This is a genomic window from Pseudomonas pseudonitroreducens (genome assembly GCF_021603645.1).
Classification (GTDB): Bacteria; Pseudomonadota; Gammaproteobacteria; order Pseudomonadales; family Pseudomonadaceae; genus Pseudomonas; species Pseudomonas pseudonitroreducens.
On sequence record NZ_BQHJ01000005.1, the window covers coordinates 57,311 to 171,486 of the forward strand.

The 114,176-nt window shown below is 66.1% G+C and carries 93 protein-coding genes and 1 pseudogene; 46 read left to right on the forward strand and 48 right to left on the reverse strand.

Annotated features, from left to right (window positions below; genetic code table 11):
* Positions 1-205: 205 nt before the first annotated feature.
* Together L6D89_RS13415 and L6D89_RS13420 are read right to left on the reverse strand one after the other, a co-directional pair.
* The gene (locus L6D89_RS13415) at positions 206-994 is read right to left on the reverse strand and encodes a carbon-nitrogen hydrolase family protein (protein WP_236200047.1); all 789 of its coding nucleotides are present in this window, start codon (positions 992-994) and stop codon (positions 206-208) included.
* 92 nt (positions 995-1,086) lie between these two features.
* The gene (locus tag L6D89_RS13420; RefSeq protein ID WP_236200048.1) at positions 1,087-2,769 is read right to left on the reverse strand and encodes a flavin monoamine oxidase family protein; all 1,683 of its coding nucleotides are present in this window, start codon (positions 2,767-2,769) and stop codon (positions 1,087-1,089) included.
* A 227-nt stretch (positions 2,770-2,996) separates the two neighbouring features.
* On the opposite strand from L6D89_RS13420, the gene L6D89_RS13425 reads away from it, so the two are divergent.
* A complete protein-coding gene (locus L6D89_RS13425) occupies positions 2,997-3,434 on the forward strand; it encodes an Lrp/AsnC family transcriptional regulator (RefSeq protein WP_197698111.1) in 438 nt (145 codons plus the stop codon).
* Positions 3,435-3,612: 178 nt separating this feature from the next.
* On the opposite strand, the gene lysA is transcribed toward L6D89_RS13425, so the two are convergent.
* Both lysA and L6D89_RS13435 read right to left on the reverse strand, forming a co-directional pair.
* Positions 3,613-4,857, reverse strand: coding sequence for a diaminopimelate decarboxylase (gene lysA, locus L6D89_RS13430; RefSeq protein ID WP_236200049.1), 1,245 nt, complete (start codon positions 4,855-4,857; stop codon positions 3,613-3,615).
* A 79-nt stretch (positions 4,858-4,936) separates the two neighbouring features.
* Positions 4,937-5,872 (reverse strand): LysR family transcriptional regulator, encoded by a 936-nt coding sequence (locus L6D89_RS13435; protein ID WP_236173604.1) that lies wholly within the window; start codon positions 5,870-5,872, stop codon positions 4,937-4,939.
* 110 nt (positions 5,873-5,982) lie between these two features.
* Here L6D89_RS13435 and L6D89_RS13440 point away from each other — a divergent pair, with 110 nt between their 5' ends.
* Entirely contained in the window at positions 5,983-6,357 is a 375-nt protein-coding gene (locus L6D89_RS13440) for a hypothetical protein (protein ID WP_236200050.1), read from the forward strand.
* A gap of 176 nt (positions 6,358-6,533) precedes the next feature.
* Here the strand turns inward: L6D89_RS13440 and L6D89_RS13445 are convergent, their stop codons facing one another.
* The 9 genes from L6D89_RS13445 to L6D89_RS13485 form a co-directional block, all read right to left on the reverse strand.
* Positions 6,534-7,292, reverse strand: coding sequence for a hypothetical protein (locus L6D89_RS13445; RefSeq protein ID WP_236200051.1), 759 nt, complete (start codon positions 7,290-7,292; stop codon positions 6,534-6,536).
* Positions 7,293-7,347: 55 nt separating this feature from the next.
* Positions 7,348-10,440 carry an error-prone DNA polymerase gene (locus tag L6D89_RS13450; protein WP_236200052.1) on the reverse strand — a complete coding sequence of 1,031 codons (3,093 nt, stop codon included), beginning with the start codon at positions 10,438-10,440 and terminating at the stop codon, positions 7,348-7,350.
* Positions 10,437-11,846 (reverse strand): Y-family DNA polymerase, encoded by a 1,410-nt coding sequence (locus L6D89_RS13455; protein ID WP_236200053.1) that lies wholly within the window; start codon positions 11,844-11,846, stop codon positions 10,437-10,439. The genes L6D89_RS13450 and L6D89_RS13455 overlap by 4 nt, the downstream gene beginning before the upstream one ends.
* A 7-nt stretch (positions 11,847-11,853) precedes the next feature.
* Positions 11,854-12,468 carry a translesion DNA synthesis-associated protein ImuA gene (gene imuA, locus L6D89_RS13460; RefSeq protein WP_236200054.1) on the reverse strand — a complete coding sequence of 205 codons (615 nt, stop codon included), beginning with the start codon at positions 12,466-12,468 and terminating at the stop codon, positions 11,854-11,856.
* Between the two features lie 609 nt (positions 12,469-13,077).
* The gene (locus L6D89_RS13465) at positions 13,078-15,393 is read right to left on the reverse strand and encodes an ATP-dependent DNA helicase (RefSeq protein ID WP_236200055.1); all 2,316 of its coding nucleotides are present in this window, start codon (positions 15,391-15,393) and stop codon (positions 13,078-13,080) included.
* On the reverse strand, positions 15,390-17,039 hold the full coding sequence (locus tag L6D89_RS13470; RefSeq protein ID WP_236200056.1) for a VRR-NUC domain-containing protein: 1,650 nt from the start codon (positions 17,037-17,039) through the stop codon (positions 15,390-15,392). The genes L6D89_RS13465 and L6D89_RS13470 overlap by 4 nt, the downstream gene beginning before the upstream one ends.
* Positions 17,040-17,327: 288 nt before the next feature.
* Positions 17,328-18,266, reverse strand: a complete 939-nt coding sequence (locus tag L6D89_RS13475) for a class I SAM-dependent methyltransferase (RefSeq protein ID WP_236200057.1) — start codon at positions 18,264-18,266, stop codon at positions 17,328-17,330.
* A gap of 58 nt (positions 18,267-18,324) precedes the next feature.
* Complete coding sequence (locus tag L6D89_RS13480) at positions 18,325-18,810, reverse strand: P-loop nucleotide/nucleoside kinase family protein (RefSeq protein WP_236200058.1); 486 nt, start codon at positions 18,808-18,810, stop codon at positions 18,325-18,327.
* The gene (locus tag L6D89_RS13485; protein WP_236200059.1) at positions 18,807-19,211 is read right to left on the reverse strand and encodes a YybH family protein; all 405 of its coding nucleotides are present in this window, start codon (positions 19,209-19,211) and stop codon (positions 18,807-18,809) included. The genes L6D89_RS13480 and L6D89_RS13485 overlap by 4 nt, the downstream gene beginning before the upstream one ends.
* A 270-nt stretch (positions 19,212-19,481) precedes the next feature.
* Here L6D89_RS13485 and L6D89_RS13490 point away from each other — a divergent pair, with 270 nt between their 5' ends.
* Positions 19,482-20,108 carry an eCIS core domain-containing protein gene (locus L6D89_RS13490; protein WP_236200060.1) on the forward strand — a complete coding sequence of 209 codons (627 nt, stop codon included), beginning with the start codon at positions 19,482-19,484 and terminating at the stop codon, positions 20,106-20,108.
* A gap of 4 nt (positions 20,109-20,112) precedes the next feature.
* Here L6D89_RS13490 and L6D89_RS13495 read toward each other — a convergent pair whose 3' ends face one another.
* From L6D89_RS13495 to L6D89_RS13520, 6 genes are all read right to left on the reverse strand, one after another.
* Positions 20,113-21,606: an efflux transporter outer membrane subunit gene (locus tag L6D89_RS13495; protein WP_236200061.1), complete on the reverse strand. Its 1,494-nt coding sequence runs from the start codon at positions 21,604-21,606 to the stop codon at positions 20,113-20,115.
* Between the two features lie 21 nt (positions 21,607-21,627).
* Complete coding sequence (locus L6D89_RS13500) at positions 21,628-21,936, reverse strand: hypothetical protein (protein WP_236200062.1); 309 nt, start codon at positions 21,934-21,936, stop codon at positions 21,628-21,630.
* A 66-nt stretch (positions 21,937-22,002) separates the two neighbouring features.
* Entirely contained in the window at positions 22,003-23,106 is a 1,104-nt protein-coding gene (locus L6D89_RS13505) for an ABC transporter permease (RefSeq protein WP_236173589.1), read from the reverse strand.
* Positions 23,107-23,111: 5 nt separating this feature from the next.
* A complete protein-coding gene (locus L6D89_RS13510) occupies positions 23,112-24,242 on the reverse strand; it encodes an ABC transporter permease (protein ID WP_236200063.1) in 1,131 nt (376 codons plus the stop codon).
* Entirely contained in the window at positions 24,239-26,038 is a 1,800-nt protein-coding gene (locus L6D89_RS13515; protein ID WP_236200064.1) for an ATP-binding cassette domain-containing protein, read from the reverse strand. Before L6D89_RS13515 ends, L6D89_RS13510 begins: the two co-directional genes overlap by 4 nt.
* Complete coding sequence (locus L6D89_RS13520) at positions 26,038-27,039, reverse strand: HlyD family secretion protein (RefSeq protein ID WP_236200065.1); 1,002 nt, start codon at positions 27,037-27,039, stop codon at positions 26,038-26,040. The genes L6D89_RS13515 and L6D89_RS13520 overlap by 1 nt, the downstream gene beginning before the upstream one ends.
* Before the next feature lie 391 nt (positions 27,040-27,430).
* Here L6D89_RS13520 and L6D89_RS13525 point away from each other — a divergent pair, with 391 nt between their 5' ends.
* Entirely contained in the window at positions 27,431-27,661 is a 231-nt protein-coding gene (locus L6D89_RS13525; protein ID WP_236200066.1) for a hypothetical protein, read from the forward strand.
* 52 nt (positions 27,662-27,713) lie between these two features.
* Here the strand turns inward: L6D89_RS13525 and L6D89_RS13530 are convergent, their stop codons facing one another.
* Complete coding sequence (locus L6D89_RS13530) at positions 27,714-27,902, reverse strand: hypothetical protein (RefSeq protein WP_236200067.1); 189 nt, start codon at positions 27,900-27,902, stop codon at positions 27,714-27,716.
* A gap of 222 nt (positions 27,903-28,124) precedes the next feature.
* On the opposite strand from L6D89_RS13530, the gene L6D89_RS13535 reads away from it, so the two are divergent.
* The 9 genes from L6D89_RS13535 to L6D89_RS13575 all read left to right on the forward strand — a co-directional run bounded on the left by L6D89_RS13535 (position 28,125) and on the right by L6D89_RS13575 (position 36,089).
* The gene (locus tag L6D89_RS13535; RefSeq protein ID WP_236200068.1) at positions 28,125-28,508 is read left to right on the forward strand and encodes a DUF3302 domain-containing protein; all 384 of its coding nucleotides are present in this window, start codon (positions 28,125-28,127) and stop codon (positions 28,506-28,508) included.
* Positions 28,509-28,511: 3 nt separating this feature from the next.
* A complete protein-coding gene (locus tag L6D89_RS13540; RefSeq protein WP_236173582.1) occupies positions 28,512-29,471 on the forward strand; it encodes an HlyD family secretion protein in 960 nt (319 codons plus the stop codon).
* A gap of 304 nt (positions 29,472-29,775) precedes the next feature.
* Positions 29,776-30,756 carry a quinone oxidoreductase family protein gene (locus L6D89_RS13545; RefSeq protein WP_236200069.1) on the forward strand — a complete coding sequence of 327 codons (981 nt, stop codon included), beginning with the start codon at positions 29,776-29,778 and terminating at the stop codon, positions 30,754-30,756.
* A 10-nt stretch (positions 30,757-30,766) separates the two neighbouring features.
* Positions 30,767-31,615 carry a TauD/TfdA dioxygenase family protein gene (locus L6D89_RS13550; protein ID WP_236200070.1) on the forward strand — a complete coding sequence of 283 codons (849 nt, stop codon included), beginning with the start codon at positions 30,767-30,769 and terminating at the stop codon, positions 31,613-31,615.
* Between the two features lie 47 nt (positions 31,616-31,662).
* Entirely contained in the window at positions 31,663-32,715 is a 1,053-nt protein-coding gene (locus tag L6D89_RS13555; protein WP_236173579.1) for a beta-keto acid cleavage family enzyme, read from the forward strand.
* A gap of 89 nt (positions 32,716-32,804) precedes the next feature.
* Positions 32,805-34,094, forward strand: coding sequence for an MFS transporter (locus L6D89_RS13560; protein WP_236173578.1), 1,290 nt, complete (start codon positions 32,805-32,807; stop codon positions 34,092-34,094).
* On the forward strand, positions 34,094-34,759 hold the full coding sequence (locus L6D89_RS13565; RefSeq protein ID WP_236200071.1) for a DsbA family protein: 666 nt from the start codon (positions 34,094-34,096) through the stop codon (positions 34,757-34,759). The genes L6D89_RS13560 and L6D89_RS13565 overlap by 1 nt, the downstream gene beginning before the upstream one ends.
* The gene (locus tag L6D89_RS13570) at positions 34,756-35,082 is read left to right on the forward strand and encodes a Rieske (2Fe-2S) protein (protein ID WP_236200072.1); all 327 of its coding nucleotides are present in this window, start codon (positions 34,756-34,758) and stop codon (positions 35,080-35,082) included. Before L6D89_RS13565 ends, L6D89_RS13570 begins: the two co-directional genes overlap by 4 nt.
* Entirely contained in the window at positions 35,079-36,089 is a 1,011-nt protein-coding gene (locus tag L6D89_RS13575) for a YeiH family protein (protein ID WP_236200073.1), read from the forward strand. The genes L6D89_RS13570 and L6D89_RS13575 overlap by 4 nt, the downstream gene beginning before the upstream one ends.
* Positions 36,090-37,034: 945 nt before the next feature.
* Here the strand turns inward: L6D89_RS13575 and L6D89_RS13580 are convergent.
* Positions 37,035-38,039: an AraC family transcriptional regulator gene (locus L6D89_RS13580; protein WP_236173616.1), complete on the reverse strand. Its 1,005-nt coding sequence runs from the start codon at positions 38,037-38,039 to the stop codon at positions 37,035-37,037.
* Positions 38,040-38,416: 377 nt separating this feature from the next.
* Here L6D89_RS13580 and L6D89_RS13585 point away from each other — a divergent pair, with 377 nt between their 5' ends.
* From L6D89_RS13585 to L6D89_RS13605, 5 genes and pseudogenes are all read left to right on the forward strand, one after another.
* The gene (locus tag L6D89_RS13585) at positions 38,417-38,950 is read left to right on the forward strand and encodes an RBBP9/YdeN family alpha/beta hydrolase (RefSeq protein WP_373874955.1); all 534 of its coding nucleotides are present in this window, start codon (positions 38,417-38,419) and stop codon (positions 38,948-38,950) included.
* Positions 38,951-39,122: 172 nt separating this feature from the next.
* Positions 39,123-40,961, forward strand: coding sequence for a DUF1302 domain-containing protein (locus tag L6D89_RS13590; RefSeq protein ID WP_236200075.1), 1,839 nt, complete (start codon positions 39,123-39,125; stop codon positions 40,959-40,961).
* 41 nt (positions 40,962-41,002) lie between these two features.
* Positions 41,003-42,361, forward strand: a pseudogene (locus L6D89_RS13595) (DUF1329 domain-containing protein).
* 54 nt (positions 42,362-42,415) lie between these two features.
* Positions 42,416-43,492 carry a WD40/YVTN/BNR-like repeat-containing protein gene (locus tag L6D89_RS13600; RefSeq protein WP_236200076.1) on the forward strand — a complete coding sequence of 359 codons (1,077 nt, stop codon included), beginning with the start codon at positions 42,416-42,418 and terminating at the stop codon, positions 43,490-43,492.
* A gap of 44 nt (positions 43,493-43,536) precedes the next feature.
* Positions 43,537-45,972 (forward strand): efflux RND transporter permease subunit, encoded by a 2,436-nt coding sequence (locus L6D89_RS13605; RefSeq protein ID WP_236200077.1) that lies wholly within the window; start codon positions 43,537-43,539, stop codon positions 45,970-45,972.
* A 111-nt stretch (positions 45,973-46,083) separates the two neighbouring features.
* Here L6D89_RS13605 and L6D89_RS13610 read toward each other — a convergent pair whose 3' ends face one another.
* Positions 46,084-46,956 carry a LysR family transcriptional regulator gene (locus tag L6D89_RS13610; RefSeq protein WP_236200078.1) on the reverse strand — a complete coding sequence of 291 codons (873 nt, stop codon included), beginning with the start codon at positions 46,954-46,956 and terminating at the stop codon, positions 46,084-46,086.
* 154 nt (positions 46,957-47,110) lie between these two features.
* Here L6D89_RS13610 and L6D89_RS13615 point away from each other — a divergent pair, with 154 nt between their 5' ends.
* From L6D89_RS13615 to L6D89_RS13640, 6 genes are all read left to right on the forward strand, one after another.
* The gene (locus L6D89_RS13615) at positions 47,111-48,190 is read left to right on the forward strand and encodes an ABC transporter ATP-binding protein (protein WP_236200079.1); all 1,080 of its coding nucleotides are present in this window, start codon (positions 47,111-47,113) and stop codon (positions 48,188-48,190) included.
* A 39-nt stretch (positions 48,191-48,229) separates the two neighbouring features.
* The gene (locus L6D89_RS13620) at positions 48,230-49,351 is read left to right on the forward strand and encodes an ABC transporter substrate-binding protein (RefSeq protein WP_236200080.1); all 1,122 of its coding nucleotides are present in this window, start codon (positions 48,230-48,232) and stop codon (positions 49,349-49,351) included.
* A gap of 1 nt (position 49,352) precedes the next feature.
* Complete coding sequence (locus tag L6D89_RS13625) at positions 49,353-50,204, forward strand: ABC transporter permease (RefSeq protein WP_236200081.1); 852 nt, start codon at positions 49,353-49,355, stop codon at positions 50,202-50,204.
* Positions 50,201-51,043: an ABC transporter permease gene (locus L6D89_RS13630; protein WP_236200082.1), complete on the forward strand. Its 843-nt coding sequence runs from the start codon at positions 50,201-50,203 to the stop codon at positions 51,041-51,043. Before L6D89_RS13625 ends, L6D89_RS13630 begins: the two co-directional genes overlap by 4 nt.
* A gap of 92 nt (positions 51,044-51,135) precedes the next feature.
* Positions 51,136-52,287 (forward strand): M24 family metallopeptidase, encoded by a 1,152-nt coding sequence (locus L6D89_RS13635; protein WP_054909775.1) that lies wholly within the window; start codon positions 51,136-51,138, stop codon positions 52,285-52,287.
* 175 nt (positions 52,288-52,462) lie between these two features.
* Entirely contained in the window at positions 52,463-53,557 is a 1,095-nt protein-coding gene (locus L6D89_RS13640) for an arginase family protein (protein WP_236200083.1), read from the forward strand.
* A gap of 272 nt (positions 53,558-53,829) precedes the next feature.
* On the opposite strand, the gene L6D89_RS13645 is transcribed toward L6D89_RS13640, so the two are convergent.
* From L6D89_RS13645 to L6D89_RS13655, 3 genes are all read right to left on the reverse strand, one after another.
* Positions 53,830-54,636: a lytic transglycosylase domain-containing protein gene (locus L6D89_RS13645; RefSeq protein WP_236200084.1), complete on the reverse strand. Its 807-nt coding sequence runs from the start codon at positions 54,634-54,636 to the stop codon at positions 53,830-53,832.
* 385 nt (positions 54,637-55,021) lie between these two features.
* The gene (locus L6D89_RS13650) at positions 55,022-55,381 is read right to left on the reverse strand and encodes a cupin domain-containing protein (RefSeq protein ID WP_236173563.1); all 360 of its coding nucleotides are present in this window, start codon (positions 55,379-55,381) and stop codon (positions 55,022-55,024) included.
* An 11-nt stretch (positions 55,382-55,392) separates the two neighbouring features.
* Entirely contained in the window at positions 55,393-56,778 is a 1,386-nt protein-coding gene (locus L6D89_RS13655; protein WP_236200085.1) for an NAD(P)/FAD-dependent oxidoreductase, read from the reverse strand.
* Between the two features lie 240 nt (positions 56,779-57,018).
* On the opposite strand from L6D89_RS13655, the gene L6D89_RS13660 reads away from it, so the two are divergent.
* Positions 57,019-57,756 carry a helix-turn-helix domain-containing protein gene (locus L6D89_RS13660; protein ID WP_045208848.1) on the forward strand — a complete coding sequence of 246 codons (738 nt, stop codon included), beginning with the start codon at positions 57,019-57,021 and terminating at the stop codon, positions 57,754-57,756.
* Positions 57,757-57,978: 222 nt separating this feature from the next.
* The gene (locus L6D89_RS13665; RefSeq protein WP_236200086.1) at positions 57,979-59,451 is read left to right on the forward strand and encodes an aldehyde dehydrogenase family protein; all 1,473 of its coding nucleotides are present in this window, start codon (positions 57,979-57,981) and stop codon (positions 59,449-59,451) included.
* Positions 59,452-59,687: 236 nt separating this feature from the next.
* On the opposite strand, the gene L6D89_RS13670 is transcribed toward L6D89_RS13665, so the two are convergent.
* Entirely contained in the window at positions 59,688-60,602 is a 915-nt protein-coding gene (locus tag L6D89_RS13670) for a LysR family transcriptional regulator (RefSeq protein WP_236173560.1), read from the reverse strand.
* A 106-nt stretch (positions 60,603-60,708) separates the two neighbouring features.
* Here L6D89_RS13670 and L6D89_RS13675 point away from each other — a divergent pair, with 106 nt between their 5' ends.
* The 3 genes from L6D89_RS13675 (at position 60,709) to L6D89_RS13685 (ending at position 65,273) form a co-directional block, all read left to right on the forward strand.
* A complete protein-coding gene (locus tag L6D89_RS13675; protein ID WP_236200087.1) occupies positions 60,709-62,445 on the forward strand; it encodes an amidohydrolase in 1,737 nt (578 codons plus the stop codon).
* Positions 62,446-62,583: 138 nt separating this feature from the next.
* Positions 62,584-63,663: a C45 family autoproteolytic acyltransferase/hydrolase gene (locus tag L6D89_RS13680; RefSeq protein ID WP_236200088.1), complete on the forward strand. Its 1,080-nt coding sequence runs from the start codon at positions 62,584-62,586 to the stop codon at positions 63,661-63,663.
* 275 nt (positions 63,664-63,938) lie between these two features.
* Positions 63,939-65,273 carry an MFS transporter gene (locus L6D89_RS13685; protein WP_236200089.1) on the forward strand — a complete coding sequence of 445 codons (1,335 nt, stop codon included), beginning with the start codon at positions 63,939-63,941 and terminating at the stop codon, positions 65,271-65,273.
* Here the strand turns inward: L6D89_RS13685 and L6D89_RS13690 are convergent.
* On the reverse strand, positions 65,270-66,154 hold the full coding sequence (locus tag L6D89_RS13690) for a DMT family transporter (RefSeq protein ID WP_236173556.1): 885 nt from the start codon (positions 66,152-66,154) through the stop codon (positions 65,270-65,272). The genes L6D89_RS13685 and L6D89_RS13690 overlap by 4 nt on opposite strands.
* A 133-nt stretch (positions 66,155-66,287) precedes the next feature.
* Positions 66,288-66,719: a hypothetical protein gene (locus tag L6D89_RS13695; RefSeq protein ID WP_236200090.1), complete on the reverse strand. Its 432-nt coding sequence runs from the start codon at positions 66,717-66,719 to the stop codon at positions 66,288-66,290.
* Positions 66,720-67,093: 374 nt separating this feature from the next.
* Between L6D89_RS13695 and L6D89_RS13700 the strand changes: the two genes are divergently transcribed.
* Positions 67,094-68,020: a cation diffusion facilitator family transporter gene (locus L6D89_RS13700; protein ID WP_236200091.1), complete on the forward strand. Its 927-nt coding sequence runs from the start codon at positions 67,094-67,096 to the stop codon at positions 68,018-68,020.
* A 31-nt stretch (positions 68,021-68,051) separates the two neighbouring features.
* On the opposite strand, the gene L6D89_RS13705 is transcribed toward L6D89_RS13700, so the two are convergent.
* Positions 68,052-69,035, reverse strand: a complete 984-nt coding sequence (locus L6D89_RS13705; RefSeq protein ID WP_236200092.1) for a D-2-hydroxyacid dehydrogenase family protein — start codon at positions 69,033-69,035, stop codon at positions 68,052-68,054.
* A 99-nt stretch (positions 69,036-69,134) separates the two neighbouring features.
* Positions 69,135-69,824 (reverse strand): phytanoyl-CoA dioxygenase family protein, encoded by a 690-nt coding sequence (locus tag L6D89_RS13710; protein WP_236200093.1) that lies wholly within the window; start codon positions 69,822-69,824, stop codon positions 69,135-69,137.
* Between the two features lie 184 nt (positions 69,825-70,008).
* Between L6D89_RS13710 and L6D89_RS13715 the strand changes: the two genes are divergently transcribed.
* From L6D89_RS13715 to L6D89_RS13735, 5 genes are read left to right on the forward strand one after another with little or no spacing between them, the layout of a single operon-like run.
* The gene (locus L6D89_RS13715) at positions 70,009-70,788 is read left to right on the forward strand and encodes an efflux RND transporter periplasmic adaptor subunit (protein WP_236173551.1); all 780 of its coding nucleotides are present in this window, start codon (positions 70,009-70,011) and stop codon (positions 70,786-70,788) included.
* The gene (locus L6D89_RS13720) at positions 70,785-72,104 is read left to right on the forward strand and encodes an efflux RND transporter periplasmic adaptor subunit (RefSeq protein ID WP_236200094.1); all 1,320 of its coding nucleotides are present in this window, start codon (positions 70,785-70,787) and stop codon (positions 72,102-72,104) included. Before L6D89_RS13715 ends, L6D89_RS13720 begins: the two co-directional genes overlap by 4 nt.
* On the forward strand, positions 72,101-74,197 hold the full coding sequence (locus L6D89_RS13725; protein WP_236200095.1) for a site-2 protease family protein: 2,097 nt from the start codon (positions 72,101-72,103) through the stop codon (positions 74,195-74,197). The genes L6D89_RS13720 and L6D89_RS13725 overlap by 4 nt, the downstream gene beginning before the upstream one ends.
* Positions 74,198-74,230: 33 nt before the next feature.
* Entirely contained in the window at positions 74,231-75,031 is an 801-nt protein-coding gene (locus L6D89_RS13730; protein WP_236173549.1) for an aspartyl/asparaginyl beta-hydroxylase domain-containing protein, read from the forward strand.
* Positions 75,019-75,999: a sulfotransferase gene (locus L6D89_RS13735; RefSeq protein ID WP_236200096.1), complete on the forward strand. Its 981-nt coding sequence runs from the start codon at positions 75,019-75,021 to the stop codon at positions 75,997-75,999. The genes L6D89_RS13730 and L6D89_RS13735 overlap by 13 nt, the downstream gene beginning before the upstream one ends.
* Here L6D89_RS13735 and L6D89_RS13740 read toward each other — a convergent pair.
* Positions 75,987-76,478 carry a GNAT family N-acetyltransferase gene (locus tag L6D89_RS13740; RefSeq protein WP_236200097.1) on the reverse strand — a complete coding sequence of 164 codons (492 nt, stop codon included), beginning with the start codon at positions 76,476-76,478 and terminating at the stop codon, positions 75,987-75,989. The two genes, L6D89_RS13735 and L6D89_RS13740, sit on opposite strands and share 13 nt — an antisense overlap.
* Before the next feature lie 81 nt (positions 76,479-76,559).
* Here L6D89_RS13740 and L6D89_RS13745 point away from each other — a divergent pair, with 81 nt between their 5' ends.
* Entirely contained in the window at positions 76,560-76,862 is a 303-nt protein-coding gene (locus tag L6D89_RS13745; protein ID WP_236173546.1) for a DUF6916 family protein, read from the forward strand.
* Between the two features lie 23 nt (positions 76,863-76,885).
* Here the strand turns inward: L6D89_RS13745 and L6D89_RS13750 are convergent, their stop codons facing one another.
* On the reverse strand, positions 76,886-77,461 hold the full coding sequence (locus L6D89_RS13750; protein WP_236200098.1) for a phage tail protein: 576 nt from the start codon (positions 77,459-77,461) through the stop codon (positions 76,886-76,888).
* Between the two features lie 18 nt (positions 77,462-77,479).
* Positions 77,480-78,067 carry a phage tail protein gene (locus L6D89_RS13755; protein ID WP_236200099.1) on the reverse strand — a complete coding sequence of 196 codons (588 nt, stop codon included), beginning with the start codon at positions 78,065-78,067 and terminating at the stop codon, positions 77,480-77,482.
* A 347-nt stretch (positions 78,068-78,414) separates the two neighbouring features.
* On the opposite strand from L6D89_RS13755, the gene L6D89_RS13760 reads away from it, so the two are divergent.
* From L6D89_RS13760 to L6D89_RS13770, 3 genes are all read left to right on the forward strand, one after another.
* Positions 78,415-85,521, forward strand: a complete 7,107-nt coding sequence (locus L6D89_RS13760; RefSeq protein ID WP_236200100.1) for a DUF4347 domain-containing protein — start codon at positions 78,415-78,417, stop codon at positions 85,519-85,521.
* Positions 85,522-85,583: 62 nt separating this feature from the next.
* A complete protein-coding gene (locus L6D89_RS13765; protein WP_236200101.1) occupies positions 85,584-87,071 on the forward strand; it encodes a TolC family protein in 1,488 nt (495 codons plus the stop codon).
* Positions 87,072-87,145: 74 nt separating this feature from the next.
* Positions 87,146-87,541 (forward strand): DUF4280 domain-containing protein, encoded by a 396-nt coding sequence (locus L6D89_RS13770; RefSeq protein WP_236200102.1) that lies wholly within the window; start codon positions 87,146-87,148, stop codon positions 87,539-87,541.
* Positions 87,542-87,550: 9 nt separating this feature from the next.
* Here the strand turns inward: L6D89_RS13770 and L6D89_RS13775 are convergent, their stop codons facing one another.
* The 13 genes from L6D89_RS13775 to tssB all read right to left on the reverse strand — a co-directional run bounded on the left by L6D89_RS13775 (position 87,551) and on the right by tssB (position 102,188).
* Entirely contained in the window at positions 87,551-88,582 is a 1,032-nt protein-coding gene (locus L6D89_RS13775) for a hypothetical protein (RefSeq protein WP_236200103.1), read from the reverse strand.
* Between the two features lie 62 nt (positions 88,583-88,644).
* A complete protein-coding gene (locus tag L6D89_RS13780; protein WP_236200104.1) occupies positions 88,645-89,178 on the reverse strand; it encodes a toxin-antitoxin system YwqK family antitoxin in 534 nt (177 codons plus the stop codon).
* A 10-nt stretch (positions 89,179-89,188) separates the two neighbouring features.
* Positions 89,189-91,195 (reverse strand): type VI secretion system Vgr family protein, encoded by a 2,007-nt coding sequence (locus tag L6D89_RS13785; protein ID WP_236200105.1) that lies wholly within the window; start codon positions 91,193-91,195, stop codon positions 89,189-89,191.
* 56 nt (positions 91,196-91,251) lie between these two features.
* A complete protein-coding gene (locus tag L6D89_RS13790; protein ID WP_236200106.1) occupies positions 91,252-92,220 on the reverse strand; it encodes an endonuclease/exonuclease/phosphatase family protein in 969 nt (322 codons plus the stop codon).
* A gap of 100 nt (positions 92,221-92,320) precedes the next feature.
* Positions 92,321-92,773: a hypothetical protein gene (locus tag L6D89_RS13795; protein WP_236200107.1), complete on the reverse strand. Its 453-nt coding sequence runs from the start codon at positions 92,771-92,773 to the stop codon at positions 92,321-92,323.
* Positions 92,774-92,872: 99 nt separating this feature from the next.
* Positions 92,873-93,724, reverse strand: a complete 852-nt coding sequence (locus tag L6D89_RS13800; protein ID WP_236200108.1) for a hypothetical protein — start codon at positions 93,722-93,724, stop codon at positions 92,873-92,875.
* A 43-nt stretch (positions 93,725-93,767) separates the two neighbouring features.
* On the reverse strand, positions 93,768-96,317 hold the full coding sequence (gene tssH, locus L6D89_RS13805) for a type VI secretion system ATPase TssH (RefSeq protein WP_236200109.1): 2,550 nt from the start codon (positions 96,315-96,317) through the stop codon (positions 93,768-93,770).
* On the reverse strand, positions 96,317-97,330 hold the full coding sequence (gene tssG, locus L6D89_RS13810) for a type VI secretion system baseplate subunit TssG (RefSeq protein WP_236200110.1): 1,014 nt from the start codon (positions 97,328-97,330) through the stop codon (positions 96,317-96,319). Before tssG ends, tssH begins: the two co-directional genes overlap by 1 nt.
* Positions 97,294-99,120 (reverse strand): type VI secretion system baseplate subunit TssF, encoded by a 1,827-nt coding sequence (tssF, locus tag L6D89_RS13815; RefSeq protein ID WP_236200111.1) that lies wholly within the window; start codon positions 99,118-99,120, stop codon positions 97,294-97,296. The genes tssG and tssF overlap by 37 nt, the downstream gene beginning before the upstream one ends.
* Positions 99,104-99,529 carry a type VI secretion system baseplate subunit TssE gene (tssE, locus tag L6D89_RS13820; RefSeq protein ID WP_236200112.1) on the reverse strand — a complete coding sequence of 142 codons (426 nt, stop codon included), beginning with the start codon at positions 99,527-99,529 and terminating at the stop codon, positions 99,104-99,106. The genes tssF and tssE overlap by 17 nt, the downstream gene beginning before the upstream one ends.
* A 15-nt stretch (positions 99,530-99,544) precedes the next feature.
* Positions 99,545-100,042 (reverse strand): Hcp family type VI secretion system effector, encoded by a 498-nt coding sequence (locus L6D89_RS13825; RefSeq protein WP_205335423.1) that lies wholly within the window; start codon positions 100,040-100,042, stop codon positions 99,545-99,547.
* A 69-nt stretch (positions 100,043-100,111) separates the two neighbouring features.
* Positions 100,112-101,599, reverse strand: coding sequence for a type VI secretion system contractile sheath large subunit (tssC, locus tag L6D89_RS13830; protein WP_236200113.1), 1,488 nt, complete (start codon positions 101,597-101,599; stop codon positions 100,112-100,114).
* Between the two features lie 22 nt (positions 101,600-101,621).
* Positions 101,622-102,188 carry a type VI secretion system contractile sheath small subunit gene (gene tssB, locus L6D89_RS13835; protein WP_236200114.1) on the reverse strand — a complete coding sequence of 189 codons (567 nt, stop codon included), beginning with the start codon at positions 102,186-102,188 and terminating at the stop codon, positions 101,622-101,624.
* Between the two features lie 261 nt (positions 102,189-102,449).
* Here tssB and L6D89_RS13840 point away from each other — a divergent pair, with 261 nt between their 5' ends.
* From L6D89_RS13840 to L6D89_RS13865, 6 genes are all read left to right on the forward strand, one after another.
* Positions 102,450-102,869 (forward strand): type VI secretion protein, encoded by a 420-nt coding sequence (locus L6D89_RS13840; protein WP_373873594.1) that lies wholly within the window; start codon positions 102,450-102,452, stop codon positions 102,867-102,869.
* A gap of 54 nt (positions 102,870-102,923) precedes the next feature.
* Entirely contained in the window at positions 102,924-104,252 is a 1,329-nt protein-coding gene (gene tssK, locus L6D89_RS13845; RefSeq protein ID WP_236200115.1) for a type VI secretion system baseplate subunit TssK, read from the forward strand.
* A 13-nt stretch (positions 104,253-104,265) separates the two neighbouring features.
* Positions 104,266-105,036: a DotU family type IV/VI secretion system protein gene (locus L6D89_RS13850; RefSeq protein ID WP_236173528.1), complete on the forward strand. Its 771-nt coding sequence runs from the start codon at positions 104,266-104,268 to the stop codon at positions 105,034-105,036.
* The gene (locus L6D89_RS13855; protein WP_236200116.1) at positions 105,033-108,854 is read left to right on the forward strand and encodes a type VI secretion protein IcmF/TssM N-terminal domain-containing protein; all 3,822 of its coding nucleotides are present in this window, start codon (positions 105,033-105,035) and stop codon (positions 108,852-108,854) included. The genes L6D89_RS13850 and L6D89_RS13855 overlap by 4 nt, the downstream gene beginning before the upstream one ends.
* The gene (tssA, locus tag L6D89_RS13860; RefSeq protein ID WP_236173526.1) at positions 108,851-109,912 is read left to right on the forward strand and encodes a type VI secretion system protein TssA; all 1,062 of its coding nucleotides are present in this window, start codon (positions 108,851-108,853) and stop codon (positions 109,910-109,912) included. The genes L6D89_RS13855 and tssA overlap by 4 nt, the downstream gene beginning before the upstream one ends.
* Before the next feature lie 639 nt (positions 109,913-110,551).
* A complete protein-coding gene (locus L6D89_RS13865; protein WP_236200117.1) occupies positions 110,552-111,415 on the forward strand; it encodes an AraC family transcriptional regulator in 864 nt (287 codons plus the stop codon).
* 131 nt (positions 111,416-111,546) lie between these two features.
* On the opposite strand, the gene L6D89_RS13870 is transcribed toward L6D89_RS13865, so the two are convergent.
* Positions 111,547-111,936, reverse strand: coding sequence for a HEAT repeat domain-containing protein (locus L6D89_RS13870; protein WP_236200118.1), 390 nt, complete (start codon positions 111,934-111,936; stop codon positions 111,547-111,549).
* A 232-nt stretch (positions 111,937-112,168) separates the two neighbouring features.
* On the opposite strand from L6D89_RS13870, the gene L6D89_RS13875 reads away from it, so the two are divergent.
* Positions 112,169-113,305 (forward strand): hypothetical protein, encoded by a 1,137-nt coding sequence (locus L6D89_RS13875; protein WP_236200119.1) that lies wholly within the window; start codon positions 112,169-112,171, stop codon positions 113,303-113,305.
* A gap of 219 nt (positions 113,306-113,524) precedes the next feature.
* On the opposite strand, the gene L6D89_RS13880 is transcribed toward L6D89_RS13875, so the two are convergent.
* Positions 113,525-114,136, reverse strand: coding sequence for an NMCC_0638 family (lipo)protein (locus L6D89_RS13880; RefSeq protein ID WP_236200120.1), 612 nt, complete (start codon positions 114,134-114,136; stop codon positions 113,525-113,527).
* Positions 114,137-114,176 lie beyond the last annotated feature (40 nt).

A 114,176-nucleotide genomic window follows, 5' to 3' on the forward strand; every position in this document is an offset into this window, starting at 1 on the left:
CGAGACCTTCTTTGTAGGATGGTGTGGAGCGCAGCGATACCCATCGTGTCCTGCACTTAACAGCATGGGTATCGCTGCGCTCCACCCATCCTACGGAGTCATCCGGAGTGCCGAATTGTGGGAGCGTGGGGACGCCTGGTTCTTGCTCCTGCAAGAGAAGTTGCAGCGCCGATAGAGAAAGCCCGGCGTGATGCCGGGCTTTTCTTCAGTTGCGATACAGCACCGGTCGCCGCAGGTGCACATAGCTGTACCCCTCGCGTGCCAGGGCGATGCGTTGCGGGTCCAGCTCGGCTACCAGTAGTTCCTCGCTGTGCTTGGCCTTGGTCAGCACCTGGCCATCCGGGGCGACGATGCTGCTCAAGCCGCAGTACTCGATCTCGCCTTCGCTGCCGACATAGTTGGCGTAGGCGAGGAACACCTGGTTCTCGTAGGCGCGGGTCGGTACCAGCACCTGGGCGACGAACTCGTAGGGGCGCATGTTGGCGGTGGGCACCAGCACGATATCCGCGCCTGCCAGCGCCAGAGTGCGCACGGCCTCGGGGAACTCCACGTCGAAGCAGATCAGCAGGCCGATCTTCCAGCCGTCCAGCTCGAAGATCGCCGGCGGCTCGTCGGAAGCGCTGAACTGGCTGCGGTCGAGATCACCGTAGAGGTGGGTCTTGCGGTAGTTGGCGCGGCGTTCGCCCTGGCGGTCGATCAGCTGCACGCTGTTGAAGATGGCGCCGTTGCTGTCGCGCTCCGGGTAGCCGTAGAGAATGCCGAGCTTGTTGGATTGGGCGATCTCGGCGATGCGCCGGGCGGAGGGGCCGTCGGCGCTTTCCGCCAGCTCCGCGACGCGTTTAGCGCCGATGTTGTAGCCGGACAGGAACATCTCCGGCAGCACCAGCAGGTCCGCACCGTTCTGCACCGCCTGCCGGGCAGCCTGCTCCAGACGCTGCAGGTTGCCGGCGACGTCTTCGGGGCCGGGCGGGCACTGGTAGAGGGCGAGGTACATGGTGTTCTCCTTCGAAATGCGCAAGGCCGGGACCAGGCAGTTTGCACCTGAACCCGGCCCTGCGCGAGCCGCTCTTCACTGAGTGGAATGAATCAATCCGGCAGCACCATCGGGCCAAGCTCGGCGAAGCGATCGCCAGGGCCGGGGTTCTGCGGATGGGTGGCACCGCCGAAGTGCTTCATGATGCCCCACACAGCGTTCAGCGAGGTCTGCACCGCGCCTTCCACCCAGGCCGGGGTCCAGGACACATCGTCACCGGCAATGAAGATGCCGCGCTGCTCGGCGGGCATGTCGTCCTGCATGAAGTGCGCGTACATGCGCTGGTTGTAGCGGTAGTGGCCCGGCAGCGCGCCCTTGAAGGCGCCGAGGAAGTGCGGGTCGGCCTCCCAGGATACGGTGATCGGGTTGCCGATGATGTGCCCGGCGATGTCGACCTTCGGGTAGACCTTCTTCAGTGCGTCCAGGGCCAGCTGCACGCGCTTCTCCACCGGGTGCGGGAGCATCTTCATGGCGTCGCTCATCCAGGAGTAGGACAGGCAGATCACCCCCGGCTTGTCGTCGCCGTTGTCGAACAGGTAGGTGCCGCGGGTGAGGCGGTCGGTGAGGGTCATGCTCATCACGTCGCGGCCGGTCTGCGGGTCCTTGTCCTTCCAGAAAGGCCGGTCGACCATCACGAAGGTCTTCGAGGATTGCATGTAGCGGGTGCGGTCCAGGGCCATCCACATCTTCTGCGAGAACAGCGCTTCCTCGCATTCGATCTGGGTGGTCAGCAGCCAGGTCTGGCAGGTCGCCAGAACGGCCGCGTAGTGGCGGGTATCGCCCCAGTAGTCGGTGACGGCGAAGGTGCCATCGGTGGCGCGGGCGATCTTCTTCACGCCCGGGCGCGGTGCGCCGTTGTGCAGCGAGGCCAGGGAGGTTCCGGCCGGCCAGTGCGCGCAGTTTTCCGGCACGTGGCTCCAGATGCCGCGCGGTACCTGCTCGACACCGCCTACGACCAGATGCTGGTGGTCGTCGCAGTTGGTCATCACCACGCGGAAGATTTCCAGCATGGAGTTGGGGAAGTCCGAGTCCCAGCCGCCGGTGCCGAAGCCGACCTGGCCGAAGATTTCGCGGTGCTGGAAGGACAGCCGGGAGAAGGCCTTGGAGCTGGCGACGAAGTCGTAGAAGGTGCGGTCGTCCCACTTGGGCACCAGCTCGTCCCACAGGGCCTTGAGCTTGACCGTGTCGCGCTCGCGGATGGCCTCCTGGATCTCGGAGAAGCGCGCGCCGTCTTCCAGCGCGTCGGCCCAGGCCTGGGCGACTTCGCGGAAGATTTCCGGCAGGTCGTCGATCTTCTCCGCGTAGTGGCTGGTGCCTTCCAGGTCGACCACGGTGCTGCCCGAGGCCGGGGTCAGCGGGTTGGGGAAGGGCCGGGTTTCCAGGCCGAGCTTGTCGACGTAGTGGTAGAAGGCGGTGCTGGACACCGGGAAGCGCATGCCGCCCAGCTCGGCGATGATGCCGTCGGCGCCTTCGAAGGTCTCCGAACGCAGGCGGCCGCCCATCTTCGAGGCTTCATAGACGACGGGCTTCAGGCCCATCTTCATCAGCTCGTAGGCCGCCACCAGCCCGGAAATGCCGGCGCCGACGATGGCCACTTCCTGGCCGTGCTGCTCGGCCGGGATGCTGCCCAGGCCGGCGGGGTGCTCGATCCAGTCGTCGAAGGCGAAGGGGAAGTCAGGGCCGAAGATGGTCACCGGTTTCTTGCCGGGGGTGTGGGGATGGCGGTTCTTATGCATTGGAGGCTCCCTTCTATTTTTTCGACGTACGCGGCGTGCCGGCTTGTAGCACCAGCTTGGCAAGGCTTTCTGCGGCCCGCAGAGGCCAGTCGATGGATGGCGCGCTGGCAAAGAAATGGCGAGCTGTGAGGGCTCGCCGTGGCGTCCACTATTGCAAAGGCCGTCGTTGAAATGAACCTGACAATCTGCAAGATTGGCGAGAGTATTCAGGCAGATTGATCAATACAATGAGCAATATGACGAAAAACGCCGATGCGGCCTTATTGAACCTGCTGCGCGCCAACGCCCGCGAGTCGATCTCCGAGCTAGCGCGCAAGCTTGGCGTATCGCGCTCCACGGTTCAGAGCCGTATCGAGCGGCTGGAGCAGCAGGGCATCATCAGTGGCTATTCGATCAAGGTGTCGGATAGCTACGCGCAGTCGCTGGTGCGCGCCCACGTGCTGGTGACGGCGCTGCCGAAATTGTCACACCAGGTGGTGCAGGCGCTGGAGAAGATCGCCGAGGTGAAGACACTGCATTCGGTGAGCGGCAACTTCGACATGATCGTGATCGTCGAGGCGCTGTCGATCCGCGACCTGGATGCGGTGCTGGACCGCATTGGCGCGCTGGACGGGGTAGAGCGGACGATGTCGTCGATCATTCTGTCGACGCGCATCGATCGGTGAGGGGCGTTTCTCTTGCTGGAAGTACGTGCCGGCGGTTTCCCCTCACCCCAGCCCTCTCCCGGAGGGAGAGGGGGCAGACCGTGCCGGCTGACGCCTTGGTTTCATCCTGTACCGAACGGTCCCCTCTCCCGCTTGCGGGAGAGGGTTAGGGTGAGGGGCATTTGATCTTACGGAGCGATCAGCCCAGGTCTTCTTCCAGCGCCAGCAGCTCTTCCACGCGCTGGCGGCGGCGGATCAGCCTGGCTTCGGTGCCTTCCAGCAGCACTTCGGCGATCAGCGGACGGCTGTTGTAGTTCGACGACATGGACGCGCCATACGCGCCGGTATCCTCGATCAGCAGCAGGTCGCCGACCTGGGCGCGCGGCAGGGCGCGGGGGATGACCACGCCGCCGTCACCCTGGGTGAACACGTCGCCGGACTCGCACAGCGGGCCGGCCACCACGGTGTCGATCACCTCGCGGCTGGCCACATCGCCGGCCAGTACGCGGATGCCGTGGTAGCTGCCATACATGGACGGGCGCATCAGCTCGTTGAAGCCGGCGTCCACCAGGACGAAGTGGTTGCGGCCGGCATCCTTGGTGGCGCGGACTTCGCTGAGCAGGCAACCGGACTGGGCAACCAGGTAGCGGCCCGGTTCGATCTCCAGGTGCAGCGTGTGACCGACCACGGCTTCGGCGGCGTTGCGCGCCTTGTCCCACAGCTGGAAGTAATGCGCGGTGTCCACTTCCGGGTCGCCGGCGCGGTAGGGGATGGACAGGCCGCCGCCGGCGGAGATGCCGGACAGGTCGTGGCCGGCGTCCTTCACCTGCTGCACCAGGCCGAGCATGGCTTCGCCGACCTGGGCCAGGTGGCCGTAGTCGACGCCCGAGCCGATGTGCATGTGCAGGCCGACCAGGCGCAGGCCGCGCTCGCGGATCACGTCCAGGGCGGCGCGCAGGTCGCTGTGCCAGATACCGTGCTTGGAGTGTTCGCCGCCGGTGTTGGTCTTGTTGCTGTGGCCGTGGCCGAAACCGGGGTTGATGCGCAGCCACACCGGGTGGCCGGGGGCGACTTCGCCCAGCTGGCGGAGCATATCGATGGAGCCGGCGTTCACCGGAATGCCGTGCTCGACCACGGTTTCCAGCGTGGTGCGGTCCAGCAGGTCGGCGGTGAAGACGATCTCGGATTCATCCTCGCGGCACGAGTAGCCAGCGGCCAGGGCGCGCAGCAGTTCGCCCTGGGAAACGGCGTCGACCTTCACCCCCTGTTCGCGCATCAGGCGCAGGATGTGCAGGTTGGAGCAGGCCTTCTGGGCGAAGCGGATGATATCGAAGCTCTTCAGACGCTCGATCTGGCTGCGGATGGTGGCGGCGTCGTAGATCCACAGCGGGGTGCCGAATTGCAGGGCGAGCTGTTCGGCGCGGGGCAGGGCGAGGGAAGTCATGAATGGGCTCCGAAAGTAGATGCCGCTAGTCTACCGGGCCTTTGTCTGGTTGAATAATGCCGCTTGTTATTCGGTCAATTCATTTTTGATATAGGGTGCAGCCCACGCCGGCTTCGCGCAGGCGCTGCACCAGCACGCCAGCTTCTGCCTGAAGTGCCGCGACGAAGCGCTCGCGCAGCGGCGTAGCGGGGCGGTACAGCGGCTTCGCCACGCTCACCTGGAACGGCAGCGAGAACGCCAGCGGGCGCAGCTGGATGCCCTGGCCCTGGAACATCAGCGCGGTGATCGGGTTGACCACGGCCAGGCCCAGTCCGGCGCGGACCATGCTGCACACCGAGACGGCGCTGTGGGTTTCCACCTGCATCTGCCGCTGCACGCCGGCGCCGAGGAATACCGCGTCGATCAGGTGCCGATAGCGGTCGCTGGTGGCCAGGCTGACGAAGGGCTGGCCGGCGAAATCCGTTGCTTCCAGGCGCTCGCGGGCCAGCAGCGGGTGGCCATCCGGGAGAATGCACACCTCGTCCACTGCCAGCAGCGGCTGCAGCTCGGTGCCGCGCGGGGCGTCGTCGTTCTCGATCAGACCGATGTCGTGGTGCTGGGCGCTCAGGGCCTCTTCCAGATGCGGCGACTCCAGCGCCGCGACTTCCAGGCTGATGGCCGGGTTTTCCCGGCTGAAGCGTCTGCAGGCTTCCGGCAGCAGCGCCTGGGATAGCGCCGGCAGGCAGCCGATGGAGAACTTGCCCTCGGCGAACTGCCCCAGGCTGCCGGCGAAGGCGACGATGCGCTCCAGTCCGCTGAAGGAGCGCTCCACTTCCTCGAACAGCATCAACGCCCGCGCCGTCGGCGCCAGCCGCCCGCGCTCGCGCAGGAACAGCTCGAAGCCGACCAGTTGCTCCAGCCGCGCCAGCTCGCGGCTGACGGTGGGCTGGCTGGTATGCAGGAAGGCCGCCGCACGGGTGACGCTGCCGGTAGTCATGACGGCGCGGAAGACTTCGATATGGCGGAGGCTGATCATGCTCGGAGCCGGAAGGGGGGATGGCGGCAGCGTAAGGTGTCCGCGCGGTCTCGGCAAATCGGCCGGGGTTGTGTAGTGTCGGGCCGTCATTGAAAGGAGCGACAAGGCTGATGGAAGGCGAACGATCCTTGCCCGGTGAACCCGGACTCGCACGTCTGGCGTTCTGGGTCCTGGCGGGTGCTGCGCTGGCCCTGGCGCTCGCCGCGGCGGGCATGGCGCTGGCGATGTTCCTGGTGCTGGGCGGTGATATCGGGGCGCTGAGCGATTACGGCCGCTTCCACGCCATCCTGGTTCCCGCCGTCCTGTGCAGTGCGTTGTTCGCGCTGGGGCAGATATTCTGGCTGATGCTCCGCAGCTGCCGCGCCCGCGTGTTACTGGTTGTGCTCTACACGCCTTTCGCGCTGCTGATCTGGGCGGGCTTCACCGGGCCGTACCTGTTCTCGCTGTCGGTGGCCGAGCTGGTCATCTACCTGCTGGGAGGCTGAGCGCTCCCGGTAGGATGGGTGGAGCGCAGCGATACTCATGCGGTTGGTGCAGGGAACTGATGGGTATCGCTGCGCTCCACGCCATCCTACGAAGCAGTATTCCTGCGAGACTTCCTGGCGCCGCCGGACTTTGCAGGGCGAATAACGCCTCAAGCGTTATCCGCCGCCTTGGGGGATCAACCCCCGGCGCGTTCGCACCAGCCTAGGTTGGTCTTGGCGGCGCGGACCTGTCGCAGGTAGCCGTCGCAATCTGCCGGGGGCAGGTAGCGATCGCCGCTGTCGCAGATGGCCGTGTTGTCCTCCTGGGGGCCGCTGTAGCGCTTGGCATCCTCGATCATCGACTCCAGCGTGCTGCGGCAAGCCTTGCCCTGGCCGAGTTTGGCCTGGGTCAGGGCCAGGTCGTTGCGGGTAGCGAGTTCCTCCAGCCAGTGGAGGGTGGCCTTGCAGTCGCTCAGCAGCGGAGCGAGCAGGCGCTCGGCGCCGGCGTAGTCCTTGCTGTCATAGAGCCTCTTGAAGCGATTGCGGGTCTGGCGCAGGGCCGCAGTGCTGCAGCCGGCTGCCGGCTTCAGGTAGCTGCCGCCGAAGCTGGCACGGGCGCCGCAATAGCCCCGGCAGCTCTCGTTCTGCTCGTTGTCGACCTCGATGCCGTTGCTCTGCAGCTTGAACTTCACGTTGCAGACGCCTTCCTGCCAGTCCTCGCGCAGGTTGGCTTCGCCGTTGCGGATGCTGCCGTCCAGCGAGCAGGAATGGCCGTTAGCGCCGAGGGATTCGAGGCTGAAGCTCTGCTGGCCATTGACAGCCTTCTGGATGATCAGGCTGCCCCAGCCGCCCTTGGCCAGGTATTCCCCGGCGGGCAGCGTGGTGTCGGCGGCTTGGGCGGTACTGGCGAGAGCGGCGAAAAGCAGGGAGAGCAGCGAGCGTCCGTTCGATTTCATGGGTCCATCCAGGGTTTGCATGACTGGGGCACATGATACCGCTGCGAGCCGGTGGCTAGTGGAAATCCCGGCTGCGCACATCCAGCCCTTCCAGCAATCCGCTCAAATCCGTCAGCCGCCCGGCGATCACATGGCGCACGCCGTCCTTGGCTTCCAGGGTGCCGTCCACCTGCATCAGGCGGGCGCTGAGGAAGGGGCGGCGCTGCTGTTCGGCAAGGTCGCGCCAGACGATCACGTTGATCATGCCGAACTCGTCTTCGAGGGTGACGAAGGTGACGCCGCTGGCCGTCCCCGGCCGTTGCCGGCCGACCACCAGGCCGGCGACGCGCACCGGGCGATCAGCTTCGAGCTTGAACAGGTCCCGCGAGCTGCGGCAGCGGCGGGCCCTGAGGGCGCCGCGCAGCAGGGTCATGGGGTGTGGGCCGAGGGTGGTGCCGAGGGTCGCGTAGTCGGTGAGCAGGTCTTCGCCACGGCTGGGCAGCGGCAGGCTGACCGGTGCTTCTTCGGTGACCTGGCCGGCGAACAGCGGCAGTTGCGGCTCGACCCCGGCGATCGCCCAGCGCGCCTTGTGCCGGTGGCCGGCGAGGCCACGCAGGGCGCCGGCGTCGGCCAGTTGCTCGCGGGCGCGGTTATCCAGGTGGGCGCGCAGGCAGAGGTCGGCGGCATCGGCGAAGGGGCGTTGCTCGCGGGCCTGGGCAATGGCATCGGCGACTTCTTCACGCAGCCCGCGCACCATGCGCAAACCGAGGCGGATCGCCGGCTGGCGTTCGGCGATGGGTTCCAGGGTGCAGTCCCAGTGGCTGTGGCGCACGTCCACCGGGCGAATCTCCAGGCCATGGCGGCGGGCATCCTGCAGCAACTGGTCGGGGCTGTAGAAACCCATGGGCCAGCTGTTGATCAGTGCGCAGGTGAAGGCCGCCGGCTCGTGGCATTTCAGCCAGCAGCTGGCGTAGGTAAGCAGGGCGAAGCTGGCGGCGTGGGATTCGGGGAAACCGTAGCTGCCGAAGCCCTTGATCTGTTCGAAGATGCGCGCGATGTACTCCTGCTCGTAGCCCTTGGCGGTCATGCGTTCGAATAGCCGTTGGCGGTGCGGCTCCAGGCCGCCGTGGCGTTTCCAGGCGGCCATGGAGCGGCGCAGGTGGTCGGCTTCGCCGGGCGTGTATTCGGCGGCGATGATCGCCAGTTGCATCACCTGTTCCTGGAACAGCGGCACGCCGAGGGTGCGCTCGAATACTGGCTTGAGTTCCTCGGAGGGATAGACGACCGGCTCTTCCTTGTTCCTCCGGCGCAGGTAGGGATGCACCATGTCGCCCTGGATCGGGCCGGGACGGACGATGGCGACTTCGATCACCAGATCGTAGAACGTCTCGGGTCGCAGGCGCGGCAGCATGGCCATCTGCGCGCGGGACTCGATCTGGAACACGCCCACGGTGTCGGCGCGGCTGATCATCGCGTAGGTCTCCTTGCACTCCTGCGGCAGGGTGGCGAGGGTCCAGTGCTTGCCGCGATAGTCGGCGATCAGGTTGAAGCAGCGGCGCAGGGCACTGAGCATCCCCAAAGCGAGCACATCGACCTTGAGCAGACCGACGGCGTCGAGGTCGTCCTTGTCCCACTGGATCAGGGTGCGCTCGGGCATGGCGGCGTTTTCCACCGGCACCAGGGTTTCCAGCGGTTGCTGGGAAATGACGAAACCGCCGGGGTGCTGCGACAGGTGCCGGGGGAAACCGACCAATTGCCCGGTCAGCGCCAGCACTCGCCGCAGGATCGGGCTCTCCGGATCGAAGCCGGCTTCGCGCAGGCGGTCGGTGTGCGGCGCTTCGCGGCTCCAGGCACCGCAGCAGTCGGCCAGCGCGCCGACCTGATCCGGCGGCAATCCCAGCGCCTTGGCTACGTCACGCACCGCGCCGGCGCCACGGTAGGTACTGGCCACGGCGGTGAGCGCGGCGCGCGTGCGGCCATAGCGGCGGAACACGTACTGGATGACTTCCTCGCGGCGGTCGTGCTCGAAGTCGACGTCGATGTCCGGCGGCTCGTTGCGCTCGCGGGAGATGAAGCGTTCGAACAGCAGGTGCACGTGCTCGCGAGTCGGGTCCAGCTCGGTGATGCCCAGGGCGAAGCAGACCACCGAGTTGGCCGCCGAGCCGCGTCCCTGGCAGAGAATGCTTTGGCTGCGGGCAAAGGCGACGATGTCGTAGACCGTGAGGAAGTAGCTGTCGTACTTAAGCTCGGCGATCAGCGCGAGCTCATCCTCGACACGCTGGCGGACGGCGGCATTGGCGCCGTCTTTCCAGCGGCACAGGATGCCTTCCTCGGTCTTCTCCCGCAGCCAGGTGGTGGGCGTGTGGCCTTCGGGAACCAGCTCGCGCGGATACTGATAATCCAGTTGACCGAGATTGAAGCTGCAGCGCTCGGCGATCTTCAGCGTCTCCGCCAGCAACTCGGCCGGATAGATCGCCGCCAGCGCCTCCTTCGTTCGCAGATGTCGCTCGCCGTTGGGATAGAGGTACTGTCCGGCCTCGTGCACCGGCAGGTGCTGGCGGATGGCGGTCATGCAGTCCTGCAGGGCGCGGCGGCCACGGGCGTGCATGTGCACGTCGCCGCAGGCCACGGCGGGGATGGCCAGACGCGTGGCCTGTTCGCGCAGGCGGCACAGCTTGCCGGCGTCGTCCGGGCCCTTGTGCAGTTCGACGCCCAGCCACAGGCGCTCGGGGAAGCGTTCGCGCAGCCACAGGCCGTCAACGTCCTGGTCGTCTCGCGGCAGCCAGATCGCCAGCAGGTGCTCGAGGTTGCCGTCGAAGTCCGCGCGCACCAGACGGTAGCTGCCTTTCTCGGCGCGACGGCGGGCATGGGTGAGCAGGCGGCAGAGGTTTTCGTAGCCAGTGAGGTTCTCCGCCAGCAGCACCAGCTTCGGGCCCTGCTCGATGCTCAGTTCGCTGCCGGTGATCAGGGGAATCTCGGTTTCCTTCGACGCCTGCCAGGCGCGGACGATGCCGGCCAGGCTGCATTCGTCGGTGATCGCCAGGGCGCGGTAGCCGAGCTTCTTCGCCCGCTCGAACAGCTCGGCGGCGCTGGAGGCGCCGCGCTGGAAGCTGAAGTTGGACAGGCAGTGCAGCTCGGCGTAGCCGGGGCCTTCATCCGGCGCGTTCATGCGAACCAGCCGTGCAGCAGCAACGGACCGTCGTCACCCACCGGGCGAAACACCCAGGCGCGCTGCCCGCTGCGGGTGCGTACCTGGTAGTAGTCGCGGCGGATGTCCTCGCCGTCCCACCAGCCGGATTCGATGCGTTCAGGCCCGGCCAGCAAAGTCGGGGCGAACTCGCTCAGCGGTTGCGGTTCTGCCAGCAACCAGCCGGGGCGCGGGACCTCGGCAATGGGCAGGTGTGGCGTGGCATTGCCTTGCCAGGCGCGCTCCGGGCGATGGTCGGCGAGGCCGCCGAGGCTGTGCACGGCGTCGTCGCCCAATCGAGCGCGCAGGCGTTCGCGCAGTTGTTCCCAGGGTTGGGATTGCTGCGGGCGGTCGTCGAACAGCTCGCGGTGTTGCGGCACGAAGGGCGGCAGGTCTTCGGCCAGTAGCCGCACGCTGTGCACCGGGGCGCGCAGTTGCAATTGCTCCAGGCGGCCACGGCTCAGCTCGAAGAGCATCGCCGCTTCGCGCTCGGCGCTGAGCAGGCCCACCGGCATCTGGGTGTCCGGGGCGTCGTGGTGCTCCAGGTGCAGGACGAAGCGCTGCACGCCGCTGTCGCGCCCGGCGAGGAAGGCGCTGAGGTCAGCGGTCAGGCGGCGCAGCGGGAAGAGCAGGGCCTGGGTGGATTCCACGTCGAAGTTCAGCTCGATGCGCGACTCGAAGCTGTCCGGCGGCCGGTAGAACTCCAGGGCCAGCGGGCGCTGGCCGAGCAGGGTATCGACCTGGCGCAGTACCTGCGGCGGGAAGCGCCGGGCCAGGCTCTCGCGCGGCAGGGCGAGCAGTTGCTGCAGGTTGCGCAGGCCCATGCGGCCCAGCGAGGTGGCGGCGTCGCGCTCCAGGCCCAGGCGCTCCAGCGGCATCCTGCCCAGGTACTGGCGCAGTTGCTGGTTGTCGTGGATCGCCACGCCATCGTGGCCATTGGCGAGGATGCGCGCGGCGGCCGGGTTGGGTGCGGCGGTAATGCGGTGGCGGAAGCCCAGGGCGCTCAACTCCTCACGCAGCCGCGCCTCGAAGTGTGGCCAGGGGCCGAACAGTTGCAGGCTGGATTGCACTTCCAGCAGCAGCGCACGCGGGTAGTGCTGGCTGACCTGCGAGCTGAAGCCATAGGCCCAGGCGGCCAGCAGGTCCTGCCAGCGCTGCACTTCGCCCAGGTCGTACTCTGCGGTTTCGAAATCGCGGCTCAGGGCCTGGGCGGCGCTGAGCGACTGGCCGGGCTTGAGCCCCAGCGCCCGTGCCGCCGGGTTCACCGCTTGCAGCACACGGCGTTGCGACGGCCCAGCGAGCAGCGCCAGAGCGGCGCCCGGCTCGGGACGGCCACGGAGCGCGCCGTCCATCGCCAGTTGCGGCAGGAGAATGCAGGCCCAGAGCATGCCGGCCTCAGTGCCAGGGCAACGGGATGGGCCGCGCCGGCGCCAGCCCGCCACGGCACTTGAGTACGCGCAGCTGTGCCGGGGTGGCGTCCAGCGCCAGGCGCAGTGCGGCGGGCGATGGGTTGAGCGCTTCACGCTGCGAGCGGTAGGCGATGGCCAGGGTCTGCCCGGTTTCGGCGGCCACCTGCAGGCGGCGCAGGGCGCGGTCGTCGGCCTGCTGCGGCCAGCACAGCACGGCGCCGCAACTGCCCGAGCGCAGGCATTGCTCGGTGGCCCAGAGGGCATCTCGACCTGTGGCGCGGACGATGCTCAGTTGATCGAGCAGCACACTGGCCGCCTGCCAGGCTGCCGGGTAGGGCACATGGGGTGGGTCGACCAGCACGATGCGCTCGCCGGCTGCACTGAGCCGGGCGAGGGTCGGCCAGACCAGTTGAAGTTCGCCGACGCCTTCCTGGGCCAGGAGGATTTCGCTGAGCGCGGCTTCCGGCCAGCCGCCGCTGGGCAGGGCCTGGTCCAGCACGGCGTGGCCGGTGGGCTGCTGGCTGGGTGGCAGGCCCTGGGGCTGGCCTTTCCAGACCTGGCGCTGGTGGAACAGGGTGTCGAGCGCGACCACGCTGCCCATCACGGCCTCCTGGCCGGCGAGCGGCGACGCTCATGCGCCCGGCAGGAGGGCCGGGGGCGAAGGATGGGTGGGTATTGCATGGGTTTGCTCGGAAATAACTGTATGGATGTACAGTTTATCCGGTGGGGTGGCGCCGTCAATGGCGGTTGGTCTGGATGGGGCTGGGTGCGCTGGCGAGCTTTCTGCAGGAGCGGACTCCGTCCACGATGTGTGTGCCTCGCGCTTTTGTTTCCCGCGTCGCGCGCGGAGTGCGCGCAGGCTTCCTGTTTCGCCCCCTCGGGCGAGTCACTTTGCCAAACGACGCAAAGTAACCAAAGGTCTTGCCCCTCCATCCGGTTTTTCGCTTAAGCGAAAAATTCCCTCGTTGAAAGGGGCGTTCGGCGTGTGTGGACGTTTCTCTGGAAGACTTCAAGAGCCAAGGCCAAAGCGGTATGGCGTGCAAAATTTAGTAAGAGCAGACCATGTCCACGATTGGCCGGCAGGGCCGGCATCGGGCGGGTTCGCGAGCAAGCTCGCTCCTACAGGGATACTCGGAGTGCTCTTCGTAGGAGCGAGCTTGCTCGCGAACCCCACGGCATAAAGCCAAGCAAGGAGGAGAACTGCGCGGGCCTACAGCAACAGATACCCCTGCGGCTCCTTCGAACGCGGCGGGTCGGCAACGAACTTCAGCCGCTGCGGCTTCCACCACCCCGGCAACAACCGCCGCACGGCGGGCTGGTTGAATCGATCATCGAGCAGGTAAATCACCCCCGAATCCGTCGGCGTGCGGATCACCCGGCCGGCCGCCTGGACGACCTTCTGCAGGCCGGGGAACAGGTAGGTGTAGTCGTAGCCGTCGCCGAACATGCCCTGCATGCGCTGCTTGATCTCCTCGTTGACCTCGTTCACCTGCGGCAGGCCCAGCGTAGCGATGAAGGCGCCGATCAGGCGATCGCCCGGCAGGTCGATGCCTTCGCCGAAGGCGCCGCCGAGCACGGCGAAGCCGATGCCCTGCGAGTGCGGGGTGAAGCGGTCGAGGAAGGCCTGGCGCTCGATCTCGTTCATGCTGCGCGACTGCACCCAGCGCGGAATATCCGGGTGCTCGGCGGCGAAGCGCTCCAGCGCCTGCTGCAGGTAGGCGTAGCTGCTGAAGAACGCCAGGTAGTTGCCGGGGCGTGCGCGGAACTGCCGCGCCATCAGCGTGCTGATCGGCGACAGGCTGGCCTCGCGGTGCTGGTAGCGGGTGGACAGGTTGCTCAGCGCGTGGACTTCCAGTTGCTCGGCGCGGAAGGGCGATTCCACTTCGCGCCAGGTGGTGTCTTCCGGCAGGCCGAGCAGGTCGGCGTAGTAATTGGCCGGGTTCAGCGTGGCGGAGAACAGCGTGGTGCTGTGGGCCGCCTCGAAGCGCGGTTCGAGGAAGGGCGCCGGCACCACGTTGCGCAGGCACAGGGTGGAGAGCGTGCGCAGGCCGCTGCCGTCGTGGCGGGTGATGTCGAACAGCGAGTGCGGCCCGTAGGCTTCGGCCAGCCGGCAGAACAGCATGGCGTCGAGGTAGAAGCGCAGCAGTTCGGCCTCGTTGCCGGTGGGCTGGTCGGTGAGGTGGTCGGTGATGGCGCTGACGGCCTTCTGCAGCGCGGCGATGAACAGGTCGGGCACCGTCGGGTAGATCTGGTAGTCGACCTCCTGGTCGCGGTGCATCTGGTTCCAGTGCCGGCCGACGCGCTCCAGCACGCCTTTCAGCCCGGCCGGGGCGACCTTGCGCAGGGCGTTGAACTCGGACTGGTCGAGCTCGGCGCTGTACATGCCGCGGCCGCGCTCGATGAGGTTGTGCGCCTCGTCCACCAGCAGGGTGACCTTCCAGTCGTTGAGTACGGTAAGGCCGTAGAGCAGGGCGCTCATGTCGAAGTAGTAGTTGTAGTCACCCACCACCACGTCGGCCCAGCGGCACAGTTCCTGGCTCAGGTAGTAGGGGCAGACCTGGTGCTGCAGCGCCACGTCACGCAGTGCTTCCTGGGTCAGCCAGCGCTGCTTGAGCGCGGCCTCGCGGGCGGCGGGCAGACGGTCGTAGAAACCCTTGGCCAAGGGGCAGGAGTCGCCGTGGCAGGATTTGTCCGGGTGTTCGCAGGCCTTGTCGCGGGCGACGTGTTCGAGCACGCGCAAGGGCTGCGCGGCGTCCTGCTGGCGCAGGGTCGCCAGGGCGTCGAGGGCCAGGCGCCGGCCGGGGGTCTTGGCGGTGAGGAAGAACAAGCGGTCGAGCTTCTGCCCGGGGAAGGCCTTGAGCTGCGGGAACAGGGTGCCGAGGGTCTTGCCGATGCCGGTGGTGGCCTGGGCCATCAGCGTCTGGCCGTCGCGGGCGGCGCGGAATACCGATTCGGCGAGCATGCGCTGGCCCTGGCGGAAGTCCGCGTAGGGGAAGCGCAGCGCCTCCAGGCCCTGGTCGCGCTCGACGCGGTGGGCGCTTTCCTGCTCGGCCCATTTCACGAAGCGGCTGCATTGCAGCTCGAAGAAGGTGCGCAGGTCATCGGCGGCGAAGCGCTCGCGGAATAGCGTTTCCTTCTGGGTGATGACGTTGAAGTAGACGACGGCGAGATCGATGGCGTCGATCTCCAGCGTCTGGCACAGCAGCCAGCCGTACACCTTCACCTGTGCCCAGTGCAGCAGCCGGTGGTTCTGCGGGATGCGCGCGACGTCGCCGCGGTGGGTCTTGATCTCTTCCAGCAGGTTGGCTTCGGGGTCGTAGCCATCGGCGCGGCCGCTGACCACCAGCCCCGGATACTCGCCGCGCAGCGGTAGCTCGGCGATATAGCCCAGGCCCCGGCGCGAGACCACCGTGGCGTGCCCGGCCATGCCTTCCTGGGCAGTGGGCGCGGGGGTGAAGCGCAGGTCGAGGTCACCTTCCTTGGCGGTGAATTCGCACAGCGCGCGCACGGCGACGGCGTAGCTCATTGGCTTTCGTCCGCCTCGCCCTGCCAGCGCACGTAGCAGACTTCCACCGGCATGCCGTGCTCGGCGCAGAAGGCCAGCCAGCGCTTCTGATTATCCTGCAGGCGGTCGCCGGGGCCTTTCACTTCGATCATCCGGTAGCGCGCCTCGCCGGGCCAGAACTGGATCAGGTCGGGCATGCCGGCGCGGTTGGCCTTGGGGTCGGCCAGCAGGCGCGCGAACCACAGCTTCAGGTGCGCGGCCGGCAGGCAGTGCAAGGCCTGCGCCAGCAGACTCTCGTCGAGCAGCTCCCAGTGCACGAAGGGCGAGAGGATGCCGTGCTTGGCCATGTAGGTTTCACGGATCGCCGCCAGATAGGCGTCGCTGTCCAGCAGTGCCAGGCGTGCGGCGAAGGCCTCGGCGCGGCGGCTGACGAAATCGCCGCGATACAGATCGCTCGGCCCGGCCTGGAAGGGGTGGAAGAAGGCGCCGGGCAGCGGGGCGAAGATCACGTCCCAGCAGAGCAGGCCGAACAGGCTGCAGACCAGTGCGTTCTCCACGTAGTGCACCGGTGCTTCTTCCTCGTGGAGCACGGATTGCACGGCGAATTCGACGTTGACGTCGGGGCGCGGCAGTTCCAGGTCGATACGCAACGGCGGTACGGGCTTGGCCGCTTTTTCCTTCGGTAGCCCGAGTTGGCGGACCAGTCGTGTCAGCGCGCGCTCCACAAGCTGCAGCTCGCCGTCGCTTTCCGGCGCGGTCAGTGCGGCCTGGACCAGTGCATGCGCTTCATCGAAGCGCTGCAGGCGTTCCAGCACGCGGATCTGCCGCTGCCGCGAGCCACCTGCGGAGGTTTGCCGATAGAGCGCCAGGGCGGCGTCCAGCTCGCCTTCACGCTCCAGCTGATAGGCCATGCGGTACAACAGGCGGGCGTGGCGAGCTTGCAGGTAGGCGTTGTCGCTGCGGAACTCGCCCAGTTCGGCCAGCAGGTCGGCGATGGGCTCGCCAGCGTCGAAGCGGACGGCGCCGTTCCACAGGTGGATGTAGGCCTCCAGCTCGTCACGACGGCGGAAGGCGCGGGAATCGGCGGTGAAAGGGACGGTTTCGTAGCGGAAGATGCCGAGGTCGGCGAGCACGAACTCGGACCAGTCCTGCTGCAGGTTGCCGAAGAACAGCAGGCGCAGGCGGTCGCACAGTGGCGTCGCCATCAGGGTGTAGAGGCGGTCGAGATCCGGATACCAGCTTTCGAACGGCTGCACCTGCTGGTGATAGGCGTACAGGTGCTCGTAGAGCTCGGCCTTCTTCAGCGAGGCGCGTGGCAGGTCGTCGCGGAAGCGCGCGAGCAGTTCGTCCTTGAGCAGCAGCGGCAGCAGTTCGTCCAGTGTCAGCGGGTAGTCGTCGGCCAGCCAGCCCAGCTCCAGCAGCGGTGCGGCGGCTTCGGGGATATCGCCGATCTCGGCATAGCTCAGCTTGCCGGCGCGAAAGTGCGGTCCCTTGCGCATCACCAACCGCACCAGCAGCGCCCGCGAGGGCCGCGGCAGCGTGCGGAAGTCCGTGATGAAGCGGGCTTCCTCGGCGTCGAGCAGGTCGGCGTAGCGTTCGTCGATCCAGTCGAGGGCGCGGTGGAAGTTGGTCAGGTAGTAGAGGCTGGGGTCGAGCGGCGCGGACATCGGCGGGCACTGGTTTTACATACAGTGCCAAGGATGGCGCGATGGGGGCTTGGCCGCAAGGGTTCTGGCGGCCTTTCATCGGGAGATGTCGGGGTTTTCTGTAGGAGCGTCCCATGGGCGCGATCGCGGGCATGACCCGCTCCTTCAGGAGCAGCGGCATCAGCTCTGTAGGATGGGTGGAGCGAAGCGATACCCATGCGGCGGGTGCTCGGAATCGATGGGTATCGCTTCGCTCCACACCATCCTACGGTCGCTCTTTGCTCTACCGCATCGCACCGACTCAGCGGATCAACCCAGGCGGAACACCAGCGCCTTCAGGCCGCTGTCTTCCTCGATGTCGGCGAATTCCGGCGGGTTTTCCAGGCGCTCGACGAAGCGCAGCTGCGGCGCCTCGGCGGCCATGCCCTGGAGCAGGAAGTCGACGCCCACTGCCGGGTCGTTCACGCAGGCCAGCACGGTGCCGCTGCCATCCAGCAATTCCGGCAGGCGGCGCAGGATACGGGCGTAGTCCTTGTCGAGGACGAAGCTGCCTTTCTGGAAGCTCGGCGGGTCGATGATGATCAGGTCGTACGGGCCGGACTTCTTCACCTTGCCCCAGGACTTGAACAGGTCGTGGTCGAGGAAGCTGACCCGCGACAGGTCGTGGCCGTTCAGGCGGTGGTTGTCGCGGCCACGGCTGAGCGCGGCGCGGGCCATGTCGAGGTTGACCACTTTCTGCGCGCCACCGGCGATCGCCGCCACGGAGAAGCCACAGGTGTAGGCGAACAGGTTGAGCACGCGCAGGCCGGCCGAGTTGGCCTGTACCCACTGGCGGCCGTAGCGCATGTCGAGGAACAGGCCGTTGTTCTGCTTGCGGCCAAGGTCCAGCTGATAGCGCAGCCCGTGCTCGGTGATCTGCCAGCCATCGAATGCTTCGCCGTGGAGGACTTCCATCGTGCTTTCCAGGGTGTAGCGGTGCTGCAGCATCAGGCTGCGGGCAGCGGTGGCACGCCAGGTTTCGCTTTGCGCCAGTTCCAGCAGCATCGCTCGCAGCGCGGCCAATTCGTCCTCGGCCGGCTCGCGGAACAGCGACACCAGCAGCACGCCTTCCAGCCAGTCGGCAGTCACCTGCTCCAGCCCCGGCCAGCGCCGGCCGCGGCCGTGGAACAGGCGGCGGGTTTCCACGGGGGCGGGGTTGAGGGCCGCAAGCAGTTGCTCGCGCAGAGTGGCGATGGCGTCGGTGTTCATCTTTCCGGTCTTTCTGATTCAGGCGATCGGGGGCAATCGGGGCGGCGATTCTACGCGCTCAGGCGTCATGGCGCTGCACCTGCAGTTTTTCCTCCGGGCGCGGGGCGACGAAGTAGCGGTTGAGGGATTCGTAGCCGGCCGGGTCCAGTGGCGCGGCCAGCGGCGCCAGGGCGTGGCGGGCGAGCAGGCGGCTGCGGCAAGTGGCCGGGTCGACGTCGAGGAAGTGCAGGCAATGCGCCGCGCCGGCCTGTTGTGCCAGGTCGATCAGCCAGCGGCGGTCGGCCAGGGTATTGGCGGGAATATCCAGCACTACGCTGGTGCCGGCGCGCAGCAGGCCGACCACGTGTGGCCCCATCACCTTGCGCACGCGGCGGGCATAGAGCTGGTAGTCGTCGGGGTTGCTGATGCCCCAGGGAAACAACTCCGCCAGCCACTGTTCCTCGGCCAGCATCACAGTGCCTGGCGTCTCGGCCAGCTGCCGCGCCAGGCAGGACTTGCCCGACGCCGCCTTGCCACACAGCAGGTGCAATGTGCCGGTACTCATGTCGTCGCCTCCAGCAGGTCGGTGCCGTAGGAGTTGTCCACGGCGCAGCGCCAGGCGCCATCGGCCTCGCGGCGAAAGACGTAGGTGGCGCGGCGGCTCAGCTTGCCGTGGCTGGTGTCGAGCAGGGTCTGTGCGACCACCAGTGCGGTGTCGCCGGCTTCGAGGATTTCCAGGCGGCCCTGGCGCACTCGCAGCTTGTGCCCGAAATACTCGGTGATGGCGACGAAGGCCTGGCGGATCTGCTCCTTGCCACGCGCCAGCAGGCCGGGTTTGACCACCAGCAGGGCGTCGTCGGTGTAGAAGTCGATCAGCGCGTCGAAATCCTCGCGGCCGATGGCTTCGTCGGCGGCCAGGATGAGCGCTTGCAGGGGATGCTGCTCGGGGTGGGTTGCCTGGTCCATCAGTGTCTCCTCGATCGGGAGCCTCGGACGGCGGGCATTAAAAAACCCGCCGGGAGGCGGGTTTGGTTGTTCGCGGAATGCGCTAACCCACCATCGGAGCGATGGTGGTAATAATCTGCTGGAAGGTGCGGTTGGCGGCATTCATGGGGCAGAAGCTAGCAGAAAATTCCTGCGCTGCGCCAGTGCTCTTTTTTCCTCGCGCCGTGGCATGATCGCGCCGCGCCGTGGTCCAAACGCCCAGTCTTCCTCCACGCTGTAGCGGAGCCTTCCATGCCATCCTTCCTACCGACCCGCCTCCTGCGCGCGCTGACGCTGCTGGCCGGGTTGGCCGTTTGCGCGCCAGCCTCCGCGGTTGCGCCCAGTTGCCCGGCGGGGCAGCGCCAGGTCTGCCTGGACAGTTGCATGTGCCTGCCCGACCTGGGCGCCGTGCTCGGCCCGGTGTTGTCCGATACCCGCAAGATGGCCGCCCAGGCCCTGGCGGTATGGCTGCAGCAGTCCCGCGAGCAGGCGGAGCAGGGCGGCACCGAGCCGATCCCGCTGGAGATCCGTGCGCAGTTGCAGGGCTACTTTTCCGATGACGTGCTGATGGGCGCGCGCTACTCCACTGGCGCGCTGGACCAGCTCAATGCCGCCCAGGCGATGATGCAGAACCCCGACACCGAGGCCGTTACCCTGGTCGACGTGATCGTCTTCCGCCGCGAGGAAGACGCGCAGAAGGACGTCGCGCTCTGGGCTCACGAACTGTGGCACGTCAAGCAGTACCAGGAGTGGGGCGTGCAGGGCTTCGCCACACGCTATACCGAGGACTTCGACGCCGTGGAGGCGCCGGCCTACGAAATGGCGCGGCGCGTGGCGAAGGACCTGCGTGATGGCAAGCTGGCCTCGCCAGCGCCCTGAGTTCCTATCGGCTGGCGGACGCTTCCGCCGGCGGCGTGCCGCCGCCCAGCGCCTTGCACAGGGCGATCAGCGTCAGGCGCAGCTGGGTATCGCTGTCCACCACGTCGCGGCGTGATTGCAGGTAGGCGCGCTGGGCGTCCAGTTCCACCAGGAAATCGGTGAGGCCACCGGCATAGCGGGCCTTGGCCATGCCATAGGCGGCGTCGCTGCTGCGCAGCTTTTCCTGCAGGCGCTGGTTGCGCTGGCGTTCGGCACCGTAGTGGCTCAGTGCATCGTCGACTTCCTGCCAGGCCTTGAGCACGGTCTGCTGGTAGGACACGGCGGCTTCCTGCTGTTCCAGCTTGCGCAGGTTGATCTGCGAACGGCGCCGGCCATTGTCGAAGATCGGCAACGACAGGCTCGGCCCGACACTCCAGGTGCGGCTGCCCCAGTCGCTGAACTTGCCATCCTCCACCGATTCGTAACCGAAGTTCGCGCCCAGGCGAATACTCGGATAGAGGTCGGCCACGGCCACGCCGATGTTGGCGGTGGCGGCATGCAGTTGGGCTTCGGCGGCGCGGATGTCCGGGCGCCGGCGAGCCACTTCCGAGGGCAGGCCGAGGCTCAGGTCCGGGGTCTGCGGCGCGTTCTGCGCGACGGGTTTCAGGTCCTCGCGCAGGCTGCCCGGTTCGGCGCCGATGAGTACGCCGATCTGGTTGATCGCCGCGCTTTCGCTGGCCTGCAGTTGCGGCAGGCTGGAGCGCAGTTCGGCGAGTTGGCCGCGCTGGCGTTCGACGTCGAAGTCGTCCACCAGGCCGCCGTCGGCGCGCACCTGGATCAATTGCATGGACTCCTCGGTGGCGGCGATGTCCTGCTGCGCCACGGCAATTTGCTGCTGCACGCCGCGCAGCTCGAAGTAGCTGCGCGCCAGTTCCGCCGAAACGCCCAGGCGGGTTTCCTCGAACATCGCCTGCTGCGCATCGACGCTGGCATCGGCGGCCTCGACGGAGCGACGGATGCGGCCCCACAGGTCGGGTTCCCACGAAGCGTCGAAGCCAGCCTGGTAGAGCGTGAAGGGCTCGGCCAGGACCTTGGCGATCTGGTCGCTGTCACCGGTCGGTGCGATGCGCTGGATCATCAGGGCGTTGGAGCCGTTCTCGCTCAGGCGCTGGCGATTCACCGCGGCCGAAGCGTTGACGTCGACGCCGCGCTGGGCCGCCACCATCTGCCGCTGCATGCGGCTCTGGGCGAAGCGCAGCACGGCGGTCTTGAGGTCCGGGCTGGCCTTGTCGGCGCGGCGTTGCAGGTTGTTCAGTACCGGGTCGTTGAACAGGCTCCACCAGTCCGCGCCGAGGCGGGTGCTGCCTTCGGCCGGATGCAACTGGCCGCTGCCGGAGTGGGCGGCCTGCCAGCTGGCCGGCGTCTGGGTTTTCGGCGCCTCGTAGTCGGGGCCCACGGCGCAACCGGCGAGGCTGCTACCCAGCAGGGCCAGGGAGACGAAACGGAAAGTGAGGTTCATGCCTGACACCCTCTTGCAGACCTAGTCATCCGAAGTGTCCTCGAAGCGTCGCGCGACATAGCCCATCAGCAGGCCGCCGAAAATGCCGATCACGCCGCAGGCCAGGCCCATGGAGCGGTTGGTCACCATGCCGACGTTCTTCACGTGGGTGGGCAGGCCCAGCAGGCCGATGAACAACAGCATCGCCGCCGACAAGGCGATCAGGTAGATGCCGCCGGCGCGCCAGGACTGGGTGGGAATGCCTTTCCTGCGGCAGTAGCGGTGGCCCAGCCAGAACGGCAGCAGAAGCTGAGTGATGAGGAAGACGATGAAGCTGCTGGTGTCGCTCATGGCTGTCCATTTCCGAAAAAGTCCCCTGCCAGGGTATTGCATTCGCTGGCCATGCCGGGTGACCCGTTACGCAAGCCGGTGGCGGAACAGCCACGAGGCAAGCGGCAAGGTGACGGCGGCGACCACCAGCATGGGGATCAGGTTGAGCCCCACGTCGGCCAGGGTCGCGCCTTCGAGGTAGACCCGCTGGATCAGGTCGATGCCGAAGCGCAGCGGGTTGGCGTAGGTCACGATCTGCAGGAACTCGGGCATGTTGCGCACCGGTGTGGCGAGGCCGGAGAGCAGCGTCAGCGGCATGATCAGCACGAAGGTGTAGAGCATTGCCTGCTGCATGTTCAGCGACACCGCGCTGATCGACATGCCCAGCCCGACGCAGGCGATGGTGAAGACCGCCAGCCCTCCGTAGAGGTTGAACAGCGAGCCGGCCATGGGTATTCGGAACCAGAACAGCGCCATCAGCAGCACCAGCGTGGCCTGCAGCATGCCGATCAGCAGCGGCGGAATGGCCTTGCCGAGCATGATTTCCAGCGGCGTGTAGGGCGTCACCAGCAACTGGTCGAAGGTGCCCTGTTCGCGCTCGCGGGCCACCGAGAGGGCGGTGAGCATCAGCGTCTGCATCATGCTCAGGGTGGCGATCAGCGCGGGGATCAGCGGCCAGCGGGTTTCCAGGTTGGGGTTGTACCAGGAGCGGCTGACCACGCTGATCGGCGCCGAGGCCAGGCCCTGCTCGCGGTTGAACTCATCCACCACCACGGCGAGCCCGGCGGCGGCGGAGCCGGCGGTGTTGGAGTTGCGGCCGTCGAGGATGACCTGGATCGGCGCCGGGTCGCCCTGGGCGAGGCGGGTCTGGAAGTCCGACGGGATGTGGATCACCAGCAGCGCCTTCTGCTCGTCGATCACCGTCTGGATTTCCTCCACGCGGGTGAGCGTTGCCACGCGGTGGAAGATGCCGCTGCCGTCCAGGCGAGAAATCAGGCGCGTGGAGGATTCGCTGTGGCTCAGGTCGAGCACGGCGTAGGGCGCGTCGTTGAGGTCGAAGGTCACCGCGTAGCCGAACAGCACGCTCTGCATCAGCACCGGCGCCACCAGCACGATGCGGTTGGCCGGGTCCTTGAGGATCACCAGCAGTTCCTTGCGCCACAGGTTGAGGATGCGCCAGAGGAATTCCATGTCAGTCAGTCCAGCCGCTTGCGCGTCACCAGCCGCGCCAGGCCCAGCAGGGCGACGGCGTAGGCGGCGAGGATGGCGCAGTTCTTGAAGATCATCGGCCAGAAGTCGCCGGCCAGGAACAGGGATTTCACCAGTTCCATGAAGTAGGTCGCCGGCAGCAGGTTGCCGATCACGCGGATGGCGGTCGGTACGTTGCGCAGGTCGAAGATGAAGCCCGAGAGCATCATCGCTGGCAGGAAGCTGGCGAGCAGGGCGATCTGGCTGGCGAGGAACTGGTTCTTGGTCACCGCCGAGATCAGCAGGCCGATGCCCAGCGCCACCAGCATGTAGAGCATGGAGGCGATCACCAGCACGATGAAGGAGCCGTAGATCGGCACGTCGAACAGGAAGCGCGCGGCGAGCAGGCACAGCGCCAGGCCGATCATGCCGATGCCGAAGCAGGGGATGATCTTCGCCAGGAGGATTTCCACCGGCCGCACCGGCGTGACGAACAGCGCCTCCAGCGTGCCGCGTTCCCATTCGCGGGCCATCACCAGGGCGGTGAGGAAGGCGCCGACCAGGGTCATGATCAGCACGATCAGCCCCGGCACCAGGTACCAGGTGCTGGTGTTGGCGGCGTTGAACCACATGCGCTGGACGATGGTGACCGCGCCAGCCTGGCTCGCCGAACCGGCGCCACGGTCGGCCTGCTTCTCGGCGTAGCCGGCCAGTGCGCTGCTGACGTAGGTGGAGACGCTGGCGGCACGGGTGGCGTCCGAGCCCTGCACCAGCACCTGGATCTGCGCGTGGCCGTCGTTGAGGTTGCGGGTGAAATCGGAGGGGAACTGCACCACCGCGTCCACCTCGCGGGCGCGCATCAGTTTCTCGCCTTCGGCGTAGGAGCGTACGAGGTGCGGCTCCAGGTACTCGGTGCGGCTGATCCCGGCGGCCACGTCGCGGGCCACGGGGGAGGGGTCGTCGAGGACGATGGCGACGATGGCGCGCTTGACGTCCAGCGACAGGCCGTAGCCGAAGATCAGGATCAGCGCGATGGGCAGGCCGATGCCGATCAGCAGGTTGCTGCGGTCGCGCACCAGCTGCCGCACTTCCTTGCGCGTCAGCGAGGCGAGGCGCCGCCAGAAGCCGCCGGCGCTCATGCGGCGCCTGCCTTGGCGTGATGACGGTTGCTTTCCACAATTTCGATGAAGGCCTGCTCCATGTTCAGCGTGCTGCCCTTGCCGCCGGCCTGTTCCCGCACTTCCCGCGGGGTGCCCATGGCCAGCAGCTTGCCGGCGTCCTGGATGACGATGCGGTCGCAGTATTCGGCCTCTTCCATGAAGTGCGTGGTGATGATGATGGTGGTGCCGGAGGCCGCCAGCGCCGTGATGCGCTGCCAGAAGCCGCGGCGGGCGAGGGGGTCGGCGCCGCTGGTGGGCTCATCGAGGAAGAGGATCTCCGGCTCGTGGAGCAGGCCCACGGCCATCGCCAGGCGTTGCTTGAAGCCGCCGGGGAGCTGGCCGCTGGGCGAGTCTTCCTGGCCGGCGAGGTCGAACTGGCGGGACACCGCCTCCATCCGCTGCTTCAGCTGCTTGCCGCCCAGCCCGTAGGCGCCACCGAAGAAACGCAGGTTCTCCGCCACCGATAGGTTGCCGTAGAGGGAGAACTTCTGCGACACGTAGCCGACCTTGCGGCGTGCCTGGGCCCGAGCATTGCGCAGGTTGACCCCGGCCACCTGCAGCGTGCCGCTGGTGGCGGGCAACAGCCCGCAGAGCATGCGGAAGGTGGTGGTCTTGCCGGCGCCGTTGGGTCCGAGCAGGCCGAAGATTTCCCCGCGATGCACGCTGAAACTGGTGCTGGCCACGGCGGTGAAGTCGCCGAACTTGCGCACCAGGTCCTTCACTTCGATCACCGTTTCGTCGTTGTCGGCGTGGCCCTCGCCGTGGCGACGGGTGCCGGCCTTGAGCGATTCCATGTCGACCTGCTCGGCATCGCTGCGGGCGCGCAGCAGGAACATGAAGCCGTCCTCCAGGCGTGCGTCCACCTGGCGTACCGGGGCGCCATCGAGTAGCTGGTCGAGCTTGCCCTGATCCGCGTCGGGCTGGCGGATGAAGCGCACTTCGCCCGATTGCGGCACGGCATCGACGATGTTCTGGTGATCGTCCAGCAGCCGCGCCTGCAGGGTACGCGCGGGCTCGTCCTGGGGTGGCGTGGCGATGAAGCAGAGGTTGTCGGCGTGCTCGCGGATCGATGCCGGGTCGCCCTTGGCCATCAGTTGGCCCTGGTGCAGCAGGAAGACTTCGGCGCAGCGCTCGGCCTCGTCCATGTACGAGGTGGAGACCAGTACGCTGAGCTGCTCCTGCTCGATCAGCTGCTGGATGATCTCCCACAGTTCGCGGCGCGACAGCGGGTCGACGCCGACGGTGGGTTCGTCGAGCAGCAGCAGGTCCGGCGAGCGCACCAGCGTGCAGGCCAGCCCGAGCTTCTGCTTCATGCCGCCGGAGAGCTTGCCCGCCGGACGGTCGGTGAAGCGCGCCAGGTCGGTCATCTCCAGCAGGCGCTGGTAGCGCTCCTGGCGTTCCTTGTGCGGCACGCCGTGGAGGTCCGCGTAGAGGTCGAGGTTCTCCTGCACGCTGAGGTCTTCATAGAGGCCGAAGCGCTGCGGCATGTAGCTGATGCGGTCCTGGACCTGCTGCGGGTGGGCGTGGACGTCCAGGTCGAGCACGGTCAGCGTGCCGGCGTCGGCCTGCAGCAGCCCGGCAACCAGGCGCAGGAAGGTGGTCTTGCCGGCGCCGTCCGGGCCGACCAGCGCGGTGAGCTGGCCGCGCGGAATGTCCAGCGAGATGTCCTTGAGTGCCTGCACGGTCTTGCCTGACTCTTTCACCAGGAAGTGCTTGGCCAGGCCCTCGGCGCGGATGACCGGGCCTCCGTGGTGGGTTCCCTGAGTCGAGGCCATCAACGCGGCTCGTCGGCGAAGCGCACCGTGGCCGGCATGCCCAGGCGCAGGCGGTTGTCCGGGTCGGCGACCAGCACGCGCACTTCGTACACGAGGCTGGTACGCAGCTCTTCGGTCTGTACCGATTTCGGGGTGAACTCGGCCACCGAGGAGATGAAGCCGACATGGCCGTCGATGGCCTGGTCCGGGTGGCTGTCGGTGAACACCTGCGCCTTCATGCCCGGCTTGATGCGGCCCAGGTTGGTTTCGCTGACGTAGGCGCGAATCCATTTTGGGTCGGTCAGCGCCAGTGAATACACCGGGCGCTGCGGCGAGGCCATGTCGCCGGGTTCCAGCAGGCGCGAGCGCACGGTGGCGTTCTGCGGCGCCTTGAGGTCGGCCTCGTCGAGGTTATGCTGCAGCAGCGCCACATCGGCGCGGGCGGCGGCGAGCTGGGCCTCGGCCTGGGCGATGTCTTCCGCGCGCGGGCCGATCTGCGCCAGACGCAGGGATTTCTGGCGGTCTTCCAGCTCGGCCTGGGCAACTTTCTGCTGCGAGGTGGCGCTGTCGATGTCCTGCTGGCTGACGGCGCGGCCGCCGGGGCTGTTGGCGCGAATGCTCTGCAGGCGGCGCAGCTGGGTGGTGGCGAGGTCGAGCTGGGCGCGGGCGGCCTTGTCCTGCGCCTTGGCGCGGTCGATATCCTCGGGGCGCGAGCCGTTCTTCAGGCGCAGCAGGTTCTGCTCCTGGGCGGCGATCTGCGCCTGGGCCTTGTCGATCTGCAGGCGCAGGGTGCGCGTGTCGAGGCTGGCCAGCACATCGCCGGCTTTCACCGCATCGCCTTCCTCGACGTTCATCCTGGCGATGCGCTCGCTGCCGGTGAAGGCCAGCGACACCTGGCGGATGTCCACGTTGCCGTAGAGCACCAGGCGTTTGTCATCACTCTCGCGCGAGTGCAGGTACCACCACACTCCGCCCCCCAGCAGCAGCGCCACCAGCGCTACCAGCACCAGCTTCTTAGGCATGCAGGCCTTCCCTGTTTCGTGACAGCCCGGTGAAGGATAGACAGTTCCACGCGAAGCATGAGGACCTGTATCAATGGCGAAACGCTCTAGCCCGCAGGGTCGGCCGTTTCGATGACCGTTCGGCAGCTGCAGGGAGCGAAGGTTTCAACTGAATGCTGCGCTGTCTCGACCGTCTCGGCGGGCCTTGCGGAGGAGCAAATCACCCCGCGGATCAACGAGCGTCTCGCTCCGTGACAGGGCGAGCCAGGGGTGAATCTGCTCGCGAACGCTTTTGGAGTGGGACGATTCCCGAGCAAGCGCGCTCCTGCAAAAGTGGCGCTTCGTCAGCTCCCGATCCCGCGGCCGGATTGCCTGATAGCGTGGAGTGACACCCCCTCATGGAGATACCGCCATGGGCACCGAGACTTCCTTGCTGGCCGATCACCCTCACTCCTGGCGCCTGCGCGCCCTGCGGATGCAGTGGTTTGGCCTGGTGTTGCTGTTCCTGGCCGCAGCCCTTGCGGCGTTGACCGACTTTCTGCAGCAGGGCGGCGGTGTGGCGACCATCGTCGCATTCGCCGTGGCGGGCTTGCTGGCGCTGGTGGTGGCACGGGTGATCCTGCTGAGGCCCAGGCCAGCGTAGGAGCGGACTCCGTCCGCGATTGGCCTCCGTCAACGCCGCTGTCCGCGCGGGCTCACCGTCGCGGAATCGACTGCACCTGCGGCTGCATCTGCTGCTGCGGAATCCGCTGGTAGCCCATCTGTCCGTCGTCCATGGGCGGCGGTGGCGGGGCGTCGGGGTGGCCGTTGTTGCCGCCGCAGGACGAGCCGCCGAGCAGCACGGCCAGCGCGCCGACCAGCAGCAGGAGGGTGGACTTGCGCATGTCGATGCTCCCCGGTGAAGCCTGGTTTCAGTGAACGCGAAATCGCGGCCGGAGGATGGCTGGCCTGACGAATGGAGGCCCCTGCAACACTACGGCCGGGAGGGCCTGGCGATTGCTCGAAACTCCGCCGCACGGGGCTGCGCGCGCTCGTGCAGATCGCCAGCGCTCAGCCATACTCATCCGGACCACCTGGGCGTTGGGCCCGGGATCAAGGAGTATGGGATGCTCGACTACGTTGCCCTGGGGATACTCATATTTGCCGCCGTGGTGCTGTTCTACGGCATCATCATGCTGCATGACATTCCCTACGAGATCGCGGTGCATCGCGATCATCCCCACCAGGACGCGATCCACGCGGCCGGTTGGGTCAGCTTGTTCACCCTGCATGCGCTCTGGCCGTTCCTCTGGATCTGGGCCATGTTGTACCGCAAGGACCGCGGCTGGGGCTTTCACCATGGCAGGACGCCGCAGGCCGAGGCGGAGTATCTCGAGGGGCAGCTGGCCGAACTGCGCCAGCGCCTGGAGGTGCTGGAAGGGCGCACGGCTGCCGCCGCTGCCGAGCCTCCGCCAGCGCCTGCACCATCGCAACCGGGCGGGGAGGGCTGACGCATGGACCTGTTGCTGATCCTCACCTACACCGCCATCTGCATCGCCATCTTCAAGATATTCCGCATCCCACTGAACAAATGGACCGTGCCCACCGCCGTACTCGGCGGCGTGGTGCTGATCGGCGCGCTGATCTTCACCATGAACTACAACCACCCGTACTCCGAGGTGGCGCGTTCCTACTTCGTCTCTACCCCGGTAATCCCGGTGGTGACTGGCCAGGTGATCGAAGTGCCGGTGAAGGGCAACCAGATGATCGAGAAGGGCACGGTGCTGTTCCGCATCGATCCCAAACCGTTCCAGCTGAAGCTGGACTCGATCAAGGCGCAACTGGTGTCGGCGCGTGCCGACCAGTCCCGCGCCCGCGAGCTGGCGCTGCGCAACGTCGGCAACAAGCGCGATGTCGACCTGACCACCGCGCGTGTCGATGACCTGAATGCCCAACTGGCGCTCGCCCAGTTCAACCTCGACAACACCGTGGTGCGTGCGCCATCCCGAGGCTTCGTCACCCATGTGTCGCTGCGTCCGGGGATGATGGCGACACGCCTGCCGTTGCGCCCGTCGATGGTCTTCGTGCCGGACGAGGGGCAGTATTTCGCCGCCTGGATGCGGCAGAACAGCCAACTGCGCCTGACCGCCGGGGACGAGGCGGAAGTCGCCTTCGACGGGATTCCCGGCAAGGTCTTCAGCGGCAAGGTGAAACAGGCGATCGGGGTGATCGGCGAGGGCCAGATTCAGCCCTCGGGCACTTTGCTCAGCTATACCGGATCACCGCCGGCGGGGCGTGTGCCGGTGATCATCGAGATTACCGATCCGGACTATGCCCAGTACGCCAACCTGATGCCCGGTGGTGCTTACGGCCAGGCGGCGATCTACAGCGAGCATTTCCACCATGTGGCGATCATGCGCAAGATTCTCCTGCGCATGGCGGCCTGGATGAACTACATCTTCCCGTTCCACTGATCCGCCCCCGCGCTGCGGCCGCCCGGCCGCAGCCGTTCCTTCCGCAGTCACCGCAAAATTGTAGGAGCGAGCTTGCTCGCGAACCGCTTGATGCCTGGAGCTGCCGGGCAGACATGGTTCGCGAGCAAGCTCGCTCCTACAGGCACGCTTCAGCCTTGCGCTGGCGTGCCTGTCATGAAATGAAAAGCCCCTGTCGCACCATGTGAAGCTGCCCGCCCGGCCCCTGCCTATTGTCCGCTCAAAGGGCGCTTGCCCGCTCCAAACCAAAGCGCCCACAACAACAAGACAACTGGAGATTCCGGCCATGGCCAAAGCCGTTCGTTTCTATGAAACAGGGGGACCCGAAGTCCTGCGTTACGAGGACGTGGAGGTCGGCGAGCCCGGCCTGGGGCAAGTGCGCATCCGCCATGTGGCGGTGGGCCTGAATTACGCCGACACCTACTTCCGCAATGGCACCTACGCCGTTCCGCTGCCCAGCGGCATGGGCGTGGAAGCCGCCGGCGTGGTGGTGGCGGTGGGCGAGGGCGTGACCAACGTCGTGCCCGGCGACCGCGTGACCTACACCGGCTTCATCAACACCCTTGGCGCCTACAGCACCGAGCGCCTGGTGCCGGCGGCGCCGCTGATCCGTCTGCCGGAGAACATCGCCTTCGAAACGGCCGCCGCCATGACCATGCGCGGCCTGACCTCGGCCTACCTGCTGCGCCGCATCCATGACTTCAAGCCCGGCCAGAGCATCCTGCTGCACGCGGCTGCCGGTGGTGTCGGGCTGATCGTCGCGCAGTGGGCCAAGCTGCTCGGCCTGCGGGTGATCGGTACCGTTTCCAGCGAGGCCAAGGCCGAAGTGGCCTTCGCCCACGGCTGCGAGCAGGTCATCAACTACAGCCACGAGGGGGTCGCCGAGCGCGTGCGCGAACTCACCGACGGGCGTGGCGTGGACGTGGTCTTCGACAGCGTCGGCAAGGACACCTTCATGACTTCCCTGGAGTCGCTCAAGCGCCGCGGCCTGATGGTCTGCGTCGGTACCGCGTCGGGCCCGATCCCGCCGTTCGATCCGGTGCTGCTGGCGATGAAGGGCTCGATCTTCCTCACTCGCCCGGCCCTGGCGGACTACATCGCCGATCCGGCGGAAAAGATGGCGTTGCTGGACGAGCTGTTCACCCACGTGGGCAATGGCGACATTCGCATCGAGATCAACCAGCACTACGCGCTGGAAGATGCCGTGCAAGCCCACCGCGACCTCGAGTCGCGCAAGACCACCGGCTCGTCGATCTTCGTCATCTGAGGGCGCCGCCATGCACGTAGAACGTCTGACCTGCAGCATCGGCGCCGAAATCTCTGGAGTGAACCTGGGCGAGGCATCGCGCGACGAAGGCCTGTTCGCCGAGCTGCGCGAGCTGCTGCTCAAGCACAAGGTGCTGTTCCTGCGCGACCAGGACATCAGCCGCGCCGAGCACGTTGCCTTCGCCCGTTGCTTCGGCGAGCTGGAAGACCACCCGGTGGCCGGCAGCGACCCGGAGCATCCGGGCCTGGTGCGCATCTACAAGACTCCGGACCTGCCCAACGACCGCTACGAGAACGCCTGGCACACAGACGCCACTTGGCGCGAGGCGCCGCCGCTGGGCTGCGTCCTGCGCTGCGTGGAGTGCCCGCCGGTAGGCGGCGACACCATGTGGGCGAACATGGCGCTGGCCTACGACATGCTCCCGGCGGAGATCAAGGAGCGCATCGCCAAGCTGCGCGCCCGCCACAGCATCGAGGCCAGCTTCGGCGCCGCCATGCCGATCGAGAAACGCCTGGCGCTCAAGGCGATGTATCCGGATGCCGAGCACCCGGTGGTGCGCACCCACCCCGAAACCGGCGAGAAGGTGTTGTTCGTCAATGCCTTCACCACCCACTTCAGCAATTACCACGCGCCGCAGAACGTGCGCTTCGGCCAGGACGCCAACCCCGGCGCGTCCGACCTGCTGCGCTACCTGGTGAGCCAGGTGTACATCCCCGAATTCCAGGTGCGCTGGCGCTGGAAGAAGAACGACGTGGCGATCTGGGACAACCGCTGTACCCAGCACTACGCAGTGATGGACTACCCGCCCTGCGTGCGCCGCATGGAGCGCGCCGGAATCATCGGCGACAAGCCGTTCTGAGCCCTCGTTGAAACCGACTTCGACAAGAACAATTCCAGGAGACAGACATGCAATTCTTCGACGATTCGCTGCACCCCGAGAACCAGGAAAAGGTGGTCATCACCACCGCTCCCTATGGCCCGGAATGGATGCCCGAGGACTTCCCCGAAGACATCCCGGTGACCATGGACGAGCAGGTGCAGAAGGCCGTGGACTGCTACGAAGCCGGCGCCACCGTGCTCCACCTGCACGTGCGTGAGCTGGACGGCAAGGGCTCCAAGCGCCTGTCCAAGTTCAACGAGCTGATCGCCGGCGTGCGCGAAGCGGTGCCGGACATGATCATCCAGGTCGGCGGCTCGATCTCCTTCGCCCCGGAAAGCGACGGCGAGGCGGCCAAGTGGCTGTCCGACGACACCCGCCACATGCTCGCCGAGCTGACCCCCAAGCCCGACCAGGTGACGGTGGCGATCAACACCACCCAGATGAACATCATGGAGCTGCTCTATCCGGAGTACCTCAAGGGCACTTCCCTGGAGAACCCGCTGTACCAGGCGGCCTACAGCGAGATGACCGTACCGGCCGGCCCGGCCTGGGTCGAGGAGCACCTCAAGCGCCTGCAGGCGTCGGGCATCCAGCCGCACTTCCAGCTCACCGGCATGCATGCCCTGGAAACCCTCGAGCGCCTGGTGCGCAAGGGCGTCTACAAGGGCCCGCTGAACCTGACCTGGATCGGCATTGGCGGCGGTTTCGACGGCCCCAACCCGTTCAACTTCATGAACTTCGTGCACCGCGCACCGGACGGCGCCACCGTCACCGCCGAGTCGCTGCTGAAGAACGTGCTGCCGTTCAACATGATGGCGATGGCCATGGGGCTGCACCCCCGTTGCGGCATCGAGGACACCATCATCGGCCAGCACGGCCAGCGCATGACTTCGGTGGAGCAGATCCAGCAGTGCGTCCGCGTTGCCCATGAACTGGGCCGCGAGGTCGCCAGCGGCAAGGAAGCGCGCGCCATCTACAAGATCGGCGTGCAGTACGACAGCATCGAGGAAACCCTGCGCATGAACGGCATGGCGCCCAACCGCCAGCCGGGCCAGAAGTCCGTCCCGCAACGCGCGTGACAGGCTCCAGTGCGGGTTCTGCCAGTAACCCGCACTGGCTTTATCCAAGAACAACAAGAATCCACTGACTCCCCCGGAGAGCTAGCACCATGGCCATCCACTCCGTCGCCCTGGGCGACATCCCTGCCACCGCGCCCAGCGTGCCGCGCCGCTATGCCTGGGTGGTGTTCGCCCTGACCTTCGGCCTGCTGATCTCCGATTACATGTCGCGCCAGGTGCTCAACGCCGTGTTCCCGCTGCTCAAGGTCGAATGGGCCCTGAGCGACGCGCAGCTCGGCCTGCTCAGCGGCATCGTCGCGGTGATGGTCGGCCTGCTGACCTTCCCCCTGTCGCTGCTCGCCGACCGCTGGGGGCGGGTGCGCAGCCTGGCGCTGATGGCCATGCTGTGGAGTCTCGCCACCCTGGGCTGCGCCGTGGCGCAAACCTTCCCGCAGATGTTCGCCGCGCGCTTCTTCGTCGGCGTCGGCGAGGCCGCCTACGGTAGCGTTGGTATCGCCGTGGTCATCTCGGTCTTCCCGGCGCACCTGCGTGCCACCCTGACTGGCGCCTTCATGGCCGGCGGCATGTTCGGCTCGGTGCTCGGCATGGGCCTGGGCGGTGTGCTTGCCGCGCACCTGGGCTGGCGCTGGGCATTCGCCGGCATGGCGCTGTTCGGCCTGCTGCTGGCGTTGCTCTATCCGCTGGTGGTCAGCGAAAAACGCATTGCCCCGGTGGCCGCCGCCGAGGCGCCACGCCAGGTCGGCGGGCGCTCGCTGCGCAGCCTGTTCGGCAGCCGCTCGGTGATCGCCGCCTACCTGGGCAGTGGCCTGCAACTGTTCGTTGCCGCCGCGGTGATGGTGTGGATTCCCAGCTACCTGAATCGCTACTACCACCTCGATACCGGCAAGGCCGGGATGATCTCGGCGGTGATCGTGCTGGTCGGCGGGACCGGCATGGTGCTCTGCGGCATCCTCTGCGACCGCCTGGGCCGCGCCAACCCGCCGCGCAAGATCATCCTCGCCATCGGTTTCTGCCTGGTCAGCTGCGTGCTGCTGTCCATCGCCTTCCACCTGCCGCCGGGCACTGCGCAGTTGAGCCTGATCTGCCTGGGCATGCTGGTCGCTGCCGGCACCTCCGGGCCGTCCGGCGCGATGGTCGCCAACCTCACCGCGCCGGCGGTGCACGGCACGGCCTTCGCCACGCTGACCCTGGCCAACAACCTGCTGGGCCTGGCGCCCGGGCCATTGCTCACCGGCGTGCTGGCCGATCATCTCGGCCTGGACCGTGCCTTCCAGCTGGTGCCGTTGCTGAGCATTCTCGCCGCGCTGGTGTTCCTCTACGCGCGCCGTCACTACCACCGTGATATGCGCCGCCTGCGCGGCGAAGAGGAGGGCGCCTGATGCCGACACTCAACCTGGACATGACCTTCGACTTCATCTGCCCCTGGTGCCTGATCGGCAAGCGCAACCTCGACGTCGCGCTGCGCCTGCTGGCCCGCCAGCGTCCCGAGCTGCGGGTGCGGGTGAACTGGCTCGGCCTGCAATTGCTGCCGCAGTTGCCGATGGAGGGCGAGCCCTTCGCCGAGTTCTACCAGCGCCGCCTGGGCGGTAAGCGTGCGGTGAAGGCGCGCATGGGTGAAGTGCGGCGAGCGGCAGAGGGCGCCAAGGTCGACCTCGATCTCGAACGTATCCTCAGCATGCCCAACACCACCTATGCGCATCGGGTATTCCAGCGCGCGGCGCACGTCGGCAGCGACAACCAGAAGGAACAGCTGCTGGAGATGATCTTCCGCGCGCACTTCCAGCTGGGCCAGGACATCGGCAATCGCGACACCCTGTGCCGCCTGCTGCGCGCCTGCGATTTCAACCTGGCCGATTTCGATGAAGCCCTGGCCGACGGTGCGCGCCAGTTCATCGGTCGGCGCGTGGCCCTGGCCGATTCCAGCGTGCCGATGTTCCTCCTCGAAGGCCGTGCCTTCGCCCTCGGCGGGCAGAGCCCCGAGCAGTTGCTGGCAGCGCTCTATCGCGCGCTGGAGCGGCAGTTTGCCGAGGCTATTCCGGCATGAGCGGTGTGGTCCGTGTTCCCGCCGAGCGCTTGCCGGCGCGCGGCGGCAGAAGCCTGTTCCTCCATGAGAAAGGCGCCTTCCTGCTGTTCGATATCGATGGTGAGCTGCACGCCATCGATGACAGCTGCCCCCATGCCGGCGCCTCGCTGTTCAGCGGGCGTCTGGAGGGCCGCTGGTTGCAGTGCCCGGCCCACGGCCTGCGTTTCGACCTGGCCACGGGCTGCCCGGCTGGCATCAGGGGTTTCGGCCTGCGCCGGCATGGCATCTCCTGGATTGCCGGCGAGTGCCATGTAGTGATCAGCGATGAAAAGGTGCCGGCATGACTGCGCTGACGATTTCCGCGCTCGGCACGCGCAGCCGCACGCTGCTGCCGGGCCTGCTGGTCAGCGCCATGGTCGCGGCGGCCGCGACCTTCCTCTCCGAGCACTACGGCGCACCGGTGATGCTCTTTGCGCTGCTGCTTGGCCTGGCGCTGAACTTCCTCGCCGCCGATAGCGTGTGCAAGGCCGGTATCGAATTCACCGCCCGCGAAATCCTGCGCCTGGGCGTAGCGCTGCTGGGCATCCGCATCACCTTCGGGCAGATCGCCGAACTGGGCTGGCAGCCGGTGGTCATGGTGGTGGTGCTGGTCACGGTGACCATCCTGGTGTCGATTGCGGCGGCGCGCGCCATGGGCTTCAACTTCCTCTTCGGCCTGCTCACCGGTGGCGCCACCGCCATCTGCGGCGCCTCGGCGGCCCTGGCCCTGGCGGCGGCGCTGCCGGCGCACACGCAGAAGGAAAAGGCCACGCTGTTCACCGTGCTCGGGGTATCGGCGTTGTCGACCCTGGCGATGATTCTCTACCCGATGATCGTCCGCTCCCTGGGGCTGCCGCCGTTGCAGGCGGGCATCTTCCTCGGCGGTACCATCCATGACGTGGCCCAGGTGGTTGGTGCCGGCTACAGCATTTCGAAGGAAGTCGGTGACAGCGCCACGGTGGTCAAGCTGATGCGCGTGGCGATGCTGCTGCCGGTGATTCTTTGCGCAGCGATGATCACCCGCGCCCGCGGCGTGGAGCCGGGCGACAAACGCCCACCGCTGTTGCCGTGGTTTGCCGTGGGCTTCGTGCTGCTGGCGGCAGTGAACAGCACCGGTTGGTTGCCGTCGATGCTGGTTGAGGCGGGTGGGAAGCTGTCGCAGTGGTGCCTGGTAATTTCCATCGCGGCGCTGGGCATGAAGACTCAGCTCAAGGCGCTGGCAACGGTGGGGGTGAAGCCGATCCTGCTGATGGTGGGGGAGACGGTGTTCCTGGCGGTACTGGTGCTGGGGATGTTGAAGGTCGCGGGGTGATCCCGCTGCGTCGGTCGTAAGCCGTAGGGCGCATAACGCGCAAGCGTTATCCGCCGACGTGGTATCGGCGGATAACCCGTTCCGGGTTATGCGCCCTACGCAAAGAATCCTGTTTTGGCTTTGGCTTTTGATGGCTTCCAGAGAAACCTCCGCGCACGCCGAGTGCCCCTTTCAGGAGGCCGAAGGTGATCGGAGTTTCAGGGGTTGAGCGACATGGATGTCGCGGGAGCGGCGATGGGCCAGGGATGGCCCTTCGCCGCGGGCCCCTGGAACTCCGAAGAACCGAGGGTACTTTTCGCGAAGCGAAAAGCCGGATGTCAGGGGCGAGACTTTTTGGTTCCTTTTGTGGCGGTTGACAAAAGGGACTCGCCCGAGGGGGCGAAACAAGACGTTCGCGCGTACGCCGAAGCGGCGCGGAAACACTCAACCCCAAGCAAAAGCACTGCGGACAAGGTCCGCTCCTGGGGGAGCCAATTTGTAGGCGCACGCCATGCCCGCGATGTTTTGAGTTGGTGTTTAGCGCCGCATTTGCGTGTTCGGATGTATTGGGTTTCGCCCCCTCGGGCGAGTCACTTCTTTCAAACGCCAAAGAAGTAACCAAGAAGGCTCGCCCCGGACATCCGGTTTTTCGCTTAGGCGAAAAATTCCCTCGTTGAATCGAAGTTTCAGGGGCCCGCCGCGAAGGGCCATCCCTGGCCCATCGCGGCTCTCGCGGCATCCATGCCGCTCAACCCCTGAAACTCCGCTTCAACGAGGCCTCCTGAACGGGGCGTTTGGAGTGCGCTGATGTTTATCTGGAAGCCTTGCTAAGCCAGAGCCAGAGCCAGAGCCAGAGCCAGAGCCAGAGCCAGAGCCAGAGCCAGAGCCAGAGCCAGAGCCAAGGCGTGCTCTTCGTAGGAGCGAGCTTGCTCGCGAACCGCACGGCACCGCCCCATCAGGAATCAATCACTCCCCCTCCCGCCCCAGATGTTCCTTGCGCCACGCCGCCGGCGACATCCCGTACTGCACGGCGAACCAGCGGGTGAAGGAGCTGGGCATCGAATACCCCAGCAAATCCGCAATGCGTCCCAGCGAATAGCGCGGGTTCTCCATGTAGCGCAGCACCAGCTCGCGGCGGACCTCGTTGATCAGGTCGGAAAAGGTCACCCCGTTGTCTTCCAGCCGCCGCTGCAGCGTGCGCACGTTCAGCCCCAGCGACTGGGCGATCTGCTCGATGGTCGCGCGGCCCATGGGCAACAGCAGGTAGATCGACTTGCGCACCTCGTTCAGCGTGCTGCCGTCGGTGGCGCCGGGCAGGGAGTCGACGAAGCTGCGCGCGTGCCGGGCCATGGCCGGGTCGGCCATGGGGTTGGCGGCGTCCAGGTCGGCGGCGGGGATGACGATGCCGTTGAACTCGCTGCCGAACTCGATCTTGCAGCCGAACAGCCGGCGGTGCACCTGCAGGTCCGCCGGGGCGTCGTGGCTGAAGTTGACGCTGATCGGCCGCCAGTGCGGGCCGAGCAGGGCGGCGCAGAGGCGGTAGAGGGTGCCCAGGGCCAACTCCAGGCCCTGGCGCATCGGCATTGGCGGTACGGTGAGCAGCTCTTCGCGCAGGATCGCCATCTTGCCTTCCTGGTCGACGTACAGCGCCAGGGATTCGTTGAGCAGGTGGCGGTAGCGAATGATCGTATCCATCGCCTCGCGCAGCGTCGCCTGGTGCGACAGCAGCAGGCTGATCACGCCGAAATCGGCGAGCTGGCGCGATTCGGCCATGCGCAGGCCGAACGTCTCGCAGCCGCTGATGCGTGCCGACTCTTCCAGCAGGGTCACCGCCGCGGCAACGGGAATGCGTTGCTCCGGATGCTCGAGCATGGATTGGGAAAGGCCCACCGCACTCAGTTGCTGCTGAGGGTTGAGGCCCAGGTGCCGGGCCACTTCCAGGTAGTTGGTGAGGGCCGCAATGCGAACCATTGGGGTCATGCGTGAATCGCCTTTTTGTTCTTGTGGTTGCACCGTATCGACAGGGCTCGTGGGCGCCTGGCGACCGGAATGCACGCTGGCTGGGTCGATGACGTCAGATTCTAGCGACAGCTGTAACCAAGCGTGTACGAAGTTTCGCAGTTCGACCAGTGCCTGCGGCGCTCTGGAATGCACCGTACGTCCCGTAACGCAGGGACCTGGCGGAGTGGCGGGATGCCAGGCGGGGCATTGCCTGTCACCAAATGCGAAGTGCCTGACGCTCAATGCAAAGCACCGTCACCGGGGCATCTCTACTGTCTGTCCAACAAGTTCGAAATCCAGGCAAAGGTGATTCGGTGAACAACAACAAGACCTCCACCACCGTCCTCATGGTGCCCGGCCTGCGCGACCACGTGGCCGAGCACTGGCAGACCCTGCTCGAGCAGCGCCTGCCCAATGCTCGCAGCGTGCCGCCACTGAGCGAGAACAAGCTCGACCTGAACGCCCGCGTCGAAGCCATTCAGCGCGAGCTGGAGAGCATCGACGGCGAGGTGATCCTGGTCGCCCACAGCGCTGGCGTACTGATGGTCGCGCACTGGGCGGCGCGCTACCGCCGGCCGATCAAGGGCGCGCTGCTGGCCACCCCGCCGGATCTGGACGGCGACTGGCCGGCGCATTACCCCAAGCCGACGGTTCTTGCCGAGATGGGGTGGGCGCCGCTGCCGCTGGAGCCGCTGCCGTTCCCGACCCTGGTGGCCTGCAGCGACAACGACCCGCTGGCCAGCCCGGCGGCGGTCCAGCAGATGGCCCGCCACTGGCGCGCCAGCCTGGTGGAGCTGGGCCGCGTCGGCCACCTCAACCCGGCTTCGGGATTCGGTGACTGGCCAGAGGCCGAGGCGCTGATCCAGATGCTCGACCACTGACTCACCCAGGCAACCGATCCAACCAGCAACTGATTCAAGAGCAACCCGGTTCCGGCGTTCGCGCCGGGGCAGGACCTCGTGCGCCCCGGCGCAGGACTCTTCAATCGCCAATAAAGGGCCGCGGGACGGGCCCGGAAAGCGTCCCGACCACAACAAGAAACGGAGCACACGCATGCATCACCAGAGCAACTCCCTGCAGCGCTGCCTGCTGGCAACCGCAATCCTCGCCGCCATGGCCGGCCAGCCCGTGCAGGCCTTCGAGCTGGACACCGGCAACCCGGACTTCTCGATCCGCTTCGACAACACCGTCAAGCTCAGCTACGGGCAGCGCGTCGAGTCGCCCAACAGCAAGATCGCCGGGACCGCCAACACCAACGATGGTGACCGCAACTTCTCCTCCGGCACGCCGGTGACCCAGCGTTTCGATCTGCTCAGCGAGCTGGACTTCGTCTACCGCGACAGCATGGGCTTCCGCCTCAGCGCCGCCGGCTGGTACGACCATGCCTACGACGATGTCGGTGGCGGCAACCCGTTCCCCGGGCAGAAAGGCAATGCCGGTCACCTGGTCACCCGCGACGGCACGGTCATCGCCCCGCGCGGCGCGCAGCCGGCCACCCATGGCCTGAGCAACTTCGCCGACCGCTACTACAACGGCCCGTCCGGCGAGTTGCTCGATGCCTTCGTCTTCGCCAGCCACCAGGTCGGCGACGACATGCAGCTCAGCGGCAAGCTCGGCCGCCACACCATCTACTGGGGCGAGACGCTGTTCAGCGCCGCCAACGGCATCAACTACGGCCAGTCGGCCCTGGACCTGGGCAAGCTGTACAACGTGCCGGGCACCGAGGCGAAAGAGCTGTTCATGCCGCGCAACCAGTTGTCCGCGTCGCTGACGGTGAACCCCGAGCTGACCCTGGCCGCGCAGTATTTCCTCGAGTTCGAGAACTCGCGCTTCCCCGAAGGCGGCACCTACATGGGCCCCTACGACATGCTCAACGACGGCGGCAACGTCTTCTGGCTGCCGCTGCCCGCGCAGAACGCTTTCTACGCCGCGCCACGCGGGCATGACCGCGAGCCGAGCAACACCGGCGACTTCGGCCTGATGGCCAAGTGGAGCCCCGAGTGGCTCGACGGCACCCTGGGCTTCTACTACCGCAAGACCTCGGACACCCTGCCGGCGGTGCTCATCGACGCACCGAACCTGCACAAGCCCGGCCTCGCCGGCCTGCCGGGGATGAACTACATCACCGCCTACGCCGACGATATCGATATCTACGGCATCAGCCTGTCCAAGGAAGTCGCCGGCGTCAGCGTCGGCATGGACCTGAACTACCGCGAGAACATGCCGCTGGCGAGCAACTTCACCACGGTCAACTCGACGCTCTACGCGGCCGCCAAGCGCGGCGCGATCAACGGCGCCAACCTGATCGGCGAGCTGCCCAGCGATGGCGATACCGGCCTGGCTCGCGGCAAGACCTTCCACGTCGTGCTCAACGGCCTGGTGACCTTCGGCGCCACTCCGTTGTGGGACGCCTCTTCGCTGGCGGTGGAAGGCACCCTGACGCACCTGATCGACGTCACCGAAGGCGAGCAGACCTTCAAGGGCGACTCCAGCTACCGCGGCGTGGACAAGGTCACCACCAACGCCTACGCCATGTCCGCCAACTTCACCCCGACCTGGTACCAGGCCTTCCCCGGCGTCGACCTGTCCATGCCCATGTCCTACAACGTCGGCCTGCACGGCAACTCGGCGGTGCAACTGGGCGGCAACGAGGACGCCGGCAGCTACTCGGTGGGTGTCGCCGCGGACTTCCACCAGCAGTACCGCCTGGACCTGAAATACGTCGACGCCTTCGGCCCCTTCGATACCTGCGAGAGCGGCCGCGACAACAACACCCCCGGCGCCAACGGCCAGTACCAGTGCATCCCCGGCCAGATCACCTCGCAGGGCGGCCTCGCGCCCCTGCTGAAGGACCGCGGCATGGTCACTGCCTCCCTGAAGGCCACCTTCTGATTTCACGTAAGGCTTCGTCCTCGAAGCAGGAGAAACACAGCATGAACTTCAAGCCCACCCTGATCGCCACCGCCCTCGGCCTGGCTCTTTGTGGCGCGGCCCAGGCCGCCGTGTCCCCGCAGGAAGCCGCCCAGCTCGGCAGCAGCCTGACCCTGGTCGGCGCCGAGAAGGCCGCCAGCAGCGATGGTGCGATTCCCGCCTACGCTGGTGGCCTGACCAGCGCCCCGGCCGGCTTCAAGGCCGGCGACAGCATGCGTCCGGACCCATTTGCCAGTGAAAAGCCGCTGCTGGTGATCGACGGCAAGAACGTCGAGCAGTACAAGAACCAGCTGTCCGCCACCACCGTCGAGCTGGCCAGGCGTTATCCGACCTTCCGCGTCGACGTCTACCCGACTCACCGCAGCGCCGCGCTGCCGGACACCGTGCTGGAAAACAGCAGGAAGAACGCCGTCACCGCGCAGTCCCTGGAAGGCGGCACGGCGATCGACAACGCGCTGCCGGGCGTGCCGTTCCCGATTCCGAAAACCGGCGCCGAAGCCATGTGGAACTTCCTGCTGCGCTACCAGGGCGTGAACATCAAGGCCAAGTACGACTCCTGGAACGTCGACGCCTCGGGCAGCGCCAACCTCGCCACCACCGGCTAGGCGTTCATCAACTACCCGGTGTACGAAGACCTCACCCAGCCGGTGAAAGGCTCCGAGGTCTACTACCAGATGAAGCTGTACTACAGCGGCCCGGCCCGTCGCGCCGGCGAGGCGATGATGCTCAAGGACGCCGCCAACCCGCTGCAGCAGCCGCGCCGCGCCTGGCAGTACCTGCCCGGCCAGCGCCGCGTGAAGCTGGCGCCAAACCTTGCCTACGACACGCCGAACCCCGGCATGGCCGGCGCCGGCACCTACGACGACGTGTTCGTCTTCAACGGTGCGCTGGACCGCTACGACTGGAAGCTGGTGGGCAAGCAGGAAATGATCGTGCCCTACAACACCTACCGCCTGACCTACGCCAGCGACATCAAGCCGGTGGTCACGCCCAACCACCTGTCGCCGGACTACGTGCGCTGGGAGAAGCATCGCGTGTGGGTCGTCGAAGGCACGCTGAAATCCGGTGCGCGGCACATCTATGCCAAGCGTCGCTTCTACCTCGACGAAGACAGCTGGGTGGCCCTGGCCTCCGACCAATATGACGCGCGCGGCCAGCTCTATCGCGGCTCCTTTGCCTTCCTCAGCCAGAGCTACGACAAGCGTATCCCGGACGCCACGCCGTTCATGATCTACGACCTGACCGCCGGCTCGTACAACATCAACGGCGTGGTCGGCCCGTACGGCGGCATCAGCTACATCGACCCGCTGGCCAAGACCCAGTGGTCCCCCGAGGCGCTGGCCGGCAGCGGCATCCGCTGACCGTGGGCGGCGGCTCCAGCCGGGGCCGCCGCTGTTCTACCCGAGGAAAGCTTCATGCAGATTCCCTTCAAGCCCCTGGTGTTGCTGTGCGCCTTGTTGCTGGCCGGTGGTGCCCACGCCGCCACGCCAGCTGACGGTTTCGTCGACGTGCTCGACCTGCCGGCGGCGTACAGCAAAGCCCCCAGCCGCGTACCGCTGCTGGCGATCACCGAAGCCGACTCGCGGCTGGTGAGCGTCGGCGCGCGCGGCCACATTCTCTACTCCGATGACGCTGGCAGCGCCTGGCGCCAGGCCGCGGTGCCGGTCAGCTCGGATCTGACCGCCGTGCGCTTCCCCACGCCGCAGGACGGCTGGGCGGTGGGCCACGATGGCGTGGTGCTGCACAGCGCCGACGGCGGCATCCACTGGGAGCGCCAGCTCGATGGCCGGCAGATCGGCCAGCTGATGCTCGACTACTACGCCGCCCATCCGCAGCCGGACAACGCCACCTGGCTGGAGCAGGCGCGGCGATTCAAGGAGGAGGGCGCCGACAAGCCGTTCCTCGACCTGTGGTTCCGCGATGCCAACGAAGGCTTCGTGGTCGGTGCCTTCAACCTGATCCTGCATACCGGTGACGGCGGGCGTAGCTGGGAGCCCTGGAACCATCGCATCGACAACCCGCAGGCGCTGCACCTGACCGCCATCGCGGCCAGCGGCGATGACCTGTTCATCGTCGGCGAGCAGGGCCTGTTGCTGCGCCTTTCCCACCAACAGGAGGGCCAGCAGGAACGCTTCGTCGCCCTGCCGTCGCCCTACGCCGGCAGCTTCTTCGGCATCGTTGCGCGGCCCGGCCTGGTGTTCGCCTACGGTCTGCGCGGCCACGCTATCCGCAGCCTCGACGGCGGCGCCAGCTGGAGCGCGGTGGATACCGGCCTGCCGGTGAGCCTGACCGCCGCCAGCTTCGACGCCAGCGGCCGGCTGTACCTGTTCAGCCAGGCTGGCCAGGGGCTGGTCAGCGATGACCGTGGCGCGAGCTTCAAACCCCTGGAACTGGCCGAGCGCCTGCCCGTCAGCGGCGCCGTGGCCGGCCCCGGTCGCCTGCTGCTGGTGGGCACCCGCGGCGTTCGCGAGAACGCCATGCCGGTGCGCTGAGCGCGCCGGCCTTTCATAAGAACAAGAGCAAGCGAGACAGCCTGATGGTCGACCTCAAGCAAGGCGAGATGCCTGTAGTCCGCGAACTGCGGGACTTCGACACCCACAGCGGCAACCTGCTGGAGCGCCTGGTGTTCAACCACCGCGCGCTGTTCATCGCCATGATCGCGCTGGTCACCCTGGTGCTGGGCTACATGGCCGTAACCCGCCTGGAGATGCGCCCGGCCTTCGAGAAGATGATCCCCCACGGCGATCCCTACATCCGCAATTACCTGGATAACCGCGCCGCGTTGCGTGGCCTGGGCAACTCGGTACGGGTAGTGGTGGAGAACCCCAACGGCGACATCTTCGACCCGGCCTACCTCGCCAGCCTGCGGCAGATCAGCGACCAGTTGTTCCTCAGCCATGGCGTCGATCGCGCCTGGATGAAGTCGCTGTGGTCGCCGGCGGTGCGCTGGACCGAGGTCACCGAGGAAGGTTTCCAGGGCGGCCCGGTGATGCCCGACGGCTACGACGGCAAACCCGAGGCCATCGGCCAGTTGCGCGAGAACATCGCCCGCGCCGGCATCGTCGGCAGCCTGGTGGGCAACGACTTCCGCTCCAGCATGCTGGTGGTGCCGCTGCTCGATCGCGACTCGGCCACCGGCAAGGGCATCGACTACCGCGAGTTCTCCCGCGCCCTCGACGAGCTGCGCCTGAAGTACGAATACCTCGGCGATGCCCGCGCCTTCGCCGCCGGCGAGGAGGGCAAGGGCCCGGTGCGCCTGCACGTGATCGGCTTCGCCAAGCTGGTGGGCGACCTGATCGACGGCCTGCTGCGGGTGATGCTGTTCTTCGGACTGGCGGTGGTCACCGCCTTCGTCATCATCTTCTTCTACACCCGCTGCCTGCGCAGCAGCCTGCTGGTGATCGGCTGTTCGCTGCTGGCGGTGGTCTGGCAGCTCGGCCTGGTGGCGTGGCTGGGCTACGCGCTGGACCCGTACTCGATCCTGGTGCCGTTCCTGATCTTCGCCATTGGCGTGTCCCACGCCACCCAGAAGATGAATGGCATCATGCAGGACATCGGCCGTGGCACCCACAAGCAGGTGGCCGCACGCAACACCTTCCGCCGCCTGTTCCTCGCCGGCGTCACTGCGCTGCTGTCGGATGCAGTGGGCTTCGCCGTGCTGATGCTGATCGACATCCCGGTGATCCAGGACCTGGCGATTGCCGCGAGCATCGGCGTGGCGGTGCTGATATTCACCTCGTTGCTGATGATGCCGGTGGCGCTCTCCTATGTCGGCGTCAGCCAGCGTGCCGCCGAGCGTGCGCTGCGCGAGGAACGCCAGGTGGACCGCCAGCAGGGCATCGGCAGGCTGTGGGCATTGCTCGACCACTTCACCGAGCGGCGCTGGGCGACTGTCGCCCTGGCCGTGGCGGCGCTGCTCGGCGCGGGTGGCCTGCTGGTCAGCCAGCACCTGCAGATCGGCGACCTCGACGCCGGTGCGCCGGAGCTGCGCGCCGACTCGCGCTACAACCGCGACAACGCCTACATCACCAGCCATTACGCGCTGTCCAGCGACCTCTTCGCGGTGATGGTGAAGACCGCCCCCGAAGGCTGCCTGAACTACCGCACGCTGATCCTCGCCGACCGTCTGGGGTGGGCGCTGCAACAGCACGACGGCGTGCAGGCCACCACTTCGCTGGTCAACGCGGTGCGCCAGATCACCGCCGGCACCTACGAGGGCAACCCCAAGTTCGCCAGCCTGCAACGCAATCAGGACGTGCTCAACTACGCCGCCCAGCAGGCCTCGGTGAACACCCCGGAGCTGTTCAATACCGATTGTTCGCTGATGCCGGTGATCGCCTTCCTCAAGGACCACAAGGCGCAGACCCTGGACGAAGTGGCCGGCATCGCCGAGAACTTCGCCCGCGCCAACAGCACGCCGGATCGCCAGTTCCTCCTGGCCGCCGGCAGCGCCGGCATCGAGGCGGCGACCAACCGCGTGGTGCGCGAGGCCAACCATCGCATGCTGTTCTACGTCTATGCGGCCGTGGGCATCTTCTGCCTGATCACCTTCCGCAGCTGGCGCGCGACCCTGGTGGCGTTGCTGCCGCTGGTGCTTACCTCGATTCTCTGTGAGGCGCTGATGGTGATGATGGGTATCGGCGTGAAGGTCGCCACCTTGCCGGTGATCGCGCTGGGCGTGGGGATCGGCGTGGACTACGCGCTGTACCTGCTCAGTGTGCAGTTGCAGATGCAGCGGGCTGGCTTGCCGCTGTCGGTGGCCTACCAGCAGGCCGTCGCGTTCACCGGCAAGGTGGTCGCGCTGGTCGGTGTGACCCTGGCGGCAGGGGTGATCACCTGGGCCTGGTCGCCGATCAAGTTCCAGGCGGACATGGGCATCCTGCTGACCTTCATGTTCCTCTGGAACATGCTCGGGGCGCTGATCCTGATCCCGGCGCTATCGCATTTCCTGCTCGGTGGGCGGAAGCTCTGAGCTGCCGGTGAGTCGATCGCGGACGGAGTCCGCTCCTACACAGGTCCTCGCATCTGCGTAGGAGCGGACTCCGTCCGCGATCGGGTGCAGGGCGCAGAGGGCTATCCCGTTTCAATCAAACGCCGGAATCGCCTCCAGCTCGTGCAGCAGCCAGTCGGCGAACTCCCGCGCCAGGGCCTGGTTGCCATGGGGCGGGATGATCAGGAAGTAGGGGTGGGGCGCCGGGAAGTCGATGTCGAACAGGCGCACCAGGCGGCCTTCCGCCAGTTCCTCGCCAGCCAGGATATGGTCGCTGATGGTCACGCCGCCGCCGGCCAGCGCGGCGCGGATGGTCAGGTAGGCGTCGGGCAGGAAGACGTTCTGCCGAGCCTGCAGGCCGGGTACCCCGGCGGCGAGGAAGTAGCGGCTCCAGTCGAAACCGATGTCTTCGTGCAATAGCACCTGGCGCGCCAGGTCGCGCGGTTTGCGCAGGTGCTCCTGGTGGGTGTTGAGCAGGCGCGGACTGCACACCGGGAAGTAACGGATATCGCCCAGCGCGGCGAAGCGCTGGCCCTCGATATGCGTCTCGCCGAAGGAAATCACCATGTCCACCTGGCCCAGGTCACTGCTCATCGGCAGCAGGTGCAGGGCGACTTCCTGGTAGTTGCGCAGGAACTTCTCCAGCAGCGACGACACGCGGGCGAGCAGCGCCGGGGCGCAGGCGATGCGCAGTTCGCCGGCGGGCTCCTCGCTGGGCAGGGCACGGCGGATGTCGCGCAACTGGTCGAAGGCGCTGCTGATCTGCTGGCTCAGCTGGCGCCCGGCGGCGGTCAGTTTCACCCCCTTGCCCTGGCGCTCCACCAGCGCCATGCCCAGCTCTTCTTCCAGCTTCTTCACCTGGTGGCTGACCGCCCCGTGGGTGACGTGCAACTCCAGCGCCGCACGGCTGATGCTGCCCTGGCGGACCAGCGCCTCGAAAGCGCGCAGGGCGATGAGGGAGGGCATTCGGAACGCACTGTTCTGACGCATGGAAGGCCTTTTTGTGTGAATTTGACTAACGATTCAGGCGGAAATCTATTGAATTGTCGTTAGTTAAATTTGCACAGAAGATGTCCCCAAGCCAATACCGATCAACAAGAAAAACGGCTGGAGATCCGCCATGCAGCATTTCGTCGACTTGCTCGGCCTGGGCAAGCGCTACGGCAACCTGCAGGTCCTGAGCGACCTCAGCCTGAGCATTCGCCAGGGCGAATTCCTCACGCTGCTCGGCCCTTCGGGCTCGGGCAAGAGCACCACGCTGATGATGCTCGCCGGCTTCGTCGAGCCCAGCGAAGGGCATATCGAGATGGACGGCCGCGACATCACCCAGCTGTCGCCGGACCAGCGCGATTTCGGCGTGGTGTTCCAGGGCTACGCGCTGTTCCCGCACATGAGCGTGGCGCAGAACGTCGCCTACCCGCTGCGCATCCGCAAGGTGCCGGGCGCGGAGATCGAGCGCCGGGTGGCCGAGGTGCTGGAGCGCGTCGGCCTGGCCGGCATGGGCAGTCGCGGCATTGCCCAGCTCTCCGGCGGCCAGCAGCAGCGCGTGGCGCTGGCTCGTGCATTGGTGTTCAAGCCCAAGCTGTTGCTGCTCGACGAACCGCTGTCCGCCCTCGATCGCCGTCTGCGCCAGGAAATGCAGGGCGAGCTGGCGCGCATGCACAAGGATTTCGGCACCACCTTCGTCTTCGTCACCCACGACCAGGAAGAAGCCCTGGCGCTGTCCGACCGCATCGCCGTGTTCAACAAGGGCCGCCTGGAGCAGGTCGGCACGCCGCGCGAAGTCTACGAACGCCCGGCCAGCCGCTTCGTCGCCAACTTCCTCGGCGACACCAACCTGCTGGAGGTGGGCGTGGTTGGGCGAGAGGCTGAAACGACCCTCTGCGATTTCCGCGGCCAGCACCTGCGCGTGGCCCATACGACGCCAGCGCCCCAGGGCGGCAAGAGCTGGCTGGCGGTACGCCCGGAGCATATCGACCTGCACCCGCTGCAGGACGCCGGCCGCGACAACGGCCTGTGCGCCACCGTCGGCAATGCCACTTACCAGGGTGCCCACGTCAACCTCGAACTGACCCTGGAGCAGGGCGAGCGCCTCGACCTGCGCCTGCCGGTTGCGCACCCGCTGCTGGCCGACCTGCGCAGCGGCCAGCGCTACTGGTGCAGCTGGTCGCCGCAGCATTGCCACCTGTTGTCCGCCTGACATTCGCATAACGAAAACAACGATCGGGGAGCAATCACCATGAACGAACGCCAAGGCTTCATCGAAGACGCCATCGAAATCGCCGCCGACAAGAGCGAGCGTGCCGGCATCAGCCGTCGCGATTTCAACCGCAGCCTGCTGCTGCTCGCCGCCGCCAGTGCGCTGCCGTTCGGCGCCGGCAGTCGCGCGTTCGCTGCCGGCGGCAGCCTGGTGCTGGCCAACTGGGGCGGTGATGCGGTGCCGGCTTTCGAGAAGAGCTTCGGCGGCTTCGACCAGGCCTCCGGCCTCACCCTGAAAGTGGACGGCAGCGGCCCCACCGAGGGTGCGCTGAAGACCCAGGTCAGCAGTGGTGCGGTGCGCTGGGACGTATGCGATGGCGAGATGTATTCGTCCTACCGCCTGGGCAAGGACAAGTTCCTGACCCCCATCGACTTCGGCATCGTCGACAAGTCGCTGATCGGTTATGGCGACGTGCATGATTTCGGCCTCGCCAACTACACCTACAGCTACGTGATCGGCTACGACCACGAGCAGTTCGGCAAGAACCCGCCCAAGTCCTGGGCCGACTTCTGGGACGTGAAGAAGTACCCGGGCAAACGCACGCTCTACAAATGGATGAGCGCCAACCTGGAGTGCGCGCTGCTGGCCGACGGCGTACCGCCGGAGCAGCTTTACCCGCTGGACGTGGACCGTGCCCTGCGCAAGATCGAGGAACTGCTGCCGCATATCGCCACCCACTGGTCCACCGGCGCCGAGTCGCAGCAACTGATCCGCGATGGCGAAGTGAGCATGGCGCAGATGTGGCACACCCGCGCCGAGCTGGTGAAGAACGACACCGCCGGCAAGATCGACTGGAGCTTCGACGGCGGCGTCGTCTCGCCATCAGTCTGGATGGTGCCGAAGAACAACCCGGCCGGCGCCAAGGCGGCCATGGAGTTCATCGCCTACGCCTTGCGGCCGGAAGTGCAGGCCAAGCTCATGGAGGTCTACAACATGGGCCCGGTGAACCTGAAAGCCAACGACCTGCTCAGCGCCCAGCTGCAGGCGATCAACCCCACTGCGCCGGACAACCTGAAGAAGCAGGTGTCGCTGAATAACAAGTGGCACGCCGAACACTACGGTGAAACCCTGGAGCGCTACCTCGCGCTGATCGGTGGCTGAGATGCGACGTTTCGCACCGGGCGTGCTGCCGGTCTACGGCCTGCTGATCCTGCCCCTGCCGCTGCTGGTGATCATCGGCTACCTGCTGCCGACCCTCGGCGTGCTGGGCTGGAGCTTCAGCCTGCCGGAGTGGGGCACGCAGAACTACGCGGCGATCGCCGACAACGCCAACCTGCAGGCAGTGATCTGGCGCACCCTGCGCATCTGCCTGCTGACCACCGCGATCAGCGTCGCCATCGCCTACCTGATCGCCTACCGCTGGCGGTTCGCTACGCCGCGTGGCCGGCAACTGATCGAGCTGTTCGTGCTGCTGCCGTTCTGGCTGTCGATGCTGATCCGCGCCTTCGCCTGGCTGGTGCTGCTGCGCAACGGTGGCCTGGTCAGCCAGGGGCTGATGGCCACCGGCTGGTTCGACGCGCCACCGCCGCTGGTGCGCAACGAACTCGGCGCGCTGATCGGCATGGTGCACTTCATGGTGCCGTATGCGGTGCTGCCGCTGCTGTCGTCACTCAAGCAGGTGGACGACAGCCTGCTGCGTGCTTCCAGCAGCCTGGGCGCGAGCCACTGGCAGACGCTGAAGGATATCTTCATCCCGCTGACGCTGCCCGGCGTGGCCGCCGCATCGGCCATCGTCTTCGTCTTCAGCCTCGGCTGCTTCGTCACCCCGGCGCTGCTGGGCGGCGGCAAGGCGGCGATGCTCGCGGAGTACATCTACGTGCAGATGTTCCAGCTCTCCAACTGGGGCCTGGGCGCCGCGCTGAGCATCGTGCTGATGCTGCTGGTGGTGGGCTGCGCGCTGCTGTTCGGACAACTCATCGGCTACCGCCGCCTGCTCGGGAGGGCTGAGCTGTGACTCCGCAGGGAACCTATCTCTCCGCCATGCCCAAGGGCGCGAAAAAACCGCAACTGCCACGCCCGCAGGTCGGCCGCTGGCTGTCCTGGGCGGCGCTGGCGCTGTCCGCGCTGTTCCTCCTGCTGCCGATCCTGGTGATCGTCCCGCTGTCGTTCGGCAACCAGCGCTACCTGGCCTTCCCGGACGGCGACTGGTCGCTGCGCCATTACGCGACGCTGTTCGACGGCGCCTGGCTGGTGTCGATCCTGCAGAGCCTGGGCCTGGCCCTGGTGGTTGGCGCGCTGTCCACGGCGCTGGCCTTCCTGTTCGCCACCGGCATCTGGCTGCAGCGCCGGCACCGCACACTGCTGACCGCCATCGTGCTGCTGCCGATGATCGTCCCGCAGGTGGTCTCGGCCATGTCGATCTACTACCTGGATGCGCGCCTGGGCGTGCTCGACAGTCTGCTGGGGGTCGGCTTCGGCCACCTGCTGATGGCGCTGCCGTACTCGGTGATCGCCATGCTGGTGGCTTACGCGCGGCTCGACCAGAGCCTGTACAAGGCATCGCGTTCCCTCGGCGCCGGGCTCTGGGAGACGCTGTGGAACGTGCTGCTGCCCAATGTGCGCGGCGGCGTGCTCGGCAGCTTCTTCATGGGCTTCGTGATGAGCTGGGAGGAGGTGGTGGTGACCCTGTTCACCAGCGGCCTGAACGTGGTGACGCTGCCCAAGCGCATCTGGGACGGCCTGCGCTACAACCTCGACCCGGCGATTGCCGCCGTGTCCACCCTGATGATCGTCCTCACCCTGGTGGTGATGCTGGTACGCCTGTACCTGGCGCGACAGCAACCACCCAGCTGACTGCTTCACCTGACACCCCACGGCCGCCGGATGGCGGCCCCAAACAAAAACACCTGTGTCGCTTGCACCTTGTCCCTGAGGAGGGAGTCCCCATGCTTACTGCTTTCCCCGCTCGCACCTACCGTCAACGCGTCGAAGCCGTCAAACGCCGCATGGCCGACCGTGGCCTGGATGCCCTGGTGGTCAACTACCCGGACAACATCAACTACCTGAGCGGCTTCGACAGCCTGGGCTTCCTCTGGTACCAGGCGCTGATCATCTCGCCGAAGCTGGCCGAGCCGGTGTTTCTCACCCGCACCAGCGAAGAGCCCTGCACCTGGGAACTGTCGTGCATCAACGAGGCGATCTTCTATGACATCGCCAAGCAGGACCCGCTGAAGATCGTCGCCGACGTGCTGGCCCAGGCCGGCCTGTCCCAGGCGCGCATCGGCCTGGAAATGACCGCCTCGACCTTCTCCCCGGCGCAGTACAACGCGCTGCTGGGCTACATGCCCGAGGCGCGCTTCGAAGACGCCGGCCCCCTGGTCGCCGAGAACCGCCTGATCAAGACTGCCGAGGAAATCGAATACCAGCGCAGCGCCGCGCGCATGGCCGACCAGGGCATGCTGGCTGCCTTCGAGGCACTGCGTCCGGGCATCTCCGAAGTGGAAGTGGCCGGCATCGTCGCCAACGCCCTGGGCCGCGCCGGCAGCGAGTACTCGGCGATCAGCCCGATGTGCGCCACCGGCCGCCGCAGCACCATGACCCACGCCATGCCGCACCGCCAGACCATCAGCCACGGCGACGTGGTGATCCTCGAACACGCCGGCGTGTGCAACCGCTACCACGCCATCCTCATGCGCACCGCGGTGATCGGCAAACCCAGCCCGCGCGTGAAGGAAGTCGCGACCCTGCTCACCGAGGCTTTCAACGCCGCCATCGAGATCGCCAAGCCGGGCACCCCGGTGGGCGAGGCCAACCGCGTGTGCAACCAGATCCTCGACCGCATCGACCTCTCGCGCACCCGCGTGCACCGCATCGGCTACAGCCTGGGCCTGGCGTACCCGCCGACCTGGCTGGAAGCGATGATGGTGGACGAGGCCGACGACCACGTGTTCCAGCCGAACATGTCGTTCTCCATCGAGCCGAACCTGTCCTTGTACAACGAAGGCTTCGGCATCAAGCTCGGCGACACCGTGCTGTGCGGCGAGAAGGGCTCGGCGAGCCTGTCGGAGATACCGCCGGAGCTGACGATCATCGACTGATACGGGGTCGCCTTCAGCCGTATAACGTCGTTGGGCGGCCTTGCCGTGCTATTGCACTGTGTTCGGCCGCCCGCCTAGTTCTCCGGCTGAATGCGAACCCGTATGAACATGTTTGAAGCGTGTCTGCGCCTGCGGGCGCAGTGATGGAATCCGAGGGCTTCTGATGAGTCACACGATGGATGTTTTCTGGCACGACGACGTGCTGCGCCACGACACCGCCGCCGGCGTGTTCGAGGCGCCGCCCAGCGACCTGCTGGCCGAACAGCTGCTGCACCCGGAGAGCAATCCCCGGCTGCTCAACATGCGCGCCATCCTCCAGCGCGGGCCGGTCGCCGGCTCGTTGCGCTGGCACGAAGGGCGCCACGCCAGCGAAGAGGATCTGCTGAGCTTCCACGATGCCGACTACCTGCGCGGCATCTTCGCGGCGGACGCCGCCGGCAAGCGCTTCAGCAGCACCACGCTGATGTCCGCCGGCAGCCTCGCCGGGCTGCTGGCCGCGGCCGGCACCAGCCTCGCAGCGCTGGAAAGCGTATTGGCCAGCGGCAACCCGGCCATGGCCCTGGTGCGCCCGCCGGGTCACCACGCCGCGCCGGCCATGGCCGACGGCTACTGCTTCTTCAACCATGCCGGGATCGCCGCACGCGCGGCCCAGGCGGCCGGCCTGGAACGCGTCGCCATTGTCGATTGGGACGTGCACCACGGCAACGGCACGCAGGAAGGCTTCTACGATGATCCTTCGGTGTTCACCGTATCGCTGCACATGGACCACGGCGCCTGGGGCCCGAGCCACCCGCAGACTGGCGCGGTGGACGAGCGCGGTTATGGCGCGGGGCTGGGCAGCAACCTCAACCTGCCGCTGCCGATGGGCTCTGGCGACCAGCTCTACGAGATGGTCTTCAGCCGCTTCGTCGAGCCGGCACTACGCGCCTTCAAGCCGGACCTGCTGATCATCGCCAACGGCCTGGACGCCTCGCAGTTCGACCCCAACGGCCGCCAACTGGTGACCATGCAGGGCTTCAACCGCCTGGCGCGGCGCGCCCGCGCGCTGGCCGACGAGCTGTGCGCCGGGCGGCTGCTGGTGGTGCAGGAGGGCGGCTACAACCCGGCCTACAGCGCCTACTGCCTGCACGCGGCGATCGAAGGCTTCCTCGGCCAGCCGTCCTCGCTGCCCGATCCGCTGGCCTACATGCCGGAACCGGCGACGCGGGTGGAAGCCGACCTCGCCGCGCTGGATGCACGGCTGGCGGCAGCGGGGTGGAAGTTCGGCTGAAACCTTGGCGCCCTTCGTAGGGCGCATAACGCGCCAGCGTTATCCGCCGAAAAGCCGGCGGATAACCTGTTCCAGGTTATGCGCCCTACATGCTGAGCGGTAGGGCGCAGGGGTGGGCTTGGCGTAGGAGCGGACTTCGTCCGCGATCGATTCACCACCGCTCCGGCAGGCCATGGAGTGCGGGCAAACCCATCACGGACGGAGTCCGCTCCTACGCCGGCCGCACCCGCTTTTGCAAAGGTGGGACGGATTAACCGTTCGAGTGGGGTGCCCTACGGATGGTTGCGATAGCGTTCGGTCAGGGACTGTACGCGGACGACGTAGGTTTGCGTCTCGGCGTAGGGCGGGATGCCGTTGTACTTGTCGACCGTCATCTCGCCAGCGTTGTAACTGGCCAGCGCCAGCCGCTGGTTGCCGTTGAAGCGCTTGAGCAGCCATGCCAGGTAGCGCACGCCGCCGCGAATGTTCTGCCGCGCATCGAACGGATCACTGACGTTGAAGCGCTCGGCGGTATCGGGCATCAACTGCATCAGGCCCTGGGCGCCGGCGATGGAGATGGCGTTGGGCTGGAAGGCCGATTCGGCATGGATCACCGCGCGCACCAGCGCCCGGTCGACACCGTAGCGCACCGATGCAGCCTCGATCTCCCGGCGATAGGAGCGGGTGTCCAGGCGCAGTGTGGCGACGTTGAAATCCTTCGGTGCCATGCACAGGTAGCAGCCCTTGATGTAATACACATCGATCACATCGACCCGCGCTGAGATTCCAACCGGGCGGCGGCTCACATACTGGCGAACGCCCTTGTGCACGAAGGTGTACACCCGGATCCGATCTGCGCTCTGGCCGTTGCCCCGCTCCAGCGTGGATGCGGTCTTTGCCCGCGTGCTGCCAGCGGTGCCCGTCGGGTCTTTCTGGCGCGTGCAGCGCGCGCCGGCGATGGCCTGGCTGCTGAGGCTGACGGCTCCGTCCCGTGCGTGGCACTTGAACAGGGCATTGGCGTAGAGCGGTGCGACCAGCAAGGCCAGTCCGATGCAGCCAGGAAGGCTCCTGCGAGCCCATCGCCATGCTCTGGAACTCATTACACCGCTCCGCGCCACGGGCGCCGATCAGGCTGGGGCGCCTGATCCGGACAAATGGGAAAAGCCAATAGGGGCTGCCGTTGCAGGGTTCATCCCGGGCAGCCCGCCGTTTCGGTTCGCTAGTTATAGCCCTTTCCACCTGCAGCGGAGTTTGTGCAGACGTACGGCCTGCCAGTACTGCGAAAGGCGGAACAGATCGAGGTGTTTGACGGCAGCCATTCAGTAGGAGCGGACGCTGTCTGCAATGGCGTCCCTCCGGCTCCCGGGTCGATCAGAGTGGCGGTGAGTCGATCGCGGACGGAGTCTGCTCCTACGGCGTTTGACACGCGGCTGTAGGACCGAGGGGGACGCCTAGTCCTTGCTCGCGAACCTATGCAGCAGCGACTCAGCCGAGAATGAAATACACCTTGCGCACCGGCGTGAGGTTTTCCCAGGTGCCCTTGAAGCCCGCTGCCACGACGAACGAGTCCCCCGGGCCGAAGGTCTTCGCCACGCCGTCGGCGTCGGTCAGGCGCACCGTACCTTCGAGGATGTGGCACAGCTCGTCGTAGTCGCACTCGCAGCGCTCCAGGTGCACGCCGGCTTCCCAGATACCGGCGATGGCGTTCTTCTCGGGGGCGCTGAAGTGCCGCCAGCTGCGGCTCTGGTAGGGCGCATCGACGATGGCCGGGTCGTTGATCTCGCGCTCCTGCGGGGCGAGGGCGGGATTGCCGAAGTCGATGACGTGGCGGGGCAGGGTGGACATGAGGTTCTCCATCAGGAATCGAAACCGATGCCGAAGGCATCGAAGGTCTTGAGCAACAGATCGCGGCGGCCGTTGCGATCTTCCTTGGCCAGCGAACGCTGGGCCAGGCGCACGCCGAGATAGCGCAGCGGCTCGGGCGGGAAGGGGAAGGGCTTCTGCGAGGTCATGCGCAGCCGGGTGCGTTCGGTGCTTTCGCCACCCAGTTGGTCGAGCATGTTCAGCGCTGCGAAACGGCTGGCCGACACGCCCTGGCCGGTGAAGCCCAATGCATAGGCAACCCGGCCGCCCAGCACACAGCCGGTGAACAGTGTGGTGCGCGCCGAGGTGTCGATGATGCCGCCCCAGGCATGGCTGAACTCCATCGGGCCGAGCTGCGGGAAGGCCTCGCGGAACTGCCCGGCCAGGCGCTCGAAGCTTTCCGGGCGCTGGGTCAGCGCTTCGTCGCGGCGGCTGCCGAAGTGATAGATGGCGTCGAAGCCGGCCCAGAGGATGCGGTTATCGGCGGTCTTGCGCAGGTAGTGGAACTGGTTGCCGGCATCGGCGATGCCGTAGCGATCGATCCAGCCGATGGCATGCAGCTGGTCGTCAGTGAGCGGCTGGGTGACCAGCGAATAGTCGTACACCGGGATCACGCTGGAATTCAGGTGGCCAAGCAGTGGCGGGGCGATGTTGGTCGCCAGGGCGATCTGCCCGGCTTCCAGTTCGCCACGATCGCAGCGCAGCAGCAGGCGGTCGCCGCGCTGGTGCAGCTCGTGCACGGGGGTGTTCTCGAACAGCTCGACGCCCTGTTGCAGGCAAACCCTGCGCAGTTCGGCGGCCATTTTCGCCGGGTTGAGCAACGCATAGTTGGGCTCGAATACGCCGGCCTGGTAGGCGGGTGAGTCCAGTTTGTCGGCCAGCTTCGCCTTGTCGAGAAACTCGCAGTCGATGCCAAAACGCTCGTAGTTGCGCTGCATGCCGCGCAGGCCGTCGACCTGCCAGGGCTGCATGGCGACGCTGAGCTTGCCGCGGCGCTCGAACTCCACGTGCATGCCGAAGCGCTTCAGGTCTGCCTCGAACTCATCGAGGTTCTGACGACCCAGGCGTACAAGAGTCTCGGCTTCTTCCGGCCAGCGGCGCAGGGCATTGCCTACGCCGTGAGAAATACTCGGCGCGCAGAAGCCACCATTGCGCCCGCTGGCCTCGCCACCGCAGCGCCGTGCCTCGAGCACCGCGATACTCGCGCCGGGCCAGCGCTGGCGGGCGTGCAAGGCAGTCCAGAGGCCGGTGAAGCCGCCACCGACCACCACCAGGTCGAAGCGGCGATCCGCTTCCAGTGCCGGTGCGGCGGGAGCGGGATCGAGGGTATCGAGCCAGAAGGGTCGGGGAATGGCGTGCGCAAGAGGGGCGGATGTCATCGGAAAACTCCGGCAGAATGTCGGAAGAAAAAACGGTCTTCGGGCCGCGTCGAGGTTTTGTAATCGTTCCGGGGTGCCCAGGCATACGGCTTGCCGCTCTTTGCGGGCACGCCCGGAGCAGGAAAGGCCGGCCGAGACCGGCAGGGGAACGCAATGATCGAAGAACAGGGCTGGAGCACCTCGCTCGAAGGTACGACCCACCAGCCCGACCCGGCCAGCGCCGCTACTCACGCCGTGGTGATGCGCTATCACCAGGCCTGGCGCCGACATGACATCGAGGCGCTGATGGCGCTGTTCGACCCGCAGGTGGAGTACAACGATTTCTTCCAGGGGCGGCGGATTGCGCCGAGCGAACTGCGCGAGTACCTGCAGACCAGCATGCCGGCGGCGGGGGATGAATCGCAGGTCTACACCGATCGCCTGCGTGTGGACGGCGACACGGCTTTCCTGCAGTACCAGGTGACCCTGCGCGGCACGCAGGGGCTGGTGTCTTTCCGCACCACCGAGGCCTATACCGTGCGCGATGGCCGGATCATCCGGGTCAACGAGCACGCGGCGTTGATCGGTCAGCCGCAGAAGGCGGCCAGTGAGCCGCAACCGCGCATGGCCGATAGCCGCCTGGGGCTTTCAGCGCGGCAGCTGAGCCAGTTGGGTGGCGATATCCAGCAGTATTTCCAGCAGACCCGGCCGTTCCTCAATCCCGACCTGGACATGCCCCAGGTCGCGGCGGCCACCGGCTACACGCGCAACCAGATTTCCTACTTCCTCAACCAGGTGCTGGGCCTGAGCTTCTACCAGTACCTGAACCAACTGCGCCTGCGCCACCTGCTCGGCCAGCTCGACGGCGCCACCAGCGTCACGCGCATCGATGAACTGGCACGGGCGGCGGGCTTTCGTTCGCTGTCGACCTTCTACCGCTGCTTCCGCGAGGAAACGGGGCTGTCGCCCAAGGCCTATCTGGAGCAACAGCGGACGTGACGTTCGTGTAGGAGCGGACTCCGTCCGCGATAGTCTGGAGCCGCTTCAAGACATCGCGGATGAATCCGCTCCTACGGGAGTGGTCCTGATATCGCAACGCGTTTAGTTACCTTGCTGCCCGCTCCGCGCGTGCCCGCATGCACGGCGCCCGCGTTATCAATCCTGTGCCCATTTCCCTATGCTCGGCCGACAAGCATTCCAACAAGCTCAGGAGACCTTCGCATGCGCGACCAGCTCTATATCGATGGCCAGTGGCAGGCACCCGCACAGGGCGGCCGCTTCGAGGTGTACGAACCGTCCAGCGAAGCGGTGCTGACCGAGGTCGCCGCCGCTACCGGCGAGGATGTGGATCGCGCCGTGCAGTCCGCGCGTCGGGCCTTCGATGAAGGCGAGTGGGGCCGCAGTACAGGCAAGGAGCGCGCCGGCTACCTGCGCGCCATCGCCGACAACCTGCGTGGCCGCCGCGAAGACCTGGCCCGCCTGGAAGTGCAGGACAACGGCAAGCCGCTGCCTGAAGCGCAGTGGGATATCGACGACGCCATCGGCTGCTTCGACTACTACGCCGAGCTGGCCGAAGGGCTGAACGACGAGGGCGAAGTGGTCGCGCTGCCCGACGAGCGTTTCGCCTGCCGTGTGCTGCGCGAGCCGGTCGGTGTTGCCGGGCAGATCATCCCGTGGAACTACCCACTGCTGATGGCTTCGTGGAAGGTCGCGCCGGCGCTGGCTGCCGGTTGCACCGCCGTGCTCAAGCCTTCCGAGCTGACTCCGCTGACCTCCCTGGAGCTGGCCGCTGCCGCCGATGCCGTGGGCCTGCCCAAAGGCGTGCTCAACGTGGTCACCGGGCTGGGCCGCGATGCCGGTTCGCCACTTTCCGCGCATCCGGGCGTGGACAAGCTGGCCTTCACCGGCAGCGTGCCCACCGGGCGCGCGATCATGCAGGCGGCGGCCCAGGACATCAAGAACGTCAGCCTGGAGCTGGGCGGCAAGTCGGCCTTCATTGTCTTTGACGACGCCGATATCGAGGCCGCCGTGGAGTGGATTCTCTTCGGCATCTTCTGGAACCAGGGCCAGGTTTGCAGCGCCACCTCGCGCCTGCTGGTGCAGGACGGCCTGCACGACCGGCTGATCGAACGCCTGGTGGAGGAAACCCGCCGCATCACCATCGGCAACGGCCTGGAGCCGGGCGTGCTGCTCGGCCCGCTGGTCAGCGCCGGCCAGCACGCCAAGGTACTGCAGGCCATCGAAGCCGGCGTGCGCGATGGGGCGAAACTGGCCACTGGCGGCAAGCGCCCGGCGCATCGGGACAAGGGCTGGTTCGTCGAGCCGACGGTATTCATCGACGCGCCGCTGGAAAGCGCCGTTTGGCGCGAGGAAATCTTCGGCCCGGTGCTTGCCGTGCGCCGCTTCAAGGATGAAGCCGAGGCGCTGCGCCTGGCCAACGACAGCCAGTTCGGCCTGGCGGCGGCGGTAATGTCCGCCGACCCGGCGCGTTGCCAGCGGGTGAGCCGTGGCCTGCGTGCCGGCATCGTCTGGGTCAACTGCTCGCAGCCGACCTTCACCCAGGCGCCCTGGGGCGGCTACAAGCAGAGCGGCATCGGCCGCGAGCTGGGCGTGTGGGGGCTGGACAATTACCTGGAGACCAAGCAAGTCACCGAGTACCTCAGCGACCAGCCGTGGGGTTGGTACATCAAGTGATGTGAGGCGCAGCGCGGCCTTGGCTGCGCCTGGCGCCCCGGCCTCGATTTCTCGATTAGCCATTGTTCGCGAGCAAGCTCGCTCCTACCCGGGGCAGTCCGGCAGACACCTGTAGGAGCGAGCTTGCTCGCGAACCCGTCCAACGCCGAAGCGCGCGTCGCTGCACTCCGTCGTTTCAGACCGCGTAGGAGCGGACTCTGTCCGCGATCGACTTCACCGCCGCGCCAGTCGCAAGATCAGATCAACCCCTTCCCCTGCAAATGCTCGCGCAGGTACTCGATGAACACCCGTACCTTGCGCGTACTGCGCCGGTGCGGCAGGTAGAGCACGTGCACCCAGGGGCCGAAGGCGCTCTGGTCGCGCCAGCAGTCGGGCAACTGTTCCACCAGTTCGCCGCTTTCCAGGTAGGGCAGTGCGCTCCATTGCGGCAGGAACTGCAGGCCCTGGCCGTCGAGCAGGCAGGAGAGCAGGAAGTCGTAGTTGTCGCTGGCGATGCGCGGTACCGGCTGGCGGATGCGCAGGCGTTCGCCGTCCTTCTGCACCCACCAGAAATTCCGGTTCAGCAGCGGATGGCGGAAGATCAGCCAGTCGTGCTGCTCGTAGTTCTCCAATGTCACCTCCAGGCCCTTTTCCGCCAGGTACTTCGGGCTGGCGCAGAGCATCAGGCGATTTTCCAGCAGCGGCTGGGCGATCACGTCCGGCAGGTCGATGGGGCCGTCACGCAAGGCAATGTCGTAGCCGCCTTCCACCAGGTCGACGAATTCGTCCAGCAGGTCCACCTCCAGGCGCACCTGCGGGTGCTCGCGCAGGAAACGGCAACACACCGCGTTGAAGAAGGCCGGGGCGAAGGAGGGCGGCGAGACGATGCGCAGGCTGCCACGCAACTCGGTCTGCAACTGCTCGACTTCCTCGCTGGCGCGCTGCAACTGCATCAGCGCCGAGCGAGCACCTTCCAGGTAGATGTGCCCGGCCTCGGTCAGCGCCATGCGCCGCGTGGTGCGTTCGAACAGGCGCTGACCAAGGTCGGCTTCCAGTTGCGCCACGCCCTTGGTGATCGCCGATGGCGTCTTGCCCAGCTGTTCGGCGGCGCGGCTGAAGCCGCCGTGGTCGGCGGTGGCGACGAACATGGTGAGGGCGGTCATCTTGTCCATGGATTGCTTCCTGGCAGGAACAGAAGTTGTGCGGGAAGTCAGTGTTAAAGCCGCCAGGGCTTTTGCTTAACCTTCGTCACAGATCAACAATAACGAAGGCTCTGCGATGAAACTACTGATTCCGGCGCTGGTGTCGGCGGCTTGCGCTTTTTCCTCGATGGAAACTATGGCCGCCGCCGACCTCATCTTCCATGGCGGCAAGGTCTACACCGCCGAACCCGGCCAGGCCCTGCAACAGGCGGTGGCGGTGGAGAACGGCCGCATCCTCGCCGTTGGCTCCGACGCGCAGATCCTCAAACTCCAGCAACCGGCGACCCAGCTCATCGACCTGCATGGCCAGGTGCTGATGCCCGGTTTCATCGACGCTCACACCCACCTGGTCAAGGGTGGCCTGCAGATGCTCCAGGCCAACCTGGACAACCAGGACCTGCCGCTGGCCGAGTTCGAAAACAAGCTGCGCCAGTGGCGCGACGACGGCCGCGCGCGACGTGGCCAGTTTCTCTATGTCGGTGGTGTGCCCACGGCGTACTGGGACGAGATCGGCGAGCTGCAGCAGCGCTTCAACCAGGGTGAGTGGGCTGATCAGCCGATCCTCCTGGCGGGTGGTGACTACCACACCGGCTGGGCCAATCAGGCCTTGCTGAAACTGGCCGGTATCGACGCTGCCAAGGTCAGGTCACTGCAAGGCGAAGAACAGGCCACCATCGGTCATGACGCTGACGGCAAGCCCAATGGCTTCCTGGTGGATGCCGGCCTCTACCCGGTGCAGGCGCTGTTGCCGCTGCCGACCGACGACGAGTTACTCAAGGCCCTGAAAGGCGCGCAGCGCTACTACCACGAGCTGGGCATCACCGCCTGGATGGAGCCCCTGGCGAACGAGAATCCCGGCGGCGACATCCACAACGATTCCGTCGGCGTGCTGCCGGCCTACAAGCTGCTGGCGCAGGAGGGCGGGCTGACCGCTCATGTCGCCGCACTGCTGATGGCCGATTCCAAGGCGACCCCGGCCGACCTCGACGAGCTGGACAAGGTGCGCCAGCAGTTCATCGATGTTCCCAACCTGACGCTGCCGGGCATCAAGATCTTCGCTGACGGCGTGGCCGAAGTGCCGGCGCAGAGCGCGGCGATGCTCGAGCCCTATAGCAACTCGAAGAAGTACGGCGAACTGCTGATCGACCCCGAGCACTTCGGCGAACTGGTCAGCGCCGCCGATGCCCGCGGCTGGCTGGTGCACATCCACGCCATCGGCGACCGCGCGGTGCGCGAATCGCTTAACGGCATCGAGCAGGCGCGCAAGGATCGCCACAGCGGCATCCCGCACTCCATCACCCACCTGCAGATGGTCAATCCGAAGGACTTCGCGCGCTTCAAGGCGCTCGATGTGATCGCCGCCATGCAGCTCTATTGGGCGGCTGCCGACGAGAACAGCGTCGACCTGGTCAAGCCCTATGTCAGCGCCATGGCCTTCCTGCACATGTACCCGGCGCGCTCGCTGCTGAAGAACGGCGCGACCATTTCCGGCGCCAGCGACTGGCCGATCACCACGCCCGACCCCTGGAAAGCCATCTACCAGGCGATCCAGCGTGTCGGCCCGAAGGGTGTGCTCAATGCCGCCGAGGATATCGATCGGCAGACCATGTTCCAGGCCTACACCCTCAACGCGGCGCGCACTATGCGCCTGGAGGGGAGCATCGGTTCGCTGAAGCCGGGCAAGCAGGCCGACCTGATCCTGCTCGATCGCGACGTGTTCACCGTCGAGCCGCAAGCGCTGCGTGACACCCAGGTGCTCAAGACCTGGTTCGCCGGCCGCGAAGTCTATAGTCGTCCGAGCGACAAACCGTGATCGTTGCCAACTCGTAGGATGGGTGCAGCGCAGCGATAGCCATGCTGTAGCGACGCCGGATCGATGGGTATCGCTGCGCTCCACCCATCCTACAAAGCACTCTGTGATTTGATTCGATAGTTCTACAGGAGCCTTGCCGTGATTCTTCACACCTTCACCACCGACATCCGCGACCCGCTGCAGCGTGGCCGGCAGATCGGCGAAACCTTCGCCGAGCAGATCCGCCAGAGCGTGGCGCTGTACCTGGACTTCTTCCCCCGCGTTGGCGTGGAGATCGACAAGGCGCGGGCCATCGGTGAAGGCAGCCTGTCGGCGCTGGCCGACTGGTGCCCGGCGCTGGCCAGGGAAGTCGAAGGCCTGGCCCTGGGCGTCGGCCTGCCGCTGTGGCAGCTGGCGGCGTTGAACGCCCGCACCGAAGTGCTGGCGGTGATGCCCGAGCAGCCGGTGGAAGGCGAGTGCTCCACTTCCGTCCACGCCCCGGCGGGTGCTGCTGCACCGCGCAGTCTGCAGACCTGGGACTGGCACGACAGCCTGGTACCGCACGGCCTGCTGCTGGGCTTCACCGGCAGCACCGGCCTCACCGCCAAGTTGTTCACCGAGTTCGGCATGCTCGGCAAGATCGGCGTGAACAGCGCAGGCCTCGGCGTGCACTTCAACATCCTGCACCACGCCAGTGACGACGGCAGTGCCGGCGTGCCGGTGCATGCCATCGCCCGTCGCGTGCTGGAAGAGGCCAGCAGCGTCACCGAGGCCATCGACCTGGCGCGCTCGGCGCGGGTCAGCGCGTCCACCGTGCTCAGCGTGTTCACCCGCAACGACGTGCGCGCCCGCGCCGCCAGCATCGAGATGAGCCCGGCGCATACCGCCGTGGTGGTGCCGCGCGAAGATGGCTGGCTGTTGCATACCAACCACTTCCTCGATGGCGAACTGAGCTGGGGCGAGCGCACGGCGGACGTGTCCACCACCTACGCGCGCCTGGACCACCTCAGGGCTGCCACCGCCGGCATGACCGGCAAGGCCCTGCGCGAGCGCGCCGACGCCTTCTGCGGCGCCGACGGCGACCAGGCAGTGGTGTGCTTCCACCCGGACATGTCCGAACCGGATACCGAGCGCTGGGAAACCCTGCTGAGCATCGGCCTGGACACCGTCGGGTGCGCCCTGGAGTACGTCGCCGGCACGCCGAAGAAGCTGGCGGATGAGGGCTTCCTGCGCTTCTGAGGCAAACGGGTGGGAGCCCCTCACCCTGACCCTCTCCCAAGGGGAGAGGGGACTGATCGGCAGAGCTTGAAACAACAGCGTCAGCCGGTACATGCGGCTCCCTCTCCCTTTGGGAGAGGGCTGGGGCGAGGGCAATGTCCGAGCGCTGAAGTTCGCTTCAGCGCAGATCGCAAACGTCACAACGCAACTTCTCAATTTCAGAACTGACGCCTCCGTGGCAGCCCTCCGGCCGCCGCGCGGGTTTCGTGTTGCCACAAAAACAAGAGTGAACCGCCATGATCGACCACACGCCCGCAGCTCCTGGCTCGCGCTCGGCCTTTCGCACCTTCTGCGTCTCCGGCATGGGCACCGCGCTGGAGTTCTATGATTTCGTCATCTACGGCTACGCCGCAGCGCTGATCTTCCCGCAACTGTTCTTCCCCGGCATGGACCGGCTGACCGCTGTGCTGGTCGCCTTTGCGGCCTTCGGCGCCGGCTTCTTTGCCCGTCCGCTGGGCGGTGTGGTGTTCGGTCACCTGGGCGACCGCTACGGCCGGCAGAAGGCACTGGTCGCCACCCTGGTGCTGATGGGCGCGAGCACCTTGCTGATCGGCTTCCTACCGACCCACGCCAGCATCGGCGCCGCCGCTCCCATCCTGCTGGTGCTGCTGCGCCTGGTGCAGGGCTTCGCCGCCGGCGGCGAGTGGGGCGGGGCGGCGCTGTTCGGCATCGAGGTCGCGCCCAAGGGCCGCCGCGGCCTGTGGGGCAGCTTCACGAGCATGGGCATCGGCATCGGCGGCATCTTCGGTTCGGCGGTGTTCGCCATCGTCAGCTTCGCCTTCGACGATGACCTGAGCGGTATTGCCTGGCGTATTCCGTTCTGGCTCGGTGGCCTGCTGGTGCTGATCGGCCTTTATGCGCGCCTGCAGAACACCGCGCCGCAGCCCAAGGCCGCGCCAAAAGCCGAGGCGCGCATGCCGCTGATGGAGGCCTTCCGCCGCCGCCCGCGCGAGCTGCTGCTGTGTATCGGCATCGCTTTCGGTTACGTCACCATTGCCTATATCGGCAGCACCTTCTTCCTCGCCTACGCGACCGACATCGGCTACAGCAGCAGCCACGCCCTGCTGTTCGACTTCTCGCTGTCAGTGGCGATCGTTGCCTCGGCGCCGTTCTTCGGTCACTTGTCGGATCGCTTCGGCCGCCGTGCGGTCATGATCTTCGGCGCGGCGATCATGGCGCTGGGGCTGTTCGCCTTCTTCCCGCTGATCGGCCTGCACAACCTGCCGCTGGCTTTGCTGGCGTATATCGCCGTGGGCTTCTTCATGGGGGCGACCCAGGGACCGATCCCGGCCTTCCTTGCCGAACAGTTCCCGCGGGAAATGCGCTACTCGGGGATTTCCTTCAGCTACCAGATCGGCGCGGCGTTGGGTGGCGGCACGGCGTCGAGCATCGCCACGGCCATCCTCATCGCCACCGGGCGCAACCCCTTCGGCGTGGCACTCTACGGCGCGGCGGCGCTGTTGCTGGTGGCGCTGTGTTCCTGGCTGCTGCGTGAGACCGCGCACCTGCCGATGGATCTGATCGACCGCGACGACGCCGCTCCGGGCGTCGCCCAGGCGCAGGTCGGTTAAGTCACGGCGCGGGCTTTGGTGCCGGGTACCAGGCCGAGCACCAGGGCGCAGCCGATCAGGATGATCAGCGCGCCCACGCCCTGCACCAGCGACAGGCTCTCGCCCAGCACCAGGGCGCCGATCAGGACGGCGACCACGGTGACGACGAACTCCACGCTGATGGTTCTGGTCGCACCGATTCGCGAGACGAGCTGGAAGTAGACGACGTAGTTCACCGCGCTGAATATGCAGCCGCAGATCAGCAGGAAGAACACATCGATTGGTTGCGGCGTGCCGGGCACCGGCACCCAGATCAGCAATGGCAGGGTCAGCAGCCCGCCGATGCCGAAGGCGCCACAGGTCACTTCCCAGGGGCCGGCGGTGCGCAGCTTCAGGCTGGCGTAATTGCTGCCGAAGGCCGCGCAGACGGCACCGAACACGGACGCAGCACTGCCGAGCATGAACTCGTGCGTGATCGGCACCGCTGGGAAGCCCACCAGCAGCAGCATGCCGAAAAAGCCCAGCACCAGCCCGCCGAGGCCGCTCCAGGTGATGCGTTCCAGGCCCCAGAGGCGGCCGATGAGCATCGAGAACAGCGGAATCCCGGCGACGAAGATCGCCGCCATGGCGGTGCCGATGCGCGGGGTGGCGTAGGTCATGCCGATCAACTGGCCGGCCACGGTGGTGGCGCCGATCACGCACAGCGGCTTCCACAGCCCTGCGAAGTTCAGCTGGCGCCCGGACAGCCGCGCCACGGCGAACAGCGTGAAGCTGGCGATCAGCGCGCGGAAGCTGACTGCGCCGACCCAGCCGAACCCGGCGATGGCCTTGAGCAGGACGAGAAAGGACAGCCCCCAGCCGATCGCGAGGAACAGGTAGGCGGCAAGGTCGCGCGGTTGCATACGACTCCGGTGGCACAAGGCAGAAGAGGGCCACCGAAGCGCGGCGGCGAATGCCGCTATCTTGCCGGGCACCCAGGACGCTTGGGAAGGCGGCGCGCCGAGGTTTTTCCGGCCGCCGGCGCCGCTGCCGCGCTCAAGGGCCGGGGAGCGGCTGGAGGGCGGCTCGCTGGCACCGCAGGTAGAGGATCGCCAGGACGCAAGAGGCCAGGGACAAGGCGCTGCAGAACAGGACGCTGCGCCAGACGTAGTCCAGCGCCTGGACCAGGCTCAGTGACAGGCTCTGCATGGTATAGGGCAGCAGGCCGAGGCTGCCGCACGCGACGAATCCGGAAGCGGCGCTGACCGCGTACAACAGCAGGATGAGGAGTTGCCCTGCGTTGTGCGTTGTGGCGTACCGCAGCAGGACGAGGGCGTAGGCAAACGAGATCAGCGCAAGGCCGACCAGGGACGCCGTCAGCGGCAGGCTATTGGGGTAGTGACGGATGCCGCTGAGCAGATTGTTCGCACCCAGCAGTGCGCTGATCACGCAGACCGCGAACATGAGCACGAGATTGAAGCGACGCATGACTCTTCCTTGAGTGTGCCGATGGCATGGGATACGTACGCTGCTGGACGGACGCGCCAGGTACTCCGGCGACCCCGTGCAGTGCATTGCGGCGCCGCCTGTCGAGACCGGGGTCGGCAGCGGGCGGCGGTGCGCGCAGCTTACGAAGCCCCTGGCAGCCTGTCCATTGGCCGGACAGCGTGGCGCATCGCCCGATGCACGGGCCCCCCGCCCAGCGGGCTGCGCCCTTGCGAGCGTGCAGGGCGGGATTGCCCAGGTGCCAATGGTCTTGCACCGGGCGCTGGCTTATAGTCGCGCCCCCCAGCGAAGCCGCCAGTGCCGTCCAGGCCTGTTTCCGGCAACGCAACCACCGAGGCGCGAGGAGCACGCCAGTCATGAAAACAGAACAGGGCATCCTGCGGCTTTCCATCATCGTCACCGTGCTGCTGGCCGGTTTCGGGATTATCGTCGGCTTGCTGTCGGGATCCTTCTCCATCGTCTTCGACGGTGTCTACTCGTTGGCCGATGCGAGCATGAGCGGCCTGGCCCTGATGGTGGCCACGCTGATCCGCCGCCACACCACCGAAGGCGACGCCAGCCGGCGCCTGGCCGAGCGTTTCAACATGGGTTTCTGGCACCTGGAGCCGATGGTGCTGGCGCTCAACGGCACGCTGCTGTGCGGCGTCACGCTGTACGCACTGATCAACGCCATTGGCCGGCTGCTCAGCGGTGGCCATGCGCTGGAATTCGGTTTCGCCATCCTCTACGCGGCGGTGGCCACGCTGGTCTGCTTTGCCCTGGCGGCGGTGCAGTTCCGCGCCAACCGACGCATCGGCTCGGACTTCGTGGCGCTCGACGCCAAGTCCTGGGTGATGTCCGGGAGCATCTCCCTGGCCTTGCTGATCGCCTTCCTGGTGGGTGACCTGGCCACGGTGAGCGGCTACGCGCAGATCGGCCCGTACGTCGACCCGGCGGTGCTGGCGCTGATCTGTCTGGTGATCCTGCCGATTCCGTTCCTGACCATTCGCCAGGCGCTCAAGGAAATCCTCCTGGTGACTCCGCCCGAACTCAAGCAGCACGTCGACGAGGTGGCGGCGGCGGTAGTTACGCAACACGGCTTCAGTGCCTACCAGGCCTATGTCGCCAAGGTCGGTCGGGCACAGCAGATCGAGCTGTATTTCATCGTGCCGCCCAACTGGCCGGCGCAGACCCTGGCCGAATGGGACCGCCTGCGTGACGAGATCGGCGAGGCCATCGGCGGCGAAGGCCCCAACCGCTGGCTGACCATCGCCTTCACCACTGACCCGCTGTGGACCCGTTGAGCGGCCAGGCGCACGGACGAGGCGGGCTGCGCTACGCGGGCCGTGACGCCTCGAGGGCTTGCGGGTTCGCCACGTTCTTCGGTGCCCCGGCGAAAAACGCCAGCAGGTTGTCGAAGGCATCGCCGAAGTACAGCTCGTAGCCGTTTTTCTCCACGTAGCCCAGGTGCGGGGTACAGAGCGCGCGGGGGTGATTCAGCAAGGGGTTGTCGACGCCGAGCAGCGGCTCCTGCTCGAACACGTCCACGGCGGCGTAGCCTGGCCGCCCGGCGTCCAGGGCCTGCAGCAAGGCGCCGGGAGCGAGCAGTTCGGCGCGGCTGATGTTCACCAGCAGGGCGCTGGGTTTCATGCCCGCCAGGTCTTCGAAGGTGACCTCGTGGCGAGTGCTCTCGGACAGCCGCAGGTTGAGGCTCAGGATGTCCGCTTCGGCGAAGAAGGCGGTGCGCGAGGTGGCCGCCCGGTGGCCGTCGGCGACGGCGGCTGCGCGGCTGTTCTCGCTGCCCCAGACCAGCACCGGCATATCGAATGCCTGGGCATAGCGCGCCAGGCGCTGGCCGATCTTGCCGTAGCCCCAGATGCCCAGGGTCTGCCCGGCCACGGCCTGGCCGAGGTTGACCTGCCACTGGCCAGCCTTGAACGCTTCGATGGCCGGGACGAGTTGCCGGCGCGCAGTGAGGATGAGTGACCAGGCCAGCTCGGCCGGCGCCACCGGCGAGCCTCGGCCTTCGGTCACGACGATGCCGCGCGCGGTGCAGGCGTCCAGGTCGAGATGGCTGGACACCTTGCCGGTCTGGCTGATCAGCTTGAGCTTCGGCAGCCTGTCGAGCAGCTCGGCGTCGATGCGGGTGCGCTCGCGGGTGAGCACCAGCGCGTCGGCGTCGGCGAAGCGCGCGGCCAGTTCGTCCGGCGTGGCGGGCCCCAGGTCATGCAGCACGCGGACCGTATGCCCGGCCAGTCGGGCGTAGCAGTCCAGCGTGCGGATCACGTCCTGGTAGTCGTCGGGGATGACGATGTTCATAAGGAGCCCGCCTCTGCAGTCGTTCGAGTCAGCTCGGGACGATATCCGATCTTCGCGAGGCTTTCGATCCGCCGCAGAAGTCCTACCCGACGCCAGTCGTCAAGATGGCGCTGCGACATCAACGGGGTAGGCCGCCGGGGTGAAGCGCTCGGCGGTGTCCATCCGCACGTTGCGCAGCCTGGTGGTTTCCAGGTGCATGGCGTAGAGCGGTTCGGCCCGGTAGCTGACCAGGATCGAGCGTCGACGGGCGCCGCTGATGTTCAGGCTGCCGGCGTGCACCAGGTCGACGTCGAATACCAGGATGTCGCCGGCGCTGCCTTGCAGGTGTACGCAGCGGGATTCCTCGTTGAATTCCTCTGGCGGCGCCCCCGCTGCGGGGCGATGGCTGCCGGGAATGATGCGCGTGGCACCATTGCCCGGGGCGTAGTCGTCGAGGAAGGCGAGGGCACTCACACTGTCGCCTGGGCGCTGGGCCGAGAGATCGCGGTGCAGCGATTGGTGCCCGCCGCCCGGCAGGGGCTCGCGTCCCTCCGCCTGGGCAAGGAAGAAGCGCTCGCCGATGAGCTCGCCGACTGTCGCCAGCAGTAGCGGCAGCCGGCACATCGCCTGCACTGCCGGCTCCAGATCGAGTTGCGCGTGGCGCCAGTCCTGGCCGCGGGGCGCCGGCCAGTGCTCGGACGCCAGGACGTTGGCATCGAATAGCGTGCGGAGCTCGTCCACTGTTGCGCGCGGGATCACCTGGCGCAGCAGTGCATAGCCATTTTCATGGAGTTGTTGGCGATCGAGCATGCAGTCATCCATTCCCTGTTGTCCTTTGCCTTCCTGATACAGGCCCTTGTGGTGCAGGCGCATTGGCCGGTGCTGCGTCGCTGGCAGCGATCGAAAGTCGAGCGTACTGAGGAAATCTTCTGTAGCCAATTTCCGACGACGATCGACTCCCGTAGACTCCGGCGATCTGCCGGAGAGAAAAATAATGCATAAAGGGATTTGGTTGGGGCTGGGATTGTCGCTGGCTGTCGTGGGTGTGGCCGGGGCCGTCGAACCTGCCCAGGACGATCCGCTGCTGGCGAGCCCCGCATCGGCCGGTGGCACCAGCGATGTGCGCGGCATCCTGCGGGCGCGCGACCAGGCGATGCTGTCCAGCGAGCTGGCCGGGCGCATCCTCGAGATGCCCTTCGCCGAGGGGCAATCCTTCCGCAAGGGCGATGTGCTGGTGCGTTTCGATTGCTCCGCCTACCAGGCCCAGTTGAGTGCCGCCCAGGCCGGCGCCAAGGCGGCCAGCGAGCAACTGGCGCACAACCGCCAGCTGGCCGCGCTGAATTCGGTAGGGCGTTTCGAGGTTGCACTGGCGGAAGCCAAGCTGTCCGAGGCGCAGGCACAAGCGCAGGTCTACCAGGTCCAGGTGCGCCGCTGTTCGCTGGTGGCGCCGTTCGATGGCCAGGTGGTGCAACGCAAGGCGCAACCCTTCGAGAGTGTCGCGGGCGGCGCGCCGTTGCTGGAGATCGTCGATAACCGCAGCCTGGAAATCCGCCTGCTGGTGCCCTCGCGCTGGGTCGCGCGGCTGAAGGTGGGGCAGTCCTTCACTTTCGTGCCCGACGAAACCGGGCAGGCCCTGCAGGTCGAGATCAAGCGCCTGGGCGCGCGCATCGATGAAGGCAGCCAGATGCTGCCGCTGATTGCGTCCCTGCCCGGCGATGCCAAGGGCTTGCTGGCGGGCATGAGCGGCACTGCGCGTTTCGCGGAGACGCCATGAACGCACCACAGGTCGGCCTGGCCGAGCGGGTCTTCGCGCAATTTCTCGATCTCGAGCATCAGGCCCGCGCGGCGCGAACGGTCGAGGAACTGGCCTATCACATCGTCAATGACGGACAGAAGCTGTTCGGCTATCGACACGCGGCGTTGCTGATCGCCGGCAAGGTCCAGGCGCTCACCGGCATCAGCGTTGTCGAGCCGAATGCGCCGTTCGTGGCCTTCGTCGAACAGGCCTGCGCCCAGTTACAGGCGCGCGCTGCGCTGGACCAGCCGCAGCGCGTCGACTTCCAGGCCCTGGGGGCGCAGCAGCAGGCCGATTGGCAGGCGCTTTCCGCCGGCGATGTGTTCTGGTTGCCCCTGGCCGACTCCCAGGGTGCGCCCTTCGGCGGCCTCTGGCTGGCCCGCGAGCAGCCGTGGAGCGAGGCGGAGCAGGCGTTGCTGGTGCAGTTGGGCGACGCCTACGCGCATGCCTGGAAGGCCCTGCAGCCGCGCAAGCCGTGGCGAGCCCGCTGGCCGAAGAAGAAGTTGTTGATGATTGCCGCCGGGCTGTGCCTGCTGCTGCTCGTGCCGGTACGCCAGTCGGTGCTGGCGCCGGCGGAGGTCGTGCCGCTGGACGGCCAGGTGATTGCCGCCCCGCTGGATGGGGTGATTCAGCAGGTGCTGGTCAAGCCCAACCAGACGGTCAAGGCCGGCGATCTGCTGGTGCGTTTCGACGCCACCACCCTGCAAGCCCAGGCAGACGTGGCCGAGCGCTCCCTGGGCGTGGCCGAGGCTGAGCTCAAGGCCAATTCGCAGCGCGCGTTCTCCGACGCCGAGTCAGGCTCCAGGGTCGACCTGCTGGCGGCGCGGGTGGAGCAGAAGCGCGCCGAACGTGATTACGCCCGCGACCTGCTGGGGCGCGCCGAGGTTCGCGCACCACGCGACGGCATCGCGGTATTCGCCGATGCCGAACGCTGGACCGGCAAACCGGTGCAGACCGGCGAGCGCCTGATGGAGCTGGCCGATCCGCGCCAGGCCGAGCTGCGCATCGACCTCGCGGTGGGCGACGCCATCGCCCTCGAACCGGGCTCCGAAGTCGTGCTGCTGCTCGACAGCGACCCGCTGCGCCGCCATGACGCTCGCCTGGAGCGCGCGGCCTACGAGGCCCAGAGCACCGCCGCCGGGCAACTGGCGTACCGGCTTGACGCGGCGTTCGCCGAGGCGCCTCCGCGCATCGGCCTGCGCGGCACGGCTAAGCTGTATGGCGATCGCGCCCCGCTGGCCTATTACCTGTTGCGCCGGCCGCTGGTCGCCGCGCGCCAGAGCCTGGGGCTGTGATGCTGCCGGCGCTGCGCCCGGACCTGCAGTTGTCGCCAGCCGCGCCGGGGCTCGACGGCGCGCCGCAATGGACGCTGGCCGACCCGTTGCGCGGGCGCTACTTCAAACTCGGTGGTGCTGCCGTGCGTCTGCTGCGCCACTGGACGCTCGGCGACCCGCAGCGGGTGCTGGGGGCGGCCAATGCAGAAGCTGGCGAGGCCCTGGGGGCACAGGAGCTGGAAGAGTTCCTGCGCTTCCTGCGCGGGCATGACCTGATCGCCGCCGTGGATGCCGAACAGCGCGCCAGCTATGGGCAGAAAGCCGCATTGCAGCGGCACAGCCTCTGGCAGAAAGTGCTGCACCAGTACCTGTTCTTCCGCATTCCGCTTTGGCGCCCGGATGCCTTCCTCAATCGCGCCTGGCCGGTACTGCGCCGCCACGGCCCGTGGATGCTGCGCTGGGGCTTGCCGCTGATCTTCAGCCTCGGGGCCTTCCTGGTGGCACGCGACTGGGAGCGCTTCCTGGCGACCTTTCCGCACCTGTTCAGCCTGGGTGGGGCGCTGGCTTTCGGCGTCGCGCTGACCTTTGCCAAGCTCTGCCACGAGTTCGGCCACGCCTTCATGGCCAAGCGCGCCGGCTGCCGGGTGCAGAGCATGGGGCTGGCGTTCATGGTGATGCTGCCGATGTTCTATACCGATGTCAGCGACGCCTGGCGGGTCAGCGACCGTCGTTCGCGTCTGCTGATCGGTGCTGGCGGCGTACTCGCCGAACTGGTACTGGCGGTGCTCGCGCTGCTGGCCTGGTCGCTGCTGCCGGACGGCCCCTTGCGCACCTCGGCGTTCATGCTGGCCAGCGCGACGTGGATCACCACCGTGCTGGTGAATCTCAACCCGTTCATGCGCTTCGACGGTTACTTCCTCCTCACCGATCTGCTGGGCGTGGAGAACCTCCAGGCGCGGGCGTTCGCACTGTGCCGCTGGCGGCTGCGCGAAGCCCTGTTCGGCTATGGCGAACCGATGCCCGAGCCCTGGCCGCCGACCTTGCGCCGGCGCCTGCTGATCTGGGGCTACGGCTCGTGGATCTGGCGCGCCGTGCTGTTCTTCGGTATCGCCCTGGCGGTCTATCACCTGTTCTTCAAGCTGCTGGGCATCTTCCTGATGTTGGTGGAGCTGGTCTGGTTCATCGGCCTGCCGATCTGGCGGGAGCTGCGCGAATGGTGGCAGCGCCGCGAACAGGCGGCGCCGCACAAGGTCGTCGGGCTCGGGCTCGCCGTGCTGGCCGTGCTGGCGTTGCTGGTCGTGCCCTGGCGCGGCTCCGTGGAAGTGCCGGCCATGCTCGAGGCCACACGCACCTCGGCGTTGCATGCTCCACTGGCTGCGCAGGTCGGGCGTCTGCTGGTGCATGACGGGCAGAGGGTGGAACAGGACGAGCTGCTGCTGGAACTGATTTCGCCGGACCTGGACGCCAAGCAATTGATCGTGCGCCGCGAGATCGATCTGCTGCAATTGCAGTTGCGCCGCCAGGCGGGACGCAGCGAGACGGCATCCGACGTCGGCGTTCTCGAGCAGCGGCTGGCCGAAGCGGTCGCCCAGTACCGTGGCCTTGCCGCCCAGCGCCAGCGTCTGCAGTTGCGTGCGCCGCACGCCGGGGTGGTGCGCGACCTGTTGCCGGACCTGGGGCAGGGCCGTTGGCTGAAGCCGGCCGACGTGCTGGTGCGGGTGGTGGAGCCCGGGCTGCGCCTGCGTGGTTACCTAGCCGAGGCCGATCTGTGGCGGGTGCAGAGTGGCGCGCCAGGGCGCTTCATCGCCGACGACCCGGCACGCCCGGCGTTGCCGGTGAGGCTGGACGAGGTGGACGCCAACGGTACGCTGTTCGTCGACCTGGAGGCGCTGAGCTCCGACCACCACGGCCCGATTGCCGTGCGCCGCGATGCCCAGCACCGCGCCGAGCCGGTCCAGGCGCAATACGGCGTGCGCCTGAGCCCGAGCGAGGAGCCCTGGCAGCCGGCGCAACCGCAGCGCGGCATGGTGGTGCTGGAGGGCAGCGGGCAATCGATCCTGGGGCTGGCATGGCGGCGGCTGGCGGCGCTGGGGGTGCGCGAGAGCGGATTCTGAGGCGGCGTCTTTTCTCGGAGCAAGGAGGGTTCCATGAGCGCGACAGCATTACCCCGCTGTGCCCGGCTTGGGCTGGATATCCCGCTGCAGCCATTGCTCAGTGCTTTGGCCGCGGTGGATGAGCCGGCCTGGCAGCGGCATTTCAACAGTGGCTTCTATACAGGTGACTGGAGTGGCGTCGCGCTGATCACCCCCGAGGACGCGCCGTTGCCGCTGGCGCCGGGGCAGGGCGCGCCGCTGGCCAGTGACCTGCTCAGGCGCAGCGCGGTGTGGCAGGCCGCGCTGGGTGCCTTCCGTACGACGATCCGCAGCGCGCGCCTGCTGCGCTTGGGCGCTGGCTCGCGAATCCACGAGCATTGCGATCCGGACCTGGGGCTGCCCGACAGCGACCTGCGCCTGCACCTGCCGTTGCTCAGCGCGGATGGCGTGGAGTTCCTGGTCGACGGACTGCAAGTGCCGATGCGCCCCGGCGAGTGCTGGTTTATCGATCTCGCGCGACCGCACCGGGTAGACAACCCCGGTCCCGGCGAACGCATTCACCTGGTGCTGGATTGCCAACGCAATGACTGGCTGCTGGCGCTCATCGAGAAGGGGCTGGCGGACACGCCGAGCCTCGCCCCCGGGCGGACGGTGCTGGCATTCGCGCGCTTCCGCGAGCAGGTGGCGCGGGAGCCGGAACTCGCCCAGGCGCTGCACTCGTTGAGCGACAGCGCGGCTTTTGTCGAGTTGGCCGTTGCACTGGGGGCGGCCCGTGACCTGCACTTTTCCGAAGCCGACGTGCGCGCGGCAATGCACCTTGGCCGGCGCGCCTGGAGTGACCAATGGCGAGCCTGAGCCCGGCGCTGGATTTCCGTGGCTGGCGCCCCATCCGTGCCTGGTGTGACAAGCAGGACTGGCGCCTGGACTGGTGCTGGTTCGGCGAGCAGCGCCTGACCCGGCCATTCTTCCATGACGACGTGGCGCAGGCCCTGCGCCTGCCCTTCAACCTGGCCTTCCGCCGCGAGACGGGGCTGGCGGAGCTGCTCGACTGGCAGCGCACAAGCCCGGGGCTCGCGCCAAGCCTGCTGGTCTTCCACGCCTCGCGCTGTGGCTCGACGCTGCTGGCGCAGATGCTCGCGGGGCTCGATAGCCACCTGGTGCTCTCCGAGCCCGGCCCGCTGGACAGCCTGCTGCGCAGCCACTACCGCCACGACTGGGAGGAGGGCCGGCAGGAGCAGGCCGTCGCCGCGATGCTCTCGGCGCTGGCGCAGAACGCCGGGCCGCCGGCGGAGCATCTGGTGGTCAAGCTGGATGCGTGGAACCTGTTCGAGCTGCCGCTGTTGCGCCGTTGTTTCCCCGACACGCCCTGGCTGTACCTTTACCGCGACCCGCTGGAGATTGCCGCGTCGCACCTGCGAATGCCGGGCATGCAGATGATCCCCGGGCAGTTGCAACCATCGCCGCTGAACCTGGACGACGAGCCGCTGGCCCCGCGCGAGGAGTACATCGCCCGGCGCCTGGGGCGCCTGCTGGCGCTGGCGGTGGAGGCGTGCCGGGAACATGGGGGCCTGGCTGTGGCCTACAAGGAGCTGCCGCAGGTGCTGGGTGGGCGCTTGCGCGAGCACTTGCGGCTGACGCCTGAGCAAGTCGAGCAAGCCATGGCGGTCAGCCGGCTGAATGCCAAGCGTCCGGGCGAGCCTTTCGTGGCGGACTCCCAGGACAAGCGCGAGTCTGCCTCGGCGCTGCTGCGCGATGCAGTGGGGCGCTGGGCCGACGCTCCCTACCAGGCGCTGGAGGCACTGCGCAAGGATCAGGCGGGGTGAGCGGGCTCGCGGCGCATCTGCCACTGCGCTTCATCCGGGGCGCTCGGCAGGCTCTCGAAGCCCAGGCGCTGGTACAGGCGCACCGCGGGGTTGTGGCGCATCACCGCAAGCTCCAGCGGCTTACCCTGGAGGTCGGCATGGGCGATCACTTCGAGCAGCAGCTGCTCGCCCACTCCGCGTCCGCGCTGGTGGGGTTCGAGACCGATTTCAACGATGCGCAGGCTGTCCTGGCGCTCGTCCAGGGTCAGCACGCCGATCGGCTGGCCGTCGAGCAGAATCAGTTCGGTACGCGCACCGGGAAAGTCGCCGGCGAAGATCCGTTGCTGCAGTTGCCACTGCTGCTCGAGCAGGGCGGGGCAGGCTTCGACCATTGCCGCGTCCAGGCCGCGCAGCTGCGCGAAAAGGCGCTTCAGCCAGGGTTGGTCGGCGCTGCCGGCGGTGCGGCGAAACAGGGTGGGGTGGGGCTTTATCTCGCTCATGGGCTGCTGTAGTTTTCCAGGCTTCGGTATTCAACGCGGCGCAGGCCGGAGCCTGCCATCCAACGATCAGGGAGTGACCATATGCTCATCGACCTCGAGGGCCTGACCGCCCAGTCCTTCAGCTCCGAACTCGGCCAGCTGTTCACCGCGCACACCGTTCCCAATCCGGTGCAGCTGACCTTGCACAACGTGATCGAAGGCCGCGCCGCGGTTGGCGGTTTTCGCACGCCGTTCACGCTGGTCTTCACCTCGCCATTGAGCGTACTGCTGCTCGAGGCTCACTACCGTCTGAGCAGCCCGAGCGGTCGCGATTACGAAATGTACCTGGCCCCCCTGGCGGCCACCAGCGACGGCCAGCGCCACTACCAGGCCCTGTTCAACTAGGGCCTGGTAGTGCGCCGTGCGGGTCAGTTGCGGCTGGGGTAGATCCCGTACACGCAGATGCACTGGGTCAGCGCCAGGAAGGGTTGCACCACGCTGAACGGCAGGTTGTCCCCGGTACGTGCCAATTGCACGCCCAGTTGCGCCTGCGCCGGCATCTGCAGCGTACCCGGAGCGGGGCCGTAGATATTCACCGTGACACTATCGCGCCCGCTGCTGGCCACTGCCTGCCCCAGCGTATCGCTGGCCGTCGCCTGGCTGCTGCTGGCGGCGGCGCTGGACTGCTTCAGCACGATGGTGGCTTCGGCGGTGGCGCTGTGGGTGTGGATCGGCAGGTTGGTGGATAGCAGGGTGACCTGCTCGGTCCCGGCCATGGCCCCCAGGGGGTAGTTGGCGTTGTTCTGGCCGATGCCGACACGCCCGCCGAGGTTGGGCAGGCAGAAGGTGCTGGTACCGTTGCCGCCATAGACCGTACCCAGCAGTGCGTAGAGCGCCTGGTTCTGCGTGATGGCTATTGTCTGGCCATTGCAGGTCATCCAGTTGCGCGGGGCGAAGTTGCCGGCGAACGGTGCGACGGTACCCATGTAGCTTTCGTAATCCATACGGTGCTCCTCGATCCGTCAGTTGCGAGTGGGGAAAATCCCTGACATGCAGATGATGTAGTTGATCGCCAGGAACGGCTGCATGATGGATACCGGCGTGGAGCCGCCGGCTGGCTGGACGGTGACCGTCGCTGAGCTGGACAGCGCCAGGTTCACCGAGCCTGGTGCCGGCCCGTAGATCTTCACGTCGATCGAGTCGCGGCCACTGGCGCCATTGGCTGCCGCCAGTATCAGGTTGTCGGCGGGAAACGCCGAGTTGGCGGCTGCGCTATTGGCCGGCAGCGAGGCGCTGATGGTGGCGGCTGCAGTATGCGTGTGGGTCGGCAACTGCGTGCCGGTCAGGGTGACACTCTCCGCGCCGGCGGCGGCGCCCAGCGGAAACGCCGAGGTGCCCGGTGACTGGCCTGCGCCGATGGGGGTGCGGCCCTGCAGGTTGGGCAGGCAGAAGGTGTTCTGGCCGTCACCGCCGTACACGACGCCCAACAGCGAGAACAAGGCGGAGTACTGCTGGATTCTGATGGTCTGCCCCTGGCAGAACAACCAGTTGCGGGGTGCGAAGCTCGGTGCCCAACCGCTGATCGAGCCGAGATAAGACTGTTCACTCATGATCATTTCCCTAATTTGAGTTGTTATTGCTTCATCACGGAAGACGCGACCCGGCCACCAATCCCCTGGCGGCTGGGCCGCCTGGAAACATAGACGAAATCCGCCAGAGCGCAGGGCGATCGGTTGCCTGCCCATCCTTTGATCGAAATACCCGATGCTCCGGCATTCTGGCCATTGACGGCACATGGCCTTCAGGCATTATGGCGAGATCATTCCAATAACAATTTGCCAGCTTGCAGTCGCTGTACCGGAGCGGTACGGCAGTGTGGGTGTGCTCTCAGGGAGGAGGCCATATGTTCAGGCATTGGTTTGGATCGTCGGCCGTTCGCAAACATCAGTCCGGCGCCATGCGCTCCCCACTGGCGATGAGTCTCGAAGCCAGGATGATGTTCGACGGCGCGGTCGCCGCGACCGTGGCGGATACCGCCGCCAGCCAGGGCGCGGATCATCCCGCCGGCAAGGACAGCACCCCCACCGATCAGCCTTCCCACGACAGCCTCGCTGCTGCTCCCACCGCCTCCAGCGACCAACGCCATGAAGTGGTGTTCGTCGACAGCAAGGTCGCCAACTACCAGCAACTGGTCGCCAGCCTGAAGCCGGGCACCGAGGTAGTGGTGCTGGATGGCAACAAGGACGGCCTGCAGCAGATCGCCCAGTACCTCAATGGCCGCAGCGGCATCGACGCCATCCATATCCTCAGTCACGGCGAAGAGGGCGAGGTGCACCTGGGCAATACCGTGCTCAGCGCCAACAACCTGGCCAGCAAGGCCGGCGAGCTTTCCGCCATTGGCGACAGCCTGGACGCCAACGGCGACATCCTCATCTATGGCTGTGATGTGGCCAAGGGCTCCGGCGAGGTGCTGTTGCAGCAACTCTCGGCGTATACCCGCGCCGACGTCGCGGCCTCCACCGACCGCACCGGCGCCGCGGCGCTGGGCGGCAACTGGACGCTGGAGGCGCACACCGGCAACATCGAGACGAGCCGACCCTGGGCTGCCGATGGTGGCCCCGACTATGCCGACCTGCTCGCGCTGCCATCCTCCACGCAGTTCCTGAGCGACACCTATTGGACCAACAACACCGGCGCCAACACGGTGGATGGGTTCACCCTCAGCGAGTCCACCGGGGCTACCCGGGAAAGCTCGTCAACCTCGATCTATTTCAGGTCGAGTGGCGCGCTTGACGGGGATGGCAACTATTACTACGAACTGACCTGGACTGCGGATAACGTCGACCTCGCCAAGTTCGACCTGGACGGCATCGGGGTCCAGACCTTCGCTGGCAACTACCGGCTGGACGTCTCGGCAGTCTCCGGCGGCAACATGGTGAGCCAGTCCTTCTCCTTCAATGGCGCTCAGGGGCCGTTGCTCCTCGATATCGACAACACGCGGTTCAACGACATCAGCGCGTTCACCGTGCGGGTCACCAACCTTTCCGGCAGCCCGCAGGTCGCCAACATGGACCTGCAACAGATCCTGCTGGCCGACCTCAAGGGGCCTAACGCCGATCCGGTGCTGGGCGGGCTCAATGGCCAGACCGCGAGTTACACCGAGAAGAGCGGCGCCACGCTGATCGACGCCACGGGCGTGGCCACGGTGACCGACAGCGACTCGGCGAACTTCGATGGCGGCCAGTTGCGCGTGGCCATCTCCTCGGGCGGGCAATCGCTGGAGGATGTGCTGGGCATTCGCAACCAGGGCAGCGGGGCAGGCGAGATCGGCGTGTCCGGCGGCAGCGTCACCTACGGTGGCGTGGTCATCGGTACCTTCACCGGTGGCAATGGTGGCAACAACCTGGTGGTTACCTTCAACGCCTCGGCCACTGCCGCTGCCGCCCAGGCACTGGTGCGCAACCTGACCTATGTGAACAACAACGGTTTCGATCCGAATACAACGACGCGCAACATCAGTGTGACTGTCACCGATGGCGACGGCGGCAGTAGCGCGAGCGCCACCGTCGCGCTCAGCGTGGTGGCGGTGAATGACGCGCCCGTATTGGCGCCGGCCAACAGCATGGTGAATTTCACCGAAAACGGCAGCAACGCGCTCCTCAGCCCAGGCCTGACGCTGGTGGACGATGGCAGCAGCTTCCAGAGGGCCACGGTCGTCATCACCGATGTGCGCAGCGGCGATATGCTGAACTTTGTCGCCCAGAACGGCTTCTCCGCGACCTACAACGGCTCGACCGGCACCCTGATCATCACGGGTACCGGCAACGCGGTGGCGCTGCAGGCCGCTCTGCGCTCGATCGGCTTCTCGTCCTCCTCGCACGATCCGACCTTCGGCGGTACAGACAACTCCCGGCTGATCACCTTCACTGTCACCGACAGCGCCGGCGCGGACTCCAACCTGGTCACCGCGCTGGTATCGATCAGTGCGGTGAACGATGCACCGACGCTTTCCGGCGGACCCTACACATGGGCGGCTACCTCGGAAGACGTGAGCTCCCAGACGACCACCGTGGGCACCCTGCTGGCCGGCCTGAACTACAGCGATGTCGACGGCCCCGGCAGTGGCATCGCCCTGATGGCGAGCAGCGGCAACGGCACATGGCAATACTCTACCGACGGGGTGAGCTGGACCGACATCGGCGCGGTGTCCAACTCCGCGGCGTTGCTGCTGTCCGCCAGCACCCAATTGCGTTACATGCCTGATGGGCGTAACGGTGAAAACGCCGCGCTATCGTTCCGCGCCTGGGACCGCAGCTCCGGCAACGCTTCCAGCAACGGCATTCGCAGCACCATCGATGCCTCCACCAATGGTGGCTCCACGGCGTTATCGAGCGGGACTGCGCAGGCGCTCATCTCGGTCAGCGACGTCAACGACGCGCCGGTGCTGCACCCGAGCGCGCCAACCCTGAACCCGCTCACCGACAGCGACATCAACAATGTCGGCCAGGCGGTTTCCAGCCTCATCAGCGGCCACGTCAGCGACGTGGACAACTTCGCGCAGCAGGGCATCGCCATCACCGATCTGAATTCGGGCGTCGGCGGTACCTGGCAGTACAGCGTGGACAGCGGCGCCAGCTGGCAGGATGTCGGTAGCGTTTCCAGCGCTTCGGCGTTGCTGCTGCGCAGCATCGATCGCGTGCGCTATGTGCCCGACGGGGTCAACGGCAGCAATGCCGGCTTCACGTTCAAGGCCTGGGACCAGAGCGGTGCCACCGCCGGGCAGCAGGGCAGCAAGGTCAACGCATCCAGCAGCGGTGGCAGCACGCCGTTCTCCGTCGATAGCGACACCGCCAGCGTCACCGTGATTGCCGTCAACGATGCGCCTCTGGTGACCAGCAGCGGCGGCAGCGCCGCGTTCGTCGAAGGCGCTGACGTCGCTTCGACTCCGGTGGTGATCGACAGCGGCCTCACGGTGACCGACGCCGACTCGCCTTTGCTGCAGGGCGCCAGGGTGCAGATCGCCGGCAATTTCCAGATGGGTGAGGATGCGCTCGGTTTCACCAGCAATCCGGCTACCATGGGCGACATTGTCGGCGTCTATGACAGCACCACCGGCACCATGATCCTGAGTTCCGCCGCCGGCGCCACCGCCGCGCAATGGCAGGCGGCGTTGCGCTCGGTGACCTACAGCAACAGCTCGGACACCCCGAACACCTCCACCCGCAGCATCAGCTTCAGCGTGAGCGACGGCTCGCTCGACAGTGCCTCAGCCACGCGCACGGTGACCGTGACGGCTGCCAACGACTCTCCGCAGCTCAGCCTCCCCACGGTGATCAACCTCATTGAAGATAGCTCCGGCAGTATTACCGGCATCAGCGTTTCCGACGTCGATGCGGGCACCGGCAACGTCCAGGTCACCTTCACTCTGCCTGCCGGCTACGGCACCCTGAACGCGGCGGTCAGCGGCACCGTCGCCGTCGGCACGGCGATGTACAGCGTGATCCTTACCGGGCGGGTCGCGGACATCAACGCCTACCTTGCCGGCAACAACCTGACCTACATGCCGTCGCCGAACTACTTCGGCGACGTCAGCCTCGACGTCCGCGTGAGTGACCTGGGCAACAGCGGGGGCCCGGCGCAGACCAGCAGCGGCAGCCTGACGCTGCACGTCGAAGGGGTGAACGATGTCCCGAACCTCCCCGTGGTGCCGTCGTCCCCGGTGAACGCCAACGAGGACGTGCCCCTGGTGCTGACCGGTATCAGTTTCAGCGATATCGACGCTGGCTCCGGACAGGTCGAGGCAAGTTTCAGCGTACTGCCCGACAAAGGCACCTTCAGCGCGTTGGCGGCAGGCGGCGTGACGCTGACGGGGTCGGGCAGCAACCACCTTGTGCTCAGCGGCACCCTGGCCGATATCAACGCTTTCATCGCCAGCGGCGCGGTGAGCTACCTTTCGGCGGCCAATGCATCGGGCACTGTTACCGTGACGGTCAGGCTCGATGACCTTGGCAATACCGGTATGGGCGGCAACCTGTATGCGTCGAGCACCTTCAACCTGGCCATCAGCCCGGTGAACGACGCCCCGGTGAACAGCGTACCGGGAAGCCAGTCGGTGCTTGGTGGCCAGACGCTGTTCTTCGGTGTCGGCAGCGGCAACCCGATTTCCATTTCGGACGTGGATGTGGGCACTGGAACCATGCGGGTGACACTCACCGCCGTCAACGGGACGATCACCCTGGGCAGTGTCAGCGGCCTGGCGTTCAGCGTCGGCAGTGGTTCCGCTGACAGCACCGTCACCTTCGATGGAAGTCTCGCCGATATCAACCATGCTCTGGCCGGCATGAGCTTCAGCCCTACGGCCGGCTACAACGGTCCGGCCTCGCTGCAGATCGTCAGCAACGACCTGGGGCAGTCCGGAAGCGGCGGCAGCCAGACCGACAGTGACTTCATCCTGATCACGGTGGAGCAGCCCAACCCGCGTATCGTCAGTGTCAGCGCCGGCAATCCGGATGGCACCTACAAGGTGGGCGACCTGATTGTGGTACAGGTCCAGTTCGACCGCTCGGTGTTCGTCAACACCAGTGGCGGCGTCCCCAGCCTGTTGCTGGAAACCGGCCTGGTCGATCGCGAGGCGGTCTATATCAGCGGCTCGGGCAGCAACATCCTGACGTTCCAGTACATCGTGCAGGCCGGCGACCGCAGCGCCGATCTCGACGCCCAGAGCACCACGGCATTGCGACTCAATGGCGCGGTCCTGGCCAACGCCAACAACGACCTGGCGATCCTGACGTTGCCCACCATCGGCGGTGCGGACTCCCTCGGTGGTCGCAGCGATATCGTGATCGATGGCGTGGCGCCCACGGTCACCAGCGTCGGCGTACCGGCCAACGGTACCTACGTGGCGGGGCAGAACCTCGACTTCACGGTGAACTTCAACGAGAACGTCATCGTCGACAGCAGTGGCGGTACACCGCGCATCGCCGTGACCCTGGACAGCGGCGGCACCGTCTTTGCGCAGTACGTCAGTGGCAGCGGCGGCAGCGCACTGGTGTTCCGCCTGGTGGTGGCCACTGGGCAACTGGATACCAACGGCATCAGCCTTGGCTCATCCATCCAGGCCAACGGCGGTGTGTTGCGCGACGCTGCCGGCAACAACATCATCACCGGGCTGAACGGCGTGGCGAGCACCTCCGGCGTGCTGGTCGATGCCGTGGTGCCCACGGTCAGCAGCGTCAGTGTACCGGTCGGCGTTCCCTACAATGCCGGCGATACCCTGACCTTCGTGGTCAACACCAGCGAGGCCGTCGTGGTCAACGGTGCCCCGCGGCTGGCCCTGGATATCGGCGGCCATACGGTATTCGCCGATCTGGTCGCAGGCTCCGGCACTTCGACCCTGGTGTTCCAGTACACCGTCCAGGCGGGAGACAACGACGCCGACGGCATCAGCGTGGGCGCACTGTCGGCCAACGGCGCCACCCTGCGCGATGTCGCCGGCAACGACATGAACCTGACGCTCAATAATGTGGGCGGCACCAATGGCGTTATCGTCGATACCGTTGCACCCACCCCGAGCGCCATCGTCACCCTCGATCCGTCGCCGACCAATGCCGGCAGCGTGCGTTACACCGTGACCTTCAGCGAGAACGTCAGTGGCGTCGACCTGGGTGATTTCACCCTGGTCGGCAGCGGTACTGCCGCCGGCAGCCTGAGCGGTCTGCAGCAGATCGACGCGCGCACTTACCAGATCACCGTCAGCGGCATCTCGGGGACCGGCACCCTGGGCCTGAACCTCAATGGCAGCGCCACCGGCATTGTCGATGCGGCGGGCAACCCGTTGAGCGGCGGCCTGGCTGGCGCGGTATACAGCGTCGACCGCGATGCGCCGACCATCACCGCGGTCAGCGTGCCGCCGGGCGCGCTGCACAAGGCCGGCGACACCCTCGAGTTCGTGGTTCAGACCAGCGAAGCGGTGCTGGTGGACGGCTCGCCGAAGCTGGCCATCGACATGGGCGGGCGCACGGTATTCGCCGACTACGTCAGCGGTTCCGGCAGCAACAGCCTGGTGTTCCGTTACACCGTCCAGGCTGGCGACAACGACGCGGATGGCATCCAGGTCAGCGGGCTTTCCGCGAATGGCGGCGCCCTGCGTGATGCCACCGGCAATGCGCTGAATCCATCCTTGAACGGCGTCGGCGACAGCCACGGCGTGCTGGTGGACACCCGCGCGCCCACGGCGACCGGAATCGTGCGCCTGGACCCGTCACCCACCGGCGCGAGCACGGTGAATTTCCTGGTGACCTTCGACGAAGACGTCAGCGGCGTCGATGCCGGCGACTTCTCCCTGGTCACCAGCAACTCGGCCAGCGGCAGTATCGTCTCGGTCGTGCAACTGGACGCACGCATCTACCGCGTGACCGTCGGCAGCGTGAGCGGGCAGGGCAGCCTGGGCCTGACGGTCAACGCCGGCGGCATCAATGATGCCGCCGGCAATGCCCTGGGTAATTCCCTGCGCGGCGACAGTTACGTGATCGGCTCGCTGTCCGACGGCGATCCGCAGTTCCGCATCACCACGCCGAGCGTACCGACAACGCCGTCGACGACGCCGTTGCAGCCCAACGTGCCAGTGCTGGTCACGCCGCAGGGCACTTCGCCGGTGCTGCCGTCCTCGCTGTTCCAGAGCGAAGGTCCCGGTGGCCTGCCGCCGCTGGGCAATATCTTCGTGCAGGACGGTGGGCTGTCGCAGAGCTTCATCGCCCAGGCCTTTGGCAGTTCATCGTTCGGCGATGGCAGCGGCAGCGGCTTCCTCGGCTTCGGCGGCGGCGATGCCGGGGTATTCGGCAGCAGCACGCTGGCGGGCATCTTCGATCGCAACGGTAGCGACGAGAACTCGCCGCTCAAGGCTTTCGACCGCCGCAGCGGTGATATCGACCAGGGCATCCGCGGCATCTTCGGCGCGCCGAGCCTGACGCAGCAATTGCAACAGATCCATGACTCCGAACAACAACCGGTGCGTGAGCTGGCCTGGGCGCTGGGGCAGGTTGCCCAGGGCCGCGACGCATCCTGATCAGCACATCAAAAAGCATAACAAGCACAAGAACGAAGCCGTAACCAGGGGGACGGCCAGGGATGAAAAAACACACGACTTTGCTAGGGATCAGCTTGTTGGCACTTGCCGTGTCCGGCTGCGCCGTTACCACGCAACCTATCGATCGCAGTGTCAGCGAGCAGCGTGCACGTGACGACCTGCAGGCGATGTTCAAGGACCAGGAGCCGCTCAGCGGCCCGCTGACCCTGCACGAGGCCATGGCCCGCGCGGTCAAGTACAACCTCGAGTCGCGCCTGAAGGTAATGGAGGAGGCGCTGTCGCGCCGGCAACTCGACCTCGCTACCTTCGACATGCTGCCGCGTATGGCGCTCGAAGCGGGCTACGCCGGGCGCAACAACCAGAGCGCCTCCAGCAGCCAGAGCGTGCTGACCAACACCCAGTCGCTGGAACCTTCCACCTCGCAGGACCGTGACCGCGATGTCGCCGATCTGACCATGGTGTGGAACGTGCTGGACTTCGGCGTCAGCTACGTCAGCGCCAAGCAGCAGGCCGACCAGCGCCTGATCGTCCAGGAACGTCGGCGCAAGGTGGTGCAGACGATCATCCAGGACGTGCGCTCGGCCTATTGGCGCGCCGTCGCCGCACAACGCCTGCTGGATCGCATCGACGCGCTGATGGCGCGGGTCGACAGTGCGCGCAAGGACAGCCAGCAGATGAGCCAGCAGCGCATCGGCGACCCGGTCCAGGCGCTGGGCTACCAGCGCGCCCTGATCGAGGCCAGCCGCCAGCTGGAAGAACAGCGCCGGGCGCTGTCCCTGGCCAAGACCGAACTGGCCACGCTGATCAACCTGCCGCTGGGCACCGACCTGACCCTGGCAGCGCCGGAAGGTTACGACGTGCCGGAGTTGAAAGTGGGCCTCGAGCAACTGGAACAACAGGCCCTGGCCAGCCGTCCCGAATTGCGCGAGCAGGACTACCAGGCCCGCATCAGCGCCGCGGAAACCCGCAAGGCCATGCTGCGCCTGCTGCCGGGCCTGGAGTTCTCTGCTGGCGGGCACTACGACTCGAACAGCTTCCTGGTCAACAACCGCTGGGCCGACTACGGCGTGAAGGTTACCTGGAACCTGTTCAACGTCCTGTCCGCCCCGGCAGCCATCGATGTCGCCAAGGCCGGCGAAGACGTCAACGTGGCGCGTCGCCAGGCCATGTCGATGGCCGTTCTGGCGCAGCTCTACGTGGCCAACGCCAACTACAACGAGGCGCGCCGCCAGTTCGTCACCACCCAGGAACTGGCCAGCCTGGACAACCAGATCGTCGGTCAGCTGCGCAACCGGCACCAGGCGCAGGGCATCGGTGAGCTGGACCTGATCCAGGGTGAACTCAACGCCTTGCAGGCCGACCTGCGCCGCGACCTGGCCTACGCCGAACTGCGCAACAGCTACGGCCAGGTATTCGCCTCGGCCGGCGTCGACCCGCTGCCCAGCAATGCCCCGGACACCCGGTTGTCGACCCTGGCCAACGGCCTGGCCGAGAAGGAGCGCCAGCTCGACAGCGGCAACGTGCAGTAAGCCTCCGTCGGTGCGCACCGGAGCGCCAGCTCCATGCGCGCCGGTGATCTTCCACGCACAGAGGTGATGCAGCGATGGGATGCCCGCAGGTATGCAGTGGTGCGGTTCTGCAATGCAGTTTCGGGGTGGCGCCGTCGCCGCTGAACGTGTTGCCGATCAACCGCACGCTGACCAGCGGCATGCCCGCGGCCAACCTGCAGGATCACATTCCCTTGGTGAACATCCTGCCGTTCGGCCTCTGCAGCAGCCCGGCGAACCCCATGGTGGCGGCCGCCACGGCGGCCGCACTGGGAGTGCTCACGCCGATGCCGTGCATTCCGGCAACGGCGTCGCCCTGGATTCCCGGCGGGCCGCCGACCGTGCTGCTGGGCGGGGTGCCGGCGCTGGACGCGAATGGCACGCTGATGTGCAACTGGGCGGGGGTGATCAAGATCAGCATGCCGGGCCAGGTGCAGATGCTGATTCCCTGACCTGACGCGTCACCACTTTTCGAAAATCAGAGCGATGCAGAAGAGTGCCTTCTGCGTCAGCACCTCTTTTATGAGATTGAGCAACGCTGCGTCGGAGTCGATTGCATCCAGGTTGTACTTTGCGTTGGCATTCCTGCCATGGCTGAAGTACGCGTTGAGATAAAGCTCGATGATTTTCATCATGTGGTTGACGACCTTGCGCGCTTCGCTCAGATCATTGGTACCGGTCACCGCATCGGTGCACAGGTATTCGGCAGCGCTTCTCAGACCTGAGGCGTTTTTCACGCACTCGTAGTAGTGGGGAATGACCTGGCCTTTCCATTGGTAGTGCTTTTTCTCGATGTTGAGGTTGGCGTAACTGGCGTAATCGATCACCCCATACTTGAGCAGCTCATTGACCAGGATGCCGATGGGCAGCATGACGAACGAGCGGATGACCTCCGCCCCAAGCGTGATGCCGAGTACCTTGCCCATCAGCTCCATGAACTCTGCGTTCCATTTCGACTGCTCGTCGCCATAGAACTTCCCTTTCAGCAGTCGGCGCACTTCCCGCGCCATCTCCATCTGGCCACCTTGGCCGTTGTCCCAGAAGTAATCGATGTTGAAGCGGATCGTTTCGATGATTTCCTCGTAGGAGCCGTGCGCCAGGGACTTGGCTCTGGAAACCAGCTTGATGTCGATGTTGTTCAGCCCGTGCTGGGTGCGCATGATGCTGTACGACACATTCCAGCGGGGCACGATGAGGGTGATGTTTGAGTTGGCGAACACGCCTTTTGCGAGGAGGGATTGCAGGGCGAAGAAGTCGCCGGCCGAGTTGATCTGAATGGCACGCTCGGCCGGGATGATGATGTTCGAGCCGGGGATCGTCGACTCATCGGAGATGAGTTTCGAATAGCCGGGAACGTCCGCCGCCAGTTTCAGGAAATCTATCCGCTGGATCGTCGCGGACTGCAGCCATTTCAGGATTTCCCGGCAGTTGACCCGATAAGTCCCATGGCTGTTCTGCAGGATAAGAATTTCCCCTTCGAGCGTGAAAAACATCGGGGTGCTCCTTAGCGGCCGACGTGGTGGATTGCGGAGGAAAGGCCGGCGCTTGCGGTGGTTCAGGCATCACTGCTGCTGAGCCACCAACGCAGGCGGGATATGGGTTTCCCGTCAGGCTCCAGTGGACGGCCGTCCTTGGCATAGGCGGCGGGCGCGTCAAGTGCGGCGCCCTTGGCGTAGTGAGCCTCATGCGCCAACTGGCCGTTGCCGTGGAAACGCCGATACGGTCCTTCCTGCACGCCATCACGGTAGAAGCACTGCTCGGCCAGCGTACCATCGGGGAAGTAGGTACAGGCTTCGCCATGCATCAGTCCGTCGCGGTACATCACCTTGCGCTGCAGGGCGCCATCGGCAGCGTAGAAGCGCGCCTCGCCGTGCAGGCGCCCGCGCACATGAGGCATGAGCGCACTGACCTTGCCGTTGGGATGGAACAGACTGCTGCTGCCGTGCAATTCGCCGCCCTGGTAGGCAAGACTGGCCTGCGCGCGATCACGCTCGGCGATGCGCAGCGGGCCCTCCAGCTCGCCATCCTGCAGGCGTCCTCGCAGGGTGCTGTCGCCACGCTTGAGGTCGAGGGTTCCGCTGTTGGCCATGTTGTTGTCCTCAGTTGACCTTCACCAGGCCGCCCTTGAGGGTCAGCATGCCGCCGCCGTCCACCGTCTGCTCGGCGCTGGCCTTGTTGGTGAGGCTGACGCCGGCGTCATTGGTCAGTGTGGTGCCGGCCTTGTTGGTGAGCGCGGTGCCCGCCTGGTTGGTCAGCGATGTACCGGCCTTGCTGGTCACCGAGGTTCCGGCCTGGGCGGCGAGGTCGGCGTCGGTCTTCAGCGTCAGGCTGCCGCCGCTCTGCAGGGTCAGGGTGCCGCTGACCTTGATGGTCAGGTTGCCGTCCACGCTCAGCTCGAAGTTGCCGCTGACCTTGTGGCTGTAGTTGCCGCCAGTGCTGTGGGTCTGGTCGGCGCCCACCGTTACGGTGCGACTGTCCTTCACATCCAGCGTGTCGCTGCCAGTCTGGATGGCGACGCTGCGCTTGCCCTTTTCCAGGGTGATGGTCTCGTCGCCGTCCTTCACGGTGCGCGTGCGGGCGTTCTGCACCGTCAGCGTCTCGTCGTGGCCGATGGTGGCAGTACTGTCGTTGAGCACGTTGACCTTCATATCCTTCTGCGCCTGCAGGAAGACTTCCTCGGCGTCCTTCTTGTCTTCGAAGCGCAGCTCGTTGAAACCGCCGCCGCCCTTCGAGGAGTTGGTCTTGATGCCGGACTGCGTCTGGTTGTCCGGCAGCGCATAGGGCAGGGCATTGTCGCCGTTGTAGACGCAGCCGGTGACCAGCGGGCGATCCGGGTCGCCGTCGATGAAGGTGACAATCACCTCCTGGCCGATGCGCGGGATGAACTGCATGCCGAAACCCTTGCCGCTCCACGGCAGTACCACTCGCACCCAGCAGGACGAGGTCTCGTCGTTCTTGCCCTGCTGGTCCCAGGGGAACTGGATCTTGATGCGGCCGTACTGGTCGGTCCAGATTTCCTCGCCGGCCTTGCCGACCACCTTGGCGGTCTGGGTGTGCATGCGTGGCTTGGACGTGGTGCGGGGAGGGCGGTAGGCAGTGGCCTTGGGGATGGCTTCGAAACGGTTGCGGTAGTGCTCATGGTCCGCCTCGTGGGTCACCGAGGTCAGTACCCAGTCGATGTTCAGTGCGGCATCGTCATGCCCGGTCAGGCTGAACCAGTGCCCCGGCACCAGCCAGCGGCAGTCGCTCTCGCCAATCAGGCGCTGCTCCTGGCTGCGCAGGCCGTCCACGCGCTGCTTGGTCAGCGCATCGCCACGGGCCTTGGCGGTGTAGCCGCCGGGGTGTTCGTATTGCGCACGCGGCCCGGCGTCGGCCTGGGCCTGGGAATACAGCGAGGTGCTGGGCGTGGTGAATTCGTAGTCGGTGGCGCTGTAGGTCCCGGCCACCGCCTGCAGACAGTACTGCGCCGAGCGGATGCCGTGCAGTTCGCGCACGCCAAGCTCCTGGCCCAGGTACGGCACCTTCGGCCCGTTGGGGATGGGCGGGAAGGCGTCGTTGCTGTCCGCCAACACCAGGGTGTGCGTGCCCTCTTCATGGGTGAAGAACCAGAAGATGCCTTCCTCTTCCAGCAGCCGCGAGACGAAGGCGAAATCGCTCTCGCCGTACTGCACGCAATACTCGCGCGGCTCGTAGCTGCCGCTCAGCGACAGCTTGAAGTCGGTGAAGCCGTGGGCCTTGAAGATCGTGGTAACGATGTCGCCGGTGGCGAGGTTCTGGAACACCCGGTTGTTGCTGGCCAGGATCAGCCACCACAGCCAGGGACGCAGAATGAGCTGGTAGCGCTCGGCGCTGGCGTCGGCGGGGAGCTGGTGGATTTCGGCAACCAGGGCGTCGAAGGGACGTTGCTGGCTGTCATTGTGAAGGGTGGTGGTGACGTGGCTGGCAACGGCGTTAGCCAGGGTGAGCGGACTGCTGGTAAAGCCCAGAACTTGCAGATTGGCGAGATCGTTCAGCGCCTCCCGACCAGCAATGGTCTGCGGATAGAGTTCCGTGAGCGCCGACGCCGTCAAGGAAAGGCTGGACGTGGTATCGGTGGGCCGGGTCATGGATTGTCTCGGACAGTTATTGGTGGCGATTGCATCTTTCAGAGAGGCTCGTTAACTCAGTCGAAATTACCGTTGTGGGTGAACACGACGGGATAGTGGTCACTGCGCATGGCCTTTCCTTTGCTCATTCGGGTGGGCCTGATTAGACCTCCTGGTGCCGACAGGGAGGCGTCGCAAGTGGCCGACCAGGCTCCAAGGTCATCGACATAGGCAAAATCGAGGAGGCGAAACGTTGTGGTGTATCCGGTCACTTTTCCTGTGAGGACCAAAGTTTTAGGTACAGTTCTCTTCATCGAAACCCTTGGTTGTTTCTTCTGCTGCTCGGCACTCTTGAGCAATCTGCGGCTTTTTGCATCCGGTACGAATACTTCCTTGATACTTGCATGGGTGTAGCCGCTGCCCGTTGGCAGCAGTTTGTACAGAGAGGGACCTGCCACCTGGAACACTCTTGCATAGGGATTGTTCTTGTCACTCAGGGTCTTTCTGCTGGAGATTTCCTTGCTCTCGTACTTTCCGTCTGTATTCAGGTCGCCGCCGAAATAACAGAGCTTCGAGATGCCGAGCGAACTCAGGTTGAGTTGGATGTACTGCACTGTATCGATAATGTTGGCCATTGCTCGATACGAAGAGTTTGCATGATAAAAGGCAAATCCCAGGTGGGTTTCATTGTGCTTTATTATCACGGCTCCGCGCTGTTCGGTTGGGGAGAGGACATAGCTGTCAATCAGGGAGAATTTCTTGGATATTTTATTTTTCAGAAAAACCATGGTCCCCAATGTCGTATTTTTCTTCGCCCCGCCCTCCTGCGATGCAGCTCCGATAATCGTGTACTCGGAGGAGAGGTCGTCAATTAGCGTTTGGTTGATATCTCCGGTTTTTCCGGTCTCCATCAAGGCAATGATGTCAATTTCTTCTTGTGTCAGATAATGTCTGAGAAAATCAAGTTTATCGGTGTATGCCTGTGATCGGAAATATTTCTGGTTGTCGAAGTGCTGTGCGTTCCAGATCATTATCTTCAGAGGCATACTGACTCCATTGGCGTGATGTGTGCGATTGTTTCAGTGTTCTTGAAGTGCAGTCGCTACTCCATGTCCGGAGTAGGTTGATTGTCCGTAAGTGCCCTTGCTATACATAAGAAGAATCCTGAATGATATATCGGTTGTTTAGCGTTGATTGGCTTGCCTGGAAGATGCCCCTTGTTTGCCCCTGGGCGACGACCAGATGCTTTTCTCCGAATACCTCGGCAATTACTTGGTCATTCTGCGTTACTAAAGGTTGCGTACTGCCCTCGATGGCATCGTAGTTGTTCCCTGTGGTGGTGCAGAATGTTGGATCGTAAAGTCGATTTTCGTCGCCGCAGTCCCTGAGCCTGAGTTGCTGGCTGTCATTGTGGAGGGTGGTGGTGACGTGGGTGATAACGGCGTTAGCAAGGGGGAGCGGACTGCTGGCAAAGCCCAGAACTTGCAGATTGGCGAGATCGTTCAGCGCCTCCCGACCGGCAATAACCTGCGGATAGAAATCCGCCAGCGTCGATGCTGTACGGGAAAGGCTGTTAGTGCTGTTGGCGGGGCGGGGCATGCGCGGCACTCGCTGGTCGTTCGGTCTGAAGGGAGCGCCTGGGTCCATGGGAGTGGGCTCCATAGGGAACTAACAGGGCTGGCGAAGGGGGCGTCGCCATCAGCGGACCAGAGGGTTGTGCGGTATGGGGCCGTAGATGTTTCCCCGCCCAGCGAGCCCTGGCCGGGCCCATTGCTCGTCCCATTCGATGAAATGGCCGTTGACGGCGTTATCGGTCACGTTGACGGCCTGGGTGACGGTGATCGTATGGCTGTTGCCCCAAAGCAGGTCGCTAATCTTCAGGGCGGTGAGCCTGGGCAACCCCCAGCCGAGCAGCAATCCCCAGGGGCTCGCTGGGTCGTAGTTTTCCAGGTCGCGCAGCCGGGCCCGCTGTCGCACGGTCAGGAGGGAAGCCGCTGCCATGCCAGCGGGAGTCGCATATACAGCGTTGTAGCAGGGATCGTAAATCTGCCCTGCGTATTGCACGACCTTGTGGTTGGCCCAGTAATAGAAGCCGGCGAGCGGCGCTCCGGCCGGGCTGGTGATATTGGGCTGGGGACCGGGAAGTGCGTTGGCATGGTCCGAAATGAATCCACTGTTGTTCGTGCCGCGGTAGGTGATGACGCTTGCGCTGCCGATCCCCATGCCGAATCCGTAGGGAGGCGGAGCCTGGATCAAGTAAGCCAGGGCATAGGCGGGAAAACCGCACTCTCCCTGCGTGACCGTTCCGTCCAGCAGGCGTGCGCCGGCGATGTACGAAGCGCCGGCGACGCCGGGCTCCCAGCGCCAGCCACGGTTGCTGAGAAACTGATGAAAGCGGTTGTTGATCTGAACCATGTGGTTAGCGGGCGTGAGACGTGCCAGCAGGCAGCTCATCACGAACTGCCGGCCCAGCGAGGCAACGGCAGGGGGGCCGTTGAAGTTGGCTGCGGCCAGATTGACGGCGCCATTCAGGACGTTCTGGTAGCTCATTGTCGTGTCGATTTCCTTTTCTCTATGGCTGGCCGACGGTAGATCATTCCAACACCCACTGCGCCAGCTTCCCCGTCACTTCCGCCATCAGCACATTCTCGATATCCCGTGCCCCCGCCGAGCTGCACTTGGCGAGTACTGCCTTGACGATGGCCGGGTCGAAGTCGAACGGCTTGCCGGTGGCCGCCTTGTAGCGCTCGCGGAGTTTCTCCAGCTTGGTGATGACGATGCCTTCCAGCGTCGCTTCCTCCAGCGGCCGGTAGGGCACCACGGTCATGCGCGCGAGGAAGGCGGCGCGGAAGGCTTGCAGCAGTACCTGGCGCAGGCGTTCGTCGAAGACTGGCGTGGCGATCTGTTCGGGTGGGGTGTCCAGCAGCAGTTCGGCGCCGACGTTGCTGGTGGCGAGGATCACGGTGTTCTTGAAGTCCACCACCAGGCCGGTGCCGTCTTCCATCACGCCCTTGTCGAAGACGTTGTAGAAGGCTTCCAGCACATCGGGGTGGGCCTTTTCGATCTCGTCCAGCAGCACCACCGAGTAGGGGCGGCGGCGCACGGCCTCGGTGAGTACGCCGCCAGTGCCGTAGCCGACGTAGCCGGGCGGGGCGCCCTTGAGCTGGCTGACGGTGTGGGCTTCCTGATACTCGGAAAGGTTGATGCTGATGAGGTTGCGCTCGCCACCGTACAACGCGTCGGCCAGGGCGTAGGCGGTTTCGGTCTTGCCCACGCCGGTGGGGCCGAGCAGCAGGAACACGCCCACCGGCTTGGCCGGATCGGTGAGGCCGGCGCGGTAGGCCTGGATGCGTTGGGCGATGGTCCCCAGCGCGGCGTCCTGGCCCATCACCCGTTGCCCCATGCGTTGCCCCAGGGTGCGAATGGCGTGGGCTTCGTCGGCAAGCATCTTGCCCACCGGAATGCCGGTCCAGCCGGCGATCACCGCCGCCACGGTTTTCGAATCGACCTGCTCGGGCACCAGCGGGTCGTCCTCGCGGATCGCCTCGAGCCCGGCCTCCAGGCGCGCCAGTTCGGCGGCCAGGTGGTCGATGCGGCCGTCGAGTTCTTCATCGGGTTTGGCGGCGTCGGCGCTCTCGCTCAGGGTCAGCAGCTCGCGGCGTGATTGCAGTAGTTCGCGCACTGCCTCGCGTTCTTCGCCCCAGCGTTTTTCCAGGGCGCGGATGGCCGACAGATTGCCCACCGACTCCTGCTCCAGGCCGGTGATGCGCGCACTGTGCTCGAGTCCGGTGGCCTGTTCGCGGCGCAGGCGCTGCAGCTCTTCCTCCACGGCCAGTTCACGGTGGCGCAGATTCTCCAGCGCTGGGGGGACGTCGTGCTGGGCCAGGGCGACCCGCGCGCAGGCCGTGTCGAGCACGCTGATGGCCTTGTCCGGCAACTGGCGCCCGGAGATGTAGCGGTGGGAAAGCTTCACCGCGTCCTGGATGGCCACGTCGAGGACCTGCACGCCGTGGTGCAGTTCGAGCTTGGCGGCGACACCGCGCAGCATATCCACGGCGGTGGCTTCGTCGGGCTCTTCCACCTGCACCAGCTGGAAGCGGCGGGCTAGGGCCGGGTCCTTCTCGAAGTACTTCTTGTATTCCAGCCAGGTGGTGGCGGCCAGGGTGCGCAGCTCGCCCCGCGCAAGGGCAGGCTTGAGCAGGTTGGCGGCATCGCTGCCACCCTCCGTGCCACCGGCGCCGATCAGCGTATGGGCTTCGTCGATGAACAGGATGATCGGCTGTTCGCTGCTGCGCACGGCATCGATCACCCCCTTCAGGCGCTGCTCGAATTCGCCCTTGACCCCGGCGCCGGCCTGCAGCAGGCCCAGGTCGAGTACCCGCAACACGACGTCCTGGAGCGGCGGCGGTACCTCGCCGGCCGCGATGCGCAAGGCCAGGCCCTCGACCACGGCGGTCTTGCCGACGCCCGGTGCGCCGACCAGGATCGGGTTGTTCTGCCGGCGGCGCAGGAGGATGTCGACGCACTGGCGGATTTCGCCGTCGCGCCCGACGATGGGGTCGATGCGCCCGGCATGGGCATCGGCAGTGAGGTCCTGGGTGTACTGGTCGAGCAGGTCGTCCTGGGGTTGCGGCCGGCCCCGCCGCGCCTTGGCCGCGGGTTGCGTGCCGGGCGTCTGTTCGCGCGATCCGGCGCTCCAGTCCAGCAGGTTCTCGCGCAACGCCTCGTGGGGAATCCGCAGCAGCGACGAGGCACTGTTGAGCAGCAGCGTGCGGCGCTCTTCCCGGTCGAGCAGGGCCAGCAGCAACAGGCCGGAGCGGACGCTTGGCTGGCCGAGCACGCTGGCTTGCAAAACGGCGTCCTCCAGCAGGCTGACGGTTTGCGAAGAGAGCGCGGGCGTGCGCGTGCTGCCAATGCGGAACAACTCCAGCGCCGTGTTGATCTCGCCGACGAGCTGGTCGCGCTCCAGGCCGAAGCGCGGTAGCAGCAGGGCAAGATCGCCACCGTCGATATCCAGCAACTCCAGCAGCAGATGCTCGATCTCCACATAGTGGTGGGTACGCTGCAGGCAGCGTTGTGCGGCGCGCTCCAGGGCGCGGCGGGATTCCGGATTGAGGCGGCCGATCAGGCTGGCAAGGTCCATCAGGTCATCTCCGCGGGGCGCAGGTTCAGGTCGATTGCTTGCAGTGCATCGGTGTCGCGGCGCAGGCCGGTGTTCCAGTTCAGCCTTGGCGCCGTGCCGGCGCGCAGTGCCAGTGGGCCACTGGCGCGCACTAGCAGGCGCAGCCGGCATTGCAGGTCGGGACCGAAGTACAGCGCACAGAGTTCGAGCAGCAGCGGGTAAGCCTGGCCGTCGGGGAGGAAGCGGCGCGCCGTGGCTTCATCGAACGGTCCGAGTTGCAGGTGAAATCCCGAGTGCTCGTCCCAGACGCGGGTACCCGCCACTGCATCGCGGCCAAGACCGAGGTTGGCAGCGCCGCGCCCGAGCACGCTGCGGCTGGCCGGTGGAATGTCGCGCCAGGCACCGGCGTAGGCATCGCAACGGGCGGCTACGGCGAACTGCTGGCGGACCATGCTGGCGAACCCGGCAAGTGAGCGACGGTTACCGGCGAAGCGTGCGCCACGGGCAAGGATGGCACTGTCGGGCAATGCGCCGCGTTCCTGCAGGCCGTGGGGCAGCAGCCCGACCAGCGCGCGCAGTGGCCGCTGCAGCGGGGCCTGCGCAGGCGCCTGGTGGCCGAGCGCGAGGCGATGTTTGCGCAGCACGCGGTAAAGCAGGCTGAGCAGGCGATGCTGGAATAGGTCGAGGAACTCGCCAGGGGCGTGATCCTTCAGGCGTGCGCGCTGTTGCAGCCATTCCTGGTAGGCGTAGGGCAGGGCGCCATCGGCGCCGCCCAGGCCGAAGATCGCCGTGCGCAGCTGGGGGCGGCCGTCGATCTCCTCCAGGGCGCTGATCTGGCTGGCTTCGAACACCGGTGTCAGCGGCCCGCGCAGGCGTAGCGCTTCGGCTTGCGGCAGGCTGCCCTGGCCCAGCGGGGTCGCGTCGGGCTGCTCGCGTTCGAGCAGGAGCAGCGCCTGCAGCCACTCGAACGTGTGCGGTTCGGCGCGCAGCCGTTGGCTCAGAGGGCGAGCGTCTGGCCGGCCTGGGGTTGCCATCGGCGGATCTCCTGGTCGGACTGCACGAGCACCGTGCGCACAAAGCGATTGGGGTTGGCGTAAAGGGAAAAGAACTGTGCGAGCACGGCACTGAAGAGCACGGCGCTGGCCCCGACGAATGCCTGGCGGTCCAGGTGCACGCGCACCTCCAGGCCATTGCGCCAGCCGCGCCAGGCGTCCTCGCCGACGCGATCGATCACCCGCGCGCAGTCGAGTTGCTGCAACCCTTCCACCTGGCGGTGGGCAACGTTGTCACCGGTGAAATTGTGCAGGCCGAGGATTTCCCGCAGCGCATCGAGCGCCTGCGGACCTTCTACCAGCGACAGGTGATTGAGCGTCAGGTGCGATACCAGTTGCCAGCGCGACGGGCCGTCCAGGCGAGGTTGCAGCTGGCGGCTCGGTGCGCGCAGCAGGCTGATGCGCGCGACCGGGCCGGGGCGCTCGAATACCAGGGCGATACCGGCGGGCAGCCGCTCGGCGAGGCCTCGGTTGGTGCACAGCAGGTCGGCGGTCAGGCTGTATTCGGGGGCGTCCTGCAACGGCTGCAGGGCGGTGTCGACCAGGCTCAGCAGCAGGTCGCTGCCCATTCGGTTCGGCGTCATGCCCTCGACCCGGCGCGCGTGCCAATACAGTCCGAGGTCGCCGGGCTGGTGCTGCCCGCCGTGATAGGCGGCGACCTCGCGCACTCCCCGTGGCGAACTGGCGCGCAGCGAGCGGATGCTGTGGATCTCCACGCTGTTCTCGCGGTGGGCGTCGGCGACCAGGCGGTATTCGCTTTGCGTGCCATCCGGCCGCAGGGGTTCGGAGGTGCGCGGGAACAGGTTGATCGCCGGCACGCAGCCCAGCGCCAGGTCGCTGGCTTGCAGTGGCAGGCGTCCCGGCGCCGCACGCTCGAAGGTGATGTAGAGCTGCAGCCGTTCACCGCTGGCGCGCAGATCGGCCAGTGGCAGGTCGAAGAAGGCGAACTTCTCGGGGAAGGCAAAGTACTCGGTCAACAGGCGCAGCCCGGGGTGAACCAGATCGTCCTCCGGCAGCAGCGCCTGCTCCGCGGCGAAGCCGGCCAGCCGTGGCAGCCCGAGCAAGCGCTGCGGAATGGCGTCCGGCGGCCCGGCCAGCAGGGCGCTGGCATGGGCGCCGAGCAGATCGAGCAGGCCGGCATTGGTCACCGCATTTGCGCACAGGTGCAGGCGCAGGTTGTCGATGGCCAGTGCGGCCCAGCCACCGGGCTCAAGGCAACGCAGTTCCAGGCGCAGCGCCGCACGGGCGCCGGCCACTGTGGTCAGGGCCTGAGCCTCCTCGGCGCCGAGCAAGGTAGCGTCGGTGATTTCCAGCGGCCACAGGGTGACGTCGTCGGTGGTGCGCCAGTGCACGGTCTGGCCACGTAGTTCCTTCGGCAACTCGATGCGTTCCTGCGCCGGCACGCTGACGAACAGGGGAGTACCGCGTGGCAGGTGATAACCGGCGCTGAGGCTTCCTTTGCCGGGGTCCGGCTCGAAGCGCACGATCGCGCAGGAGGGCAGAGGGCGCAGTGCCAGTGGGTAGAGTTGTTCCAGCAGGGCATCGCTGAACTGCGCGTAGTCGTCGTCCAGCCGCCGTTGCAGGCGCGCAGTCAGTAGCGCGAAGCCTTCCAGCAGGCGCTCGACATGCGGGTCCGCGCACTCGCCGGCGCCCAGCTCCAGGCGCCGGGCAACCTTCGGGTAGCGCGCGGCGAAGCCGGCGCCTGCGTGGCGCAGCCAGGTCAGTTCGCGCTGGTAATAGTCCAGCAGTTCGGCATCAATCGAGTCGCTCATGGCGTACTTCCAATGTCCCGCCGGTGGGTGTCAGATCGAACAGCAAAGGCGCGCGGCGCGGATCCTGACGCAGGTTGCCAAGCAGCCGCACACGCAGCCGCTGGGGTTGTTGCGGGTCGGCCTCGACCACCACGTCGGCCATCTCCAGGCGCGGCTCGTAGCGCTGGATGGCGCGGCGAATTTCCCGCGTCAGCAGGCGCCGATCACTGTCGCGCCGGGCCTGCAGCGCCGTCCAGTCGAGTATCCCGTAGTCGAGGATGCCGCAGCCGCCGCGAGCCGGGCTGCGGCTGTTGAGCAACCGCGAGAGCTCGCGCGACACCGAGGCGCACAGCGCTTCGAGGTCGAACGCCTGGTCGTCTTCCTGCGTGGCGAGGCGTTCGAACAGGGGCGGCAGTCCATGGGCGGACATCGCGCGGCGCCGCTATCAGCTGGCGAGCTTGTTGGCGGCCATGTCCCAGGTGGACGCGGCGGTGCCTTCCTTGCTGCCGTCGTCCTTCTGCGCGGTGAGCTCCCACTTGATCTTGGTGAAGTTCAGCGACAGGGTTTCCACCGGCTTGCCGCCCGCGCCGCCACTGACGCTGACGTTGGAGAGCACGACATTGCTCAGGGTGTAGACGATGAACGGCATGATCTTGCCGTCGCCCTCGGCGGCGTTGCGGCCGATAGTGACGGTCGTGGTGGCGATGGGTTTGCCCGCACAGCAGTACTCGTTGAGCGTGGGCGTGGAGGTGTCGACGAACTTGGTCAGGGTGAACTCGCCAACGTGGGGCTTGCCGGAGGTGCGCTCCGAGTTGCTGACATCGTTGGTCACCTGCATGGCCACGTTGTGGCTGTAGGACATGACCTCGATCTTGTTTTCGTAGCCGGTCAGCAGGCAATCGCCTTTGATGTCGTCGCCGAAGTCGAGAATGATCGCATCCATGGGGTGGAACTCCGCTGCTTAGGGAAAATGGGGTAGGCGAGGGGCCGGCCAGGCGGCCGGCCCCGTGACTCAGGCAGCCACCGGTGGCGGCAGATTGGCCACCAGGCGGATCGACGCGGTGAGTTCCTCGAGCTGGAAGTGCGGCCGCAGGAACACGGTGGCGCGATACACGCCGGGCTTGCCGGCCACCTCGGTGACGTCCACGCGGGCTTCGCGCAGCGGGTACTGCGCCTTGATTTCCTGCGGCGCGTTGTCGTTGATCAGCACGTAGTCGGCGATCCAGTTGTTGAGGTAGGTCTGCACGTTGTCGCGGCTCATGAAGCTGCCCACCTTGTCGCGCATGATCACCTTCAGGTAGTGCGCGAAGCGCGAGGCCGCCAGTACGTACGGCAGCATGGCCGAGAGGCGCGCGTTGGCGTTGGCCTCGTTGGTGTTGTAGACCTTGGGCTTGTTGGTGGTCTGGCCGCCGAAGAACACTGCGAGGTCGGTGTTCTTCTTGTGGCACAGGGCGATGAAGCCCAGGTCGTTGAGTTCCTTCTCGCGACGGTCGGTGATCGCAACCTCGGTCGGGCACTTGAGCGACAGGTCGCCGGCGTGGGTGCGGAAGGTATGCGCGGGCAGCCCCTCCACCGCGCCACCGCCTTCGGCCCCGCGTATGGCGGCACACCAGCCGTACTTGGCAAAGGCCTCGGTGATGCGTTGCGCGAGTACCCAGGCGGCATTGCCCCAGAGGTATTTGGAGTGGTCGGTGCCGTCGACTTTCTCGACGAAGTTCATGCCTTCCACCGGCTGGGTATCCGGGCCATACGGCAGGCGCAGGAGGAAGCGCGGCAGCGCCAGGGTGACGTAGCGCGAATCCTCGCTCTCGCGGAACGAGCGCCACTTGATCAGCTCCAGGCTCTCGAACACCTTGCTCAGGTCGCGCGGCACGGCCAGCTCGGTGAAGCTGCCCATGTCGAACAGGCGCGGACTGGCGGCGGCGATGAACGGGGCGTGTGCTGCGGCGGCGACGTTGGAGAGCTTCTCCAGCAGGGCGATATCCTGCGGGTGGCGGCCAAAGTCATAGTCACCCAGCAACAGGCTGAAGGGATGGCCGCCGAAGGTGCCGTATTCCTCTTCGTAGATTTTCTTGAACAGTGTGCTCTGGTCGAATTCGACGGCCTTCTCCAGGTCGTTCTGCAGCTCCTGCTGGCTGACGTTGAGCAGACGCAGCTTCAGTCGCGTGCCCGTCTCGGTGTTCTGCACCAGTTGGTGCAGGCCGCGCCAGGACGCCTCGAGCTTCTGCAGTTCGGGATGGTGGAGAATTTCGTTGAGCTGCGCGCTGATCAGCTCGTCGATACGGCTGATGCGGTCGTTGATCATCGCCACGGTGTCCTTGCTGACGGTCATGCCTTCGTCGAGGACCTGGGTGGCGAACTCCGCGAGCATGTCGCGGGCGTATTCCTGCTGGCTGTCGTCGTGGGCCATGCGGCCCTCGGCGATGATGCGGTCGAGCAGGTCGAGTGTCTGGGTGCTGCCTTCGGCGCCTTGCGCCGCAGCGGAGCTGGTGTTGGCCATTGCGTTGCTCTCCTGGGCGGGGTCAGGCTTGCGGGTCGGCGGGTGCTTCGCCGTCGGCGGCGTCGCTGGCGTCGTTGGCGGCACCGGCGTCGGCGGTCACCGGGTGGGTGGCGCGGATTTCCTGCAGGCCTTCGGTGTTGCTCACCACGTCCTGCAGCAACTGATCGAGTTCGTCGTTGCCGTCGAGCTTGGTGAGCAGGTCGCGCAGGCGCTGGCGGGCTTCGAACAGACGGCGCAGCGGGACGACCTGGTTGACGATGCTGACCGGGTCGAAATCGTCGATGTGCTTGAAGTTGAGCTCGACGTTGAGGCGGCTGCCGTCGTTGCTCAGGGTGTTGTCCACCTGCAGCGCCGCACGGGGGGCGGTGGAGGCGAGCACGGCGTTGAAGTTGTCGCGGTCGACTTCGGTGAAGCGGCGTTCGCCGAGCTTGGGCAGCGGGTTGGCCGGCTTGCCGGAGAGGTCGGCGAGGATGCCGACGACCAGTGGCAATTCCTTCTTCTCGATGGCGTTGCCGATCTCGACGTCGTAGGTGATCTGGACCCGGGGAGGACGTACCCGGTCGAGCTTGTGCTGTGTGCTCTCTGCCATGCTGGCGGACTCCGCTGCAAATGAAACGGGCACGCCGCAGCGGGGTCGCTATCGTCGCGCTCCTTCGCTGAATCGCACACGACAGGCAAGGGGATGAATCGGGCCTGTCCTTGGCGATCCCATCTGGCGCTCGTCAGTCGACGAGCTACCCAAGCACGCTAGATCAGGTTTATAAAAACGCAAACCGGAAAAATTTTTCCGACAGTCATTTCACAAGGACGTTTCATGAAGTCGACGAAAGCCTGCCTGTGTGTTGTGCTGATGGTGGTTCTGGGTGGTTGTTCCTGGCTGGGTCCGAAGGTCGAGGTGGACCGCCTGACCCTGGACGTGGCGAGCAAGGCCAATGGCGATGCGCCGATTGCCGTGGACTTCATCGCGGTAAGCGACGCCGACCTGCTCAAGCTGCTGTCCTCGATGACCGCCAAGCAGTGGTTCAGCGATCGCGAACAGTATCGCCGCGACTACCAGCAGCAATTGAGCGTGTGGAGCCTGGAACTGGTGCCCGGGCAGTTCATGGAGGCCAGGGATTTCCCGCTGGCGGGCAAGTCGGCGGCTGGACTTTTGGTCTTTGCTGGCTATAACACTCCCGGCGCCCATCGCATGCGACTGGAGCAGCAGCCGGATATCTGGTTGCGCTTCGACAGCCGGGAGATGCGCCTGCTCCGTGCCGACGCGCACTGAGCCAACGCCTGCGGGCGGACCCGTGACAACCTGGAACGTCGTAGGGGGAGTAGTGTGAAAGTTCTGCCTGACGCGGTGTGCTGGCACGAAGGGATGCAACTGCTTCCCCAGCATTTTCAGCTCCAGGGGTTGCGCGGGGAAGTCCTCGCCGCGCGCCTGGCCCATGCTGCCAACCCCTGGTTCTGGGGCCTGGAGCATCTGGAGCTGGACCCCTCGGCATTGAGCGGCGGGGTCGTTCGCCTGCTCGCCCTCGAGGCGATCCTCCCCGACGGCCTGCCGGTCAGCCTGGCGGCCGGCGAAACCCTGGCCTTCGATGTGCAGGCAGCCGTCGCCGAGGCGGCCGATGCCAGCGTCATGCTGTTCCTCGCCGTCACCCCGTTGGGCCGCGCCGGCCAGGTGCTGCCACTGCGCGGCCGCCTGCAGTCGGCCAATGCACTGGCGGTGCCGGATCTGGCCAGTGGCGAGAACCCCGAGTCCATCGTGGTCTGGCGCCCGGCGTTGCGACTGGTGACCGAGGCGCAGCGGGCCGACTCGGTGTGCTTGCCGCTGTTGCGCGTGGGCAAGCAGGCGGGGGGCTTCGTCTGCCAGCCCTACGTGGCGCCGACACCACGGATCGCGCCCAGCTCCGTGCTTGGGCAAGCACTGGTGTCGCTGTGTGCGAGGGCTCGGGAGAAGTGCGTGTTTCTCGCCGGCCGCCTGCGTCAGGCGCAGCAGGCGGAGAACAACGACGACAGCCAGGAGATTCGCCGCCAATTGGCTGCGCTGTGGGCGCGCCTGCCCGAGCTGGAAGCCGCTCTTTACAGCGGCAGCGCGAGCCCGGCGCAGCTACACGGCCTGCTGTGCGGCATGGCGGGCAGCTGGAGTGCGCTCGACCCGCTGGGCGGCGTGCCAGCATTTCCCGCGTTCGACTTCAACGAATTGCTGCGCACCTTTGCGCCGCTGATCGAGTGGCTGGACGTCACCCTGGCGCGGGTGCGCGCGGGCTACCGCAGTCTTCCCTTCGAGCGTCATGGCAATGACTTCATGCTGCTCCTGCCGGACCTGCAAGCGTTCAGCCAGCGCCTGGTCATCGGCTTGCGCATGTCGCCCGGATACGGTGAAGGGCACGCGCAGGAGTGGCTGTCCGGCTGCATCGTCGGTTCCGAAGGCAGCCTGGCGACCCTGGGCCGACAGCGCATGTCCGGCCTGGAGCACCAGCCGATGAGCCGCGCCGAGCAGATCGGTTACAGCGTCGGCGAGGACACCCATCTGTTCGTCGTGCACGCCGACGGGGACTGGTTCGATCCAGCCCAGCGGCTGTGTCTGAGAGCGCCACTGCAGTCGGTCGGCACTGGCCCCTGGCAGGTGGTCCTGTTCATCGTGGACGGCGCCGGCGGCGCCTGAGGCAGGAAGCGAGATGTCCGAAGGGAGTTCGGCGATTTATCCCGCGACGTTCGGCGAGGCCCCCTTGAGCCGTGCCTTCCAGCTTGCCTGGGTGGAGTGGCGGCAGCACTGGGAAGCGCTGCGGGAGTCTTCCGGAGATGAACAGGCGATCAGCGAGAAGGTCGCGGACGAGGCCCAGGTCGTGGTTCGTCGCTTGTGGCGCAGCGCCTTCGCCCAGGTAGGGGACGCCGCGGGCGAGCAGGTCAAGGCGATGGTCTATGCGTTCGTTGCGCTGCTCGACGAGAACCTGCTGTTCGAGCCCTGGGCCGGGCAGCCGCTGTGGCAGGAGCACCCGCTGGAGGCGCGCCTGTACGCCTCGCGCAATGCCGGAGAACGGGTGCCGCAGGCGATCCATCGATTGCTGGATACCCGCGCTCCGGGGACTCGCGACCTGGCCAACGTCTACCTGCAGTGCCTGCTGCTGGGATTCCATGGACGCCTGCGGGGGCCGAAGGGCGAGGCGCTGCACGAGAAATGGCGGCAGGCTCTGTTCGCCCATGCCTGGCAGCGTGATGCCGACAACCAGGGCCTGCTGGAAACGCTGGCTCGGCCGACGAGCGCGGCAGCAATCCAGCTGCCGCTGCGACGCGCCTTGCCCGACGGTTTTCGGCTGTTGCTGGCAATCGCCGCCGGCTTGCTGCTGCTGGTGCTGATCGGGCACTGGTTGTGGAGCGACGTACAGGGGGCGCTGGCGCCCGTGCTGGACCTCGCCAGCGCCGGCTTCCTGCCGAGGCACAGCGTGTGAGTGGCTGGCTGGTTCTTGCGCTGGTACTGCTCCTGCTGGCGCTGCTCGCAGTTGGACTCTTCCTCTGGTGGCGTAGCAAGGGTGGCGAGGCGGTGCGCGCGTTCTACCTGACCGTCCGGCAGATGGAGCAGGACCAGGATGTCGTCGATCGCTACGAAGTGCCGTGGTTCCTGCTGCTGGGTGATCCGTTACTGGGCGAACGCTTCGGCCTCGACTGGGGGCTGACCGCCGCGGGGCGCCCGGCGTGGTTCGGCCGCTGGTGGGCCGACCAGGACGGCGCCGTGCTGGCGGTGCCACCGTCGCTGTTCCTCGCGGAGGAGGGGGCGGCCACCTCGCCACGGGCCTGGCGCCGCCTGCTCAGCCTATTGTTGCGGCTGCGCCCGCGACGCCCGCTGGATGGCGTGGTGTGGGTGCTGCCCGTGCAGCGGCTGCTCGACCCTGCCAGCCTGGCCCAGGAAAACCTGCAACTGCGCCGTCGATTCAACGACCTGCTGCAGCGCCTTGGGCTGAGTCTGCCGGTGTACGTGGTGGTCACCGGTCTGGAAGAGCTGGAAGGGTTTGCCGAACTGCGCGCGCAATTGCCGGAGGACGCCCGCGAACGGCCGCTGGGCTGGTCGTCCGCCGTACAGATCGACGCCGCGTGGCAGGACGATCACCTCGAACGCGGCTTCGAGCAGGTGCTGCAGGCGTTGCAGGCGTCGATCCTCGAAGCGGGTGTGCTCAAGGGGCAACTGAGCGACGCCCTGTATCGGTTCCCCATCGCGCTGGCGAGCTTGCGTGATGGATTGCGCCAACGGCTGGGGCCGGTATTCCAGGGCAACGCCCTGGGCGAAGCGCCGCGGCTGCGCGGCCTGTATTTCAGTGGTGCCTGTCGAAATGCCGATAGCGACCCATGGAGCATGTCCGCACTCGAAGCGGCCCCGGCACAACAGGTTTTCACCCGTGGGCTCTGGCAATCGCGCCTGCTCGCCGAGCGTGGGCTGGCCCAGGCCGTTTCGCGCATCCTGCGCCTGCGACAGCGCTCGCAGCGCGTCATGGGCGCGGTGGCCGGCGTGGTTGGCGTGGTCTGGTTGCTGGGCATGCTCTGGGTCTGGCACGTCGACTCGAAGGAAGCGCAAGTGCTCGGGCAGCGCATCCAGGCGATGCAGCGTGAGCACGGCGATACTGCGCAAGGCGGCGAGCCGTCGAGCGACATGGCACGCCGTCGCCTGCAGGCCTACTGGTCGCTGCTGCAGGGCTCCTCGCGCTGGCATTTCTCTTCCCTGGTATACCCCAGCTCCTGGTTCTCCGATTTCGACAGCCGAATGGATGCCTTGCTCCGCGACCTGGCGCGGCGCGAAGTGCTGCTGCCCCTGCAGCAGTCGCAGGTGGCCGACCTGGCGCGGTTGAAGGCGATCCGCAGCACCGAGCGCCGTGCCAATGTGCAGAGTGACAGCCCCGAACAATGGCCCAATTTCGTTGCTGCCCGCGACCTGGCCACCGGCGTACTGGCATTCGAACAGCGCAATCGCTGGTACACCGAGTTGCGCGCGGGCACCGCAAAAAATGCCCTGGAGAGCCTCGCCAAACTCGGCAACGAGGCTTACGGGTTGAGCCTGGATCCGGCCGGCCTGCGCGATGCCGGCTATCTGGAAGCGGTTCTCGGCGAAGGCATTCCCGGCGCGCCGGTGGCTGTGGACCCGGGGCCGAAGGACGGCCCGCTGGCACGCAACTTCCGTGAGTTGATGGGGTTGTGGCTGGACCAGTTCTTCCTCGCCGACAACTTCGTTCGCCCGGCGGGTTTCCTGCGTCTGCACCTCAACGAACTCAAGGCACGCCAGGGCAATCGCCTGGAGGAACTGGAGGAAACCGGCGCCCTGGTCGATGCCCTGCGCAACATGGTCGAGCTGACCAACGCTGCCTGGAGCCACGGCAACGCCCAGGAAATCGTGCCGGGCTACCGTGCCCTGCTCGATGACGCGCGGCAGAGCTACCTGCTCGGCCCGGCGGTCGAGTCCGCCGTGGTGAGCCAGGCGAACAAACTGCAGCGCGCCTTCCACGATCAGTGGATCGCCGCCGCTGGTTCGCGGGACAACCTGCTGCAATTGCAGCCTGGCGGAACGCTGATGCTGCAGGACCACGTGGTGGCGCTGGGCAGTGCAATCGACTCGCTGTTGCGTCAGGATTTCGCCGGCACCGCACTGCGCCAGCAGGACTCGGTCAGCGACCCGCGCGGGCTGGGCTCCCTGGACGCCCACGCGCTCAACACGGCACTGGCCTACTACGACAGTTACCGCAAGTACCGCGAGCAGGAGCAGGCGAGAGTACCCGCGGAGTACCGTGATGCCCTCGCCGAGAGTGCCGCCGCGGCGGCCGCGAGCGCCATGTGGGCCAGCCTCACCGAGTCGGCGGCGCCGAGCGTGGCGTCTACCGCGAGCGCATTCGACGTGCCGCTGGCGCCGGCAGAGCAACTGCGCGAGGCCTTTGATGCCTTGCAGCGCAAGGACCTGGCCAGTGCGCTGGATGCGCACCTGACGCGCAGCGCCCTGGCCGATGTCGACCAGGCACTGGCCACGATCAATGCGCTGCCGCTGTTCCGCGTGCGCAACGAGGTCTCCGCCTGGGATGGCTCGCGTAACTTCGGCCTGCAATTGTATCGCTCGGCAGATACCCAGGACCTCAAGCGCACCCTGAACCAGCAGTTCGAGACCATGCTCGCCCAGAGCGAAACCCATGCCCCGGCGCTGGCCTGGCTGCGCGGCCGGAGCAATCTGGGGTTCGCCGACCAGGACAAGGTGCGACGCTTCTCCGACCTGAATGACGAGCTGACCAAGTACAAGGCCCAGAACCCGACCAGCTCGCCGATGTTGCTCGACCAGTTGCTCAGCCGCGATTTCATCGAGATGGATGCGAGCTCCTGCGCCGGCATTCTGAAGACCTCGACGCTGGTACTCGGCCAGGGCGATCTCGCACGCTTTACCCGCAGCCTGCATGATCAGGCGCAGCAGCGTTGCCTGGAGCTGCAGCAGAAGGATGCCGCGGCGGCCTGGGCGGCCATTGCCGACTACTTCGACCAGTACCTGGCCAATCGCTTCCCCTTCGCCTACAGCCTGCAGGCCGAGGATGCCGACCCCGCGCGGGTGCAGCATTTTGTCGAACTGCTTGACCAGCACCTGCAGCGGGCGCAGGCCGGCCTGCAGGTGAGCCAGTCGGCGGACCGGGTGGCGGCGGCGGACTTCCTCGCCCGCCTGCAACTGGCGAAAGCCTGGCTCGGCCCGCTATTCGTGCGGGACAAGGGTGGCGCGCAAGGCGTCGACCTGGATGTGCGCTGGCGCACCGACCGTGAAGCGGAGCGTGGCGCGGACCAGGTCATCGTCTGGAACCTGTATGCCGCCGACCGCCAACTGAGTTTCCCCGGCACCGATGGCCAGCGCCTGCACTGGAGCGTCGGGGAACCGGTGAAACTCATGCTGCGTTGGGCCAAGGACAGCCCGCAGCGACCGGACATCGATCCACAGCAGCCGAGCATGGCCGTGGCCGACCTCGAAGCGGGCTGGGAATACGACGGTCCCTGGGCGCTGCTGCGGCTGCTGCGCTCGCACGTCACGCTGCAGCGCCAACCCAGTACCGACTACACCGATTTCCCGCTGGCGCTGCAGGTGCCGGTGCGAGTGCCCAACGGCCGTGCGCCGGATGCCCGATTGTTTGTCCGCGTGTCATTGATGACGCAGGACGCCAAGCAACCGCTGTCGATCCAGCCGCTCCCCGTCCGTGCGCCACGCACGCCGTTCAGTGGCGTCGGTATCGCCACCTTCGCCGGCACCCAGGAGTCGCCATGATCACGGACGAGGCCTACCAGGCCCTGCTGCAAGCCTTTCCCGGTGACGAAATCTGCGGCGCATCGATGCGTCACGATCCGATGCTGGATCGCTTGCGAGAGCTGCGTCGGGAAGATGATCTCAGTCTTCCCGCCGGGGTCTGGCAGGCCGAACCCAAGCGTGCCGACTGGCGGGCCGTCGAAGTACTGGCGCAGGACGTGCTAGCTCTGCGCAGCAAGGACCTGATGGTCGCCGCTTATCTGGGCGAAGCCTGGATTCTCCTCGATGGTGCCGCTGGGCTGGCGACGGCGCTGCGGCTGCTGGCCGACCTTGGTGAGTCGTTCGCCGAGCGGCTCCATCCGCAGGCGGCGGATGGTGACCTGGCCTGGCAGGCAGCGCCGCTGGTGTGGGTCTCCAGGCGCTATGTCGAGCTTCTGGCAACGCGCCTGCCGTTGTCACCGGCGTGGCCCGAGCTGACTCTATCGGCCTGGAATGGTTTGCAGCGCAAGCAGGTGCTGGCCAGCGAAAACAAGGCCGACAAGGCCCTGGCCGAAGCCGCGCGGCTGGAGCAGAAGCGCCTGGACGAGTCCATCCGCAGTGGCACAGGGGCAGGTTGGGGCGCCACGCTTGCGCAGTTCCAATCGGCGCTGCTGCATCTGCAGCGGCTGCAGGCATGGTGCGAGCGGCAACTGCAAGACGAAGCGCCGAGCCTGCAGCCTCTGGCGTCCTCCATCCAAAGCATCGTCAGCATCCTCCAGGGGTTCCGCAACATGGCACCGCAAGAGCAGGAAACCATAGCGCCAGTGAACCCCGAGCCAGTCGTCGATGCCGCAGCCAGCGCGGCGCCTGCGCAGCCGGTGAATGCCGAGAATGTGCTCCGTGACCGCGAGCAGGCCTACCGCCAGCTCGCCGCCATCGCTGACTTCCTTGCGCGCACCGAACCTCACAGCCCGGTACCCTATGTCATCCGCCGTGCCGTGGAGTGGGGCGGCATGCCGTTGAGTGCCCTGCTCGACGAACTGGTCAACGCCGATGCGGAAGCGCGCCGGGTGTGGGTCATGCTCGGCGTGCTGCGCTGAGGCGTGAGGGGCAGGGGGAGCACGCAGCCTGGCGAATGAAAGCGCGACGAGATGCTTCGAGATCGTTTGTCAGTCGAGATGCCACGCCCCGGTGACTCGCCCTCGGGATTACCCCATACCCTCAAGCGGCTGCGATCCGGCCGCCAGAAGGTTCCGCAGCGAGGCTGCCAGCAAAGCTCGACAGTCGTGTCGGGCGAGATGGGCGAAGCCGCAAAGAACAGCTCCCCGTAGCTCAGGTTATGAAGGTTGTCGGCCATGCTGGAGCGGTTTCCCGCGCCGCGCTCGAGGACGTTGCCTGAGTTCAAACTCGGAAGCGTCACGCAGCTGCATGGCTCCCTGCGCTTCCTGGCCCAAATATGCCGGCCTCGCTTCAATGCGCTCCGGTTCTCTGCCGACACGCCTCGCTACGAAGGGGGACACTGTCGACCTGAATGTGTCTGTTGGACACCAGGTCAGTGCGTTTCTGGCCGGACGATTCCTTCACCGCTGGTTTTCCTTTATGGCTGCCGTCATCGCCATGATGGGCCCCGGCAGGGGAGGAAGACCGCCACAGGTGTAACCTGAGCAAATCCGGCTAGGTGCGCCCACTGGGGATTGGGTGATTCTGTCGCCGACCGCATAACCAGGAGCTTCCACCCGGTGCCCGATATTCCGACTGCCTACGCCAAACGCTTCGATGCCGTGCTTGCTTACATCGATGGTCATCTCGAGGGTGATCTTTCGGTGAACGCGCTGAGCGAGGTGGCGCATTTCTCGGCGTTTCACTTCCATCGGCAATTCACCGCCTACGTGGGCGTGCCGGTTGCGCGTTATGTGCAGCTGATGCGCCTGCGGAGCGCGGCTCATCGCCTGGCGTCGGGTGCGGAATATTCGGTACTGGATGCCTCGCTCGACGCCGGCTTTGAAAGTCCCGAGGCATTCGCCCGGGCCTTTCGACGGGACTTCGGCATGGCGCCCAGTGCCTTCCGGCAGCAGCCGAACTGGCAGACCTGGCACGCGGTTTTCGCCATTCCCCATTTTTCCAGGAGCATCACCATGCAGGTACGTATTGTCGATTTCGCTGAAGTCCGGGTCGCCGCCCTCGAACACTGCGGGCCCCCCGCACTGCTCGACGAGAGCGTGCGCCAGTTCATCCAGTGGCGCATGGGCAGCGGGCAGTCGCCCGTAGACACGAGCCGCACCTTCGGCATTCCCTACGGCAACCCCGACACAACACCAGCGCAAGAGTTTCGCTTCGACATCTGCGGCGAGATCGGCGAAGCCGTGGCGCCAAATGATTACGGCGTCCGCGAACTGGTCATTCCCGGCGGTCGCTGTGTGGTCGTTCGCCACGTCGGCTCACCCGATCACATCGGAGAGAGCATTTATCCGATCTATCGCGACTGGCTGCCCGGCAGCAACGAAGAACTCCGTGACCACCCGCTGTTCTTCCACTACCTGAGCGCCTTTCCTGAGACGCCGCTGGAAGAGTGGCAGACGGATATCTACATCCCGCTGCAATAGAACGCTCGCGCACCTTGCCGTCGTCCGAGCTATTCGCGACGGCGGCACTTTGTGCTGCCCGGTCGTGCTGGTGACAAGCGTCGGCTACCGACCCATAGCGGACAAGCTGCCGTTACTGGGCAGGAGTACTTTTAATACTTCAGCGGCCACTTTTTCATTCCTTCCTCCCCGGATTCCTTCAGGTCTGGTTCCAGGCTACGCGACATTTGCTCCAGCACTGAGCGAGCCTCTGCAGTGCCGATTCGAGCAAGCGCATAAGCACATTTGCGTCGGAACTCCGTAAGGTTTCCCCATTGCAACAGACTTGGGAATGGGATGGTCACAGCCTTCGCAATAGCAGGTACTGCTGAGGCATCACCAAGAAGACCGAGTTCGAACACGACGTCCTCATGCCTGTCGTGTCTGTCGTCCAGCAGCAGCTTGGTGAGCAGTGACAAGCGACCAACACCCTCGGGTAGCTTGTCCAATCCTTCAAGGATCGCCTCAATTTCGGGCTGCTCAGTGTCCTTATGGCGGGTCATTTCTGGGACCTTTCAAACGCTGGAATTAGCACCGATCTTACCAAGGTCTGGTGTCCGCTTCTGGCCGATTGCTGTCAATGGTGATAGGTGGCTACCGACTCATCGTGGGTAGGGTTGCAGTCTCCGTGGCTGGAAGTCCTTGAGCTGCATCCCGAGGGTGCGGTTTCTCGTTTTTAAGGTAGTCTGTCTTCCCAAGCGGATCGCCCGATAATGCATGGAGGCAAAGGGAAAGATGTCTGAAACATCCATCAACCTGCGAGTACAGTTCCGCGAAGAGTCTGTTGCGCTACAGGCATTGGAGACCCTGGTAACAGCGGCCACTGCGCACGGCCATGACTTGTCGGCGGCCTTGGCTTCTATAACGCCACAAAGCGGCGCCGGCCAGGCGATTGACATCGAACGCTTGGAGCGCGAGGGCGCCTTTCTTGCGATTGCGGGATACGCCGGAAGGATTGACCCACCGCTGTGGCTGATTCCCGCCTTGGTACACCTTGGGGCTACGCGAACGGTGATGAGCGAATCTGCCGATGACGGCGGCACGCAGTATCACTTCATCGGCCTCAAGAAAGTATCCAGAAAGGCCTTCGAAACGAGCGCCGCATTGATGGCGAAGCCCCCGCTGCCGCCGTCGACGGATCTGTTCTTGCCCGAGGGCCGAGTGTCGGTCAAGGCCACCTTGCTCAGCCATGAATGGAAGGAGTCCCGATTCGAGCGCTATTGCGTCATGAGGATGCAGGCAGAAGATGGACGGCATTTCATCTACAAGGGGGCATCAGCCCTGACGGCGATGACGGCGGATGATCAAGAGAAAACCTGCACATTTTCCGCCGTATTCGAGCCGGGCGAGTATGACGGTCAGTGTGTTTCGTTCGCTCAGCGGCCCACCAAGGTGCAGCTCGGAAGCATAGCTCCAGCGAAGGTGAGGAAAGTCCCTTTCACTGGCCGTAACCAGGCATTTATGGCGGATGTCTTCGGCCCCTTGATCACGTATTACTTCGACGAGCTGGGAGGCAAGCCTGATGCCTTCATTCAGAGAATGGGGGCTGCGTCGATTCTGGGAATGGGCTTTACCGAACTTCTTGAGCTGCTGAGTAGAGTCCAGGCCTACTCCTTCAACGGCTTCGGTCACTGCATCTCGCTGTCGAATGGCAACCGTGAATCCTTTGAAATCTACACAGTCGGCAATGTGGCCGTAGACCTGAAAGCTGCACGCCGGCATTTGAATTCCATGAACGTCTCCGCTACCTATCGGGACGACAGCGAACACACCTACACGCTGTTTTGGGCGCAAGAGGGGATGCGCGTGCGATTTAAGGTATGGGCTCGTGGGTTCGAATGCTTCCTGGATCGAGAGACTGCTGTGCTCTGATTCGGCGGGGAGGCAGCTACCGACCCAAAGCGGCCGTTGGCAGATGACTTAGACCAGTCCAGACTGGGCCGCTCATAAATACGCTTGAGATGGTTTCACTCACTAAAAGGGAGGTTTCGCTTCGGATAAATATGCCCGGCCAGAATAAAAAATTCGGAGTATTTAATAACTCCCAGCGATATCACCACATAATACTACGTTAGCGCTCTGTTTTTAATTCTACTGCTTTGAAGATATTTTGACATACGCTATAGCCTGTATGTCGGCAATTTCATGCTCGCTCGCAGTTAGCGCGAATATTATTTTCTTTGTGGAACTTCCTGAGACCCAAGCATAGCCGACGCTATGAGTACTGCCAGCGCCATCCAACTCAGTATTAAAATCGGCCGTTTTCTTTGCGCTATACAAAGGAGGCGCAGAAGAGGCAAATTTTATAAACAGCCTCTCGGCTACATGTGGGTCGGCACGCCGTGCAGTAACATGGCAAGCGTCTTGAGTTTCGGGGATTGAAAGAACAAATAGACCTTGTTCATTTGGCACTACCCAAGAACTCCCCGCTCTGAGCCCCAAGTATTTTTTAGCTTGCTCTGGAGGGAGGAGTGATGAGTTTTTCAGGCTGGATTTTAAATTATCCAAGTTCTCTATATTTTCAACGCAAAAATTTACAAATATCTCCTGAAGCGCCTGGGCTTGCATTTCAGGGCTCTCAGCAAAGCAATTTGACGACGCAAGAATGAGTGGGATTGTCGTGATGGAGCCAATAATTAAATCTAAAAATTTCCCCATGGGTTGACCGGCGCGCAGTCGTTTTGAGTAACGTTCCTTGTTCATGTTGTAATTGCTCGCTAGTTTTTGAGTTGGTTGCTTTTCC

What these genes read in the sequence shown, in the direction of transcription:
- L6D89_RS13720 (WP_236200094.1), top strand. Translation starts at nt 70,785, where the DNA reads ATGAACGCACCACAGGTCGGCCTGGCCGAGCGGGTCTTCGCGCAATTT.
- L6D89_RS13495 (WP_236200061.1), bottom strand. Translation starts at nt 21,606, where the DNA reads ATGAACCTCACTTTCCGTTTCGTCTCCCTGGCCCTGCTGGGTAGCAGC.
- tssE (WP_236200112.1), bottom strand. Translation starts at nt 99,529, where the DNA reads ATGTCCGCCCATGGACTGCCGCCCCTGTTCGAACGCCTCGCCACGCAG.
- L6D89_RS13675 (WP_236200087.1), top strand. Translation starts at nt 60,709, where the DNA reads ATGAAACTACTGATTCCGGCGCTGGTGTCGGCGGCTTGCGCTTTTTCC.
- L6D89_RS13535 (WP_236200068.1), top strand. Translation starts at nt 28,125, where the DNA reads ATGCTCGACTACGTTGCCCTGGGGATACTCATATTTGCCGCCGTGGTG.
- L6D89_RS13705 (WP_236200092.1), bottom strand. Translation starts at nt 69,035, where the DNA reads ATGAACATCGTCATCCCCGACGACTACCAGGACGTGATCCGCACGCTG.
- L6D89_RS13480 (WP_236200058.1), bottom strand. Translation starts at nt 18,810, where the DNA reads ATGAGTACCGGCACATTGCACCTGCTGTGTGGCAAGGCGGCGTCGGGC.
- L6D89_RS13870 (WP_236200118.1), bottom strand. Translation starts at nt 111,936, where the DNA reads ATGACCCGCCATAAGGACACTGAGCAGCCCGAAATTGAGGCGATCCTT.
- tssB (WP_236200114.1), bottom strand. Translation starts at nt 102,188, where the DNA reads ATGGCAGAGAGCACACAGCACAAGCTCGACCGGGTACGTCCTCCCCGG.
- L6D89_RS13645 (WP_236200084.1), bottom strand. Translation starts at nt 54,636, where the DNA reads ATGAGTTCCAGAGCATGGCGATGGGCTCGCAGGAGCCTTCCTGGCTGC.
- L6D89_RS13545 (WP_236200069.1), top strand. Translation starts at nt 29,776, where the DNA reads ATGGCCAAAGCCGTTCGTTTCTATGAAACAGGGGGACCCGAAGTCCTG.
- L6D89_RS13475 (WP_236200057.1), bottom strand. Translation starts at nt 18,266, where the DNA reads ATGAACACCGACGCCATCGCCACTCTGCGCGAGCAACTGCTTGCGGCC.
- L6D89_RS13445 (WP_236200051.1), bottom strand. Translation starts at nt 7,292, where the DNA reads ATGAAATCGAACGGACGCTCGCTGCTCTCCCTGCTTTTCGCCGCTCTC.
- L6D89_RS13450 (WP_236200052.1), bottom strand. Translation starts at nt 10,440, where the DNA reads ATGAACGCGCCGGATGAAGGCCCCGGCTACGCCGAGCTGCACTGCCTG.
- L6D89_RS13695 (WP_236200090.1), bottom strand. Translation starts at nt 66,719, where the DNA reads ATGCGTCGCTTCAATCTCGTGCTCATGTTCGCGGTCTGCGTGATCAGC.
- L6D89_RS13655 (WP_236200085.1), bottom strand. Translation starts at nt 56,778, where the DNA reads ATGACATCCGCCCCTCTTGCGCACGCCATTCCCCGACCCTTCTGGCTC.
- tssC (WP_236200113.1), bottom strand. Translation starts at nt 101,599, where the DNA reads ATGGCCAACACCAGCTCCGCTGCGGCGCAAGGCGCCGAAGGCAGCACC.
- L6D89_RS13700 (WP_236200091.1), top strand. Translation starts at nt 67,094, where the DNA reads ATGAAAACAGAACAGGGCATCCTGCGGCTTTCCATCATCGTCACCGTG.
- L6D89_RS13710 (WP_236200093.1), bottom strand. Translation starts at nt 69,824, where the DNA reads ATGCTCGATCGCCAACAACTCCATGAAAATGGCTATGCACTGCTGCGC.
- L6D89_RS13755 (WP_236200099.1), bottom strand. Translation starts at nt 78,067, where the DNA reads ATGAGTGAACAGTCTTATCTCGGCTCGATCAGCGGTTGGGCACCGAGC.
- L6D89_RS13540 (WP_236173582.1), top strand. Translation starts at nt 28,512, where the DNA reads ATGGACCTGTTGCTGATCCTCACCTACACCGCCATCTGCATCGCCATC.
- L6D89_RS13735 (WP_236200096.1), top strand. Translation starts at nt 75,019, where the DNA reads ATGGCGAGCCTGAGCCCGGCGCTGGATTTCCGTGGCTGGCGCCCCATC.
- L6D89_RS13425 (WP_197698111.1), top strand. Translation starts at nt 2,997, where the DNA reads ATGAGCAATATGACGAAAAACGCCGATGCGGCCTTATTGAACCTGCTG.
- L6D89_RS13625 (WP_236200081.1), top strand. Translation starts at nt 49,353, where the DNA reads ATGCGACGTTTCGCACCGGGCGTGCTGCCGGTCTACGGCCTGCTGATC.
- L6D89_RS13670 (WP_236173560.1), bottom strand. Translation starts at nt 60,602, where the DNA reads ATGGACAAGATGACCGCCCTCACCATGTTCGTCGCCACCGCCGACCAC.
- L6D89_RS13640 (WP_236200083.1), top strand. Translation starts at nt 52,463, where the DNA reads ATGGATGTTTTCTGGCACGACGACGTGCTGCGCCACGACACCGCCGCC.
- L6D89_RS13770 (WP_236200102.1), top strand. Translation starts at nt 87,146, where the DNA reads ATGGGATGCCCGCAGGTATGCAGTGGTGCGGTTCTGCAATGCAGTTTC.
- L6D89_RS13570 (WP_236200072.1), top strand. Translation starts at nt 34,756, where the DNA reads ATGAGCGGTGTGGTCCGTGTTCCCGCCGAGCGCTTGCCGGCGCGCGGC.
- L6D89_RS13525 (WP_236200066.1), top strand. Translation starts at nt 27,431, where the DNA reads ATGGGCACCGAGACTTCCTTGCTGGCCGATCACCCTCACTCCTGGCGC.
- L6D89_RS13565 (WP_236200071.1), top strand. Translation starts at nt 34,094, where the DNA reads ATGCCGACACTCAACCTGGACATGACCTTCGACTTCATCTGCCCCTGG.
- L6D89_RS13780 (WP_236200104.1), bottom strand. Translation starts at nt 89,178, where the DNA reads ATGGCCAACAGCGGAACCCTCGACCTCAAGCGTGGCGACAGCACCCTG.
- L6D89_RS13750 (WP_236200098.1), bottom strand. Translation starts at nt 77,461, where the DNA reads ATGGATTACGAAAGCTACATGGGTACCGTCGCACCGTTCGCCGGCAAC.
- L6D89_RS13690 (WP_236173556.1), bottom strand. Translation starts at nt 66,154, where the DNA reads ATGCAACCGCGCGACCTTGCCGCCTACCTGTTCCTCGCGATCGGCTGG.
- L6D89_RS13555 (WP_236173579.1), top strand. Translation starts at nt 31,663, where the DNA reads ATGCAATTCTTCGACGATTCGCTGCACCCCGAGAACCAGGAAAAGGTG.
- L6D89_RS13715 (WP_236173551.1), top strand. Translation starts at nt 70,009, where the DNA reads ATGCATAAAGGGATTTGGTTGGGGCTGGGATTGTCGCTGGCTGTCGTG.
- L6D89_RS13745 (WP_236173546.1), top strand. Translation starts at nt 76,560, where the DNA reads ATGCTCATCGACCTCGAGGGCCTGACCGCCCAGTCCTTCAGCTCCGAA.
- L6D89_RS13790 (WP_236200106.1), bottom strand. Translation starts at nt 92,220, where the DNA reads ATGCCTCTGAAGATAATGATCTGGAACGCACAGCACTTCGACAACCAG.
- L6D89_RS13585 (WP_373874955.1), top strand. Translation starts at nt 38,417, where the DNA reads ATGGTGCCCGGCCTGCGCGACCACGTGGCCGAGCACTGGCAGACCCTG.
- L6D89_RS13880 (WP_236200120.1), bottom strand. Translation starts at nt 114,136, where the DNA reads ATGAACAAGGAACGTTACTCAAAACGACTGCGCGCCGGTCAACCCATG.
- L6D89_RS13580 (WP_236173616.1), bottom strand. Translation starts at nt 38,039, where the DNA reads ATGGTTCGCATTGCGGCCCTCACCAACTACCTGGAAGTGGCCCGGCAC.
- L6D89_RS13440 (WP_236200050.1), top strand. Translation starts at nt 5,983, where the DNA reads ATGGAAGGCGAACGATCCTTGCCCGGTGAACCCGGACTCGCACGTCTG.
- L6D89_RS13575 (WP_236200073.1), top strand. Translation starts at nt 35,079, where the DNA reads ATGACTGCGCTGACGATTTCCGCGCTCGGCACGCGCAGCCGCACGCTG.
- L6D89_RS13660 (WP_045208848.1), top strand. Translation starts at nt 57,019, where the DNA reads ATGCGCTATCACCAGGCCTGGCGCCGACATGACATCGAGGCGCTGATG.
- L6D89_RS13510 (WP_236200063.1), bottom strand. Translation starts at nt 24,242, where the DNA reads ATGAGCGCCGGCGGCTTCTGGCGGCGCCTCGCCTCGCTGACGCGCAAG.
- L6D89_RS13840 (WP_373873594.1), top strand. Translation starts at nt 102,450, where the DNA reads ATGGTGGTTCTGGGTGGTTGTTCCTGGCTGGGTCCGAAGGTCGAGGTG.
- L6D89_RS13800 (WP_236200108.1), bottom strand. Translation starts at nt 93,724, where the DNA reads ATGAGCTACCAGAACGTCCTGAATGGCGCCGTCAATCTGGCCGCAGCC.
- L6D89_RS13760 (WP_236200100.1), top strand. Translation starts at nt 78,415, where the DNA reads ATGCGCTCCCCACTGGCGATGAGTCTCGAAGCCAGGATGATGTTCGAC.
- L6D89_RS13775 (WP_236200103.1), bottom strand. Translation starts at nt 88,582, where the DNA reads ATGTTTTTCACGCTCGAAGGGGAAATTCTTATCCTGCAGAACAGCCAT.
- tssA (WP_236173526.1), top strand. Translation starts at nt 108,851, where the DNA reads ATGATCACGGACGAGGCCTACCAGGCCCTGCTGCAAGCCTTTCCCGGT.
- L6D89_RS13550 (WP_236200070.1), top strand. Translation starts at nt 30,767, where the DNA reads ATGCACGTAGAACGTCTGACCTGCAGCATCGGCGCCGAAATCTCTGGA.
- L6D89_RS13730 (WP_236173549.1), top strand. Translation starts at nt 74,231, where the DNA reads ATGAGCGCGACAGCATTACCCCGCTGTGCCCGGCTTGGGCTGGATATC.
- L6D89_RS13465 (WP_236200055.1), bottom strand. Translation starts at nt 15,393, where the DNA reads ATGAGCTACGCCGTCGCCGTGCGCGCGCTGTGCGAATTCACCGCCAAG.
- L6D89_RS13490 (WP_236200060.1), top strand. Translation starts at nt 19,482, where the DNA reads ATGCCATCCTTCCTACCGACCCGCCTCCTGCGCGCGCTGACGCTGCTG.
- lysA (WP_236200049.1), bottom strand. Translation starts at nt 4,857, where the DNA reads ATGACTTCCCTCGCCCTGCCCCGCGCCGAACAGCTCGCCCTGCAATTC.
- L6D89_RS13415 (WP_236200047.1), bottom strand. Translation starts at nt 994, where the DNA reads ATGTACCTCGCCCTCTACCAGTGCCCGCCCGGCCCCGAAGACGTCGCC.
- L6D89_RS13620 (WP_236200080.1), top strand. Translation starts at nt 48,230, where the DNA reads ATGAACGAACGCCAAGGCTTCATCGAAGACGCCATCGAAATCGCCGCC.
- tssG (WP_236200110.1), bottom strand. Translation starts at nt 97,330, where the DNA reads ATGGCAACCCCAGGCCGGCCAGACGCTCGCCCTCTGAGCCAACGGCTG.
- L6D89_RS13420 (WP_236200048.1), bottom strand. Translation starts at nt 2,769, where the DNA reads ATGCATAAGAACCGCCATCCCCACACCCCCGGCAAGAAACCGGTGACC.
- L6D89_RS13455 (WP_236200053.1), bottom strand. Translation starts at nt 11,846, where the DNA reads ATGCTCTGGGCCTGCATTCTCCTGCCGCAACTGGCGATGGACGGCGCG.
- L6D89_RS13505 (WP_236173589.1), bottom strand. Translation starts at nt 23,106, where the DNA reads ATGGAATTCCTCTGGCGCATCCTCAACCTGTGGCGCAAGGAACTGCTG.
- L6D89_RS13875 (WP_236200119.1), top strand. Translation starts at nt 112,169, where the DNA reads ATGTCTGAAACATCCATCAACCTGCGAGTACAGTTCCGCGAAGAGTCT.
- L6D89_RS13435 (WP_236173604.1), bottom strand. Translation starts at nt 5,872, where the DNA reads ATGATCAGCCTCCGCCATATCGAAGTCTTCCGCGCCGTCATGACTACC.
- L6D89_RS13605 (WP_236200077.1), top strand. Translation starts at nt 43,537, where the DNA reads ATGGTCGACCTCAAGCAAGGCGAGATGCCTGTAGTCCGCGAACTGCGG.
- tssF (WP_236200111.1), bottom strand. Translation starts at nt 99,120, where the DNA reads ATGAGCGACTCGATTGATGCCGAACTGCTGGACTATTACCAGCGCGAA.
- L6D89_RS13600 (WP_236200076.1), top strand. Translation starts at nt 42,416, where the DNA reads ATGCAGATTCCCTTCAAGCCCCTGGTGTTGCTGTGCGCCTTGTTGCTG.
- L6D89_RS13470 (WP_236200056.1), bottom strand. Translation starts at nt 17,039, where the DNA reads ATGTCCGCGCCGCTCGACCCCAGCCTCTACTACCTGACCAACTTCCAC.
- L6D89_RS13560 (WP_236173578.1), top strand. Translation starts at nt 32,805, where the DNA reads ATGGCCATCCACTCCGTCGCCCTGGGCGACATCCCTGCCACCGCGCCC.
- L6D89_RS13795 (WP_236200107.1), bottom strand. Translation starts at nt 92,773, where the DNA reads ATGCCCCGCCCCGCCAACAGCACTAACAGCCTTTCCCGTACAGCATCG.
- L6D89_RS13520 (WP_236200065.1), bottom strand. Translation starts at nt 27,039, where the DNA reads ATGCCTAAGAAGCTGGTGCTGGTAGCGCTGGTGGCGCTGCTGCTGGGG.
- L6D89_RS13590 (WP_236200075.1), top strand. Translation starts at nt 39,123, where the DNA reads ATGCATCACCAGAGCAACTCCCTGCAGCGCTGCCTGCTGGCAACCGCA.
- imuA (WP_236200054.1), bottom strand. Translation starts at nt 12,468, where the DNA reads ATGGGCAGCGTGGTCGCGCTCGACACCCTGTTCCACCAGCGCCAGGTC.
- L6D89_RS13615 (WP_236200079.1), top strand. Translation starts at nt 47,111, where the DNA reads ATGCAGCATTTCGTCGACTTGCTCGGCCTGGGCAAGCGCTACGGCAAC.
- L6D89_RS13825 (WP_205335423.1), bottom strand. Translation starts at nt 100,042, where the DNA reads ATGGATGCGATCATTCTCGACTTCGGCGACGACATCAAAGGCGATTGC.
- L6D89_RS13740 (WP_236200097.1), bottom strand. Translation starts at nt 76,478, where the DNA reads ATGAGCGAGATAAAGCCCCACCCCACCCTGTTTCGCCGCACCGCCGGC.
- L6D89_RS13635 (WP_054909775.1), top strand. Translation starts at nt 51,136, where the DNA reads ATGCTTACTGCTTTCCCCGCTCGCACCTACCGTCAACGCGTCGAAGCC.
- L6D89_RS13685 (WP_236200089.1), top strand. Translation starts at nt 63,939, where the DNA reads ATGATCGACCACACGCCCGCAGCTCCTGGCTCGCGCTCGGCCTTTCGC.
- L6D89_RS13485 (WP_236200059.1), bottom strand. Translation starts at nt 19,211, where the DNA reads ATGGACCAGGCAACCCACCCCGAGCAGCATCCCCTGCAAGCGCTCATC.
- L6D89_RS13515 (WP_236200064.1), bottom strand. Translation starts at nt 26,038, where the DNA reads ATGGCCTCGACTCAGGGAACCCACCACGGAGGCCCGGTCATCCGCGCC.
- L6D89_RS13610 (WP_236200078.1), bottom strand. Translation starts at nt 46,956, where the DNA reads ATGCCCTCCCTCATCGCCCTGCGCGCTTTCGAGGCGCTGGTCCGCCAG.
- L6D89_RS13765 (WP_236200101.1), top strand. Translation starts at nt 85,584, where the DNA reads ATGAAAAAACACACGACTTTGCTAGGGATCAGCTTGTTGGCACTTGCC.
- L6D89_RS13650 (WP_236173563.1), bottom strand. Translation starts at nt 55,381, where the DNA reads ATGTCCACCCTGCCCCGCCACGTCATCGACTTCGGCAATCCCGCCCTC.
- tssH (WP_236200109.1), bottom strand. Translation starts at nt 96,317, where the DNA reads ATGGACCTTGCCAGCCTGATCGGCCGCCTCAATCCGGAATCCCGCCGC.
- L6D89_RS13850 (WP_236173528.1), top strand. Translation starts at nt 104,266, where the DNA reads ATGTCCGAAGGGAGTTCGGCGATTTATCCCGCGACGTTCGGCGAGGCC.
- L6D89_RS13665 (WP_236200086.1), top strand. Translation starts at nt 57,979, where the DNA reads ATGCGCGACCAGCTCTATATCGATGGCCAGTGGCAGGCACCCGCACAG.
- L6D89_RS13530 (WP_236200067.1), bottom strand. Translation starts at nt 27,902, where the DNA reads ATGCGCAAGTCCACCCTCCTGCTGCTGGTCGGCGCGCTGGCCGTGCTG.
- L6D89_RS13785 (WP_236200105.1), bottom strand. Translation starts at nt 91,195, where the DNA reads ATGACCCGGCCCACCGATACCACGTCCAGCCTTTCCTTGACGGCGTCG.
- L6D89_RS13500 (WP_236200062.1), bottom strand. Translation starts at nt 21,936, where the DNA reads ATGAGCGACACCAGCAGCTTCATCGTCTTCCTCATCACTCAGCTTCTG.